Source organism: Hymenobacter sp. 102 (genome assembly GCF_049949205.1).
Classification (GTDB): Bacteria; Bacteroidota; Bacteroidia; order Cytophagales; family Hymenobacteraceae; genus Hymenobacter.
In genome coordinates, this window is record NZ_CP188172.1 from 1,319,708 (window position 1) to 1,434,717 (window position 115,010).

96 protein-coding genes (2 of these 96 running past the window's edge) are annotated in these 115,010 nt (G+C 61.8%); 54 read left to right on the plus strand and 42 right to left on the minus strand.

All coding sequences use genetic code 11. From position 1 onward, the window contains the following. A protein-coding gene (locus ACN19L_RS05815; RefSeq protein ID WP_426492584.1) for an amidase crosses the window boundary here: on the minus strand, positions 1-736 show its beginning. 896 nt of this gene lie to the left of the window's left edge; 736 of the gene's 1,632 nt are visible here — the first part of the coding sequence; it begins with the start codon at positions 734-736; its stop codon lies beyond the left edge, outside the window. Between the two features lie 231 nt (positions 737-967). Here ACN19L_RS05815 and ACN19L_RS05820 point away from each other — a divergent pair, with 231 nt between their 5' ends. After that, entirely contained in the window at positions 968-1,381 is a 414-nt protein-coding gene (locus ACN19L_RS05820) for a hypothetical protein (RefSeq protein WP_426492585.1), read from the plus strand. A gap of 82 nt (positions 1,382-1,463) precedes the next feature. Further along, positions 1,464-2,471 (plus strand): gluconolaconase, encoded by a 1,008-nt coding sequence (locus tag ACN19L_RS05825; protein WP_426492586.1) that lies wholly within the window; start codon positions 1,464-1,466, stop codon positions 2,469-2,471. A 144-nt stretch (positions 2,472-2,615) separates the two neighbouring features. On the opposite strand, the gene ACN19L_RS05830 is transcribed toward ACN19L_RS05825, so the two are convergent. Continuing rightward, positions 2,616-4,763: a DUF748 domain-containing protein gene (locus ACN19L_RS05830; RefSeq protein ID WP_426492587.1), complete on the minus strand. Its 2,148-nt coding sequence runs from the start codon at positions 4,761-4,763 to the stop codon at positions 2,616-2,618. 188 nt (positions 4,764-4,951) lie between these two features. Between ACN19L_RS05830 and ACN19L_RS05835 the strand changes: the two genes are divergently transcribed. The 3 genes from ACN19L_RS05835 (at position 4,952) to ACN19L_RS05845 (ending at position 6,714) form a co-directional block, all read left to right on the plus strand. Beyond that, positions 4,952-5,530, plus strand: coding sequence for a 2'-5' RNA ligase family protein (locus ACN19L_RS05835; RefSeq protein ID WP_426492588.1), 579 nt, complete (start codon positions 4,952-4,954; stop codon positions 5,528-5,530). A 99-nt stretch (positions 5,531-5,629) separates the two neighbouring features. Further along, on the plus strand, positions 5,630-6,097 hold the full coding sequence (locus ACN19L_RS05840; RefSeq protein ID WP_426492589.1) for a hypothetical protein: 468 nt from the start codon (positions 5,630-5,632) through the stop codon (positions 6,095-6,097). 146 nt (positions 6,098-6,243) lie between these two features. After that, complete coding sequence (locus ACN19L_RS05845) at positions 6,244-6,714, plus strand: hypothetical protein (protein ID WP_426492590.1); 471 nt, start codon at positions 6,244-6,246, stop codon at positions 6,712-6,714. 89 nt (positions 6,715-6,803) lie between these two features. Here ACN19L_RS05845 and ACN19L_RS05850 read toward each other — a convergent pair whose 3' ends face one another. Beyond that, complete coding sequence (locus ACN19L_RS05850; RefSeq protein WP_426492591.1) at positions 6,804-7,565, minus strand: SDR family oxidoreductase; 762 nt, start codon at positions 7,563-7,565, stop codon at positions 6,804-6,806. A gap of 149 nt (positions 7,566-7,714) precedes the next feature. On the opposite strand from ACN19L_RS05850, the gene ACN19L_RS05855 reads away from it, so the two are divergent. Next, the gene (locus ACN19L_RS05855; RefSeq protein WP_426492592.1) at positions 7,715-8,092 is read left to right on the plus strand and encodes a hypothetical protein; all 378 of its coding nucleotides are present in this window, start codon (positions 7,715-7,717) and stop codon (positions 8,090-8,092) included. Between the two features lie 23 nt (positions 8,093-8,115). Here ACN19L_RS05855 and ACN19L_RS05860 read toward each other — a convergent pair whose 3' ends face one another. Continuing rightward, positions 8,116-8,520 (minus strand): helix-turn-helix domain-containing protein, encoded by a 405-nt coding sequence (locus tag ACN19L_RS05860; protein WP_426492593.1) that lies wholly within the window; start codon positions 8,518-8,520, stop codon positions 8,116-8,118. A 136-nt stretch (positions 8,521-8,656) separates the two neighbouring features. Here ACN19L_RS05860 and ACN19L_RS05865 point away from each other — a divergent pair, with 136 nt between their 5' ends. From ACN19L_RS05865 to ACN19L_RS05880, 4 genes are all read left to right on the plus strand, one after another. After that, on the plus strand, positions 8,657-9,559 hold the full coding sequence (locus tag ACN19L_RS05865) for a helix-turn-helix domain-containing protein (protein WP_426492594.1): 903 nt from the start codon (positions 8,657-8,659) through the stop codon (positions 9,557-9,559). An 82-nt stretch (positions 9,560-9,641) separates the two neighbouring features. Further along, a complete protein-coding gene (locus ACN19L_RS05870) occupies positions 9,642-10,481 on the plus strand; it encodes an oxidoreductase (protein WP_426492595.1) in 840 nt (279 codons plus the stop codon). A gap of 196 nt (positions 10,482-10,677) precedes the next feature. Beyond that, positions 10,678-11,529, plus strand: coding sequence for an SDR family oxidoreductase (locus tag ACN19L_RS05875; protein WP_426492596.1), 852 nt, complete (start codon positions 10,678-10,680; stop codon positions 11,527-11,529). Between the two features lie 199 nt (positions 11,530-11,728). Next, positions 11,729-12,760: an N-acetylmuramoyl-L-alanine amidase family protein gene (locus tag ACN19L_RS05880; RefSeq protein ID WP_426492597.1), complete on the plus strand. Its 1,032-nt coding sequence runs from the start codon at positions 11,729-11,731 to the stop codon at positions 12,758-12,760. A gap of 193 nt (positions 12,761-12,953) precedes the next feature. On the opposite strand, the gene ACN19L_RS05885 is transcribed toward ACN19L_RS05880, so the two are convergent. Both ACN19L_RS05885 and ACN19L_RS05890 read right to left on the minus strand, forming a co-directional pair. After that, positions 12,954-14,264, minus strand: a complete 1,311-nt coding sequence (locus ACN19L_RS05885; RefSeq protein ID WP_426492598.1) for a cryptochrome/photolyase family protein — start codon at positions 14,262-14,264, stop codon at positions 12,954-12,956. Between the two features lie 283 nt (positions 14,265-14,547). Continuing rightward, positions 14,548-14,877, minus strand: a complete 330-nt coding sequence (locus tag ACN19L_RS05890; RefSeq protein WP_426492599.1) for a hypothetical protein — start codon at positions 14,875-14,877, stop codon at positions 14,548-14,550. A 121-nt stretch (positions 14,878-14,998) separates the two neighbouring features. On the opposite strand from ACN19L_RS05890, the gene ACN19L_RS05895 reads away from it, so the two are divergent. Next, entirely contained in the window at positions 14,999-16,309 is a 1,311-nt protein-coding gene (locus ACN19L_RS05895) for a cystathionine gamma-synthase family protein (protein WP_426492600.1), read from the plus strand. Between the two features lie 298 nt (positions 16,310-16,607). Continuing rightward, positions 16,608-17,501, plus strand: a complete 894-nt coding sequence (locus tag ACN19L_RS05900) for a DUF3667 domain-containing protein (protein ID WP_426492601.1) — start codon at positions 16,608-16,610, stop codon at positions 17,499-17,501. 116 nt (positions 17,502-17,617) lie between these two features. Here ACN19L_RS05900 and ACN19L_RS05905 read toward each other — a convergent pair whose 3' ends face one another. The 7 genes from ACN19L_RS05905 to ACN19L_RS05935 all read right to left on the minus strand — a co-directional run bounded on the left by ACN19L_RS05905 (position 17,618) and on the right by ACN19L_RS05935 (position 28,712). After that, positions 17,618-18,463, minus strand: coding sequence for a hypothetical protein (locus tag ACN19L_RS05905; protein ID WP_426492602.1), 846 nt, complete (start codon positions 18,461-18,463; stop codon positions 17,618-17,620). 122 nt (positions 18,464-18,585) lie between these two features. Next, positions 18,586-19,557, minus strand: coding sequence for a deoxyhypusine synthase family protein (locus tag ACN19L_RS05910; RefSeq protein WP_426492603.1), 972 nt, complete (start codon positions 19,555-19,557; stop codon positions 18,586-18,588). A 108-nt stretch (positions 19,558-19,665) separates the two neighbouring features. After that, positions 19,666-20,202: an ATP-dependent protease subunit HslV gene (hslV, locus tag ACN19L_RS05915; protein WP_426492604.1), complete on the minus strand. Its 537-nt coding sequence runs from the start codon at positions 20,200-20,202 to the stop codon at positions 19,666-19,668. Positions 20,203-20,463: 261 nt separating this feature from the next. Then, positions 20,464-22,797 carry a DPP IV N-terminal domain-containing protein gene (locus ACN19L_RS05920; protein ID WP_426492605.1) on the minus strand — a complete coding sequence of 778 codons (2,334 nt, stop codon included), beginning with the start codon at positions 22,795-22,797 and terminating at the stop codon, positions 20,464-20,466. A 200-nt stretch (positions 22,798-22,997) separates the two neighbouring features. Beyond that, positions 22,998-25,550, minus strand: a complete 2,553-nt coding sequence (locus ACN19L_RS05925; RefSeq protein ID WP_426492606.1) for a TonB-dependent receptor — start codon at positions 25,548-25,550, stop codon at positions 22,998-23,000. 182 nt (positions 25,551-25,732) lie between these two features. After that, positions 25,733-27,460, minus strand: a complete 1,728-nt coding sequence (locus tag ACN19L_RS05930; protein WP_426492607.1) for a pyruvate dehydrogenase complex dihydrolipoamide acetyltransferase — start codon at positions 27,458-27,460, stop codon at positions 25,733-25,735. A 628-nt stretch (positions 27,461-28,088) separates the two neighbouring features. Continuing rightward, positions 28,089-28,712: a histidine phosphatase family protein gene (locus ACN19L_RS05935; RefSeq protein ID WP_426492608.1), complete on the minus strand. Its 624-nt coding sequence runs from the start codon at positions 28,710-28,712 to the stop codon at positions 28,089-28,091. A gap of 205 nt (positions 28,713-28,917) precedes the next feature. Between ACN19L_RS05935 and ACN19L_RS05940 the strand changes: the two genes are divergently transcribed. The 7 genes from ACN19L_RS05940 (at position 28,918) to ACN19L_RS05970 (ending at position 37,262) form a co-directional block, all read left to right on the plus strand. After that, positions 28,918-29,349 (plus strand): hotdog fold thioesterase, encoded by a 432-nt coding sequence (locus ACN19L_RS05940; protein ID WP_426492609.1) that lies wholly within the window; start codon positions 28,918-28,920, stop codon positions 29,347-29,349. Further along, a complete protein-coding gene (locus tag ACN19L_RS05945) occupies positions 29,346-30,566 on the plus strand; it encodes a chorismate-binding protein (RefSeq protein WP_426492610.1) in 1,221 nt (406 codons plus the stop codon). The genes ACN19L_RS05940 and ACN19L_RS05945 overlap by 4 nt, the downstream gene beginning before the upstream one ends. Positions 30,567-30,628: 62 nt before the next feature. After that, positions 30,629-32,557, plus strand: a complete 1,929-nt coding sequence (menD, locus tag ACN19L_RS05950) for a 2-succinyl-5-enolpyruvyl-6-hydroxy-3-cyclohexene-1-carboxylic-acid synthase (RefSeq protein WP_426492611.1) — start codon at positions 30,629-30,631, stop codon at positions 32,555-32,557. Between the two features lie 16 nt (positions 32,558-32,573). Then, positions 32,574-33,398 carry a 1,4-dihydroxy-2-naphthoyl-CoA synthase gene (gene menB / locus ACN19L_RS05955; RefSeq protein ID WP_426492612.1) on the plus strand — a complete coding sequence of 275 codons (825 nt, stop codon included), beginning with the start codon at positions 32,574-32,576 and terminating at the stop codon, positions 33,396-33,398. A 192-nt stretch (positions 33,399-33,590) separates the two neighbouring features. Then, entirely contained in the window at positions 33,591-34,103 is a 513-nt protein-coding gene (locus ACN19L_RS05960; protein ID WP_426492613.1) for a hypothetical protein, read from the plus strand. A gap of 98 nt (positions 34,104-34,201) precedes the next feature. Beyond that, the gene (locus ACN19L_RS05965) at positions 34,202-34,567 is read left to right on the plus strand and encodes a DUF6370 family protein (protein WP_426492614.1); all 366 of its coding nucleotides are present in this window, start codon (positions 34,202-34,204) and stop codon (positions 34,565-34,567) included. A 130-nt stretch (positions 34,568-34,697) separates the two neighbouring features. Beyond that, positions 34,698-37,262 (plus strand): beta-galactosidase trimerization domain-containing protein, encoded by a 2,565-nt coding sequence (locus tag ACN19L_RS05970; RefSeq protein ID WP_426492615.1) that lies wholly within the window; start codon positions 34,698-34,700, stop codon positions 37,260-37,262. A gap of 26 nt (positions 37,263-37,288) precedes the next feature. Here ACN19L_RS05970 and ACN19L_RS05975 read toward each other — a convergent pair whose 3' ends face one another. After that, complete coding sequence (locus ACN19L_RS05975) at positions 37,289-37,507, minus strand: hypothetical protein (protein WP_426492616.1); 219 nt, start codon at positions 37,505-37,507, stop codon at positions 37,289-37,291. Between the two features lie 154 nt (positions 37,508-37,661). Between ACN19L_RS05975 and ACN19L_RS05980 the strand changes: the two genes are divergently transcribed. After that, positions 37,662-38,777, plus strand: a complete 1,116-nt coding sequence (locus tag ACN19L_RS05980; protein ID WP_426492617.1) for an AMP-binding protein — start codon at positions 37,662-37,664, stop codon at positions 38,775-38,777. A gap of 28 nt (positions 38,778-38,805) precedes the next feature. On the opposite strand, the gene ACN19L_RS05985 is transcribed toward ACN19L_RS05980, so the two are convergent. Beyond that, positions 38,806-39,480, minus strand: a complete 675-nt coding sequence (locus tag ACN19L_RS05985) for a hypothetical protein (protein ID WP_426492618.1) — start codon at positions 39,478-39,480, stop codon at positions 38,806-38,808. Between the two features lie 178 nt (positions 39,481-39,658). Here ACN19L_RS05985 and ACN19L_RS05990 point away from each other — a divergent pair, with 178 nt between their 5' ends. Next, positions 39,659-40,120: an ABA4-like family protein gene (locus ACN19L_RS05990; RefSeq protein WP_426492619.1), complete on the plus strand. Its 462-nt coding sequence runs from the start codon at positions 39,659-39,661 to the stop codon at positions 40,118-40,120. Positions 40,121-40,132: 12 nt separating this feature from the next. Next, positions 40,133-40,969, plus strand: coding sequence for a hypothetical protein (locus tag ACN19L_RS05995; protein ID WP_426492620.1), 837 nt, complete (start codon positions 40,133-40,135; stop codon positions 40,967-40,969). A gap of 51 nt (positions 40,970-41,020) precedes the next feature. Here the strand turns inward: ACN19L_RS05995 and ACN19L_RS06000 are convergent, their stop codons facing one another. Further along, positions 41,021-42,565 (minus strand): hypothetical protein, encoded by a 1,545-nt coding sequence (locus ACN19L_RS06000; protein ID WP_426492621.1) that lies wholly within the window; start codon positions 42,563-42,565, stop codon positions 41,021-41,023. Positions 42,566-42,736: 171 nt separating this feature from the next. Here ACN19L_RS06000 and ACN19L_RS06005 point away from each other — a divergent pair, with 171 nt between their 5' ends. From ACN19L_RS06005 to ilvA, 7 genes are all read left to right on the plus strand, one after another. Then, complete coding sequence (locus ACN19L_RS06005) at positions 42,737-42,910, plus strand: hypothetical protein (RefSeq protein WP_426492622.1); 174 nt, start codon at positions 42,737-42,739, stop codon at positions 42,908-42,910. Between the two features lie 44 nt (positions 42,911-42,954). Then, a complete protein-coding gene (locus tag ACN19L_RS06010) occupies positions 42,955-43,857 on the plus strand; it encodes a branched-chain amino acid transaminase (protein WP_426492623.1) in 903 nt (300 codons plus the stop codon). 287 nt (positions 43,858-44,144) lie between these two features. After that, complete coding sequence (gene ilvD / locus ACN19L_RS06015) at positions 44,145-45,875, plus strand: dihydroxy-acid dehydratase (protein ID WP_426492624.1); 1,731 nt, start codon at positions 44,145-44,147, stop codon at positions 45,873-45,875. Continuing rightward, a complete protein-coding gene (gene ilvB, locus ACN19L_RS06020; RefSeq protein ID WP_426492625.1) occupies positions 45,832-47,577 on the plus strand; it encodes a biosynthetic-type acetolactate synthase large subunit in 1,746 nt (581 codons plus the stop codon). Before ilvD ends, ilvB begins: the two co-directional genes overlap by 44 nt. A gap of 236 nt (positions 47,578-47,813) precedes the next feature. Beyond that, entirely contained in the window at positions 47,814-48,407 is a 594-nt protein-coding gene (gene ilvN, locus ACN19L_RS06025; RefSeq protein ID WP_426492626.1) for an acetolactate synthase small subunit, read from the plus strand. A gap of 126 nt (positions 48,408-48,533) precedes the next feature. Next, positions 48,534-49,628 carry a ketol-acid reductoisomerase gene (gene ilvC, locus ACN19L_RS06030; RefSeq protein ID WP_426492627.1) on the plus strand — a complete coding sequence of 365 codons (1,095 nt, stop codon included), beginning with the start codon at positions 48,534-48,536 and terminating at the stop codon, positions 49,626-49,628. Between the two features lie 122 nt (positions 49,629-49,750). Then, complete coding sequence (gene ilvA / locus ACN19L_RS06035) at positions 49,751-51,016, plus strand: threonine ammonia-lyase IlvA (protein ID WP_426492628.1); 1,266 nt, start codon at positions 49,751-49,753, stop codon at positions 51,014-51,016. A gap of 12 nt (positions 51,017-51,028) precedes the next feature. Here the strand turns inward: ilvA and ACN19L_RS06040 are convergent, their stop codons facing one another. Then, positions 51,029-51,568 (minus strand): hypothetical protein, encoded by a 540-nt coding sequence (locus tag ACN19L_RS06040; RefSeq protein WP_426492629.1) that lies wholly within the window; start codon positions 51,566-51,568, stop codon positions 51,029-51,031. 313 nt (positions 51,569-51,881) lie between these two features. On the opposite strand from ACN19L_RS06040, the gene ACN19L_RS06045 reads away from it, so the two are divergent. The 7 genes from ACN19L_RS06045 to ACN19L_RS06075 all read left to right on the plus strand — a co-directional run bounded on the left by ACN19L_RS06045 (position 51,882) and on the right by ACN19L_RS06075 (position 59,877). Continuing rightward, positions 51,882-53,048: a 2-isopropylmalate synthase gene (locus ACN19L_RS06045; protein ID WP_426492630.1), complete on the plus strand. Its 1,167-nt coding sequence runs from the start codon at positions 51,882-51,884 to the stop codon at positions 53,046-53,048. Positions 53,049-53,226: 178 nt separating this feature from the next. Further along, positions 53,227-54,639: a 3-isopropylmalate dehydratase large subunit gene (gene leuC, locus ACN19L_RS06050; RefSeq protein WP_426492631.1), complete on the plus strand. Its 1,413-nt coding sequence runs from the start codon at positions 53,227-53,229 to the stop codon at positions 54,637-54,639. A 162-nt stretch (positions 54,640-54,801) separates the two neighbouring features. Next, entirely contained in the window at positions 54,802-55,401 is a 600-nt protein-coding gene (leuD, locus tag ACN19L_RS06055) for a 3-isopropylmalate dehydratase small subunit (protein WP_426492632.1), read from the plus strand. Further along, the gene (leuB, locus tag ACN19L_RS06060; RefSeq protein ID WP_426492633.1) at positions 55,389-56,513 is read left to right on the plus strand and encodes a 3-isopropylmalate dehydrogenase; all 1,125 of its coding nucleotides are present in this window, start codon (positions 55,389-55,391) and stop codon (positions 56,511-56,513) included. The genes leuD and leuB overlap by 13 nt, the downstream gene beginning before the upstream one ends. Positions 56,514-56,928: 415 nt before the next feature. Next, positions 56,929-57,879 carry an alpha/beta fold hydrolase gene (locus tag ACN19L_RS06065; protein ID WP_426492634.1) on the plus strand — a complete coding sequence of 317 codons (951 nt, stop codon included), beginning with the start codon at positions 56,929-56,931 and terminating at the stop codon, positions 57,877-57,879. Positions 57,880-57,885: 6 nt separating this feature from the next. Continuing rightward, entirely contained in the window at positions 57,886-58,962 is a 1,077-nt protein-coding gene (locus ACN19L_RS06070; protein ID WP_426492635.1) for a sensor histidine kinase, read from the plus strand. Between the two features lie 135 nt (positions 58,963-59,097). Then, on the plus strand, positions 59,098-59,877 hold the full coding sequence (locus ACN19L_RS06075) for a LytR/AlgR family response regulator transcription factor (protein ID WP_426492636.1): 780 nt from the start codon (positions 59,098-59,100) through the stop codon (positions 59,875-59,877). Between the two features lie 281 nt (positions 59,878-60,158). Here the strand turns inward: ACN19L_RS06075 and aspA are convergent, their stop codons facing one another. Further along, entirely contained in the window at positions 60,159-61,565 is a 1,407-nt protein-coding gene (aspA, locus tag ACN19L_RS06080; protein ID WP_426492637.1) for an aspartate ammonia-lyase, read from the minus strand. A 206-nt stretch (positions 61,566-61,771) separates the two neighbouring features. On the opposite strand from aspA, the gene ACN19L_RS06085 reads away from it, so the two are divergent. The 9 genes from ACN19L_RS06085 (at position 61,772) to ACN19L_RS06125 (ending at position 70,537) form a co-directional block, all read left to right on the plus strand. Further along, on the plus strand, positions 61,772-62,125 hold the full coding sequence (locus tag ACN19L_RS06085) for an S-adenosylmethionine decarboxylase family protein (protein WP_426492638.1): 354 nt from the start codon (positions 61,772-61,774) through the stop codon (positions 62,123-62,125). Continuing rightward, a complete protein-coding gene (locus ACN19L_RS06090) occupies positions 62,122-63,444 on the plus strand; it encodes a DUF4178 domain-containing protein (protein ID WP_426492639.1) in 1,323 nt (440 codons plus the stop codon). The genes ACN19L_RS06085 and ACN19L_RS06090 overlap by 4 nt, the downstream gene beginning before the upstream one ends. A gap of 10 nt (positions 63,445-63,454) precedes the next feature. Next, on the plus strand, positions 63,455-63,646 hold the full coding sequence (locus ACN19L_RS06095) for a hypothetical protein (protein ID WP_426492640.1): 192 nt from the start codon (positions 63,455-63,457) through the stop codon (positions 63,644-63,646). 203 nt (positions 63,647-63,849) lie between these two features. Next, positions 63,850-64,065 (plus strand): DUF350 domain-containing protein, encoded by a 216-nt coding sequence (locus tag ACN19L_RS06100; protein ID WP_426492641.1) that lies wholly within the window; start codon positions 63,850-63,852, stop codon positions 64,063-64,065. Beyond that, the gene (locus ACN19L_RS06105) at positions 64,058-65,632 is read left to right on the plus strand and encodes a polyamine aminopropyltransferase (RefSeq protein ID WP_426492642.1); all 1,575 of its coding nucleotides are present in this window, start codon (positions 64,058-64,060) and stop codon (positions 65,630-65,632) included. The genes ACN19L_RS06100 and ACN19L_RS06105 overlap by 8 nt, the downstream gene beginning before the upstream one ends. 109 nt (positions 65,633-65,741) lie before the next feature. Beyond that, the gene (locus tag ACN19L_RS06110; protein WP_426492643.1) at positions 65,742-66,134 is read left to right on the plus strand and encodes a four helix bundle protein; all 393 of its coding nucleotides are present in this window, start codon (positions 65,742-65,744) and stop codon (positions 66,132-66,134) included. A gap of 71 nt (positions 66,135-66,205) precedes the next feature. Continuing rightward, positions 66,206-67,855 carry an NAD(P)-binding protein gene (locus ACN19L_RS06115; RefSeq protein ID WP_426492644.1) on the plus strand — a complete coding sequence of 550 codons (1,650 nt, stop codon included), beginning with the start codon at positions 66,206-66,208 and terminating at the stop codon, positions 67,853-67,855. Between the two features lie 324 nt (positions 67,856-68,179). Next, positions 68,180-69,448, plus strand: coding sequence for a carboxypeptidase-like regulatory domain-containing protein (locus ACN19L_RS06120; protein WP_426492645.1), 1,269 nt, complete (start codon positions 68,180-68,182; stop codon positions 69,446-69,448). A 30-nt stretch (positions 69,449-69,478) separates the two neighbouring features. After that, positions 69,479-70,537, plus strand: a complete 1,059-nt coding sequence (locus tag ACN19L_RS06125; protein ID WP_426492646.1) for a hypothetical protein — start codon at positions 69,479-69,481, stop codon at positions 70,535-70,537. Positions 70,538-70,615: 78 nt separating this feature from the next. Here the strand turns inward: ACN19L_RS06125 and ACN19L_RS06130 are convergent, their stop codons facing one another. The 7 genes from ACN19L_RS06130 to ACN19L_RS06160 all read right to left on the minus strand — a co-directional run bounded on the left by ACN19L_RS06130 (position 70,616) and on the right by ACN19L_RS06160 (position 79,325). Then, positions 70,616-70,900 carry a hypothetical protein gene (locus ACN19L_RS06130; RefSeq protein ID WP_426492647.1) on the minus strand — a complete coding sequence of 95 codons (285 nt, stop codon included), beginning with the start codon at positions 70,898-70,900 and terminating at the stop codon, positions 70,616-70,618. A 112-nt stretch (positions 70,901-71,012) separates the two neighbouring features. Then, a complete protein-coding gene (locus ACN19L_RS06135) occupies positions 71,013-71,927 on the minus strand; it encodes a DUF6929 family protein (RefSeq protein WP_426492648.1) in 915 nt (304 codons plus the stop codon). A 66-nt stretch (positions 71,928-71,993) separates the two neighbouring features. After that, positions 71,994-74,042, minus strand: coding sequence for an RICIN domain-containing protein (locus ACN19L_RS06140; protein WP_426492649.1), 2,049 nt, complete (start codon positions 74,040-74,042; stop codon positions 71,994-71,996). Between the two features lie 188 nt (positions 74,043-74,230). Next, positions 74,231-74,431 (minus strand): hypothetical protein, encoded by a 201-nt coding sequence (locus ACN19L_RS06145; protein ID WP_426492650.1) that lies wholly within the window; start codon positions 74,429-74,431, stop codon positions 74,231-74,233. A gap of 530 nt (positions 74,432-74,961) precedes the next feature. Beyond that, positions 74,962-75,630, minus strand: coding sequence for a response regulator (locus ACN19L_RS06150; RefSeq protein WP_426492651.1), 669 nt, complete (start codon positions 75,628-75,630; stop codon positions 74,962-74,964). Between the two features lie 147 nt (positions 75,631-75,777). Then, a complete protein-coding gene (locus tag ACN19L_RS06155) occupies positions 75,778-77,613 on the minus strand; it encodes a tetratricopeptide repeat-containing sensor histidine kinase (protein WP_426492652.1) in 1,836 nt (611 codons plus the stop codon). A gap of 125 nt (positions 77,614-77,738) precedes the next feature. After that, entirely contained in the window at positions 77,739-79,325 is a 1,587-nt protein-coding gene (locus ACN19L_RS06160) for an amino acid permease (RefSeq protein WP_426492653.1), read from the minus strand. Between the two features lie 467 nt (positions 79,326-79,792). On the opposite strand from ACN19L_RS06160, the gene ACN19L_RS06165 reads away from it, so the two are divergent. From ACN19L_RS06165 to kduI, 6 genes are all read left to right on the plus strand, one after another. Continuing rightward, a complete protein-coding gene (locus tag ACN19L_RS06165; RefSeq protein WP_426492654.1) occupies positions 79,793-81,175 on the plus strand; it encodes an MBL fold metallo-hydrolase in 1,383 nt (460 codons plus the stop codon). 106 nt (positions 81,176-81,281) lie between these two features. Then, positions 81,282-81,638 (plus strand): DUF6970 domain-containing protein, encoded by a 357-nt coding sequence (locus ACN19L_RS06170; RefSeq protein WP_426492655.1) that lies wholly within the window; start codon positions 81,282-81,284, stop codon positions 81,636-81,638. A 58-nt stretch (positions 81,639-81,696) separates the two neighbouring features. After that, positions 81,697-82,929 (plus strand): exonuclease subunit SbcD, encoded by a 1,233-nt coding sequence (sbcD, locus tag ACN19L_RS06175; protein ID WP_426492656.1) that lies wholly within the window; start codon positions 81,697-81,699, stop codon positions 82,927-82,929. Positions 82,930-83,046: 117 nt separating this feature from the next. Then, entirely contained in the window at positions 83,047-83,649 is a 603-nt protein-coding gene (locus ACN19L_RS06180) for a glutathione peroxidase (RefSeq protein ID WP_426492657.1), read from the plus strand. A gap of 326 nt (positions 83,650-83,975) precedes the next feature. Further along, positions 83,976-84,740, plus strand: coding sequence for an SDR family oxidoreductase (locus tag ACN19L_RS06185; protein WP_426492658.1), 765 nt, complete (start codon positions 83,976-83,978; stop codon positions 84,738-84,740). A 123-nt stretch (positions 84,741-84,863) separates the two neighbouring features. Continuing rightward, positions 84,864-85,682, plus strand: a complete 819-nt coding sequence (gene kduI, locus ACN19L_RS06190; protein ID WP_426492659.1) for a 5-dehydro-4-deoxy-D-glucuronate isomerase — start codon at positions 84,864-84,866, stop codon at positions 85,680-85,682. A gap of 90 nt (positions 85,683-85,772) precedes the next feature. Here the strand turns inward: kduI and ACN19L_RS06195 are convergent, their stop codons facing one another. Beyond that, the gene (locus ACN19L_RS06195; RefSeq protein WP_426492660.1) at positions 85,773-87,050 is read right to left on the minus strand and encodes a glycoside hydrolase family 2 TIM barrel-domain containing protein; all 1,278 of its coding nucleotides are present in this window, start codon (positions 87,048-87,050) and stop codon (positions 85,773-85,775) included. Between the two features lie 342 nt (positions 87,051-87,392). Here ACN19L_RS06195 and ACN19L_RS06200 point away from each other — a divergent pair, with 342 nt between their 5' ends. Continuing rightward, positions 87,393-88,208 (plus strand): alpha/beta fold hydrolase, encoded by an 816-nt coding sequence (locus tag ACN19L_RS06200; protein ID WP_426492661.1) that lies wholly within the window; start codon positions 87,393-87,395, stop codon positions 88,206-88,208. A gap of 100 nt (positions 88,209-88,308) precedes the next feature. Then, positions 88,309-88,542 (plus strand): hypothetical protein, encoded by a 234-nt coding sequence (locus ACN19L_RS06205; protein WP_426492662.1) that lies wholly within the window; start codon positions 88,309-88,311, stop codon positions 88,540-88,542. 300 nt (positions 88,543-88,842) lie between these two features. Here ACN19L_RS06205 and ACN19L_RS06210 read toward each other — a convergent pair whose 3' ends face one another. From ACN19L_RS06210 to ACN19L_RS06255, 10 genes are all read right to left on the minus strand, one after another. Beyond that, complete coding sequence (locus tag ACN19L_RS06210; RefSeq protein ID WP_426492663.1) at positions 88,843-89,859, minus strand: hypothetical protein; 1,017 nt, start codon at positions 89,857-89,859, stop codon at positions 88,843-88,845. A 263-nt stretch (positions 89,860-90,122) separates the two neighbouring features. After that, on the minus strand, positions 90,123-90,542 hold the full coding sequence (locus ACN19L_RS06215) for a VOC family protein (RefSeq protein WP_426492664.1): 420 nt from the start codon (positions 90,540-90,542) through the stop codon (positions 90,123-90,125). An 85-nt stretch (positions 90,543-90,627) separates the two neighbouring features. Beyond that, positions 90,628-90,990 carry a hypothetical protein gene (locus tag ACN19L_RS06220; RefSeq protein WP_426492665.1) on the minus strand — a complete coding sequence of 121 codons (363 nt, stop codon included), beginning with the start codon at positions 90,988-90,990 and terminating at the stop codon, positions 90,628-90,630. Positions 90,991-91,137: 147 nt separating this feature from the next. Beyond that, positions 91,138-93,438 carry a GH92 family glycosyl hydrolase gene (locus tag ACN19L_RS06225; protein WP_426492666.1) on the minus strand — a complete coding sequence of 767 codons (2,301 nt, stop codon included), beginning with the start codon at positions 93,436-93,438 and terminating at the stop codon, positions 91,138-91,140. Between the two features lie 77 nt (positions 93,439-93,515). After that, positions 93,516-93,986: an HAD domain-containing protein gene (locus ACN19L_RS06230; protein ID WP_426492667.1), complete on the minus strand. Its 471-nt coding sequence runs from the start codon at positions 93,984-93,986 to the stop codon at positions 93,516-93,518. A 56-nt stretch (positions 93,987-94,042) separates the two neighbouring features. Then, positions 94,043-94,537: a nuclear transport factor 2 family protein gene (locus ACN19L_RS06235; protein ID WP_426492668.1), complete on the minus strand. Its 495-nt coding sequence runs from the start codon at positions 94,535-94,537 to the stop codon at positions 94,043-94,045. A gap of 165 nt (positions 94,538-94,702) precedes the next feature. Next, positions 94,703-96,754 carry an alpha-L-arabinofuranosidase C-terminal domain-containing protein gene (locus tag ACN19L_RS06240; protein WP_426492669.1) on the minus strand — a complete coding sequence of 684 codons (2,052 nt, stop codon included), beginning with the start codon at positions 96,752-96,754 and terminating at the stop codon, positions 94,703-94,705. Positions 96,755-96,819: 65 nt separating this feature from the next. Then, positions 96,820-98,520: a sodium:solute symporter family transporter gene (locus ACN19L_RS06245; RefSeq protein ID WP_426492670.1), complete on the minus strand. Its 1,701-nt coding sequence runs from the start codon at positions 98,518-98,520 to the stop codon at positions 96,820-96,822. A gap of 61 nt (positions 98,521-98,581) precedes the next feature. Continuing rightward, positions 98,582-99,904: a BNR repeat-containing protein gene (locus ACN19L_RS06250; RefSeq protein ID WP_426492671.1), complete on the minus strand. Its 1,323-nt coding sequence runs from the start codon at positions 99,902-99,904 to the stop codon at positions 98,582-98,584. A gap of 201 nt (positions 99,905-100,105) precedes the next feature. After that, the gene (locus ACN19L_RS06255) at positions 100,106-103,288 is read right to left on the minus strand and encodes a glycoside hydrolase family 2 TIM barrel-domain containing protein (protein ID WP_426492672.1); all 3,183 of its coding nucleotides are present in this window, start codon (positions 103,286-103,288) and stop codon (positions 100,106-100,108) included. Between the two features lie 499 nt (positions 103,289-103,787). Between ACN19L_RS06255 and ACN19L_RS06260 the strand changes: the two genes are divergently transcribed. Further along, positions 103,788-104,822, plus strand: coding sequence for a glycoside hydrolase family 43 protein (locus ACN19L_RS06260; protein WP_426492673.1), 1,035 nt, complete (start codon positions 103,788-103,790; stop codon positions 104,820-104,822). A 104-nt stretch (positions 104,823-104,926) separates the two neighbouring features. Here the strand turns inward: ACN19L_RS06260 and galB are convergent, their stop codons facing one another. The 6 genes from galB to ACN19L_RS06290 form a co-directional block, all read right to left on the minus strand. Next, positions 104,927-107,512 (minus strand): beta-galactosidase GalB, encoded by a 2,586-nt coding sequence (galB, locus tag ACN19L_RS06265; protein WP_426492674.1) that lies wholly within the window; start codon positions 107,510-107,512, stop codon positions 104,927-104,929. Between the two features lie 69 nt (positions 107,513-107,581). Further along, the gene (locus ACN19L_RS06270; protein WP_426492675.1) at positions 107,582-108,745 is read right to left on the minus strand and encodes a glycoside hydrolase family 88/105 protein; all 1,164 of its coding nucleotides are present in this window, start codon (positions 108,743-108,745) and stop codon (positions 107,582-107,584) included. A 194-nt stretch (positions 108,746-108,939) separates the two neighbouring features. Beyond that, a complete protein-coding gene (locus ACN19L_RS06275) occupies positions 108,940-110,874 on the minus strand; it encodes a glycoside hydrolase family 97 catalytic domain-containing protein (RefSeq protein ID WP_426492676.1) in 1,935 nt (644 codons plus the stop codon). A 34-nt stretch (positions 110,875-110,908) separates the two neighbouring features. After that, the gene (locus ACN19L_RS06280; protein WP_426492677.1) at positions 110,909-111,916 is read right to left on the minus strand and encodes a glycoside hydrolase family 43 protein; all 1,008 of its coding nucleotides are present in this window, start codon (positions 111,914-111,916) and stop codon (positions 110,909-110,911) included. A 35-nt stretch (positions 111,917-111,951) separates the two neighbouring features. Next, positions 111,952-113,841, minus strand: coding sequence for an NPCBM/NEW2 domain-containing protein (locus ACN19L_RS06285; protein ID WP_426492678.1), 1,890 nt, complete (start codon positions 113,839-113,841; stop codon positions 111,952-111,954). Between the two features lie 86 nt (positions 113,842-113,927). Further along, positions 113,928-115,010: the end of a family 43 glycosylhydrolase gene (locus ACN19L_RS06290; protein WP_426492679.1), read on the minus strand. It continues 1,149 nt past the right edge of the window; only the last 1,083 of its 2,232 coding nucleotides appear in the window; the start codon falls outside the window, past its right edge; its stop codon occupies positions 113,928-113,930.

The following is a 115,010-nucleotide window of genomic DNA, read 5'->3' on the forward strand; positions in this document are numbered from 1 at the left end:
TCAGGCCCACCAGTCCGCAACACGAGGCCGGCGACACAATGGAGCCGTCGGTTTCGGTGCCGATGGCCAAAGCGCAGAGGTTGGCCGCTGCCGCCGCGCCCGAGCCGGAGCTGGAGCCGCTGGGCGTGCGGTCGAGGATGTAGGGGTTTTTGGTCTGGCCACCCCGGCTGCTCCAGCCGCTGGTGCTGCGCGTGGAGCGGAAGTTGGCCCACTCGCTCAGGTTAGTTTTACCCAGAATAACGGCCCCGGCGGCCCGCAGCTTCTGCACGATAAAGGCATCCTGCTGGGCCTTGTGGCCAGCCAAAGCCAACGAGCCGGCGGTAGTCTGCTGCTGATCAGCGGTGTCGATGTTGTCTTTAATGAGCACCGGAATACCATGCAGGGAGCCGCGCAGCTTGCCATTTTTGCGCTCCTCGTCCAGCTGGTCGGCCAGCTGGAGGGCATCGGGGTTGGTTTCAAGTATGGCGTGGAGCTTGGGACCAGCCGTATCCACCTGCTTAATGCGCTGCAGGTATAGTTCCGTGATGCGACGGGAGGTTAACTGGCCGCTCGTCATTTTTTCCTGCAAGTCGGCCACGGTGGCTTCGTGCAGCTCAAAGCTGGCCTCGGCGGCGGCTTCATCCGTGGCGGCGGGGGTGGCTCCGTTGTCGGGGGCGGTAGAGCAGGCAGCCAGAGAAATAGTGGAGAGGGCAAGCCCCGCAAGGGAGCCGTTGCGCAGGAATATTCGGCGGTTCATCACTGGGGTAGGGTTTGGCTTTTCAAGGTACTGGAGAAGTAAGGCAATAAAAAACGCCTTTGACTGTTACCTCCGTCAGGCAAACTTATGTTGCTACGTATATTTAGCAGATTGTAGCAGATTTAGCAGACACCAAAGCCGCCGTTCATTCGTAAGATTCCTCTGAATTACCGGTATTCTGGCCTCTATAGCTTCGCTTCAGTTATTTACCCTGCCTATAGTCGTTTATTCATGCAACTTGAACTTATCCTGGAACAACCGGGCATCAGTATCAGCTACGACCCTGATTTGCAGTGGCAGTACGTGAACTGGCAGGGTGAACATGACTCGGCTTCATCGAGGCAGGGGTGCCTGCTGATGCTGGAGGCAATGCAACTGCGGCCCGTAGCCAAAATTCTGAACGACAACTCCAACATCACTTACACCTCCATTCATCTCACGGAATGGGGGCTCAACTGGCTGCAGGTAATGCACAGCGCGGGCCTGCGGTATTTGGCGTGGGTGTACGCCCCGGTATTTCCGGAGCGGCAGGCCACGGAAGCCATTGTGCAGTACCTGTCCAACCCTACCGTCGCCTCGTTTGATGATGTGGCCACGGCCTACAACTGGTTGCGACGGCAGTACGTGCCACCGGAAGGTGCGTGAGCCGGACGATGCTGAATTATACACAAACCCCGACAGGTGAGGCGTACGTATCCGGGTAGCTACTCCACACTACCATCCGTTTATGCATCTCCCAACCATGCCGGCCCGCACTGGCTTTTTTGTGACTGTCGTTTCCGCAGCCCTACTCCTGTCAGCCTGCGCCGATGATGACTCGACCGATACCGCGCCGGCCCTACCCGATTCCGTGGCCTTTACCCAGGCCGGCCTCTATCCCGAGGGCGTACAGTACGACGCTACGGGCGGCCGCTTTTTGGTTGGTTCCCAAACGCGGGGAGCGGTGGGGCAGGTGAAGGATGACGGCAGCTACACGCCGTTTGCCGACGACCCGACGCTGGTTTCCACTATTGGGATGCGCGTGGATGAGGCGCGGCAACGGCTACTGGTGGCCGTATCGGACCCCGGCTACAATGCGGCCCGAACTTCTGCGGCTACCCAGCGCAAGCTGGCAGGACTGGCCGTTTTTAACCTCTCCTCCGGAGCCCGAACCAGCTACACCGATCTGGGAGCGTTGCGGCCGGGGCAAAACCATTTCGCCAATGATATTGCCGTAGATGGGCAGGGCAACAGCTACGTCACGGACAGCTTCTCGCCCCTCATCTACAAAGTGAATACGCAGGGCGTAGCCACGGTACTACTGGAAAATGCTCAGCTGGCCGCTCCGGCCGGAGCCTTCGGCCTCAACGGCATCGTATTTCACCCAGATGGGTATTTGCTGATAGCCAAATCCAACGAGGGGGTTATTTTCAAGATTCCGCTGAATAATCCGGAGTCTTTCACTAAGCTAACTCTCCCCCAGGCCCTGACCGGGGCCGACGGGATGCTGCTCCAGGACAACAAGACGTTGCAGGTGGTAACCAACTCCCAGGCCAAGGTGTACCGCCTCACCTCCGCCGATAACTGGACGTCGGCCACGGTTTCGGGCACCTTCAGCACCCCGCCGCAGTATCCCACCACGCTGGCCCGCCGCGAGGGCGCCGACAGCTACGTCCTCTATTCCAACCTCAACGCCTTGCAGGCCAGCCAGAATCCGCCCGTTTCGGTGTTTACCATAGCCCGGGTAAAATTCTAACCACTCCCCCTGTTTCCTCCAAACACTATACGGCCTTTCCTGGTAAAGCCACGGAAAGGCCGTACAGTGTTTGGATAGGTGGTACCACCCGCAGCCAGCTACTAGGTTTACGTCTTATTAGCCGCTGCTTTGAGAATAGCTGGCTTAGTCCGTTTCGCTGAGCTTTTTGGCGAGGCCTTTGGGTACGCCACTGCTGTGCAGCATACCGCTTACCAGCCCCTGCCGCCACAACGTAAACACCGAAAACCGCCGCTCCCGCGCCGACAGGATTCGTCCGGGCTTGAGCATTTGGCCCGGCCGGCGGGGGTTGTTGTCGCGGATGAAAACCCCGTTGATGACGGACGTTTGCAGGCGGTGCAGCACGCCGGGGCGGTTCTGGCGGTTGAGGCGCTGCAGTTTGAGGTTGGTGTAGCAGCCCCATAAGGTACCGCGCGCCGCCTGTCGGTCCAGGGCCATCCGGAAATCAATGCGCTGCACCTGCCCGCTGTTAAACCGCAGCCCGATGGTGGGCACCGTCATGGGGTTCAGCATGGTTAGCGAAGTGGCAAAGAAGGTACCCCGTAGGGTGTGGCGGCCCGTCGGGTCGAGCAGGTTGGCGCGGACTGTGAGGCGGGCCCGTCCCTGATTCTGCAGCCAGCCGCTGGCCTCGCCGATGAGCGGGCGCGCGGCACCCATGCGGGCGGGGTTGTTGGTAAGGTTGCGTAGCGTAGCCGCAAAGCGGGTAATCTGCAGGGTACCGGGCGTGGCGCTGCGGGGGGCTCGGTACAGCATCGTAATACGGGCCTGGCTGATGCGCAGCCGCTCCACCGCAAACCGAAACGGCACCTTGCCCAACGCCTCGGGAGTAACCACGGAAATGCGCGGGTTGGCAGGAAAGCGGCCATCGGAGCGGGTGGTGAGTTGGGCACCCCGCAGGCCCAGCTCCCCGGCTCGCAGCTCGGCCCGGTTGGCGGCCGCCGCGAAATCGAATCCGCGCAGCCACATAGCCGGAAAGCGGGCGCTTACGTGGGCCGATTGGTGGCCCTTGCGGCGCGCCAGGCTCACTACCGACATGGTAGGCAGCAGCAGTACCCGCGTCAACTGCAGAGCGCCTGCCCGCGTATCGGCCCGCAGCCGTTGCCACGACAGGTGGTAGTAAGGTGCACTCAGCGTAGCCGTGGCCCGGCCGGTGCGCAGGTGCCAGGCCTGGGCGTAGTAGATATCAGTGGGCGGCCCCAGCCGGGGCAACACCCGGAAGTCGGAGCCGGTCAGCTCTACCCCGGCCACGGCCGGGGCCAGCTCCGTGCCGGCCACCTGCACCGAGCCCCGGCGTATTACCAGCGTCTGCAGTTGGCAGCTGCGTAAGTAGGCTTTCAGTGTTTCGTGCAGGCTGGGCGGCTTTTGGGCGGGCAACGTAAGGGCCAGGTGGGGGCTGAGCACCAGCAAAGAATCGGCTTGAAACTGCCGACGGGCCAGGCGCGGGCCATCCAGCCCGGTCAGGCGCAGGTGGGGCACCGTCAGGCTGACGCGCAGAGCCGGGCTACGCTGGTTGCTGATGGGCTGCCGGGGATGCACAAGCAGGGAATCCAGCCGCAGCTGCCGGGTTGCGGAGGACAACTGCAAACGTCGTAGCCGCAGCGTATGGCCAGGCAGCCGCACCGTGAGCCCCTGCACCTGCCCCGCCACCCCGGCCGCATAGCCTATCCGGCCCGAGTCGGCGGCTCCGGCGGCACTCAGGCGCACATCGTGCAGCACCAGGGTGCCGGGACCGGCCGCCATTACCGGCCGGTGGGTCGGACCGTAGTGCCCAAGCAGGTGCCGGATGGTCAGCTTGCCTACCCGCACACCCGCCACGGGCAGCCGGGCGTGGAGTGGCTGCCGGGAGGTAGTCTGGGGCAGTTCCCGCAGCTGTAGGGCCAGGGAGTCCAGCGTCAGGCTATCCACCGGCACTTCGGCGCGCCGCAGTAGGGCCTGCCAGCTTATGCTCCGTACCTGGCCGCGCCCCAATGCCAGCTCCAGCCGGGGCAGGCCGCCGGAATCGGGGCCGGCTACCAGGGTGCGCAGGCGTACGGCCCGGACCTCGAGTCCCAGCGGCCACAGACGCGTGTGCAGCTCCCCGATGCGCAGCTGGTAGCGCCCCTGGCTAACTGCATGTACCCGCTGCTCGGCCTGGCGCTGCAGCCAGGGGTCGAGCCAGAACGTGAGCAACGCCCAGACGCCTGCCCCCAGCAGCAGCAATACCGCGCCTACCCACCGCCCCCACAAGGGCCGGCGGCGGACAGGTAATGCGGGGGTTGCAGCGGGGGAAGGCACTGCCGACAGTACGCAAGAGTCGCCGCACAGGGTTGTGTTGGTGTGGTCCGAAGGCAGAATCCGGCCGGATATTCTACCTTCGCCACCGTCAGGGGCCGCTGTTCCACCGTGTCCTCCCCCAGAGTGCCACCAACACGGCCCTGCAAACGCGCGTTAACCAATCCGGAATGCTTCCCGTTAATCGTTCGATGCTGGCAATAACTTCTCTTCTGAATACGCAGAACGCCGACCGGATCAACCGGCTCATTAAGAGTCTGGAAACGGAGTTCGGCCTGGATGACGTGCAGGCCACGCCCGACCCGCACATCACCTATCAGTTGGCCGGGGTGCGGAAGCTTTCGGCCCTGAAGCAAGTGCTGCGCGACGTGGCCCGGCACACCCAGCCTTTTGTGGCCCACACCACTGGCCTGGGTGTTTTCCCGGGCCCCAACCCAGTTATCTATATTCCGGTGCTGCGTTCCGATGCCCTCAACCACCTGCACAAGCGCATTCTGCGGGCCACCGCGCCGCTGTGCCTGCGCACCGACAAGTTCAGCGGGCCCGATTGCTGGCTACCCCATATTTCGCTGGCCCTGCACGATACCACACCCGAGTTGCTGGGCCCCGTGATGCAGTACCTCAACCAGCAAACCTTCAACCTGAAGCTGTCCATCAACAACCTGGCAATTCTGCGGCAGGAAGAGGAGCGCTTTATTCCGGAGAAGATTTTTTCGTTTGACGGCCACAAACATGAGCCCGTACCAACGCTGTTTGAAACGGCCGGCTAGCACTGCCTTCCTGCAAATTTACCTGGTCCGGCGCGGCCATTTCACCGCCAGCCCCGACCTTTACCCTGCGTTTCTCATTCTCTGATTCTTTTTCTACCCATGTACCTGTACCAACCCGTACTGCTGCTACACTCCTGGACGCGCTGGCTCGTCCTCCTCTTTGGTCTGATTGCCATTTTCCGGGCGTTTGTCGGCTGGCAGGGCCGCAAGCCCTACGTGGGGGCCGATAATGGCATGGGGGCCGCCTTTGTGGGCTCTATGCACCTGCAGCTGCTGCTGGGCATCATTCTCTACTTTATCAGCCCTGTCGGCATCAAGGCCTTCGAAACGGCTGGCAGCGCTGTCATGAAAGACCCCACCAGCCGCTTCTTCGCCGTGGAGCATTTGGTAGGGATGCTGCTGGCCGTAATTGCCGCGCAGGTGGGCCGCACGCTGTCCAAGAAAGCCGCCGACCCAGTGCTTAAGCACAAGAAGGCATTTACTTGGTTTTTGATTGCACTTATCCTGGTTCTGATCATGATTCCCTGGGGCATCTGGAACCCGGCTCGTCCTGTTTTTCATCTGTAAACAGCTTAAACAAGCTGCTTTCAGAATGTGCGCCCAGCAAACGGGTGCCACCTTATGGTGGCACCCGTTTTTGTTTTTCCGCGACGCGGTTTGCGCCAAACTCCTATATTGCCGCCGCGCATTATAACCCACCCAACCAACTACACATGAAACAACTTTTCCCCTTCGCCCTCTTGTTCCTGGCCGGCTGCGAGCAGGCCACTCTGCCCGCCCAGCTGCCCACCCCTAGTGCCGCCACCGCCGATAAGGCCCTGGCTGCCACGTCTACCGACTCCTATATGCGCGGCTTCGCTCAGTATGAGCAGTGCCTGTGGGGCTATGGGGCCTGTGCCGTAGCAGCCTCGCCCGATATGGAAACCGGCCGTAGCGGCCCGGCCCTGCGCACGCCCCGCGTCCGGCTCACGCTGCGCGGTCAGCGCCTCGACGTGCAGTTTCTCACTCCCTTCGACCCGGAAGTTCGCACAGTAACTATTCGCCCAACGGAGGAGTTCTTCGTGGCTCAGCCCGAAACGGATGCTCTTGGGGCCAATGCCCTTAAAATTAAGCGGGGCACCTATCCCGTAGATGCCCGCATGGGCGAGTTTGGCGGCCTGCACTTCAACGTGCAGGTGTACTAAACCAACCCGCTACGCACGAAAGCCACACCAGCCGGTTGTTTCCCTAGTGGTGGAAACAACCGGCTGGTGTGGCTTTCGTGCGTAGTAGCTTAAATGCTTTGCCCGCCTGATACCTCAATGCGCTGAGCATTGATCCAGCCAGCTTCTTCGGTGCAGAGGAAAGCCACTACCGGTCCGATGTCGGTGGGCAGCCCCACCCGGCCCAAAGCCGTAAGCGAGGCAATGTGGGCGTTTACCTCCTTGTTGTCGCGCGTGCGCCCCCCGCCAAAATCGGTTTCAATGGCCCCGGGAGCCACCACATTTACCCGAATCCGGCGGCCCGCCAATTCCTTGGCCTGGTAGCGGGTAAGGGTTTCTACGGCCGCCTTCATGCTGGCGTACGTGGCGGAATTGGGGATGACAATGCGCGTCAGGCCCGACGAAATATTGATGATTCCCCCGCCATCGTTCAGCAGCGGTAGTGCCTGCTGCGTCAGGAAAAACGGCCCTTTGAAGTGGATGTTCAGCATGTCATCAAACTGCTGTTCCACCACCTGCTCATAAGGCTGGTAGAGGCCCGTGCCGGCATTGTTGATGAGAAAGTCAAACCGCTCGGTGCCGAAGGTGTCGCGTAAGGTGGCCTGCACCTGCTCGAAGAAGCCGGCAAAGCTGCCTACGTTCGAAGTATCCAGTTGCAGGGCCGCCGCTTTGCGGCCCTGAGCCTGCAGCTCCGCCACTACTGCTTCGGCTTCGGCCTGCTTGGTGTGGTAGGTGATGATGACGTCCAGGCCTTTCTGGGCCAGGTGCTGGGCCATGTTTTTGCCGAGGCCCCGGCTGCCGCCCGTTACGAGGGCTATTTTGGTGGTGCTCATCTTAATTCGGTGAGGATGAATGATGCAGGCAAAGTTCCGCCCCGCAAGCCGCCCGATTCTGGTGAGTAGTTCAGATTAACTGGTGACAGTTTCCGATTTTCTCTTATTATGTCTGCCACCCAAATTCTAACGGCTTTTCAACTTTTACTATGACCCAATTCCCTGATGCAGTAGATAAATCCAAGATTGGAACTTACCCCGCTCGTGTATGGTCAGGAGGAGGACATTTTTATGATGAAGTACTAGAATATAGAGTGTGGGTATACACTGATGAAGACGGAGAATATTTTTGTCCTTTCGAAAATTATAAAAGCGCTTTACGCTTCTCCAAAAAGACAGTGGGAGCTAAAAATCCTAACGTGCTCATTTTGCAGAGAGAATATGTGGATGAACCACAAGATGGATTGTTCATAAAAGTCACGTCGGAAAGGGTTGCAGAATGGAGGCCTGAATGGCTTCAGGATAGTAAAAGAGAAGAAGGCAGCATAGACCGATTTATTGCCGAACAGCATGAAAGAAATGGCTGAGTCAGCGTCTTTGCAAATGAGCCTCAACCCACTTCAGCCCGCTGCTGGGCCCACAACTCCTCCCGGTACTGCCGGGGCGTGCTGCCCACGAAACGCTTAAAAAACTTGGTAAAGTTGGAGGGGTCATAGGTGAGGCGAGCCGCCACTTCCGCCACCGACTGGCGCGGGTTGCTCAGCAGCTCCTTGGACACGGACACCAGCTTGCGCTCATAGATGGCGCAGGGAGCCTCGCCGGTGGTCAGCTTGAGCGTGTTGCTGAGGTGCGTGGGGTGAATGCACAGCTGCCCGGCAAAATCCCGAATTTCCAGCGCCTCGGTGGCCCGCCCGGCTACCAGATCATCCACGTGGGCGTGTACGAGGCGGGTGAAGTCGGCGGTTATCTCGTGCTGTCGGGCCAGGATTTTCTTCGGAATGGGTATAGTCGGCATCGTATCAGAGGGGAAGCGAAGGAGTGCTAACGGGTTGACGCACGAGTAGGCCATATATTGGACAAGCGCTGCTATGCTGCCGTCGTCCTGAAAACATCTATTCAGCTGAATGGTTTGATTTACGTAATTGCGCGTCATGACCAAGCCCACCACCCTCGAAGATTTCTACCGGCAGAAGATCCATTGGCTGCCCGACAACCTGCAACAGGATATCGGACATTTCAACGTGTTCCGGCTCGACGACTTTGTGGGGCCGAATGCCTGCCACTTGCCCTACAGCCGCAAGGATTTCTACAAAATCACACTGGTACGGGGCCGCAGTAATTACCACTTCGCCGATAAGACGGTGGAAATACGGGGCAACGCTCTGCTGTTTGCTAACCCGCTGGTGCCCTACGACTGGGAGCCGCTGGATGATGACCAATCGGGGTATTTCTGCATATTCACGGAGGCATTTCTGCAGCGTACGCAAGGCGCGGGGGCACTGGAGCTACCCATGTTTAAGCCGGGCGGACAACCGCTTTATTCCCTCACCGATGCGCAGCTGGCCAGTGCGACGCAGCTCTTCGAGAAGATGGCCACTGAACTGGATTCAGACTACGCCTTCAAATACGACCTACTGCGCAACTACGTGTTTGAGCTGGTGCACAGCGCCCTGAAGCTGCAGCCCGCCACCACGCTCTACCAGGAAAGCAACGCCGCCACCCGCATTGCCTCCCTGTTCACGGAGCTATTGGAGCGTCAGTTTCCCATTGAAACGCCGGGCCAGCAGGTACGCCTGCGCAATGCCCACGCCTTTGCCGGGCAGTTGGCCGTGCACGTCAATCACCTCAACCGGGCCCTGAAGGAGGTAACCGGCAAAACCACCACCCAGCTTATTGCCGACCGGCTGGTGCAGGAAGCTCACGCGCTGCTCAAGCATACGGCCTGGAACGTGGCGGAAATCAGCTACTGCCTGGGCTTTGAGGAGCCGGCCCACTTTACCAACTTCTTCCGCAAACGGGCCGGCACCACCCCTACCGCCGTGCGCGCTGTTTGATTTTTGCAAGCATCCGTTTGAAACGGGCAAGCTGCTGGCCTCTGCCCTGCTCTAGTTTTGCAGTGTACTAACACACACGACTATGAGCACATCTCAAACCTGGTTGGTCACCGGGGCGTCGCAAGGGCTGGGGCTGACGCTGGTCCGGCAGCTGCTGGCCGCCGGGCACCGCGTGGCTGCTACCTCCCGTCGGCTCAGCAGCCTTACCCAACTCCTCGGCAACGCCTCCGCCTCGTTCCTTCCGCTCGAAACCGACCTCACTACCGAGTCCAGCGTGGCGCAGGCCGTTTCGCAGGCCATCAGCACTTTTGGCCGCCTGGATGTGGTGGTCAACAATGCCGGCTACGGCATTGGCGGCAGCGTGGAGGAGCTTTCTGATGCCGAAACCCGCCAAGCCTTCGACGTGAATGTGTTTGGAATGCTGAATGTGATACGGCAGGCACTGCCGCACATGCGCACTGCCGGGTCCGGACACATTATCAATATTTCGTCCATTGCGGGTATTTCCGGCAACGTAGGCTGGGCCATTTACGCGGCTACTAAGTATGCCGTGGAGGGTGTGTCGGAGGTGTTGGCGCAGGATCTGGCGCCGCTGGGTATTAAGGTGACGGTAGTAGCCCCGGGCGCGTTTCGCACCAACTTCCTCACGCCCGAGTCGCTGGTACTGACCCGGCAGCCGATTGAGGCGTACCAAGCGGTGCGGGCTTCGCACGAAAAGTACCTCGCCATGAATGGCACCCAGGCCGGCGACCCGGAAAAAGCCGCGGGGGCTATTGTGCAGCTGGCTGCGGCAGCCCACCCGCCCGTGCATTTGCTACTTGGACAAGATGCCTACAAGCGGGCTACGCTTAAGCTCGAAACCTTCCGCCAGGAACTGGCAGCCTGGCACCCCCTTACCGTTTCAACGGGCTTCGCGGAATAGCGGCAGCCAGGACCGGCGGGGAGCAGGGTTACCTTATTACGATTTGGTTTCTTTTCACTTACAGCTGCAATAAAACGGGGGCCTGCGCGTCTGCCCATGTAGCTACTCCACTTTCTAACCGCTTTTCCTATGCTGTATCAATTCGCAAGCCTCGCCCTGAGCGATTCGCTGACCTATCACGAAACTGAACAACTCCATGACTACCCACAACATCTGGTTTGTGACCGGCGCCTCAAAGGGCCTGGGCCTGACCTTGGTACGCCACCTGCTGGCCCACGGCTACACGGTAGCAGCCACCTCCCGCAACCTGCAGGAGCTCCAACAAGCCGTGCCGCCTAGCAACGGCCGTTTCCTGCCCCTGCACATGGACCTCGGCAATGAGGACAGTGTGCGGCAGGCCATTGAAACCACCGTCAGCACGCTGGGCGGGCTGCACGTAGTGGTGAATAATGCCGGCTTTGGCCAGGTGGGCGCGCTGGAAGAACTGACCGACGCGGAAGCGCGCCGCAATTTTGACGTGAACGTATTTGGGTTGCTGCACGTGCTGCGGCACGCCACCCCCCACCTGCGGCGACAGAGTGCCGGCCGGGTGTTCAACATCTCCTCGGTGGGCGGGTTCACGGGCAACTTTCCGGGTTGGGGCATCTACTGCGCCACCAAATTTGCGGTGGCGGGCCTCACCGAGTCGTACGCGGCGGAAGTGCAGGAATTTGGGGTGCAAGCCAGCGTGGTGTACCCTGGCTACTTCCGCACCGATTTCCTGACCAGCGGCTCCCTGGGCACTCCGCAGCAGCCGCTAGCGGCCTACCAGGCTGTGCGCGACTCGCAGGAGGCCCACGAGCGGCAGATAAACGGCAACCAGCCCGGCGACCCGGAAAAAGCTGCCGCCGCCTTGCTGCAACTCAGCGAAACCGAACACCAACCTCTACACGTGTTTCTGGGCGCTGACGCCTACGGTATGGCCGAACAAAAAATAGCCCTGGTGCAGCACCAGATGCAGCAATGGCAGGAATTAGCCACCAATACTGGTTTGGGTGTGGTACACTAACATCGTATTTATAACATATAAAAAAGGCCCGTGGCATAGCTGCGGGCCTTTTTTGTTCGTAATCCGAAGATTTACTGCCTTTTTTGCATTCTGATTCATGCTAGAGCCGAGGTGCCAGGCTGCTGCAACCGGTGCTGGCCGGGCAGTCTCCCCGCTCATTTTTCCCTGCCTGCCGTTGCGAACTGCTTCTTTGTTTTTTGTGCTGCTCCTGTTGCTGAGCGGAGCCGCTTTCGGCCAAACCACCCCCCGTAAAGCCACCGCCCGCCGCGGCGACGGGGTGCAGACGCTGCTGCAACGCTACGGCCTCAACACCCGCCCGCAGCAACAGCAGTTCCGCCGCCTGAACCAGGGCCGGCTTACGAAAGCAGGTGGGCTGGTAACGGGCCGCCGCTATGTGCTGCCGGCCGCCGCGCCCAAAGCCAGGGCCTCGAAGTCGGCGGCGGGTAGCGGCTTGCAGGCCCGTAACCCTACGTCGCGGGGCATCAGCACTCAGCCGCTGCTGCCGGCCAAGCTCTTTGGGCCCGGCTATGGCTCGGTGCCGGTGCGCGACCGGGCACTGCGCGGGGCGGTGTACTACCTCTCGCCCGGGCACGGCGGCCCCGACCCCGGCGCCATCGGCCAGTACGGCGCCTACAAGCTGGCCGAGGACGAGTACGCCTACGACGTCACCATCCGGCTGGCCCGGGTGCTGATGGAGCACGGGGCCACGGTGTACATGATGGTGCAGGACCCCAACGACGGCATCCGCGACGAAGCCGTGCTGAAAACCGACCACGACGAAATCGGCTACCCCAACCAGGTGATTCCGCTGAGCCAAGTGTACCGGCTGCGCAAGCGCATTGCCGAGGTCAACCGCCTCTACACCCGCCATAAAGGGGCCTACCAGCGGCTTATTGCATTGCACGTAGACAGCCGCAGCGCCGGCCAGAACATCGACGTGTTCTTCTACCACCATCCCGGCAATGCCTCGGGGCTGCGGCTGGCCAAAAATATCCATAAGGTGTTCACCAACCGCTACAAGCGCGCTCAGCCCAACCGGCCGTATTCCGGCAACGTGTCGGAGCGGGGCACGCTGTACGAGGTGCGCAACAGCCGCGCCCCGGCCGTGTTCATGGAGCTGGGCAACATCCGCAACAGCAAAGACCAGCGCCGCTTCCTGGTGCCCGACAACCGCCAGGCCCTCGCCAACTGGATTTACGAGGGTCTGCTGGCTGACTATACCAAGCGGTGATTTTTAGTTGTGAGTTACTGGTTGTTAGTTGTCAGGAAAAGAACGTCATGCTGAGCGAAGGCGCAGCCGTAGTCGAAGCATCTCTACCGCTGGGCAATCAATGCTATTGCAATGAAGCGGTAGAGATGCTTCGGCAAGCTCAGCATGACGGCCTTTTTCTATCAACTGACAGCCAGCAACCAGCAACTAAAATCTACTTCCTTCCCTTCCGGATGGCTTCGATGGCCCGGTCCCGGCCTTCTTTCAGGTCCACCAGCGGCTGGGGATACTTGTCGGTGCCGTATTCGGGCACCCACTTTTTGATGTAGGCCAGGTCGGGGTCGTACTGCTTTTGCTGGGTTTCGGGGTTGTACACGCGGAACCAGGGCGCGGCCACGGCACCGGTGCCGGCCATCCACTGCCAGTTGCCCACGTTGTTGCTCATGTCGTAGTCGAGCAGCTTCTCGGAGAAGTAATGCTCCCCCAGCGTCCAGTCGATGAACAGGTGCTTCACCAGGTAGCCAGCCGCCACAATGCGGGCCCGGTTGTGGATGTAGCCGGTTTCGTTGAGCTGGCGCATACCCGCATCCACGAAGGGCTGGCCGGTGCGGCCCTCACACCAGGCTTTGTACTCCTTGGGCGCGTCGCGGTAGGGTAAGTGGCGCATTTTGGGGTCGTAAGCCTCGGTGGCGGTGTTGGGGAAGTGCCAGAGCAGCATCATAAAGAAGTCCCGCCAGATCATTTCGTTCAGCAGCTTTTCGTTGAGCTTGTCGGCCTGCTGCATGAGGCTGCGGATGCTGACGGTACCAAACCGTAAATGCACCGACATGCGGGTGGTGCCCCGCTCCAGAGCGGGCGTGTCGCGGGTTTTGTCGTAGTCCTTCACTACCTCGGCCGGGGGCAGCTTGGCGGGCACCGTGTACTGCTCGTGGCGCTTGAAACCCATCTTTTGCAGCGTGGGCCGGGTTTTATCGGCGGCCAGGGGTTGGGCCAGGTTTTCCTTTTTCAGCAGCCGGGCCGAAGGGTGGGGCTTGAAGTCCTCGGGCTTCATCTGGGCCTGCCAGGCTTTGGAGTACGCCCCGAATACCTTGTGCGGCTTGCCGTTCTTGGTCAGCACCTCGTCCTTGGCGAAAATCACCTGATCCTTGAAGCTGCGCAGCTCGGCGCCGTGCTTTTGCAGCAGCTCGGCCACGGCGGCGTCGCGCTCGGTGGCGTAGGGCTCGTAGTCCTCGTTGGTGTACACGGCGGCTACGTCGTAGTCCTTCAGCAGCTGCCGGAATACATCCGGCACCTTGCCGTAGCGGGCCACCAGGCCGCCGCCGGCCGCGTGGGCCTCATCGGCCAGGCGCTCTACCTGGTCGAAGATGAAGGTGAGGCGAGCATCCTCGGGCTCCAGCTTATCGAGAATAGTTTTGTCGTAGATGAACAGCGGCAGTACGGGTTCGTCGGCCTGCAGAGCCGCCGTCAGCCCTGCGTTGTCCTCGAAACGCAGGTCGCGGCGGTGCCAGAAAAGACTGATTTTCATAGATACGCTAGCAGTAAAGCGGCCGAATGGCGGGCCGCTGGCTACTGCTAACGGTGGAGGCTACGGTAGAGTTAGCGCATAGTAGAAAATTTAGAAAAACGTCGTTTCCGTCATCCTGAGCTTGTCAAAGCAGCTCTACCGCTTCGTTGCGGCAGTAATTCAACGAAGCGGTAGAGCTGCTTCGGCAAGCTCAGCATGACGGTCTTTTTCAAATTTCCAGACCCGTACTTAATCTGCGCCGCCGTGGCAATTGGCAACTGGCAACTGGCAACTGGCAACTGACTTACGGGTTCATCAATAAATACAGCAGGTTGTGGTAGAGGATGCCCTGCTCGCCGTCGTGGATGCCGTCGAGGCCGGCGTCTTCCAGGAGGGCTTCCACTTCTTCATAGTCCTGCAGAAAGTCGATTTCCACCTCTTCTTCGTCGGGGTGCTGGGTGTGCACAAGGTAGCGGCGCCGGGGCTCCAGGGTGATGTAGAGCTTACGGAACCGTGTTTGGGCGATTAGCAGGGCATCGTAGGCGGCAATTTCGTCCTCATCGAGGTGCACGTACACGGTGGTTTTCTCACTCTCGGGGGTGTGGTGCAGGAAGCTGGCAAGGTCGATGGGCATGGCACGCAGGTGGAGGGTGGAACAATACGAAGGTACGGCACGGAGGTGGCCGGCAGCGGGTTCGGCAGAAAAGTTACCTTCGCAGCACCCATTTTTCCACCCACCCCACTCCCACCCTGTTATGCTGAATCAGCAAGACCACGCCTGTATTGGCGGGCAGCCGCTGCGCCCCGAAAGCCTCATGATGAGCTACGGCTACACGCCAGCCTGGAGCGAAGGCGCCATCAAGCCCCCCATTTTCCAGACGTCCACCTTCGTGTTCAAGAACGCCGAGGAGGGCAAGGCATTCTTCGAGCTGGCCTACGGCCTGCGCCAGCAGGGCCCTGAGGAGGAAATGGGCCTGATATACTCCCGCCTCAACAACCCCAGCCTCGAAATCCTGGAAAACCGCCTCTGCCTCTGGGACGGGGCCGAGGAAGCCGCCTCCTTCGCCTCGGGCATGGCCGCCATCAGCACCACCCTGCTGGCCCTGCTGCAGCCCGGCGACGTGGTGCTGCACTCCGAGCCCGTGTACGGCGGCTCCGATTTCTTCCTAAAAAACGTGCTGCGCAAGTTCGGGATTGAGGCCGTGGGCTTCCGCCCCACCGCCACACCCCAGGAAATGGAAGCCCTGGCCGCTAGCCTCGCGCCCGGCCGCCTGGCTATGGTGTTCGTGGAAACGCCCGCCAACCCCACCAACCACCTCGTGGACCTGGAAGCCTGCGCCGCCCTGGCCCGCCGCCACAACCGCCCCGAGAAACCCGTGCGCCTGGTGGTGGACAATACCTTCCTAGGCCCGGTGTTCCAGCACCCACTCCGCCACGGCGCCGACGTGGTGCTGTACTCGGCCACCAAGTTTCTGGGCGGCCACTCCGACCTGATTGCCGGCGCGGCCCTCAGCAACCGCGCCCTGATGAAGGAAATTAAGGCCATGCGCACCTTCATGGGCACCATGTGCGACCCCAACACCGGCTGGATGCTGATGCGTAGCCTCGAAACCCTGAAGCTGCGCATGGAGCGCGCCGCCACCTCGGCCCAGCGCATTGCCGACTGGCTGCGGCAGCATCCGCTGGTGGCCCGCACCTACTACCTCACCCACCTGGAGCACTGCCCCGTGCAGCAGGACATCTACCAGCGCCACTGCCTGTCGCCGGGCTCCATGATTTCATTCGACATCCGGGGCGGCGAGGCCGAGGCTTTCCGCTTCCTCAACGCGCTGCGCCTCATTAAGCTGGCCGTGAGCCTGGGCGGCACCGAAAGCCTGGCCGAGCACCCCGCCACCATGACGCACTCCGACATCACCCCCGCCGAGCAGCACGAAATGGGCATCTCCCCCCAGATGATCCGCCTCAGCATCGGCGTAGAAGACCCGCAGGACCTGATGCTGGACCTGAGCCAGGCGTTTGAAGCCGTGGGCGTAGGGCAGCCGGTGCGGGAGGTAGCGGAGGTGTAAGGGGGACGATTTGTTGTCTGATTATCTATTTTGTCAGATGGTTCGCACGAAGCGGTAAAGATGCTTCGGCAAGCTCAGCATGACGTTCCGCGAGTCTTAAACGACTTTTCTAGACATAGCCTAATTCATAAAAGCCCGCCGCTGAACGTCAGTGGCGGGCTTTTTGGCACTTCCGGTATGCGTAGCCGGCACAGGCGCTGCTTACCCTGTCGGCAGCCATTGCGCCACAAGAATCAATTTGCCGGAGCTTGATATTTTTTGCTAGTTTCAACTGCCTGTCACTGTTTTACCTCTTGCTATGATTGCAACCCTTACTCCTTCTACTTCCGCCACGGCAGAAGCGGCTCACCACGCGGCCGAGTGCCTGAACTGCGGCCACCCCGTACCCGACCGGTTCTGCGGGCGCTGCGGGCAGGACGCGCACCACACTCACCGCCTCAACATGGCCCACATGCTCCACGATATTCCGCACTCGGTGTGGCACGTGGACAAAGGCATCCTCTACTCCTTGCGTACCATCATTACCCGGCCCGGCACTACTATTCGGGCCTACCTGGCCGGGCAGCGCGTCGACCACTTCCGGCCCCTGTCACTGCTGCTGGTCGTGACGGGCACGTTTGCCTTTATTTCCTCGCTGCTGCACATCGAGATGTTTCCGCCCCGCGACCCGTCGGTAGATGAGGCCGTCTACCAGTCGCAGAAGGCCATAGCCGAGTTTATGGCGAAGTACATGAGCTGGGTGTACGTAGCGCTGGTGCCGGTTATTGCCGGGTTTGCCCGCCTGTTTCTGCGCCGCGGCGGCTACAACTACGCCGAGTGCCTGGTAATTGCCGCCTTTATCACGGCCGTCTGCAACGCCCTGACCTTATTTTCGCTGCCGCTGGCTTATTTCTACTCCGGCACGCCCCAGATTCAGCAGTTCAGCCTTGGCGTAAGCGTGGTGTCGTTTGGCTACGCTACCTGGGCCTACAGCAGTTTGCTGGCGCATACCGGCCTGAGCCTGCCCAAACGGTTGATTCGCGGCTTTTTTCCTTTCTTTCTGGGCATCATGATTCCCAGCATATTAGGCGGCATTCTTATGGTGGCTTTGCAGTGGGACACACTCAAGGCGAACATAAAGCAGCAGCAACGTACGCAGCAACAACAGGTAACGGCGGCCCCGCGGCCGACGGTACCGCCCGGCCAACACTAATCAGCCACAATCTGAATAGCACGCAAAAGAGCCCGCCGCTGAATGTCAGCGGCGGGCTCTTTTACGGGAGCTAAGCAGCGTTCCGCTTGTCACATAATAGTCAGCCAACTAGCCAGTTATTGGTAATCCAAGTAATAAATCAGTTTATTCTGCTCTGTTGAATCACGAACAGGTTGGGTTTTTCGGGCCTTCTGGATATCCGATGAAGTAACGCGCCGTTTGTGGGAATGATGAAGAGAGTCCCTCCACCGCACGCTGGGTAGCAGGGTAAAAGAGGTGGTTTTCTCATATACTTCACTACCTGCCGGGACATCCCTATCTGGATTTTCCACACTTACATCTCTTGTTGCAGTTCTTTCCTCCCAGGCCAATAAAAAGGTACTGCGGGAGGTGACACGCACTACCATCGTCACAGAATCTGGTTGCCCGGAAAAAGGCTGGATAAGCATCCTAGGTTCAAAAGCAGGTTTGTATTGCCGCACTCGTTCTTTCCAGAGCGGCAGATTTTGATGAGGGTAGAACTTTTCGCGCTTGCCAACTCGGCCCGTCGCCGGGAGGTCGATTAGCTTATCCGCTACCAGCGTATCAGCAGAGCCCTGAAGTAAAATGGGAGCTTTAAATGGATCCTCGGCTCTTTCTGGACTCAGATAGTGCCCTACCACCGCGCGGCCAACGGCCTCCGGAGCAATTTCAACTCCCCACCAAACAGTGTCTATTTGTACGGAAGAGCGTGGGATCTTTAGCGTCATAACAAGCTCTGCATTGGTCAGGTTGCGCAAGTACACTTCTGAAATACTCTGAGCGACAACCACCTGTTGATACAATGCCCTCTTACGAGGGTCATTCATTGATAGAAATAGTAAGAATAGGATTATCAGTATCACTCCGCCCAGCAGAACAAACGCTATAGTCTTGACGATGAGCAGCAATAGATGATAGAAAGGATGCTCTTCACGTTTCATAGACTTTTCTCTTTGATGCTACGAATCGTGAGAAGTAACCTACCCGCGTAAAACGATAAAGCGCCTGCCACTCTAAGAGTAGCAGGCGCTTTACATAAGTGCTGTTTAAGTACTACGGCAAACTACTGGCCCAGCACCATGGCAAACACCAGCGGCGCTACGATGGTAGCGTCCGACTCGATGATGAACTTGGGCGTGTCCTGGCCTAGCTTGCCCCAGGTGATTTTCTCGTTGGGCACGGCACCGGAGTACGAACCGTACGAGGTGGTGGAGTCCGAAATCTGGCAGAAGTAGCCCCACAGCGGCACCGAGGTGCGCTGCAAGTCCTGGTGCAGCATGGGTACCACGCAGATGGGGAAGTCGCCGGCAATGCCGCCGCCAATCTGGAAGAAGCCCACTTTGCTTTCCTCGGTGGCCTGGGCGGTGTACCAGTCGGCCAAGTAAATCATGTACTCGATGCCGGTGCGCACGGTGTGCACGTTCTTGATGTCGCCCGAAATCACGTGGCCGGCGAAGATGTTCCCCAGCGTGCTGTCTTCCCAACCGGGGCAGATGATGGGCAGGTTTTTCTCGGCGGCGGCCAGCATCCAGCTGTCCTTGGGGTCAATCTGGTAGTACTGCTCCAGCTCACCCGATTTCAGGATCTGGTAAAAGAACTCGTGGGGGAAGTACTGCTCGCCGGCCTTATCGGCCTTTTCCCAGAACTTCAGCACCGAGTGCTCGAGGCGGCGCATGGCTTCTTCCTCGGGAATGCAGGTGTCGGTTACGCGATTCATGTGGCGCTCCAGCAGGGCCTGCTCGTCGGCGGGGGTCAGGTCGCGGTAGTTGGGCACCCGCTCGTAGAAGTCGTGGGCCACCAGGTTGAAGATGTCCTCCTCCAGGTTAGCACCCGTACAGCTGATGATCTGCACCTTGTCCTGGCGAATTAGCTCGGCCAGCTGGATGCCCATTTCGGCGGTGCTCATGGCGCCAGCCAGGGTAATCATCATCTTACCGCCCTCGGCCAGGTGCTTGTTGTAGCCCTCGGCGGCGTCAATCAGCGCGGCGGCGTTGAAGTGGCGGTAGTGGTGCTTGAGGAAGTTGGTGATTTGCATGGGATGGTTTTTGGTTATTCGTTGTTAGTTTTTGGCTTCTGGATAATGCAGTTACTGGTTTTTACGGAAACAGACAAAAAACCAACAATCACAAACCAAAAACCAGTACTACGCCGGCTCCTCAATCAGGAGGTTGTGGTTGGTGTAGATGCAGATGTCGGCGGCAATATGCAGGGCTTCTTCCACCATCTGGCGGGCCGTGAGGTGGGGCGCGTGCTTCTTGAGGGCCAGGGCCGCGGCCTGGGCGTACATGGCCCCCGAGCCGATGGCGGCCACGTCGGAGTCGGGCTCCAGCACGTCGCCGGTGCCGGCAATGATGAGCAGCTCGTCCTTATCGGCTACTACCATCATGGCTTCCAGCTTGCGCAGGTACTGGTCTTTGCGCCACTCCTTGGCCAGCTCAATGGCCGCGCGGCGCAGCTGCCCGCCGTAGCCGCCCAGCTTCTCCTCGAATTTATCGAGCAGCATAAAGGCATCGGCGGTGGAGCCGGCAAAGCCAGTTACCACTTTGCCCTCGTGGAGCTTGCGCACCTTGCGCACGTTGCTTTTGGCTACGTGCTTGTCCATGGTGGCCTGCCCATCGGCCCCGAGGGCAATCTGGCCGTTGTGGCGCACGCCCAACACGGTAGTGGAACGGATTCTCATGGCGAAATCAGAAACTAGACGGGTGGTTTTTCAACAGGAAGGCGCAAAGCTACGGGAATCCGGCCGCAACGCCCAGCCCAAGACGATACGACACTGATGCAGAGCAAAGCTAAAAAGCTAGTTTCCCTCCTTAGAAAGGAGGGGCTAGGGGTGGTTGACCTTGTGCCCGGACGATTATTAGAGCTAATTCTAGCAACCGTTCAACGCATCAACCACCCCTAACCCCTGCTTTCCAAGGAGGGGAACTAGCTTCTAGCTTCCTTACTGCACCGCGTTGCGGGGGTCGGGCACGGGCTTCATTTCGTAGTTCTGCGGGGGCTCGGCCCCAGCCAGGTGCTGCACGAAGTAGTCCCAGCGGCGGCGCATCATGTAGGGCGAAGCAGCTCCGAAGCCGTGGCGGGCCTGGGGGAACACCACCAAATCGTAGCTTTTGTTGGCTTTGGTGAGGGCATCCACTACCAGCCAGGTGTTATAGGGCGGCACGTTGTCGTCCATCAGGCCGTGGGCCAGCATGAGCTTGCCCTGCAGGTTTTTGGCGTAGGGGGCGTTGGCCTGGTTGTCGTAGTTGGTGGTGCCGTCGGCGTTGGTTTTGAGCAGACCGATGTAGCGCTCTGCCCAGTCGTCCTCGTAGTTGCGGTTCTCGTGGTTGCCGGATTCCGAAATGCCCACTTTGAAGAACTCCGGGTAGCGGAACATGGCGGCGGCCGTGGCGTAGCCCCCACCCGAGTGGCCCCAGATACCAACCCGGCTCACATCCATGTACGGGTGCTGCTGGGCCAGCTGCTTGATGCCGGAAATCTGGTCCGACAGCGTGTTTTCGGCCATGTTGCCGTAGCAGGCATCGTGGTAGCTCTTGGAGCGCAGCGGGTTGCAGCTACCTTCAATTACTACCACCACAAAGCCCAGCTCAGCCAAGGCCTGGTTGTCGTTGCGGGCGGCGCTGAAGGCCCAGCTACCCACGCCCCCACCCTGCGGACCGGGGTAGATATAGTCGATAACCGGGTACTTCTTGCTGGCGTCCAGGTTGGTGGGCGTGAACATTAAGCCGTACAGGTCGGTCTGGCCGTCGGCAGCTTTTACGGTGATGGGCGTGGGGGCTTTCCAACCGGTAGCGGTGAGACGGGAAATGTCGGTTTTTTCGAGGGTGCTCAGCAGTTTGCCGTCGGCGGCGCGCAGCACCGTTTGGCCCGGCTTGTCGGGCTGGGAGTAAGTGTCGATGAAATACTGGCCCGAGGGCGAGAGGGTCACTTGGTGGTTGCCGGGCTCGGGCGTGAGCAGCTTCAGGTTTTTACCATCCAGCCCGATGCGGTACAGGTGGGTGAAGTAGGGGTTGCCCGGCTCCCGCCCATCGGCCAGGAAATACAGCTCCCGCTTCTGCTCATCCACGCGCAGCAGCTTGGTCACTACCCAGTTACCCTTGGTAATCTGCCGCTTCACCTTACCGGTGCCAGCGTCGTAGAGGTAGAGGTGGCCCCAGTTGTCGCGCTCCGAGTACCAGATGATTTCCTTGCTCTTGGGCAGGTAGCGCCAGTTGATGGCGCCCTGGCCCGACTCATACTGCGTGGCCACGGTTTCGGTGAACACCTCGCGCACGGTGCCGGTGGTGGCATCGGCAATGCGGAATTTCTCCTCCTTATGGTCGCGGGAAGTCGAAACGAAGGCCAGCTCCCGGGTGTCGGGGCTCCAGTCCACGTCGTCCAGGGTGCCGCTGCTGGAAATATCGTCGGAGAGGCTGCCGCGGTGCGGGTCGGGAGCCATCTGGAAGCGCACCACCTTCGCCGGGTTCACCTCCACTACCACCCGCTCAATCAGGGCAATGTCCTTGTCGCCGGGCAGGGGGTATTTCCAGCTTTCCAGCTTCGGATGGCCGATATTGGTGCTCACCAGGTACATGCTGCCCACGTTGCGCTGGTCCTGGCGGAAGGTGGCAATCTTGCGCGAATCGGGCGACCAGCGCAGCACCGGGGCGTCGCTGTGGGTCCAGCCGGCGTTGTCGGTAGCGTAGCCGTAATCCTTGGTGCCGTCGGTGGTGAGTTGGGTGAGCTGGTTGGTCTGCGTGTCGCGCACCCACAGGTTGTCGTCCTTGATGAACGCCGCCAGCTTCCCATCGGGCGAAGTCACCTCGTTGCCTGGGTTGGCGTTGGGCTTCGCCGGGGCTGTATCAGGCGTCAGCTGCCCGTTCAATACATCATATTTCCAGGCCTTGCCGGCGGCAGTGAAGGCAATGTTCTTCTCATCGGGCGAGTACGTGAGGCTGCGGATAGGCAGGCGGTCAGCATCATAGGCTTTGCCGCTGGCCGAGGACAGCGCGGCCGCCAGCTTGGCTTGGTCGAAAGCAGTAGTGCGGGTTTTACGGGCGGGGTCCACCAGTACATACTCACTGCCTTTGGGCGTGAGCACCCGGTACCAGAACCGGTCGTTGCTGAGCCAGTTGGGCTGGCCGGCGCTGCCGTCAATCAGGGCGGAGGTATTGTAGCCGAGAAAGCGCTCGGCCCGGGCGTAATCCTGGGCCGTAAGAACGGGCCGCTGCTGGGCCGTGGCAACGGGCAAAGCCAGTACTGCCGCGGCCGAAAGGGCCAGTAGATACTTGTGCATAGTATTTACAGAAGGGTGAAACAGCCGCCGGTTGCCGGCGGGAGCGGAAGGTAGCACACATTCGGCGCAACCGCCTATTGGTCGGGTTTATGCGCGCAAGGCTGCATCCAGGTCAGCGCCTACAACTGTTCAGCCCGTCATGCCGGCTAAAGCCGAAGCATAACGGGCTGAAATAATCTGCAAAATTGTTCCGCAACCTATCAAAACCGCGCCTGCAGCTTGGCAAAGTAGAAGCGGCCGTTCGAGCCCATCTGCACGGGGTCCCAGGCCCCCCCGGTTTCGGTGTTGATGGGATTGAAGAAGGTGGGGTAGCGGTTGAACAGGTTGGTGCTCCCCACCGAGAACTGCAGGTGGTCGGTCAGGGCGTAGCTCAGCGTCAGGTCGGTGGTCACGCGGGCCGCGTAGTTCATGTCGTTGCCGTCGAAATCCACCAGCCGCACCTTATCAAAGCGCACAAACCGCAGCAGCGTGCTGAAGCGGCCCACCTGGTAATCGAAGGTGAGGTTGATTTTGGAGGGCGGAGCCGAAGCCTTCACGAAAGCCTGCTCCCGGGGCCCGAAGAAATCATCTTCCCGCCCCGCCAGCCGCCCGGTTGTCTGCACCCGGTCGATTTTGAGGTGGTTGATGTTGGCCGCCACCGACGAGTTCAGCCGCCCCTCCCCCAGCCGGGCCGTGTGGTTCAGCACCACATCCAGCCCCAGCGAGCGGGTATCCACGGCGTTGGCAAAGAACTGGGCCTGGTCCACATTCAGGGCCGTCAGGTCGGGGCCAATCACCGGGTCATCGGCCGAGAACTGGCTGGTGAGCACCACCCGGTCCTTCACCTTGATGTAATAGCCGTCCACGGTCAGGCTCAGCGAGGAGCCGATACGGCTGGTGAGGCCCAGGTTGGCGCTGTTGGAGGTTTCCTGCTTGAGGGCGGGCACGCCCAGCTTCTGGGTTACGGCGCTGTTGTTGCGGGCCAGCAGCACCTCCACCGGACTGCCGCCGATGAAGTTGGTGAAGGTGGAGTTAAAGTTGATCTGGGCCAGCGAGGGCGCCCGGAAGCCGGTGCTGTAGGTGCCGCGCAGCGTGAGGAACTCGGTCAGGTTGTAGCGGGTGGAGGCCTTGTAGTTGAGCGTGCTGCCGAAGTCGGTGTAGTGCTCGTAGCGCAGCGCGGCAGCCAGCAGCCACTGCGGGGTCACGCTCAATTCCGCATCCACGTAGGCGCCCACGTTGTCCCGGTCGGCCTTGATGGCGTCGCTCGGCTGGTAGCCCGGGAAGCCCTGCGAGCCGCCCGATTTGCTGGGGTCGTAGTTGCGGTAGGAGGCTTCCTCGCCGGCAAACAGCGAGTACCACTCCCGCCGGAACTCAGCCCCGGCAGCCAGGTTCAGGCCATTGAGCACGGTTTTGTAGTTGCGCGTGAGGCCCAGGCCCACCACATCCTGCTGCAGTTGGAAGCCCCCGGCATTGAACGACGTGGGCGAAGCCGCTCCCAACGAGGCATTCAACGAATTCTTCACCCCGTACTCGAAACGGTTGGAGCCGAAGTTATTGCTCAAGTCCAGGTCCCACTCGCCTAATTTGGTGCGCAGGCCCACCACCGCCGAGGCATCCCAGATGTCGCTGGTGATAATAGGGTCGAAGCCGTTGGGGTAGATGGCGGGCACGTTCCGGTCGTCGTCGGCGAAGCGCGTCCAGGCGTAGGCGTCGCCGGTGCGCTTGTTGGCCCCACCAAACACGTAGATGTGGCTGCGCTCCGAAAGGGCGAATTTGGAGTTGAGGTAGGCCGAGAGGTTCTGCACCTTCGGGTCGCCGTACTCGCGGCGGGCCAGGCCGTCGGGGGCGGGCACGTTGGCGCGCTGGGTGTGCTGGCGCTGGTTGAAGTCGAGGGTGGCATTCACGAAGCTGCCCCGCTCGCCCAGGCCCAGGCCGTAGTTTACGTTGGCGTTGAGGTTGCCCCCGTCGAATTGCTGGTCGTCGCGGCGGTACTGGGCGTCGTAGGCCCCGTAGTTGGCGCTGGCGGTCAGCTCGTTCACCGAGCTTTTGAGCACGATGTTAATCACGCCGGCAATGGCATCGGAGCCGTACTGGGCCGCCGCGCCGTCGCGCAGAATCTCAATTCGCTCGATGCTGGCGGCCGGTATCACGTTCAGGTCGGTGCCAGTGTTGCCGCGCCCGCGGGAGCCAAACAGGTTCACCAGCGCCGACTGGTGCTGGCGCTTGCCGTTCACCAGCACCAGCGTCTGGTCGGGGCCGAGGCCCCGCAACGAGGCCGGGTCCACGTGGTCGGCCCCGTCGGAGCCGGTCTGGCGGTTGGAGTTGAATGAGGGCGCCACAAATTGCAGCAGCTGGTTCACGTCGAGCTGGCCGGTTTTGGTAGTCACCTCCCGCAGGTCGATAATGTCCACCGGCGAGGGGGAGTCGGTGACGGAGCGGTTCTGGCTGCGCGAGCCCACCACCTGCACGTCGCCGAGGCTGGTGGAGGAATCCGACAACCGCACGCTCACTTCGCCGCCGGTAGCAGCCACTTCCTGCGAGCCGTAGCCGATGGAGCTGATCTGCAGGCGGGGGCTGGCCGTGCGGGTTTTCAGGGTAAAGCGGCCCGCGTTGTCGGTGGCGGTGCCGTTGTTGGTGCCTTTCTCCACTACCGTGGCCCCGATGACGGGTTTGCCGGCGCTGTCCAGCACCTGCCCGGAGAGCGTCTGGCCTTGCCCGAAGGCGGTGGTTACACTTGCGACGCCGAGCGTCAGAGCCAATAGAGGCTGCTTCATATAGTCTGCTGATTGGTGAAAGAAACACAAACCGCAGAGTCGCCGGCGCAAGCTCCGCTGCTGGTAAGTATAGGCGTTTTCTCCTGAAATACCCCTTTTCGGGCCGCAACTCGCGCAATGGGCAACAAAAAAGCCAGCCCCCGGCGAGGGGCTGGCTTTCGGAGGTAAGCGAAGCGTCAGGCTCAGATGAGCATGCGCATGGGGTCTTCCAGCAGGGCTTTCAGCGTCTGGAGGAAGGCGGCACCGGTAGCGCCGTCCACCACGCGGTGGTCGCAGCTCAGGGTTACCTTCATCACGTTGCCAATGGCCAGCTGACCGTCTTTTACCACGGCCGTCTGCTTGATGCCGCCCACGGCCAGGATGCAGGCATCCGGGGGGTTGATGATGGCGGTGAATTCCTCAATACCGAACATGCCCAGGTTGGAGATGGTGAAGGTGCTACCCTCCCACTCGGCGGGCTGCAGCTTCTTGCTCTTGGCTTTGCCGGCCAGCTCTTTCACCTCGGTGGCGATGCTGCTGAGGCCTTTGCCGTCGGCGTTGCGCACTACGGGCACCAGTAGGCCTTCGTCCACGGCTACGGCCACGCCAATGTTCACCACCTTGTTCTGGCGGATTTTGTCGCCGAGCCAGGAGGAGTTAACGGCGGGGTGCTGCTTCAGGGCAACAGCGGCAGCTTTAATCACCATATCGTTGAAGCTGAGCTTCACCGGCGACAGGGCGTTGAGTTGGGTGCGCACTTCCATGGCCCGGTCCATCAGGATTTCCATGGTCAGGTAGAAGTGCGGGGCCGTGAACAGGCTTTCCGAGAGGCGACGGGCAATTACCTTGCGCATCTGCGACACGGGCGTGTCGGTGTAGGTGCCATCGGCGGGCTGAGCAGCCGGAGCGGCCGGGGCAGCAGCGGTCGGAGCCGGTGCGGCGGCCGGTGCCGGAGCCGCGGCGGGCTGAGCCACCGAAGCGGGGGCAGCAGCCGGAGCAGCAGCAGCCGGGGCGGCTTCCAGGTCGCGGGATACAATGCGGCCGTTCTCGCCCGAGCCTTTAATGGTGCTCAGGTCAATGCCTTTGTCCTTGGCAATGCTCTTGGCCAGGGGCGAGGCGAAAATACGACCACCGTTCTGAGCCGGAGCAGCCGCTTCGGCCGGCGCGGGGGCCGAGGTAGTAGCAGCGGCCGGAGCAGCTTCCGCGGCGGCCGGAGCCGGAGCCGCGCTGCCACCCGACTGACCGCCGAGCAGGGCCTGTACATCGGCACCTTCTTCGCCGATGATGGCCAGCACGCCATCCACCGGAATAGCTTCGCCTTCTTTCGGACCGATGTAGAGCAGGGTGCCATCCTCGTAGTTGTCCAGCTCCATGGTCGCCTTGTCGGTTTCCACTTCGGCCAGGATGTCGCCGGATTTCACTTTGTCGCCTACTTTCTTGAGCCAGGCGGCAATGGTGCCTTCCGTCATCGTGTCGCTCATTTTGGGCATCCGGATGATGGTGGCTTTTTTGCCGTTTCCGGCGGGAGCAGCCGGTGCAGCGGGGGCCGGAGCCGGCGCGGGAACCGCCTTGGGAGCTTCGGGAGCCGGAGCAGGTGCAGGTGCAGGTGCCGGGGCAGCTTCGGCTTTGGGAGCTTCGGCCGGAGCAGCCGGAGCCGCGCCACCGCCGCTGAGCAGGGCCGAAATATCCTCACCTTCTTTGCCCACAATGGCCAGCAGGCCATCTACGGGTACTGCGTCGCCTTCTTTCGGGCCGATATGGAGAAGCGTGCCGTCCTCGTAGTTCTCGAGCTCCATTGTGGCTTTGTCGGTTTCAACTTCCGCCAGAATGTCCCCGGATTTTACTTTGTCGCCTACTTTTTTGAGCCACGAAGCAATGACCCCTTCGGTCATCGTGTCGCTCATCTTGGGCATTTTTATGAGTTCGGCCATCGGTATCGTCGTTGGATTGAGTGGGTCAAAATTAGCCCGAAAATTCGGGGCTGCAAACGAAACCCTTTCTTCGCAAATCAGTGTAAAAACAGCGAATTTTCGCCGGTTTGCATTCCAGGAATTTCATTTCCCCGTTATTCGGGTTGAAGAGTTGATGTGCCTTACCTCACGGTTACCGGTACCGCCCACACTTCGCTTTGGCAGCGGCTACGAGGAGCGGAAGGATTAGCTACCAGTTTTATCTGCCGGACCAGCGGGAAGACTAGTTTCCCTATCTGCTGCTGCTGAGGTGTCGTCAGGTGCTGACAATCTGCGGCGTACAACCGGCCATTCTGTTTCCATTTCAGACGGGCACATGCTACAGTCATATCCCGGATAGTCAGCGTAGAGTCGACGATGAACCGTACGAACACTTTCCCTTCCAGCCCTGGGTGGGTAGTGGACAGCGGAAGCTGGGCAGGATTTGCCGGCCGAAAGCAATTGGGCGGAAAGTAGCATCTAAAGGGCACTTCTGGTTCTGCGGCAGCTATTGGTTGCGCCTGTCTTCGTGGTGCGGCACGCGTTTGGCCGTAGCCGGCAGCTGACTGCAGTGCCAGAAAACCGCTCAGTGCCACCCGCCACAGCGTGCTCATACCGCCTCCTGCAAGTGCCGCACATCCAGGAAGCTGCGCACCGTGAACAGGGAGCCGGTATAATCGAGCTGGTAGAGGCAGAGGTTGTGGTGCTCGAAGCTGTCCATCTGGCTGAGCGGGTAGCCCAGCAGCTGACACAGCAGCACCCGCATGGCCCGGCCGTGCATGCACACCAGCACGGTTTCCTCCTCGGGCCGGGCGGTCAGCAACTCAATTACGGGGCGCTGGCGGGCGGCTACTTCCTCGGGACTTTCGCCACCCTGCAGCCGGGCGGTGGTGCGGCCAGCCCGCCAATCCTGCAGCACCGTGTGGTATTCCTCGTCTTCCTCGGGGGTAATGCGCGTGCCTTCGCGGGTACCCCAGCTGATTTCGTTGAGGCCGGCGTGCTGCTCGTGGGGCAGGCCCAGCTCCAGAAATCCCCGCACCGATTGGTGGGTGCGCTGCAGCAGGGAGGTGTACACTTTGTCAAAGGGCACGTGGCGGTAGGCCGCAAAAAAGCGGGCCGCCTGCCGGTGGCCGGCCTCATTCAGCGAAGAATCGACGCCGCTGCCCTGCACAATGCCACGCACGTTGAAATCCGTCTGCCCGTGGCGAATGAGGTAGATTTTTTTGACGCTCATTTCCCGCTGCTTTTGCTGGTTATGCCGTTAAAGTACGGGCTTTTCCGGTACTCGGATGCACCAATTGTAGAGCTACCAAGCCGCAACCTGCCCCAAGCCCCGTACCTTTTCGCCCCGAAACGGTTATCTACCGTACCGCCTTTTGACCCTTTATCAGGCTGCCGCCCCACCCTGCCGGCCGGCGCCGCTGTTCTTACCGCCCGCTATGACGCTGGAGCAACTTAACCACTGGGTAAGCACCCGCCCCACCCTGGCCGACGCCCTCGGCATCGAACTCACCGCCCTCACCGACGACTACCTGGAAGGCCGCATGCCCGTGGATGGCCGCACCCATCAGCCCATGGGCCTGCTGCACGGCGGGGCCTCCGTGGCCCTGGCCGAAACCCTGGGCAGCGTGGGTGCCGCTACCAAAATCGACCCCACCAAACAAGCCTGCGTAGGCCTTGAAATCAACGCCAACCACCTGAAAGGTGTGCGCGACGGCCACGTAATTGGCCGGGCCACGGCGCTGCACGTGGGCCGCAGCACGCAGGTGTGGGAAATCCGGATTACCCACGAGGAAACCGGAGCCTTGGTGTGCATCAGCCGCCTTACCATGGCGGTTATTGATCTGCCGCAAGCCAAACCACAGGCATGAGTTCGTTGCAGCGCATTTCCTGGCAGCCCCAGCTCCCCGTGCCCGACCGGCTGCGGCGGCTGGTGGCGCTGGCCCTTACCAGCGGCCGGCCGGTGGCGCTGTGGCGGCTGCCCAATACCCAGCACGCCCGGTTGTGTCTGTGCCTGAAAGTGGACTCCGCCTACGCCGGTCTGCCCCCGGCGCTGGAGCCGACTGCCCCCGCCGGCTTTGCGTTTTTTCCCTTTCGGGACTCCGACCACAACCCGCCACTGTTCCTGCCCGCCGACTTGTTTTTTGACCTGGCCCGGCCCGAGGAAATTCAGGTAAGTGCCACCGCCGCGTCCCGGCTGCCGGAGCTGCGCCAGCGGTTCGCCGCCCTCGCCGACGCTGACGAGCTGCCCTGGCACGTGAGCCGGCAACCGGCACCCACCACCGCCTCCCGCGAGGAGTACGAGGCGTTGGTAGCGGCCGGCGTGGCCGCTATTGAAGCAGGCACGGTGCGCAAAGTGGTATCCAGCCGGGCCGTGCGGCAGCCGCTCCCGGCGGGGTTTGATGCCTTGGCCGCGTTTGAGGATCTGCAAACCCGCTACCCCAATGCGTTTGTGTCGTTGGTGAGTGCGCCGGGCGTGGGCACTTGGCTGGGCGCAACGCCCGAGGTGCTGGCTGAGGTGGATGAGCACCATGTGTTCCGGACGATGGCGCTGGCCGGCACCCAGCCCTTGCTCCCTGGCATGAAGCCCGCCACCGCCCGCTGGGCCGGCAAAGACCTGGAGGAGCACGCCATGGTAGCCCGCTACATTGTAAACTGCTTCAAGCAGCTGCGCCTGTGGGAGTACGACGAGCAGGGTCCGCGCACCGTCACGGCCGGGCAGCTGCTGCACCTGCGCACCGATTTTGCCGTGCAGCTGCATGAAGTTCCCTTCCCCACTCTGGGCACCGATATGCTGCGGCTGCTGCACCCCACGCCGGCCGTGGCCGGCGTACCTAAGCAGCCGGCCCTGGATTTTTTGCGCCAGCACGAGGGCTACGACCGGGCCTACTACGCCGGCTTCCTCGGCCCCGTGAATCTGCCCGACGCCGGCGTGGCCCGCCTGTACGTAAACCTGCGCTGCCTGCAGCTGCGGCCCCAGGAAGCCATTCTCTACGCGGGCACCGGCCTGACCATCGACTCAGAGCCAGCCCGGGAGTGGCAGGAAACCGAATTGAAGCTGCGCACCATCGGGGCTATTTTACAGTAAACTTCCGCTTATGACTCTGGATTACGGTTCACCGCCCGGGGTTCTCGCATACCGCCTTTTATATGTCGTTGCTGCAAGCCGTTCATAATATCCCCGAAATCTGTGCCCGGCTGGGCGTTACTGATGTGGTGTTGTCGCCGGGCAGCCGGTGCGCGCCGCTGACCATTGCCTTCGCCCGCCACCCGGATATTCAGGTGCGCACCGTGCCCGATGAGCGGGCCGCCGCCTTTATCGGGCTGGGACTGGCCCAGGCGCAACGGCGGGCCGTGGCGCTGGTGTGCACCTCCGGCACGGCCGGCCTCAACTACGCGCCGGCCGTAGCGGAAGCGTATTTCCAGCAGATTCCGCTGGTGGTGTTCACCGCTGACCGCCCCCCGGAGTGGATTGACCAACTCGACGGCCAAACGATTCGGCAGGCGGATTTGTACGGGGCCCACGCCAAATGCTCATTCACTTTCCCCGCCGACACGACTCACCCCGATGCGCAGTGGCACGCCGCCCGCATTGTATCAGAAGCCATTGGCTTAGCCGAACAGTTTCCGGCTGGTCCGGTGCAAATCAACGTACCGCTGCGGGAGCCATTTTACCCCAAACAAGGCGAGGAACTGCTGTTCGGGCCGGTGCGCGTAACGCGGGAGCTGCCGGGCCGCCCGCTGCTACCCGCTGCCCAGCTGCAGGAGTTGCGCGACGCCATTCGGAGCGCCAGCCGCGTGTTGGTAGTAGCCGGCCAGCACCGCTACGACGCCGATTTGCTGCTGGCCGTGCGGCAGTTTGCGGCTGCTTATCAAATACCAGTGGTGGGTGATTTGATTGCCAATCTGCACCTGCCCGCCGCCGCCGGCTACGACCAGCGCAATGCTCCGCTGGGCCGGCAGGACGTGTTTATGGCCGTGCCGGAAGCTGGTTTGAAAGAGGCGCTGAAACCGGAGCTGCTTATCACCTTCGGCCAGTCACTCATTTCCAAGGCCCTCAAACTGTACTTGCGCAACGTCAAGCCGGCCCAACACTGGCACATTCAGTCCGCCGGGGCCGTAGCCGACACGTTCCAGTCGCTGACCAAGATTGTGCGCATGGAACCGGCTGATTTCTTTGCCGAGTTAAGCTCAGATTCTCACGTTTCTTCTCAGCAAGAGCACGTTGCTGGTTCAATTCCAGCTGAACCCACAAATTCCGCAGAGCCGCAGGGATTCGACTCCAATCGGGGCCACGCCCCCGCGCAGGATGCCACCCGCGTAGCACCCCGCCCACAGCCGCTGGGCGAGCCGGTTCGCCTGACGTGGGCCTCCGCTGATGCGGATGCTCCGGCTAAAGTCGCGTACCTGCGCCCCTGGCAGGCCGCCGAAAACTGGGCCACCGGCTTTCTGCGGGAGTTTATGCAGCAGCTAAATCAGCCTTTTAACGAGTTTACGGCCATTTACCGAGCCTTGCAGCAGCTACCCGACCACACAGCCCTGCACCTGGCCAACAGCATGGCCGTGCGCTACGCCAACATTCTGGGCGTACCGGCGGGCCGCATAGTGGAAGTGTTTGCTAACCGGGGCACCAGCGGCATTGATGGCTGCACCAGCACGGCCGTGGGCGCTGCCCTGGCCCAACCCAATCGGCCCGTAGTGCTGCTCACCGGCGACGTGGCGTTTTTCTACGACCGGAATGCCTTCTGGCACAACTATCCCACGCCCAACCTGAAGGTAATTCTGCTTAATAACCACGCGGGCGGCATTTTCCGGCTCATCGACGGGCCCCGCCAGCAGCCGGAGCTGGAGGAGTTTTTTGAAACCCGCCAGCCCCTCACAGCCGAGAATACCGCCCGCGACTTTAAGCTGCGCTACCTGCCGGTTTCCACATTTACTGAACTAGAGTCGGCGCTACCGGTTTTCTTTGCAGCTGAATCCGGCGCGGCGCTGCTCGAAATAACCACCGACAGCCCGACCAACGCCGAATTCTTTGAACAGTACCGCGCGGCGGTACGCGCATCATTTTCCACTCCATAAGGTAACTGCCCCTCTCATGGCCGAACAACTTACCTGGACCCCGATCAAGGAGTTCCGCGAAATTCTCTTCACCCAGCACGGCGGCATCGCCAAAATCAGCATCAACCGCCCGCAGGTACACAACGCCTTCACGCCCCTCACGGTACAGGAGATGATTGAGGCGATGGACATCTGCCGCAACCGCACCGATATCGGCGTGATTATCCTGACCGGCGAGGGCGGCAAAGCCTTCTGCTCGGGTGGCGACCAGAGCGTGCGGGGCCACGGCGGCTACGTGGGCGAGGACACCGTGCCCCGCCTGAACGTGCTGGACCTGCAGAAGATGATTCGCTCCATTCCGAAGCCCGTTATTGCCATGGTGGCCGGCTGGGCCATTGGGGGCGGCCACGTGTTGCACGTAGTCTGCGACCTGAGCATTGCCGCCGAAAACGCCCGCTTCGGCCAGACTGGTCCTAAAGTTGGTTCGTTTGACGGCGGCTTCGGCGCTTCCTACCTGGCCCGCGTGGTAGGTCAGAAGAAGGCCCGCGAAATCTGGTTCCTCTGTGACCAGTACAACGCCCAGGAAGCCCTTGATATGGGCCTGGTAAATAAAGTGGTGCCGCTGGACAAGCTGGAGGAAACCACCGTGGCCTGGTGCCACAAAATTCTGGAGAAAAGCCCCCTGGCACTGCGCATGCTCAAATCCAGCTTCAACGCCGAGCTGGACGGGCAGGCCGGTATTCAGGAGCTGGCCGGCAACGCCACGCTGCTGTACTACCTCTCGGAGGAAGCCAAAGAAGGCAAAAACGCCTTCATTGAGAAGCGCAAGCCCGACTTCGACAAGTACCCCAAGTTCCCGTAACCCCGGCAGTGCACAGTATCAGCGGCCCGCCCCATTCGTGGAGCGGGCCGTTTTTATTGCGGCCGCACAGGCCTGTTCGTAGCCTCCTGCTATATTGCCACCGTTCCTACTCACGCACTGAAACCCGGAAAAACCAGGCAGCGGAGCAGCCAATGAGGCAGGTTTCTAATTCCACCGATTTACCCTGAGAATATGGCCGGATACCAGGTTCAATCAACTGACACGCGCACCTTCTCGCTGCTAAGTGACGGGGCTGTACTGGGCCAGCTGAAGTATGCCGAGTGGTTTTCCTTCAAAGCAACTCTGACCCTGCCCGATGGCACCAGCCTGCGCGCCGAGCCCCGGGGATTTTGGGGTACCACCATTGAGGTGAAGGAACACGATGCCGTGGGCCTGAGCTTTAAAATGCACTGGAACGGCAGCATCGTGCTCAAGTCCCGGCTCGGGCAAGAAAGTCGGGTATTCGTGCTGAAAAACCGCTCGGTACTGAAAAACGACTACGTACTGCTGGATAAGGCAGGCCAGGAACTGCTGCACCTGCAGCCTGACTTCAAGTGGCGAACCGGCAACTACGAGTACGCCATCAGCAGCTCTGCGGAGTTTGAGCAACTGGCGGCCAAACCCATTTTGCTGCTTTGCGCAACCCACTGCACCAACTATTACCTGGCCATGATGACCTCCTCAGTACTACTGACGGCCGTATAACTACCTTCATGCGGCCAGCGCAGCTACAGGATAGTCAGCAGCCTATGGCTGCATTGCCCAAATCTTTGGTTTGTCGTTTCTCTTTTCTGCTTTTCGCCATGAAGTCGTTATTGCTACTGTTGCTACTGACCGGTTCGGCTGCTGTATCGCGCGCTCAATCGGTTGCCGCCCCTGCCCAGGGCGCTGCTGTTTCTACCACACCGATCCAAACGGTAGAAGCCTCCTGCGGGCAGTGTCGCCTGGGCCTGCCAGGCAAGGGCTGCGACCTGGCCGTGCGCATCGATGGCAAAGCCTACTTCGTGGAGGGCACCACTATTGATTCCCACGGCGACGCCCACGCCAAGGACGGCTTCTGCCAGGCCATCCGCAAAGCGGAAGTGCAGGGTCAGGTGGTCAATAACCAGTTCGTGGCTACATATTTCAAGCTGTTGCCTGAGCCGGCGGCAGCAAAGTCTGCTCCGTAGCCCTATAAGCACCCTGCTTCGTACAGCATCAGCACGCAACTGCTGGTGCTTTTTTGTGCTGTGTGCATTACCTCATTGTTCGAACTCAGGGGCGCCCCCCGGTTTTTTCTGACTCTTCTCCCATTGTTATATGCGCGTTTTTCTGGCCCGGATATTCTTCCTGCTTGGCATCCTGTTCCTACCTGTATTGCTTGTAGCGGCTCCCACCGCCAAGGAGGTACCCGATTACCGGGTGCGGGTGCGTATTCTCAGCGTGCAAGGGAAAGCGCCGGCCGCGGCCCAGTCATTCAGCCTGTTACTGACGGGCAATACCCAGGCCGTCACCTTTCAGGGCACGGCCTGGAGTGGGTGGGCCGCCTCTACCCGCGCTGGCATCGAGCAGGTATTGACCTCGTACAACAACGCCAACAACGCCTTCTGGCAGGTAGCCACCAATGCCCGCATTACGCCCACCGGTGCCGCCTCATTCCCCACGCTCAAGGCGCAGGTGCAGTGTGTTATCGTTGGCGGCGAAACCAGCATGACGGAAGCCGAGCTGTTCGGCTCCAATATGGGCCTCATTCTGTGGAAGGGCACTGACCAAAAGATTCACATGGATACCTACGCCGGCCACGGCCGCCGGGTGTATGATCAGGCGCTGAAAGCGGCCTTTCTGCCAGAGCAGGAAAGGCCAAAAAAAATTCTATTCGGGGAGCGGTACATTGGGGCCGATGATGACTACCTGAGTTGGCGCGAAGGTGTGCGGCGCTTGTGCGGTCTGGGCTTTAATGCGCTGCACCCGGTACCCGCCCATCTGACAGCCACAGTGAAGGCAGCCGGTATTCATAAGGTTTGGGGAGCGGTGTACAGCCCGCCGGGGTATGCTTTCAACTTCAATCCGCAGCCCCAAGTGGAGTTTATGAAGTTTGCGCAGGACCAAATTGCGCCCTTACTGGCAGCGGGTTGGCAAAAGGACGATATTGGATTTTGGGTAACCAGTGATGAGCCCGGTTGGTACTACCCGGCCCGTTACCAGGAATTCAACAAAGACCCCAATGCCTTAGCCGCTTTCCACGCGTACCTGCAAGAGCGAGGGCTGAAGCCCGCCAGCTTGGGCAAAGCATCTTGGGACCAAGTGCAGCTCATTGGCCGTCAGGAGTACCACGACTTGCCCTCCCGGCGGCTGTTTTATTGGTCGAACCGGTTTGTACCGTGGGCTTCCGCGCGGTTTTTCGGCGAAGTGGCCCGCGCTTACGAGGCCGCAATTCGCCCGCAGGTACCGGTGCTGGTGAATTTCAACAATTTCATGGGTCTGGCGTACCAGCCGGGGCCCATTGGCAACAACGACCAGGGCAGCAGCCCCAATGCCGCTATGGGCCAGCATGACTGGCTGGAATTCGGGCGGGAACGAGGCTCTACCGCCATTGCCACCGAAGACTGGTTCGGGGATGATATGGCCCCGCAATGGTCGTTCTACGCCTCCCGGCTGCGGGCGGCGGCCGAGTTGGGTCAGGTAGGCATGGCCTCATTGGTGATTCCGCGCGTATCGGGGCAGCGGCCGGGGGGCATGTCTCAGAAGTTGTTGGCCTTGGTGGGGCACGGCGCTAAAACTATCCAGTTTTTCACGTTTGGCCCCGAGTATAATTTCCCCGGCAATTGCTATTCCGAGAATCTATCCGTGTTTAAGCCGTTGGCACAGGGCATGCGGCTGGTGGCGAAGGCCGAAGACCTGCTCTACCCCGGCCAGGCAAAGATTTCGCCGGTTGCTATTCTCACGCCCCAAAGCTCCCCGCTTTGGGACTTGGAGGAGTTTGTGCATCCACCCCGTATCATCGACGCCACCAACCCGTATCTGGATGCCGGCCGGATGGGCTACATGGTGGATATGCACGGGGTTTTTCTGGCGTTACAGCACAGTGCCGTACCGGTTCGGTTTGTGGATGAGCAGAAGCTGGCGGAGCCCGATTTCCAGCAAACCAAGGTACTGTACGTAACCGCGCCCGATTTACCGCAGGAATCAACGGAAGCTGTGCTGCGCTGGGTACATGCGGGCGGCACCCTGGTGACTACCGCTGGCAGTATGGCGTTTGATCGATACCATCAACCTGCCAGCATGCTGCTGCAAGCGGCCGGCGTGGCTCCAGTCACGGCATTGCGCCTGCCGGCCCTGCAGTATGCCGATGCCAAACCAGTAGGACAGATAGCGGCAGCGGGCGGGGCCCTTACCGTATTCGGCGAGCGGGAAAAGCTCTCCGTACAGCCCGATGCCCGGGTACTTGAGCAGTTTGAGGATGGAACGCCGGCCGTCACGGAACGCCGCCTGGGCAATGGCCGCATTATCCGGTTTGCCTGTTACCCGGGGCTATCCTACCGCCACTCGGCTACCACCTACACCGGCGGGTTGCCCAGCGGCTTCGCGGCGGGCTGGCGCCGTCTGCTGGTGCAGCCTGTACTGGATGCCCGGGCCAATTTGCCGGTACAGCTGGATAAGCCGCTGGTGGAAGCCCCGGCACTGTACAGCGCCGCCGGCGTAGCCGTAACGCTGCTCAACTGGAGCGGTACGCCGCAGGAAATTCAGGTAACCGTTACCGCCGACAAACCCGTGCGCCGGGCTACCTCGGGGCAGCGGGGGAGCCTGCGCTTCCAGCAAACCGGAACACGCGTGACCGTGCGCCTCCCAGTGGCCGATGTAGACGTGCTGCAACTGTATTACTGATGCCACTTCAGGCGGGGAGTGCTCCGCTAAAATATCGACCCGTAGGCTTCACAGCCAGCGCACCAGCCGAAAAAATTGCGCAACCGCTCGTTCTTCGCCCGCTTTTTCAGCCGTTTCCGGGCTTGGCGGGCGGCCTCGGCAACGGGGCTGGCGGCCGGGGCCGCTCCCTCGTCACGGAGCGTGCTGTAGCGGCGAAACACGAAGATCTTGGCCTGTGCGAACGGACTTGGTGCGGGCAAGGACATGGCGTTCGGAGATTAGTGACGTATTTAAGATACACCCGTAATCACCTCATAGTCAAGCCCCCGACCCGTTTATCTTCTCGCGCGTGGGAGGTTTAGTTGCGCGGGTGGTTTTATCAGCGGTTATCTTGCCCCTCTTTCCTCTCCATCCTGCGCTATGGCTTCCGAAACTGACCTCCTCCCCGACTCGTTGCTCCTCAATGGCCGCGAATTTCGCTACCAGGATATCCAGCAGTACCCCGCCCGCGCCCCCCAGGATCTGAACGGCTACGAGGCCCGGGTGCTGGACTTTGTGCGGCAATGGCTGAACGGGGCCCAGGAGTTCGGATTGCCCACCTCCGGCTCCACCGGCCAGCCCCAGCTGATTCAGCTGAAGCGGCGGCAGCTGGAAGCCTCGGCCCGGCGCACCGGCGACTACTTCGACCTGGGTCCTGGCGACCGGATGCTGGTGTGCCTGAACTGCGAGTTTGTGGGTGGCCTGATGATGCTGGTGCGCGGCCTGGAGCGGCGCATGCACCTCACCATTGTGGAACCTCAGGCCGACCCGCTGGCCCTGGTACCCGCCGCGGCCGAATTCGACTTTACCTCCTTTGTGCCCCTGCAGCTGCGGGCCGTGCTGGCAGCCGGCCACGCTTCCCGCCTCAACCGCCTGAAGGCTATTCTGGTGGGCGGAGCTGCCGTGGAGCGCAGCCTGGAAAAGGACATCCAGCAGCTGCGGGTACCCGTGTACGTGACGTATGGTATGACGGAAACGGCCTCCCACATTGCCCTGCGCCGCCTCAACGGCCCCAATGTGCAGCTCCCGTACAAGGTGCTGCCCGGCATTACGGTGGGGCAGGACGCGCGTGGCTGCCTCACCGTGCGCGCCGACGTAACGGAAAACCAACTCATCACCACCAACGACCGGATTTCACTGGCCGCCGACGGCCGCAGCTTTGAGTGGCTCGGCCGCGCCGACTTTGTTATCAACACCGGCGGCGTAAAGGTACAGGCCGAGAAGGTGGAACTGGTGCTGGAAGTGGCCCTCACCGAGCTGAACCTGAGCCGCCGCGCCTTTGTAGCCGCCCGCCCCGACAAACGCCTGGGGGAGCAGGTAACGGCTTTTCTGGAGGGCGCTAAATTAACCGCAACGCAGCAGGAACACCTGCTGCACCTGCTGCGCCAGCGCCTGGATAAATACGAGGTACCCCGGGAGCTGGTGGCCGTGCCGGAGTTCCGCACCACGGCGTCGGGCAAACTCGACCGTCTCAGCACCCTGCGTACGGTGCGGTAGCACGAACCGCATTTTTTCAAGCTGTTTGCTACTTCTCCCGCTTGAGCCCCCGCTGAGTAAACAGGGGTTCGTGGCCGCGTACAACTTTGATGAAGTCGCCAAGGAAGAGCTTGACGCGGCCGAAAAAGATGTAGCCGCTGATTTGGTCTTCGGGTAACCTACCAGAGGCGAATACTTGCCGGTAACCGGTTCCGGCCCCCAACCCTACCCAGCGGAATATGCGGTAGTGCGCGGCCATAGAGGGTTCTATCAGATACAACACCTGACGATTGGTGCGCTGCACCTTGCCATCGGGAAAGGTGTATTTGGTGTAGTAGTTGCCCACGCCCAACTGCAGGGGTAGGCTCAATTCCCACCGCGGATTGCCGATAAATACGTATTCTCCGTAGCCTGCTGCGTAGCGGAAGCGCACTTCGTCGCGGGTGCCGGGGGGCGTGCCCACCGGCTGGGGCACGCGGGTAGGTACGCCCCCCGACAGGCGGTAAAATCCCAGACCGGCGCGCCAGCGCCCGCGCCACTCAATGCCGCCTTTCAGCCCGTTGATGCCAACTATTTCGCCATTGAGGATTGAAAACCGCTGGTCGAACTGGAATACGGCCCGGCGGTGCGATTGGCGCACGAAGGTGGTATCATCGGCTACGGCCGGGGCTGGGCCGGCTATGGCCAGGGCTGGGACCAGGGTCAGCCCCAGTCCAACTAACACAGTACGCAAACAAGCAGCTTCCACGGCCCAAAGGTACGGGCAGGCGTGGCAGTAGTTGTCGTTTCACCCCCGCAGACCCGTTGCTTCGGCTTGCTGAAACCGCACTTCACCAGGTTTTGCGCCGGCAGATTGCGAAGGTTCGTGCATGTTTACGGCACCAAACCAATCTGCGCGGCGCATGGCTCTGACTCCTGACTTCCTGTTTTCCCTGGCTAATCCGGTGGCTCTGCTGGGCTGGGCCTTGCTGGTGCTGGCTCCGCGCTGGCGCGTCACGCAGTGGGTGGTGCTCAGCGGCGCGCTGCCTCTGGTGCTGGCCGGCTGCTACGCGCTGCTCATTGGCAGCCACTACCTGGGGGCGCACGCCCGGGAAGGCGGCTTCAGCACACTGGCCGATGTGGCCGTGCTGTTCCGCAACCCCTGGGCGCTGCTGGCGGGCTGGGTGCATTACCTGTGCTTTGATCTGTGCCTAGGCATTTGGGAAAGCCGGGATGCGCGGCGGCGCGGCGTGCCGCACCTGCTACTGGTGCCCTGCCTGCTACTCACGTTCCTGTTCGGGCCGGTGGGGCTGCTGCTCTATACCCTGGCACGCCGCTTTTATGGCCGCGAGAAACAAATTTCTGCTCCAATTCTTCCCTCCTAACGCTTCCTTGTCATGTCGGCTACCCTACCTCTGCCCACGGCCGCGCTGGCGGCGTTGATGCCCGTTTCTACCTGGCTGCGCGTGCTGCACCGCGCCAATCCCGTACTGGCCTGGGCGGGTTGGCTGCACGTGGGGCTACTGCTGCTGGCACTGGTCATGCTATTTCTGGATCCGCGCCTTATCACCGGCCTGCCCGCGTGGGTGAAGCCGGCCAAATTCGCCCTGTCCGGCCTGCTTTACCTCTGGACGCTGGGCTGGCTGCTGGCCGATTTACCCGCGCCGGCCAGCGGAGCCGTCCGCCTCGTCAGCATGGCAGCGGCCCTGAGTATGGTAGTGGAAATGGCCTGCATCTTCGTGCAGGCGGCCCGGGGCACTACTTCGCACTACAATACCGCTTCTGCCTTCGATGGACTGGTTTTCGGGCTGATGGGTACGTTTATTCTGGTAAATACCCTGGCTACCATCTGGGCGGTGTATCTGGTGTGGCACTACCAGCCCCACGGCCCGGCGGGCTACGTGTGGGGCGTGCGACTGGGGCTCTTGGTGTTTCTAATCGGTTCGGTACTGGGCGGCGTCATGATTCGCCTGGGGCAGCACACGGTGGGAGCCCCCGACGGCGGCCCCGGCCTGCCCGGCCTCGGCTGGAGCACCCGGGCCGGCGACCTGCGCCTCGCCCATTTCATGGGTATGCACGCGTTGCAGGCCCTGCCGCTGCTGGGCTGGGCTCTCAGCCACTGGCAGCCCCGCCAGGCCAGTCTACTCACCTGGCTGGGCACTGCCCTGTACGTGGGAGCGGTAGCTGCCCTGTTTATACAGGCCATGCGCGGTGTGCCGGTGGTGAAGTGGTGAGGTAGCATGCCAACGCAAGGAGGCACAACAAGGCAATAACCTGGCGGGGCCTCATTTCAGCCGGCTAAACTTGCGGCGGATGATTTCCTGCACGGGCACGTTCTCAATCTTGCTTTCCAGCCAGGAAATAATGTCGAGGTAAATGAACGGGCGACGCTGGTAAGGGTCTTCGGCAATCTGAATTAACTGGTTTTTCAGCTTGATGAAGGCCTCTTTCAATTGCGAAGGGGCTACGTTCCCCAGGTTGCGCAAAAACCGAAAAATTGCCTCCTGCATCTGCTGCTGGTCGTTCATCTTGCCCAGAAAACGGTACACCGAGCGGATCTGATATTCCAGCACCTCGTCGCGGCCGGCTTCGTAGTGAGCAATCAGACTCAGGATGCGGGCAAAGCACTGAATATCCTCGCGCAAGTTGGCTTCCTTAAAGTAGATTACCTTTTCGAGGTACTCAATAGCTTTGGTAGGCTGCCCGCTGCCGAAGTACAGGCTGGCAATTTTGTAGTAGAACACCAAGCGCCGGTGCGAATCCAGCTGCATGCGGTACCGCTCCAGGTTCTCGAGCAGTTCCGGCACTATCTGCAGGCCGGCCGTAAACTCGCCGCGCATGAAGTAGCCGTTGAGCCGGTTGGTATAGATGTACAAGAACAGCAGCGCGTCAATGTTAGGGTTGCTGCGCCGGTCGGGGTCGGCAGCGTAGGTTTCTAATTGAGCCAACACCTCCTCAAACCGACTGTAGTACAACATATTGTACGTGGTGATGAGCACATTGTGCACGCCCTTGATGTAGAGCATCGGCTGCTGCTCACACATCAGCTGGTTATGCTCGTACAGGTCAACCCACTTCTGCGCGTACCGGTAGCACTGCCGGAAATTCTGCGTGATGGTATAGTACCATACGTGCGCCTGGTAGAAGTATAACTGCTCGAAGAAGCTAGCCTCCCGGGGTTCCAGTGTAGGTAGCCCTTCCCGGAAGTAAGCAGTGATATTCTCGTAGTCCTGCTGGTTGCGGGTGTGCCCGATTTTGAGGTAGCGCCCGTACATGCGCAGCGCCAGGTTCGACAGCTCATGCTCGCGCCCAATGTGCTGTACCGTGTCGGTGGCTTCGTCGGAAAGCTGCCGGGCCCGCCCCTGAATACTCCGGGTAATGTATTGACCCTCAATCAGCTTCTCAAAATCCAGCGCCAGCAACACAATGTGGCGCAGCTCGGCCTGCTGGGCCGTGGCTTTTACTTTTTCCAGCATGCGCAGGCTGTGCTGGTACAGGCCCCGGTTGTAGAGCACCCGGGCAAAATCCAGTTGCTCGTGCAGTTGAATATCCAGGTTGTGGCCCGCGTGGTACATGCGCAGACTGGAGAGCAGCTGCTTATAGAGGTTGGCCTTGAGGTTGGCCATTTGCACTTTTTTGATGGCCGGCACCTGCTGCAGCACCCGTTCCTCATCGTACCGCTCCTGCCCGTCCAGGGCATCAAATAACTGCAGAAACTTCAGGCCTTCGGCGGAGCCCTGGCGGTTGGCAAACAACCGGAAGTGACGCTTTTCGGTGCGGGTCAGCGACTTTATGAGCTGAAAAACCGGGTCAGTACTTTCGTTGGGCATTGTACAAAGTCAAAAATTAACCTTTTGATTTTATGATACTTATACAACAAAAGTGATTTTCTAGAAATAGTAGGGCTATTGGAAAGAAGTTTTCAGCCGCTGAACCTCTGCGGGTACTTAGCAGCCGAATATCAGCCCAAAGATGCTATGTCAGCTCACTTCTCCACCTCTTTGTCCGCACTATTTTCTGCATTTGCCGGAGCTGGCTGGCGGGCCACCATTCTTACGGCCACGCCCAACGGCCAAACCATGGCCGGCTCCTACGCCCTGCTCCGAATAGAATCAAACCAAGGCTCGTCGGTAGTGCGGCCTGCGTCGCCCGCATTTCCCTTCCTGCTCCGCTAAGCGGCACGCGGGCGGTTCCTCCGTTTGTCAGTTGTACCACGCTCATGTATTACTCTCCTGATACCGTCGCCTTTCTGGATGGCGAGTTCGTACCAGCCGCGCAAGCTACCTGCGGCGTGTATGCCCAATCGTTGCACTACGGTTATGCCGTGTTTGAGGGCATTCGGGCCTACGCTACGCCGGCCGGCACCCGCATTTTCAAGGCCGGGGAGCATTATGAGCGCCTGCATTATTCCTGCAAGGCTATTGGCTTACCGCTGCCGCACTCGGTGGAAGAACTGACGCGCATCAGCTACGAGGTGCTGGAGCGCAACGGCCTGACCGACGCCTACATCCGCCCGCTGGTATTTGCCGGCACGCCCAACATGAGTCTCAAGGCGGCTACCACCAGCAACGTGCTGGTGGCCGTGTGGGAATGGGGCAAGTACCTCGGCGACCAAAGCCTGCGCCTCACCGTGTCGCCCTACGAGCGGCCCAACCCCAAGGCCGTGCCTATTGAGGCCAAGGTGGCGGGACACTATGTCAATTCCATCATTGCCAGCACCGAGGCCAAAGGCCGAGGCTACGATGAGGCCCTGCTGCTGGACATGCACGGCAACGTGGCCGAAGGTCCCGGGGCCAACTTCTTCTTCGAGCGCAACGGCGAACTGGTTACCCCTCCGGCCGGCAGCATCCTGCGCGGCATCACCCGCAACACCATCATCGACCTGGCCCGCGAAGCCGGTATCACCGTCACGGAGCGGTTTTTCGGCCCCGAGGAGCTGCGCACCGCCGAAGCCGCCTTCATGACGGGCACCGCCGCCGAGGTTATCGGCGTGGCCTCGGTGGATGACGTGGTGTTTGAGCGCCCCTTCCAGCAAACCATCGGCGGCATGCTGGCCCAGCATTACCAAGCGCTGGTAACAGGGCAGTCGGTTAGAACGGAGAGCCTAGAAGTTAGAGCCTAGAACTGAGAGTTTAGAACTGACAGTTTTTGAAAGACGGGCAACTGACCGTCCTATTTCGCCCCAACCTCAGCAACGACGAGACGCGAAGTGTCGCGTCTCTACAACCACTAACCCCAGCGGCCTTCCCTACCAATCGGCAGGCTCCCCCTCTCCCCCTGGAGAGGGGGCCGGGGGGTGAGGCGAACTACCTGAACGAAGCGGTAGAGATGCTTCGGCTGCGCTCAGCATGACGTGCTGGCCACACGCAGCACATTTTCCACATCAGCACATTCCGCACATTCCCCCGCATGGCCCTGCTCAACAAATACAGCCGCATCTACACCCAGGACGACAGCTTGCCGGCCTCGCAGGCTATGCTGATTGGCTCCGGCATTGCGGAGGCCGATTTGCGCAAGCCGTTCGTGGGCATTTGCTCCACGGGCTTCGAGGGCAACACCTGCAACATGCACCTCAACCAGCTGGCCGACGCGGTGAAGCAGGGCGTGCAGGAGCAGGACCTGGTGGGACTGCGCTTCAATACCATCGGCATTTCGGACGGCATCACTAACGGCACGCCGGGCATGCGCTACTCGCTGGTGTCCCGGGAAATCATTGCCGATTCCATTGAAGCCATGGCCGGGGCCCACAACTACGACGCCCTAGCCTGCGTGGTGGGCTGCGACAAAAACATGCCCGGGGCCCTCATTGCCATGGCCCGCCTCAACCGCCCCAGCCTGATGGTGTACGGCGGCACCATTCGGGGCGGCACGTTCAAGGGGCAGCAGCTCAACATTGTGTCGTGCTTCGAGGCCTACGGACAGAAACTACAGGGCCAGATTTCGGACGAGGACTACCGCGGCATCATCCGCAACGCCTGCCCGGGGCCGGGGGCCTGCGGGGGCATGTACACGGCCAACACCCTGGCCGCCGCCATCGAAACGCTGGGCCTGAGCGTGCCCTACTCCTCGTCGGCCCCGGCCGAAAGCGCCGAGAAGCAGCAGGAATGCCGCAGCACCGGCGCGTACCTGCGCCGCCTGCTGGAGCTGGACCTCAAACCCCGCGACATTCTGGTGCGCGAGGCCTTCGAAAATGCCATGGTGGTAACCACTGTGCTAGGCGGCTCCACCAACGCCGTGCTCCACCTCATTGCCATTGCCCACGCCGCTGGGGTGCGGCTCACGCTGGAGGACTTCCAGGCCGTGAGTGACCGGACGCCGGTGCTGGCCGACCTCAAGCCCAGCGGCAAGTACCTGATGGAGGACCTTTCGGCCCGGGGCGGGGTGCCGGCCGTGCTCAAAACCCTGCTCAACGCCGGCCTGCTGCACGGGGATTTGCTGACCGTAACGGGCCGCACCCTGGCCGAAAACCTGGCCGACGTGGCTCCGCTGGGCCCCGAACAGGACATTCTGCGCACCGCCAGCAACCCCATCAAGCCCGACGGCCACATTCAGATTCTGTACGGCAACCTGGCCCCCCGGGGCGCGGTGGCCAAGATTACCGGCAAGGAAGGCACCCGCTTTGCCGGCCCGGCCATCGTGTTCGACTCGGAAGAGGAGCTGAACGAGGGCATTGTGCAGGGCCTGATTCAGCCGGGCCACGTCGTCGTGATTCGGTACGTGGGGCCCAAAGGCGGGCCGGGCATGCCCGAGATGCTCAAGCCCACGTCGGCCATCATCGGGGCCGGGCTGGGTGATAAGGTGGCCCTGCTAACCGACGGTCGATTTTCGGGTGGCACCCACGGCTTCGTTATCGGCCACGTGAGCCCCGAGGCTTACGACGGCGGCCCGCTGGCCCTGGTGGAAAACGACGACTGGATTACGCTGGACGCCGCCGCCAACACCATGGACGTGGCCCTGAGCGACGAGCAGCTGGCCCGGCGCCGCCAGCAGTGGCAGCAGCCCGCGCCCCCGGTCAGCCAGGGCGTGCTGCTGAAATACATCCGCACCGTGAGCGACGCCAGCCACGGCTGCATCACCGACTTAGCCGACCACCGCCATGTTCCCGAACCCGCAGCTTCAGTCCGCGCCAGCCTCGCCTGAGGCCCTGGCCGCCCCGCAGGTATCCGGGGCCGTGGCCCTGTTGCAGGGCCTGGTGGCCGAGGGCGTGGACACGATTTTCGGCTACCCCGGCGGGGCCATCATCCCCATTTATGATGCCCTGTATGATTTTCAGGAGCAGCTAAACCACGTGCTGGTGCGCCACGAGCAGGGCGGTATTCACGCCGCCCAGGGCTACGCCCGGGCCTCGGGACGGGTGGGCGTGGTGTTTGCCACCAGCGGCCCCGGCGCCACCAATCTGGTCACCGGTCTGGCCGATGCTCAGATTGACTCCACGCCGCTGGTGTGCATCACGGGGCAGGTGTTTGCGCATTTGCTGGGCACTGATGCCTTTCAGGAAACCGATATTCTGAACATCACCACGCCCGTTACCAAGTGGAATCACCAGATAACGGACGCCCGGGATATTCCGGCGGCGCTGGCTAAGGCCTTCTACATTGCCCGCAGCGGCCGGCCCGGCCCGGTTCTGCTCGACATCACCAAAAACGCCCAGCTGCAGCTGTTTGAGCACGCCGGTTACGCGCGCTGCACTCATATCCGCAGCTACCGGCCCCGGCCCGTGGTACGCCCCGAGTACGTGCAGCGCGCCGCCGAGCTCATCAACCAGGCCCAGCGCCCGTTGGTGCTCTGGGGCCAGGGCGTGCTGCTGGGCCAGGCCGAAGCCGAGTTCCGGGCGTTCATCGAGAAAAGCGGCATTCCGGCGGCCTGGACGATTCTGGGTGCCGGAGCCCTGCCCACCGGCCACCCGCTGAACGTGGGCATGCTGGGCATGCACGGCAACTACGGCCCCAACGTCCTCACCAACGAGTGCGACGTGCTCGTGGCCATCGGCATGCGCTTCGACGACCGGGTAACGGGCCGCCTCGACAAATACGCCCGCCAGGCCCAGGTGATTCACCTTGACATCGACCCCACCGAAATCGACAAGAACGTGACGGCCACCGTGCCGGTGTGGGGCGACTGCAAGGAAACCCTGCCCCTGCTCACGCAGCTGGTAGCCGCCCGCCAACACCCCGCGTGGTGCCAACGCTTCCGCGACCATGACGCCGAGGAGGTGGCCGCCGTGATTCAGGATGAGCTGTTCCCGACCCAGGACGAGCTGACCATGGGCGAGGTGATTCACCAGCTCAATGAACTGACCCAGGGCGAGGCCATCATTGTGACGGACGTGGGCCAGCACCAGATGGTGGCCTGCCGCTACGCCCGCCTCAACCACCCGCGCCTGAGCATCACCAGCGGCGGCCTGGGTACCATGGGCTTTGCGCTGCCGGCTGCCATTGGAGCCCGCTACGGCGCGCCGCACCGCACAGTGGTAGCCGTTATCGGCGACGGGGGCATTCAGATGACGATTCAGGAGCTGGGCACCATCATGCAAACGGGCATCGAGGTGAAGATTCTGCTGCTCAACAACCAGTTTCTGGGCATGGTGCGGCAGTGGCAGGAGCTGTTCCACGAGCGGCGCTACTCCGCCGTGGAAATTGCTAGCCCCGACTACGTGACGGTGGCCAACGGCTACGGCATTGCCGCCCGCCGCGTGGAGCACCGCCCCGACCTGCAACCCGCCCTCCGCCAGCTGCTCACTCACCCCGGCTCCTTCCTGCTGGAAGTGCGCGTGACCCGCGAAAACAACATCTTCCCCATGGTACCCCAGGGCTGCGGCGTGGGCGAAATCCGCTTAAAGTAACTGTCAGGGCGAGCCAGAGGCAACTGTCATTGCGAGGACGAAGGACGAAGCAATCCGTCCTTATCAAAGCGCAAAGCCCTGGAGAACTGACAAGCCCTGACCGAAGCTACCAATAAAAGGCTTTGGAACAGGTCAGGGCTTTTGCCTCTGATAAGGACGGATTGCTTCGCTCCGCTCGCAATGACGGGGTATTGGCTGCTACGCCGCTCGTCTCACCTCTCATGTATCACCGTCTTATGTCTCACAAGCAAGAATACAACATCACGGCGTACACCGAGAACCAGGTGGGACTGCTTAACCGGCTGGCCATCATCTTCTCCCGGCGCAAAATCAACATCGAGAGCCTGAACACCTCGCCCTCGGAGATTGAGGGGATTCACCGCTTCAACATCGTGGTGCATGAGTCGGAGGAGGTGGTGCGCAAAATTGCCCGCCAGATGGAGAAGCAGGTGGAGGTGCTGAAAGTGTACTTCAACCCCAATGAGGAAGTCATCTGGCAGGAAATGGCCCTCTACAAGGTGCCCACCGATGTCATTGCCGAGCGGGCACTGGTGGAGCGGCTGCTGCGGGAGCACGGGGCCCGGGCCGTGGTAATCCGCAAGGATTACACCGTGTTTGAAACCACCGGCCACCGCGAGGAAACCGACAAGCTGCTGACGGTGCTGCATCCCTACGGCCTCATCGAGTTTGTGCGCTCAGCCCGCATTGCCATCATCAAAGACAGCCAGGGCTTCCACCACAAGCTGCGCGAGTTCGAGCACCAGCAGCCCGGCGAGGATGTGAGCGAAAACGAGTTCCTCGACCGCCGCGACAAGGTGTTTTCGATGTGACCAAGCTTAGTTTATGGTTGCTGGTTTTTGGTTTTTGGCTTCGTTCGCTGCCTTATCCTCAACCATTCACAGCCATAAGCCACCAACCATAAATCAAAAACCAGCAACCATAAACCAAAAACCATCATGGCAACCATCAACTTTGGCGGCGTAGAAGAGCACGTAGTAACCCGCGAGGAATTTCCGCTGGAAAAAGCCCGCGCCATTCTGCAGAACGAAACCATTGCCGTGCTGGGCTACGGCGTGCAAGGCCCCGGCCAGGCCCTGAACCTGCGCGACAACGGCTTCCGCGTGATTGTGGGACAGCGGCCCGATTCGGCTTCGTGGCGCAAGGCGGAGGCTGATGGCTGGGTGGCCGGCGAAACGCTGTTTAGTCTGGAAGAAGCCGCCGCGCGGGGCACCATCCTGGCTAATTTGCTCTCCGATGCCGGCCAGATTGCCGTGTGGCCCACGCTCAAGCCCCACCTCACGGCTGGTAAAACCCTGTACTTCTCCCACGGCTTCGGCATCACCTTCAACGACCAGACGGGCATCATCCCGCCCGCCGACGTGGACGTGGTACTGGTAGCGCCCAAGGGCAGCGGTACTAGTCTGCGCCGTTTATTTGTGGCCGGGGGCGGGTTGAACTCGTCGTTTGCCGTGTACCAGGATGCTACCGGCCAGGCTTACGAGAAGGCCGTGGCCCTGGGCATCGGGGTGGGCTCGGGCTACCTGTTTGAAACCGATTTCCGCAAGGAAGTATACTCCGACCTCACCGGCGAACGGGGGGTGCTGATGGGCGCGTTGGCCGGCATCATCGAGGCCCAGTACCAGGTGCTGCGTCAGCGCGGCCACTCGCCCTCTGAGGCCTTCAACGAAACCGTGGAGGAACTCACCCAGAGCCTGGTGCCGCTGGTGGGCGAAAACGGCATGGACTGGATGTTCAGCAACTGCTCCGTCACGGCCCAGCGCGGCGCCCTCGACTGGAAAGGCCGCTTCCGCGAAGCCACCCTGCCCGTGCTCAACGAGCTGTACGACAGCGTGGCCTCGGGCCAGGAAGCCGCCCGCACCATCCAGCGCGGCTCCACGCCCGGCTACCGCCAGGAGCTGGAAGCCGAGCTGAAAGAAGTGCGCGACTCGGAGCTGTGGCAAACCGGCGCCACCGTGCGCGAGCTACGCTCCCGCGCCGCCGAAAAAGTAAAACAGGAAGAAGCCTACGCCCTCACGGCCGACGGTAATTAACGAAAATCTGCCTTGAACTGTCATTCCGAGCAGCGCGAGGAATCTGGTGTACTCCTTCGAGCGAGCAACTCAGATTCCTCGCGCTGCTCGGAATGGCAGTTTTTGGCGCTACCATCTTACTTATGGAACAAGCCACCCTCACCCCTGCCCTGCCGCTGCCCTTGGTGGAGCAGGCGGCCCGCACGCTGCAGGGCGTCATCAGTCCCACGCTGCTGCAGCACAATTTGGGGCTTTCGGCGGCCTACGGGGCTACTATTTATTTGAAGCGGGAGGATTTGCAGGTGGTGCGCTCCTACAAGATTCGGGGGGCCTACAACAAGATGGCGGGGCTGCCAGCCGATGAGGCCACCCGGCCGGTGGTGTGCGCCTCGGCCGGCAACCACGCCCAAGGCGTGGCCTACGCCTGCCAGCTGCTGGGCCGGCGCGGCTACATCTTCATGCCCGCCGCCACCCCCGCCCAGAAGGTGGACAAAGTGCGCCTGTTCGGGCGCGACCAAGTGGAGATTGTGCTGACCGGGGCCACGTTCGATGATTCGTCGCGGGCGGCGCAGGAGTTTTGCCAGCAGCGCCAGGGCGTGTACGTGCACCCGTTTGATGATGCCGCCGTGGTGGCCGGGCAGGCTACCGTGGGCCTGGAAATCCTCCGCGACGCCCCCGCTCCCATCGACTTCGTGTTCATGCCCATCGGAGGCGGGGGGCTGGCAGCGGGCGTGAGCAGCGTGTTCCGCCAGCTCAGCCCCGCCACCCGGCTGGTGGGCGTGCAGCCCCTGGGCGCGCCCTCCATGCACCGCGCCATCCAGACGGGGCAGCGGCAGCCGCTGGAGCACATCGAGAGCTTCGTGGACGGGGCGGCGGTGAAGTGCCCGGGCGAGCTGACATTTACCATCTGCCGGGAGCTGCTGGATGAGGTGGCGCTGGTACCCGAGGGCCAGGTGTGCGAGGATTTGCTGAAGATGTACAACGAGGAAGGCATCGTGCTGGAGCCGGCCGGTACGCTCAGCCTCTCGGTGCTGCACCAGTACGCCGCCCAAATCCGGGGCAAAACGGTGGTGTGCATCCTCAGCGGCTCCAACAACGACATCACCCGCATGGAGGATATCAAGGAGCGGGCGTTGCGCCATCAGGGCCGCAAGCACTATTTCCTGGTCACCTTCAACCAGAAGCCCGGGGCCCTGCGCCGCTTCGTGAACCACGTGCTGCGCGAGGACGACGACATCATCCAGTTTCAGTACATCAAGAAGAACAACAAGGAAAAAGGCCCCGTTTTCGTCGGCCTGGAAGTGCAGCGCCCCCACGACATTGCCGAAATCCAGCAGCGCATGGTGGCTGAAGGGTTTTCGTACGAGTATTTAAACGGGAAGCAGGATTTCCTGAGTTTGCTGGTATGAGGAAGCTCACTATTAAATGCTCTGTGGAAAAGCATCGAGCAGCAGCATAACAATAGTTACGAGTAAAGCCATTATCCAATATCTGCGCATCGATAAACTGATGTTAAGCTTACTCAAAACCCATCTAACCATTAGATATAGCGCAAAGCAAATAATAACAGCAATAGCAAACACGAAAACCATAAACGCATTTCCTAAAAATCTCCAGTCATCCTGATACCACCTCACCCATAGTGTAGGTTTTAAATTCTTACCAACCAGATACTCGTTCCATAAACTTTCTGAGTGAAACAGTAGGTTGACATGGCTATGCTCATTAATTACAAAGAATCCATTATAACTCCTCCCAATGATATGACCACGAAAGAAATACCATTTATTAATTCCTTTAATCTCTGAATACGGATTACTGAATTTCAATACAGTTCCAGAGCCAGGATCAAGCATAGTATTACCACCAGGCGTTTTAGCATCCCAATCCCCTATTCCTTGTGCATAAGTCCGGCTCATGGAAATGAATATTATCAACATTACCAGCAATAATTTATTCATTATCGAAACACCGTTATAGCGCGAATCTATCTTTCAAATATACAATGGGTTCATATGGATGCGTGTGTTACCAACCCAATTGCTGACACTGAATGCTCTACACAATACCGCCTGTTCAACGCCGAGACGCGAAGTGTCGCGTCTCTACGGTAGTTGGCCTTTGTAAGCCGCTTAGCAACTACACACTATCAATCAGATACTTACAACCACACCAGCGACTTTTTGAAATAGTAGGCGTGCCGAAAAACGGTTTCGGGAGGCCGGGGCTGGGGGTGTACTTGGGGCTTTCCTTCTGCCACGAAGTCATTGCCCCATGTCAACCGAGAAAGTCCACATCTTCGATACTACCCTGCGCGACGGGGAGCAAGTGCCCGGCTGCAAACTGAACCGGGACGAGAAACTGCTCATTGCCCGGCAGCTGGAGCTACTCGGCGTGGATGTAATTGAGGCCGGCTTCCCGGTTTCCAGTCCCGGCGACTTTGCGGCCGTGGCGGCCATTGCGGCCCAGACGCGCGAGGCCACCGTCTGCGGCCTCTCCCGGGCCGTGGAAAACGACATTCGCACGGCGGCCGAGGCCCTGAAAGCGGCCCGCTACCCGCGCATTCACACCGGCATTGGCACTTCGGAGTCGCACATCCGCTACAAGCTGCTGAGCACGCCCGAGCAGGTGCTGGAGCGGGCGGTGGCGGCCGTGAAGCTGGCCAAGTCGTTTGTGGAGGACGTGGAGTTTTACGCCGAGGACGCCGGCCGCACCGACAACGCGTTTCTGGCCCGCGTGTGCGAGGCCGCCATCCGGGCCGGGGCCACCGTGCTCAACATCCCCGATACCACCGGCTACTGCCTCCCGGCCGAGTACGGGGCCAAAATCAAGTACCTGGCCGATAACGTGCGCGGCATTGAGCGGGTGCGCCTCTCCACCCACTGTCACAACGATTTGGGCATGGCCACGGCCAACTCCATTGCGGGCGTGCTGGGCGGGGCCCGGCAGGTGGAGTGCACCATCAACGGCGTGGGCGAGCGGGCCGGCAACACGGCCCTCGAAGAAGCCGTGATGGTGCTCCGCCAGCACCCCTACCTCAACTTCAGCACCGGCATCAACACCAAGCTGCTGGCCGAAACCTCGGCTATGGTGTCGCACCTGATGAGCATGCCGGTGCAGCCCAACAAGGCCATTGTGGGGGCCAACGCCTTTGCCCACTCCAGCGGCATTCACCAGGACGGCGTAATCAAGCACCGCGAAACCTACGAAATCATCGACCCGCGCGAGGTGGGCATGCCCGATTCCAGCATTGTGCTCACCGCCCGCTCGGGCCGCGCCGCGTTGGCCTACCGCCTCCAGAAAATCGGCTACGACTTCGACCGCGTGGCCCTCAACAAAGCCTACACCCATTTCCTCGTCCTGGCCGACCGTCAAAAGGAGGTCGTGGACGAGGATTTGCGCGTGATGGTGGAGCAGCAACAACTGGTAACGGCGGGGTGATTCGCTAGTGCAGCAGACCGTCATGCTGAGCGCAGCCGAAGCATCTCTACTGCTTCGTTGAAATGCTATTAGTTAGTCAGAGGTAGAGATGCTTCGGCTGCGCTCAGCATGACGTTCTTTTACTTCTCACCCTCCTACCCTCCCACCATCCTATCCTAACCACCCCCACCCTTCTCTCATGCCTCACACCTTATTTGATAAAATCTGGGATGCGCACGTGGTGCGCGCGGTGGCCGGCGGGCTGTCGGTGCTCTACATCGACAAGCACCTGATTCACGAGGTGACCAGCCCCCAAGCCTTCGACGAGCTGACGGCCCGGGGCCTGACGCTGCGCCGCCCCGAGCAGATGCTGGCCACCGCCGACCACAACGTGCCCACCCGCCACCAGGACCAGCCGATTCAGGACCCGCTCAGCCGCTCCCAGGTGGACAAACTCACCGAAAACTGCGCCCGGCATGGCGTGGAACTGTACGGGCTGGGCCATCCCTACCAGGGCATTGTGCACGTAATTGGGCCGGAGCTGGGCGTGACGCAACCAGGCCTGACCATCGTGTGCGGCGACTCCCACACCTCTACCCACGGCGCGTTCGGGGCCATTGCGTTTGGTATTGGGACCAGCCAAGTGGCCCAGGTTATGGCCTCGCAGTGTTTGCTGCTGGATAAGCCCAAGCGCATGCGTATTACCGTGGACGGGGAGTTGCAGCCGGGCGTATCGGCCAAGGATGTGATTCTGCACGTAATTGCCCAGTTGGGCACGGGTGGGGCCACGGGCTACTTTGTGGAGTACGCCGGCAGCGCCATCCGCAGCCTGAGCATGGAAGGCCGCATGACGGTGTGTAACATGAGCATCGAAATGGGGGCCCGTGGCGGCCTCATTGCCCCCGATGCCACCACCTTCGCGTACCTGCACGGCCGCCCCTTCGCGCCCCAGGGCGAGGCCTGGAACCAGGCCGTGGCCTACTGGCAAACTTTGTTTTCAGACGAGGACGCGCAGTTCGACGCCGAGCACCGCTTCGAGGCTTCTGCCATCCGGCCCATGATAACCTTTGGCACCAACCCCGGCATGGGCATGCCGCTGGCGGCCAGCATTCCGGCCCCGGCCGCCGCGGCCGAAGCGCCGAGTTTCGAGAAGTCGTTGCGGTATATGGGTTTTGAGGCCGGCGAGTCGCTGCTGGGCAAGGAAATCAGCCACGTGTTTATCGGCAGTTGCACCAACTCCCGCATCGAGGATTTGCGCACGGTGGCCGCCTACGTGCGGGGCAAGCGCAAAGCCCCCCACGTGGAGGCCATCATCGTGCCCGGCTCCAAGCAGGTAGAGCAGCAGGCCATTGCCGAGGGCCTCGACCAGGTGCTGGCCGCTGCCGGCTTCGAGCTGCGTGAACCGGGCTGCAGCGCCTGCCTGGCCATGAACGAGGATAAGATTCCGGCCGGCGCCTATTGCGTGTCTACCTCCAACCGCAACTTCGAAGGCCGCCAGGGCCCCGGCGCCCGCACCCTGCTGGCTTCCCCCCTGGTAGCCGCCATTACGGCCGTGGAAGGCCGGCTGGTAGATGTAGCGGAGTATGTGCTTGAGTACGCGAACCAAGGCTAGTGCTAAAACTAGCTCCCCTCCTTGGAAAGGAGGGGTTGGGGGTGGTTGACCCACGCTTGAACGACAACTACTTCTACTTCTTAGCTCTAAAAAATCAACCACCCCCAGCCCCTCCTTTCCAAGGAGGGGAGCTAGTTCTAAAACAACTCACCCCACCCCCACATGGAAAAATTCACCACCCTGCGTACCGGTGTGGTTCCGTTGCCCATCGAAAACGTGGACACCGACCAGATTATCCCGGCGCGCTTTCTGAAAGCCACTACCCGCGAAGGGTTCGGGCGGAACCTGTTTGCCGACTGGCGCTACGCCGCCGACGGGCAGCCCAAGCCGGATTTCGTGCTGAATGATACCCGCTACCAGGGCCACCAGATACTGCTGGCGGGCCAGAACTTCGGGTGCGGCTCCAGCCGGGAGCACGCCGCCTGGGCCCTGTATGACGCCGGTTTTCGGGTGGTTATCAGCAGCTACTTCGCCGATATTTTCCGGGGCAACGCCCTCAACACCGGGCTGCTGCCCCTGCAGGTAACGGCCGCGGAGCTACAGGAGCTGTTTGCCCTGGTAGAACAAGACGCGCAGGTGGAGCTGACGGTGGACCTGCCCAGCCAGACGCTGCAGGTGCCGGGCCGACCCAAGCCAATTCGCTTCGAGCTGGACGCTTACAAGAAGGAATGCCTCATTAACGGCTACGACGACATTGATTTCCTGCTCAGCCAGGAAGAAGCCATAACTGCCTTCGAGCAACACCGGACATGGATATTCTAAGCAAACAGATTGTGGTACTGCCCGGCGACGGAATCGGGCCGGAGGTATGCGCTGAGGCGGTGCGCGTACTGCGGGCCGTGGCCGACCGGTTCGGGCACGAGTTCCAGTTCGACTACCAGCTGATGGGAGCCTGCGCCATTGACGCCACCGGCTCGCCCCTGCCGGAGCTTACGCTGGACGCCTGCCACCAGGCCGACGCCGTGCTGCTGGGTGCCATCGGCGACCCGAAATACGACAACGACCCCACTGCCCTGGTGCGCCCCGAGCAGGGCCTGCTGCGCCTGCGCAAGGAGTTGGGCCTCTACGCCAACATCCGCCCCGTGACGGCTTACGACCAGCTGCTGGAGCACTCCCCGCTGAAAGCCGAGCGGATTCAGGGCACCGATATCCTCATTTTCCGGGAACTGACGGGCGGGGTGTACTTCGGCGAAAAGGGCCGCTTTGATGAGGGTAACGCGGCCTACGACAACTGCACCTACTCGCGGGCCGAAATTGAGCGAATTGCCCACCGGGCTTTCCGGGCCGCCGAAACCCGCCGCCACAAGCTCACGCTGGTGGACAAGGCCAACGTGCTGGAAACCTCCCGCCTCTGGCGCGAAACCGTGCAGCAGCTGGCCCCGCAGTACCCCAGCGTGGCCCTCGACTACCTGTTCGTGGACAACGCCGCCATGCAGATTATCCTCAACCCCAAGCAGTTTGACGTGATTCTGACCGAAAATATGTTCGGCGACATCATCTCCGACGAAGCCTCCGTTATTGCCGGCTCGCTGGGGCTGCTGCCCTCGGCCTCGGTGGGCGACGCGGCAGCGTTATTCGAGCCCATTCACGGTTCCTACCCGCAGGCCAAGGGCAAAGGAATTGCCAACCCCATTGCCACCATCCTGTCGGCGGCCATGCTGCTGGACCACTTCGGGCTCACGGAGGAAGCCGACACCGTGCGCGACGCCGTGCAGCACGCCCTCGACCAGCAGGTAGTCACGCCCGAGCTGAACCCGGCCACGCGCTACACCACCGAGCAGGTGGGCAGCTTCATTGCCTACGCCGTGCTGGACATTGCCGACTGCGAGATGCACCGCAACAACATCAAGCTGGGCATGAGCACGATTATCTGACCCACAAGAAAACCGGTGGCGGCCGGTTTTCGGCGGTCTGGACTGGCGTACCTGAGTCTGACGTGCTGCAACACCGCTGGCAGCCCGGGCTCAGTTTCTGCCGGATGCCAGTCCGGATTGCCAGAACTGCCCCGCTCGCCGGGGCCGCCGGCCACATAGCCTGCACCGGCGAGGGGTGCTTCAGGGCCCGGGATGCGAACCGACATGGTTGGCACCCGGGCCTTTTTGCGTGAGCGACTTGCGCCTCGGCCCACCGGGCCGCTCAGCTCACCCGGGTTTCCAGCGGTTTCGCCACCGTTTTCGGCGGCTTGGACCCGGTTTTAGTGGCGGCCGGACGCATAAAGGAGGATGTTTACGACAGGTAATGCGCTACTCGCCTCCATTTTCCTCTCCCATCTTCCTATCCTTCACCGCTATGCTCCGCTTCCTTACCTCCGCCGCCGTCCCCACCCGCCTCTTCCTGCTGGCCCTGCTGCTGTTAGCCGGCACCGCCCGCGCCCAGAAACAACCGGTGGTAGCCGCCGGCCCCCGCACCCTGCTTACTTCCGATTCGGTGAAGCTATTTGTGCAGGTTGCCGGCAAGGGCACGCCCTGCGTGTTTGTGCATGGCGGGCCGGGGGCGGGTAGCTACTCGTTTGAGAAGCTGGGCGGCAACCGCCTCGAAGACAAGCTACAGATGGTGTACCTGGACCAGCGCGGCAGTGGCCGCTCGGGTAGCAGCCGCACCAAAAACTACTCAATGGCCCGCATGGTGCAGGATTTGGAAGAAGTGCGCCAGCAGCTGGGCGTGGCGAAATGGGTGGTAATGGCCCACTCCTTCGGTGGTACCATTGCCACGGCTTACGCCCAGAAGTACCCCCAGCGGGTGCAGGCGCTGGTGCTTACCAACGCCGTGCTGAACCCGGTAGCCGGGCTGGATAGCATGGTGGCGTACGGTAGCCGCCTGCTGCCCGCCGCCGCCCGCCCCGCCCCCGGCCTGCCCGCCATGCAGCGGTTTGGGATGGTGATGGGTGCGCTGCAGCAGCAGAAACTAGCTGGTCAGTTGCAGTTCTCCCACGACTCCCTGGCCGCCCGCGCCGTGCACACCAGCCGCGCCGTATCCGCCAACTCCGACTTTGCCCAGCAGGTGTTCAGCGGCCGCCTGGCTGATTATGGTCAGGACTACGCCCCCGCAACCGCCCAACTCCCCATGCCTGCGCTGATAATCCTGGGCCAGGACGACCGGACGACGGGTGCCACGGCTGCTACCTTCCGGTTTCCGCGCCAGCAGGTAGTTACGCTGCCCGGCAAGCACAACTCCTTCCAGGAGCAGCCCGCCAAGTTCCGCCAGGCAGTCGTTAGCTTCGTGCAGCAGCTTCCCCGCTAATTCTCCATGTCAGCTACTTCCCAGCGCCCGGCCCCGGTTTACCTCAACGACAAGTGGTTTTTGTTGCTGGGTATTCCGGTGCTGGGTGCGCTGGTGCTGTTGCCGCGCGGGGCCCTGCAGATTCGCTCCCTGCCCGAGCTGCTGGTAGCCTGGGCGTGCTCCACCCTGATTACCACCATTTTCTGGCTGCTGGGCCGCTCGTTGTGGCGCTATCTTTTCCGGCGGTTTCCGCGGGTGGAGCAAACCCGGCAGCGGCTGTGGTGGCTGGCCATCAGCAACACCAGCATTGCGGCACTTACCACGCTGGGCATCGGGCAGGTGGCCGCCCGGCTGCAGCACGGGCACCTTACCTGGGCGGCGTTCTGGTTTGAGTTCGGCCTGAACATGGTGCCTACGGTGGTCATTCAGCTGGTGTATGAAAGCTGGAATTTCTTCCGGCAGTGGGCCGACAACCTGCGCCGCACCGAGCAGCTCCAAAGTGCCAGCACCCGCAGCCAGCTGGAAGCTTTGCAAAGCCAGCTCGACCCGCACTTCCTGTTCAACTCGCTCAACACCCTTTCGGCCCTCATCGAGCCCGACAACGAGCCCGCCCAGGATTTCGTGGAGCAGCTCTCGGATGTGTACCGCTACGTGCTGCTGGCCCGCGACCAGCCCACCGTGCCGCTGAGCGAGGAGCTGGCCTTCGTGGAAACCTACCTGGCCCTGCACAAAGCCCGCTTCCGCGACAACCTGCGGGTGCGCTGGCAGGTGCCGGCCGCGGCCCACGCGGCCAGGGTAGCGCCCCTGAGCGTGCAGATGCTGGTGGAAAACGCCCTGAAGCACAACGTGGCCTCCCGGGAACACCCGCTGGAGCTGGAACTCTCGGCCGACCCGGCTACCGGCTACTTCACCGTGCGCAACACCCTGCGCCCGCGCACTGCCGGCCTCGCCCCCGGCACCGGCACCGGCCTGCGCAACGTGCGCCACCGCTACGAGCTGTTGCAGGCTCCGCAGCCGGTTGCAGTAACGCAGGAAGCCGGCTGGTTTCAGGTGCAGCTGCCGCTGCTGGTTCCCGACGAAAAACAGCTCCACGCCAGCCCGTAGCGCAAAGCCTTTGCTTTGCGTATCGTTGCCCGTCCGGGGCTGCACCGAGAATACGCTTACTACCTAACTTACCGCCGAACGTCTGACGTTTGGCCGTGCGCGAAGCAAAGGCTTCGCGCTACACTCCCTATACCGATGAAAGTCCTCCTGCTCGAAGACGAATATCCGGCCGCCGAGCGGCTGCAACGGCTGCTGCGCCAGGCCGCGCCCGAGGCCCAGGTGCTGGCCGTGCTGGATAGCGTGGCCGGGGCCCTGCAGTGGCTGGACACGCACCCCGCCCCCGACCTGATTCTGTCGGATATTCAGCTGGCCGATGGGCTGAGCCTGGAGGTGTTTGAGCAGACGGTAGTGCGCAGCCCGGTTATCTTCACCACGGCCTACGACGCCTACGCCATCCGGGCCTTCAAGGCCAACAGCGTGGACTACCTGCTGAAACCCGTGAAGCTGGCCGAACTGACGGCCGCCCTCACGAAGTTGCAGGAGTGGCGTACCCCGGCCACCGCCCCACCCGCCCCCAACGATACTGCCCAGCGCCTGGAGCGCCTGCTCGATGCCCTGCCCCGGCCGGAGCGGCAGTTCAAAACCCGGTTTCTGGTGCGCAGCGGCGAGCAGCTGCTGCCGCTGGCCGCCACCCAGGCTGCCTGGTTTCAGAGCCGCCACGAAACCACCACCCTCTGCACCCTCGACGGCCGCCGCTTCGTGGTAGAATACACCTTAGAGCAGCTCGAAAGCCTCCTCGACCCCGCCCAGTTCTTCCGCCTCAACCGCCAGCTGCTGGCCCAGCTGCCCGCCGTGCAGCGCCTGCATCCCCACTTCAACGGCAAGCTGCTGGTAGATTTGCAGCCCGCCCCGAGCGAGGAAGTGCTGGTCAGCCGCGAGAAGGCCGGGGCGGTGAAAAATTGGCTGGAGGGGTAGTTGGGTGGTTGGGTGGTTGGGTGGTTGTGTAGAGAACTGTCATCCTGAGCTTGCGAAGGACCTTCTTACGCCTAAACGTCATGCAGAGGCGCACTACGCCCCCGGCCTGACGAGCTGCTACCTGCTTTGAAAAAAACGAAGGACCTCATCACCCCTAAACCAGTCGTTCAGGCGTGATAAGGTCCTTCGCAAGCTCAGGATGACAGGCGTATTCAACCACCCAACCACCCAGCCCCCCAACCACCTAACCACCCAACCACCCAATTACCCCTCCAGCCACCCTACTGCACAAAGCTGGGGCGGATGAGGTTTTCGAAGGTGAAGATTTCATCCCACTTGGCCTGGGTGAGCAGCTGCCGCTCGGTTACGGCAATGTCGTGCACCGATTTGCCGGTTTTGAGGGCTTCGCGGGCAATATCGGCGGAGGTTTCGTAGCCCAGCACCGGGTTCAACTGCGTTACAATGCCGATGCTGTTGCGCACCAGGTTTTCGGCGTGCTCCTTGTTGGCGGTGATGCCCAGCACACACTTTTCGCGCAGGGTGCGGCAGGCGTTGGTCATGTAGCTGATGCTGGTGAACAGGGCGAAGCTGATAACGGGCTCCATCACGTTCAGCTGCAGCTGCCCGCCCTCGGCGGCCATGGTTACCGTCAGGTCGGCCCCGATGACGTAGAAGGCCGTCTGGTTCACCACTTCCGGCACCACGGGGTTTACCTTGCCGGGCATGATGCTGGAGCCGGGCTGCAGCGGGGGCAGGTTGATTTCGTTGATACCGCAACGCGGACCCGAGGATAGCAGGCGCAAATCGTTGCAGATTTTGCTCAGCTTCACGGCCGTGCGCTTCAGCACGCCCGAGAGCTGCACGTAGGCCCCGGTGTCGTAGGTAGCCTCAATCAGGTCGCCAGCCAGGCTCAGGTCGAGGCCGGTGATGTCGCGCAGGTACTGAGTTACCAGGTCGGCGTAGCCCTGGGGGGCGTTTACGCCGGTGCCGATGGCCGTAGCGCCCATGTTGATTTCGCTGATGAGGCGGCGGCTGTCCTCAATGCGCAGCAGCTCCTCGCGCAGGTTGGTGGCAAAGGCCTTGAACTCGTCGCCCATGCTCATGGGCACGGCGTCCTGCAGCTGGGTGCGGCCCATTTTCAGCACGTTGCGGAACTCCTCGCCCTTAGCGGCAAAGGCGTCGGCCAGCTCGCCCAGCACCTGGCTGTAGCCCACTAGCTTGTTGCTGAGGGCAATACGGAAGGCCGTGGGGTAAGCGTCGTTGGTGCTCTGGGAGCAGTTGACGTGGTTGTTGGGGTGGCAGAACTGGTACTCGCCTTTCTGGTGGCCCATCAGCTCCAGGGCCACGTTGGCAATTACCTCGTTGGCGTTCATGTTCACCGAGGTGCCGGCCCCGCCCTGAATCATATCGGTCAGGAACTGGCCGTCGAATTCGCCGGCGGCTACCCGGTCGCAGGCCCGGGCAATGGCGTCGGCAATTTCCGGCTTCAGCACGCCCAGGTCGCGGTTAGCCAGGGCAGCGGCTTTTTTCACGTAGGCCAGGGCCTGCACAAACAGCGGCTCCACCCGCAGCGGAATGCCCGTGATGTGGAAGTTCTCAAGAGCCCGCAGCGTCTGGATGCCGTAGTACACATCAGCGGGAATTTCACGCTCGCCCAGGAAATCGTGCTCAAGCCGGGAAGTAGTCATCAGAAAGGAAAGGTCAGAGGTGGGATAGTGTTCAACAGAGGGGAAAAACGGGGCGAAGGTACGGGCTGCCCGCAAACCACCGGCGGCCCGCCCCGGCCAGGTCTCTGTACTGCCCCACCACCGCGGAGGTTTTGATACGTGGCCGGGGCTGCGTAGTATTGTTAGCCGGCCGCCGCCGACCTTCGGCCGCCGGCATATCCTACCTGATGAATTCCTACGCTCCCGGGCTCCATATCCTCGCTACGTTTCAGGCCCCGGCCCCGGCTTTGCTGGACATGCCCGCCTGCCAGGCTTTTTTTGAGCAGCAGATTGCCGCCCTGGGCCTCACGGCGGTGGGCGCCGCCTACCACGCCTTCCCGGAGGGCGGCTTCACGGCCGTGGTGGCCCTCACCGAGTCGCACCTGAGCATTCATACCTGGCCCGAGCACGGCCTGGCGACCTTCGACGTGTTCCTGAGCAACTTTCGCCGCGACAATGCCGACCGGGCCCGGGCGCTGTACGCCACCACCCTGGCATTCTTCGGGGCCACCGAAACCAGCAAAACCGAAGTCCGCCGATGAGCCAGCCCCAGGGAGTGGCCCCGGCGGCCGTGAAATGCCCCAACTGCAGCCACGAGGTGCGGTACTATGGTGCCATACACAGCGCGTTTTTCGGTTGCGGGCAGTGTTGGACGTTTTTTGAATACCCGGAAACCGGCGCGCCCAAGAAGCTGCGAAAGTTCAAGGAGACACCTAATCATTCGCCCGTTCTAGCCATCGGTAGCACAGGACAACTAGAGGGCAGAACTTACCGCGTAACGGGCTACATGTGGCGCTGCGAAGTGAAGGCTCCATGGTACCGCTGGGAAGAATTTCAGCTGCACGACGAGGCAACTGGCGCGTACCGACAGCTGGCTGTCTTTCATGGCCATTGGCTGCTAATAGCTCCCACAGAGGAGCATTACCGCCCAAATCAAAATGGCGTGGTGGAAGTTGCTGATACCGATTATCTACTCTATAACCAGTACAGACCCCGCATTCTGTACGCCCGAGGGGAATTTGATTGGAATGTATTGACGGATGAAAGCCTGACGATTTCTGAATACATCAGCCCACCCCTAATGCTGGTGCGGGAGCGGGACAGAACCAACCACTGGTTTACGGCCCGGCACCTGGAGCCGCAGGAAGTGGCCGAAGCCTTTGGGCTGAAACCCGAGCAACTGCCGGAGCGCAGCGGCGTGGGAGCCGCCCAGCCCGCGCCCGGCCAGGCCACTTGGCCCCAGCTGCGCACTTTTTCGCTGCTGATGGCCCTGCTGGTAGTGGGCACGCACCTGTTTCTGATGCTGCAGGGCAACCTCACCCTGTTCAGCAAGGATTTTTTAAGCCAGCCCGCCAGCACCGCTCCCGACTCCGTGCAGCACCTGCTGCCGCCGGCCGCGCTGGAACGGCCGCCGGTGGTGTCGCCCTCGTTTGAGGTGCCGCAGCGGGGCGGCGTTTCGGTGAACCTGTGGGCCGATGTGAACAACAACTGGCTGGAGCTGCCCTTCACCCTGGTGAATGAGCAAACCGGCCAGCAGTTTGCCGGCACCGGCAACATGGAGTACTACTTTGGCGTGGAGGATGGGGAAAGCTGGAGCGAAGGCAACCGTGACCAGGATTTACTGCTGAACACGGTGCCGGCGGGCCGCTACCACCTCAACTTCTACCCCACCGCCGACCCGCTCAGCCCCTACCCGCTCACGTTTCGGGTGCGGGTGGAGGGCCGGGCCACGGCCGGCTCCAACGCCCTGCTGGCCCTGGCGGCCCTGCTGCTGTACCCCGGCTGGGTGTGGCTGCGCCGCCGCTTCCACGAACAGGCCCGCTGGGAAAACAGTGACTTCAACCCCTACGCCTCATCCTGACCATCTGCCTATGGAGTGGCTTCGCGCTCTGCTGCCAATTAAACGCTACGCCCTGTTTGCGGCCGTGGTATACGTCCTGTTCGTGTGGGCCGGCCTCTCGGGTATTCGCCTGCTCGGCGACGACAACGAGGCCGAGCCCGGCGGCAGCGGCTCCGGCCGCACCCACGGCTCCAGCGGGCGCGCCTCCTATTTTCATAAGTGAGTTGCTGGTTAGTTGTCAGTTGCTAAAAGGCACAATGAGCGTCACGCAGAGGCGCAGCCGAAGCATCTCGCGTGCTGACGATTGAATTTCTCTTACAACATCAGCACGCGGGATTTCTCGACTTCGCCCGGAATGACGCTTAACTACCGAATCACTGACGACTAACAACGAGCAACCAACAACCCGCCACTAACCATCAACCCATGGAATACCTCAACTTCAAGCTGATTGCGGCTTCGGTTATTTACTCGGTGCTGGGCATCACCATTCTGGTTATCAGCTTCGTGGTGATGGAGAAGCTCACGCCCCGCACGCTCTGGAAGGAGATTATCGAGGAGCACAACACGGCCCTGGCTATTATGGCGGCGGCTTTTATGCTGGCCGTGGCCCTGATTATCAGTTCCGCCATTCATGGATAAAGTACCCGTGCGCCGGGCGCGGCGCGGGGCCCCCGGGCCCGCTGCTACCGCCCCGGCCGATTACCGCCCGGCCCTGCTGCTGGGTTCGGTGTTTGTTATTGCCACCTGCGGGTTGGTGTACGAGCTGATTGCGGGCACGCTGGCCTCCTACCTGCTTGGCGACTCGGTGATGCAGTTTTCCACCATCATCGGGGTGTACCTGTTTTCGATGGGCATCGGCTCGTGGCTGTCGCGCTACCTGGGGGGCTCGTTGCTGCGCTGGTTTATCCGGCTCGAAATTCTGGTGGGACTGGTGGGCGGCTTTTCCGCCCCGCTGCTGTTCGTGCTGTTCGAGTACGTGGTGTCGTTCCGGCTGATTCTGTACGCGCTGGTGGGCCTCACGGGGGTGCTGGTGGGCCTGGAAATTCCGCTGCTGATGCGGATTCTGGAAAACCGCTTCGAGTTCAAGGACCTGGTTTCCCGCGTGTTCACCTTCGACTACATTGGGGCGCTGCTGGCCTCGCTGGTGTTCCCGCTGGTGCTCATGCCGCAGCTGGGGCTTATCCGGACTTCGCTGCTGTGCGGGGCCCTGAACGTGGCCGTGGCGGGCGTGGCTTTATACCGCTTCCCCGATACCCGGCCCTTCCGGCGCAGCCTCACCGGGGCGCTGGTGGCCTCGTTGCTGGCGCTGGCCGTGGGCTTCGGCTACGCCGAGCGCATCCAGACCTACACCGAAGGCCTGGCGTTTCAGGACCAGGTGATTTACTCCAAGAGCACCACCTACCAGCGCATCATCCTCACCAAAAATCAGCGGGAGCTGCGGCTGTTTCTCAACGGCAACCTGCAGTTCAGCTCCCTCGACGAGTACCGCTACCACGAGGCGCTGGTGCACCCGGCTATGCAGGCGCTGCCCCGGGCCCGGCAGGTGCTGGTGCTGGGCGGCGGCGACGGGCTGGCCGTGCGCGAGCTGCTGAAATACCCCCAGCTGCGACACATCCGGCTGGTCGACCTCGACGCGGGCATGACGCGCCTGTTCCAGCACAACCAGCTGCTGCGCGAGCTGAACCAAGGCTCGTTGCTGCACCCCAAAGTGGAAGTCATCAACGGCGACGCCTACCAGTGGGTGCGCCATGATACTACCCGCTACCAGTGCATTGTGGTAGATTTTCCCGACCCCGGCAACTACTCCATCGGCAAGCTGTACTCGGCGGCGTTTTACCGGGAGCTGGAAAAGCGGCTGGCCCCGGGCGGCTGGGTGGTGGTGCAGAGCACCTCGCCCTACGTGGCGCGCCGCTCGTTCTGGTGTGTGGCCCACACCCTGCAGGCCGCCGGCTTCACTACCCTGCCCTACCACTGCTACGTGCCCTCGTTCGGGGAGTGGGGCTTCGTGCTGGCCGGCCGCAACGCGCACTGGCGGCCCGATGCAGGCCCCCTGCCCGCGGGCCTGCGCTACGTCACGCCCGCCACCATCCGCGACATGCGCTTCTTCCCGCCCGATATGAGCGAAATCCCCACCGACATCAACCAGCTCAACAACCAGGCCCTGGTCCGCTATTTCGAGGATGACTGGGGGCCGTATGTGCATTAGGTGGTTGGGTGGTTGGGTGGTTGGGTGGTTGGGTGGTTGGGTGGTTGGGTGGTTGGGTGGTTGGGTGGTTAGAAATGATATATTGATGAGTAATTTATTTTGTTGGTGTATGGCTTATGAACCGTTGGAGGAGCGCCGGCTGTATGTGCGGGCGGAGCTGGTGGCGGATGGAATTTGGGAATTGGTAGCTGGCTGGCCGGAGTTTGCGCGGGACACGGTGGGCAAACAGCTCGTGCGCGCGGCCGACTCTATTGGGGCCAATATTGCGGAAGGGGGCGGCCGTTTTCATCCGGGCGAAGTGCGGCAGTTTCTGTACTACGCCCGGGGCTCACTGCGCGAAACCAAGTTCTTCCTCCGCCGCGCCGCTAAACGGATGCTCATCAACGAGCCTCAATTCCAAGCTATAGACAGTGAGCTGGAGCAACTAGCCAAGGAAATCAACGCCACCATCAACTACCAAAAAACCCGCTCCACCCAATCACCTAACCACCCAATCACCTAACCACCCAATCACCTAACCACCCAATCACCTAACCACCCAACCACCAACCACCAATCACCTAACCACCCATCATGCCCTCTCGTCGTCACTTTCTGCAACAGGCCGCGCTGGGCGGGGCGGGGCTGCTGCTGGCTCCGCTGGCGGGGCTGGAGTCGTGCGCGCCGGGCACCAGCCGCAGCCACATCCGCGGGAGTCTGCACGGGGCCAACCACGCCACGGGGCACCTGCTGCGCAACGCGGCGGCGTTGCCCGCGCCCACTGCCACCCGCACGGTAGAGGTGCTGATTGTGGGCGGCGGCGTGAGCGGGCTGGCGGCGCGGCGGGAGCTGGAGCGACTGGGCATGCCGCCCCAGGATATTCTGCTGGTGGAGCTGGATGAGCAGGTGGGCGGCAACTCCCGGGCGGGCCACAACCCGGTTTCGGCCTATCCCTGGGGGGCCCACTACCTGCCCGTACCCGATGCCCGCAACCACGCGCTGCTGGCGTTTCTGCGCGAAGCCGATGTTATCACCAGCACCGACGCGGCCTCGGGCCTGCCCATCTACAACGAGTATTACCTCTGCCACGACCCCGAGGAACGCCTGCTGCTGCAGGGCCACTGGCAGAGCGGGCTGGTGCCGGAGCTGGGCGTGCCCGCCCCCGAAAAAGCCCAGATTGCCCGCTTTTTTCAGCTGATTGAGGAAATGCGCCAGGCCGTGGGCACCGATGGCCGCGACGCCTTCCGCATTCCGGTGCAGGAGGCATCCCACGATGCCCGGTACCGGCAGCTCGACGCCCTGTCGTTTGCCGACTACCTGGCCCGGGAAGGCTTCACCAGCCCCCACCTGCTCTGGTACCTCGACTACTGCTGCCGCGACGACTACGGCGCCACCCCGGCGCAGGTGTCGGCGTGGGCGGGGCTGCACTACTTTGCGGCCCGCAAAGGCCGGGCCCACAACGCCACCGGCGCCGACGTGCTCACCTGGCCCCAGGGCAACGGATTTCTGGTGGAGCAGCTGCGCCGGCAGGCCACCTCACCCATTCAGCCCGATACGGTGGCCTACGCCCTGCACGCCACCCCCACCGGCCTGGCCGCCGACTGCTACCACGTGCCCACCCGCCAGACCACCCGCGTGCAGGCCCGGCAGGTGATTCTGGCCACGCCCCTATTTAGTACGGAGCGGCTGCTGGCCGGCCTGCCCGCCAGTGCCCAGCGCGCCCTGCCCTGTCACCGCGCGCCCTGGGTGGTGGTGAACCTCACGGTGGAGTATCTGCCCCAGGCTCCCGGCCAGCCGCTGAGCTGGGACAACGTGCTGTACGGCCGCGCCTCGGTGGGTTACGTGCACGCCAATCACCAGAGCCTGAGCCTGAACGCCGACAGCCCCCGCGTCATCACCTGGTACCTGCCCCTGCCCGCCGCCGACCCGGTGGCCGCCCGCCGCCAAGCCTACCAGACCAGCTACGACGAGTGGGTGCGCCAGGCCCTGCAGGAGTTGGAAACCGCCCACCCAGGCATCACCGCCCTGGTGCAGCGGGCCGATGTGTGGGTGTGGGGCCACGGCATGGTGGCCCCCACGCCCGGTTTCGTGAGCGGCCCCGCCCGCCGGCAGGCCGCCCAACCCTGGCAAAACCTGCTATTCCTGGCCCACACCGATCTCAGCGGCATTTCCATTTTCGAGGAAGGCTTCTACCAGGGCCTGCGCGCCGCCCACGAAGTAGCCGCCGCCCGCCAACAGGCCTAGCGCTGCGTCAAGCAAGTTGGGTAACAACATTTTTCACCAAGCTCCCCTCTCCCTAAGTAGAAGGAACCGGGGGTGAGGTCACTTGACCGCGTATGTTGTTGCGAGTAATTTCTCTGGTACAGCACTTGGCTGTGTGGACGGTAATAGGATTAAGTCCTTTGGGACTCATTAGGCCGTCATGCTCTATCTGGCGTTCCTTTTATGTGCTGTCCACAGACCCTAGCTGACCACACCCATTTTTACGAATCTTTCGTTATAATTACGAATTATTCGTAATAATAGGAAATCAGCATGATGCAGGCGCAACTTATCAGCGGCCGTGGGATGAGCCTCCGGTCGAGTCTGCAGGCTGGCTGGTGCCAGGTGCTGCTGCTGGTGCTGGTAGCGCTGGCCCCAACCGCGCCGCTGCGCGCCCAGGCCCGCCTGAGTGGCGTAGTGCTTGATTCGGTGACGCGGCAGCCGCTGCCGTTTGGCACCGTGTTTCTGGCCAACACCACCCTGGGCGTTACCACCGATGATGCCGGGCGCTTTGCCTTTGCGCGGGTACCGGCCGGCACCTACGAGGTGGTGGCCTCTTACCTGGGCTACCAGCTGCGCCGCCAAACGGTAACGGTGGGTAACCAGCCCCAGCAGCTCACGTTTCGGCTGCCCGCCTCGGCCAACGCCCTGCGCGAGGTGGTGGTGCGCCCCCACCCCAACAACCCCAACGACTACCAGAAATTTGCCAGCACCTTCCTGGGCAGCACCACGTTTTCGCAGCAGTGCCGCATCCGCAACCCCAACGCCGTGCGCGTGGACTACGACCAGGAGCGCAACGAGCTGACGGCCACCTGCAGCGACTTTCTGACGGTGGAAAACCGGGCCCTGGGCTACCGCATTAAGTATTACGGGCTTGATTTCCGGTTGAATTTCCGGGAGCAGTGGATGTCGTTTTACGGCTCGCCGGTGTTTGAGCCGCTGAAGCCCCGCTCCCGCAAGGAGCAGCGCCGCTGGGAGGCCAACCGGCAGCAGGCCTACACGGGTTCCCTACCCCATTTTCTCCGCAGCGTGCAGGTCGACGACGTAGCCGCCCAGGGCTTTCGGGTGCTGCGGCTGCGGCGGGTACCCAACCCCGCCCGCCCCCGCGCCGACAGCCTAATAGCGCTGATGCGGGCCCGGGCCACCACGCTTCGCCCCCTCAATACCCAGCAGTTTGATGATTCCCTGAGCCGGTTGCTACGGGTGCCGCCGCAGCTCACGTACCTGTTTACCCAACCCCTGCCCACCTCCCAGTACCGGGCCGTGCTGCCCACCGGGGTGGTAGTGCTGCAGTTCCCGGATTTGCTGCAGGTCACCTTCGAGCAAGAACCCGCCGACCCCGCCTACGTGGCGTACACGGCCCGCACGGCCTCGCTTGGGGAGCCGCTGCCGGCCGGGCTCGACAAGCAGGTATCGGTGCTGCACCTGCAGGAGCCGCGGGTGGAGCTGCAGCCCAACGGAGCCCCGCTCAACCCGCTGGCCCTGCTCACGGAAGGGTATTGGGGCTTCGAGAAAATGGGGGAGTTTCTGCCCCTCGATTACACGCCGCCGGTTTCAGTGGCAACCCGGCCGTAGGGTTGTACTTTGGGGTTCAATTATCCTTTTATGCCCCGTACGATACCTGCCGCCGCTACTGTTCTCCGCCAGCCCTGGATTCGCTCGGTTGGGTTTGATGGGGTCTGGATTCTGGCCCCGCCGTTTGTGGCGCTGCTGGCGGTGGCCCTGCTGCCGCCCGAGTTCCGCAGCACCGCCCGCATGCCGGTGGGTGCCTGGGTGGCGCTGGTCGTGCTCATCGACGTGGCCCACGTGTACAGCACCTTGTTCCGCACTTACCTCGACGCCGCCCGTCGCCGCCGGCTGCGCACGGTGCTGTGGGCGGTGCCGCTGGGCTGCTACCTGCTGGGCGTGGCCCTGCACTGGGCCGGGGGGCTCTGGTTCTGGCGGGTGCTGGCCTACGCGGCCGTATTCCACTTCATTCGACAGCAATACGGTTTCCTGCGCCTCTACAGCCGGCACGAAGCCGCCAGCTCGTTCAGCCGAACCGTTGATACGGTTCTGATATACAGTGCCACCCTGTACCCGCTGCTGTGGTGGCACCTGTCGGCTCCGCGCAATTTTACGTGGTTTGTGGAGGGTGATTTTGTGCAGTACAGCTGGTCCCTGGGCCGGCAACTGCTCACGGGCGCGTACTGCCTGCTGCTGCTGGCTTACCTAGCGAAGGAAACCCGGCAGTGGCAGCAAACCGGCCACCTGAACTGGCCCCGCAACCTGCTGCTGCTGGGCACGGCGGCGTCCTGGTACGTGGGCATCGTGCTGCTCAACGGCGACCTGGCCTTTACCCTGCTGAACGTGGTAGCCCACGGCGTTCCGTACCTGGCGCTGGTATGGGCCAGCAGCCGCCCCGCTCCGGTGGCCCCCCGCCCCTGGTGGCACGGCCGCTACGGGCTGGGGCTGTTTCTGGGGCTGGTGGTGGGGCTGGCGTTTCTGGAAGAAGGCCTGTGGGACGGGCTGGTGTGGCGGGAGCACGCCGCGGTGTTCGGGTGGTTTCAGCAGCTGCCGGCCGTAGCCTCCCCCGCCCTGCTGATGTGGCTGGTGCCGCTGCTGGCCTTGCCCCAGGCCACCCACTACGTGCTCGATGGCTTTATCTGGCGGCGCAACGCCTGATACCGCGGGGCCGGAAAGCAAAAATGCGCGCCCGCCAGGCCGGCAGACGCGCATTGCGGGTTTGATAAATGGCCCGGGTTACGCGGCGCGGGTGGCCGCCGTGGCCGTGGCCAGCTGCGCGTCCAGAATTTCCACCACAAACCCCTGCTCCGGCGAGTAAGACTTGCGGTAGAAGATGGTTACCTGCCGGCCGCGCACCGAGGTAACGGTGGTGGCGCAGACGTCGCCGTAGGCTTTTTCCTTTTCCAGAAACGGGCGCAGCAGCTCCACGGTGGGCAAAAACTCGGCGGGCAGAATCCCGTGCTGCTCCTGCAGCTTCACGGCACTGATCGGGTATAAAAAGCGGGTGTTGAACAGAATCATAAACAGCTGGTTGACAAGCGAAAAACCTCCGTACCGGAAGCCCCTGAAAAACAGCCCAACCACCCGGAAAATTCCCTGCTCAGCTACCTTCTGAGCCCGTTTTCCGGCTGTCTTACCAGTTCAGCTCCACCACCACAGCCGTGGAGCCGCCGGCATCATCGTCGGTTACCAGCAGCAGCTCCAGCTGCCGGGCCTGCAGCTGCCGGTACACGGCCACGCCCTCCACTTTGCCGCGGTAGGCCCGGCCATCAGGCCACTGCAACAGAGCTAGAGATACCGGTAGCACGGCCTGCTTACCGGGCGGCAGCAGCGTCAGCTCCCCCACAAACGAGCCCAGCACGGCCCCATCCAGCACGGCATCCTGGGTATCCTCCACCGAAGCCGTTACCAGCAGCCGCCCATTCTGCCAGCTGGCTCCCGAAAATCCGGCGGGCTTCTTCTCTACCATCGGCAGCTCAAACAACTGCTGGCTGATAGCCGGCAGCTGGGTTGTGTGCCGCTGCAGATACGCCCAGGTGGCCGCCAGCGGCAGCCGAAACAGCAGATTACCGGTGCTCATGCCCACGGTGCGCTGAAACAGCAGCAGTTCATCGGGCGTGGCGGCGGCGGCTTCCAGGTTAAGGAGTATGCCTGCGGGCAGTCGCTCGCGCAGGGCCGCGTACAGTCCACTGAGGCTGAGCGGGTACACGGTTTCGGCGTGGCCGGCCCGCAATGGCACCCAAAACCCCTGCTCCCGGGCGGCCGTGGCTCCCGAACCTAATACCAGCAACCCGGTTTCACCACCCGATACGGTTAGTGAGGTCATACACTCCAAGTCCCGCTTGATATCTTTCGGAATACGGCCACTGCTGAAATGAGCCGTTTCGAAGAGTGTAGTACGTGCCCCGGCCGCCAGCGTGCCAGCGTTGAACTGGTACAGAAACGGGGCATCGTCGCCGATTACGTAGGCCGTTTCGCCCACAATTTCTATTCCGGAGGCAGAAGGCAAGTCCGGTAGCACGGCTTCCCGGCGGATCAAGGCCTGCATACGAAGGGAGGCTTAATTGAATGACATGATAAGCCATACGGCAGTGGCGCGCAGTTCCGTTTCGCGCTACTTCACAATGGTAAACTCTACCCGACGGTTGAGCTTCCGGGTTTCTTCCTGGTCGTTGCTGGCGCGGGGCTTGCTGCCGCCGTAACCCACGGTGCTGATGCGGGATTCGGCCACGCCCCGCGTTACCAGGTAGCGCTTCACCTCCGCAACCCGTTCCTCCGAGAGCTTTACATTCAGGTCGGCGCGGCCCTGGTTATCGGTGTGGCCTTCCAGCCGGATGTTCACTGTGGGGTTGTCCTGCAGAGTGCGGGCCAGGCGGTTAAGCTCGGTATACGAGGCGGGCAGCAGCGTAAATTTGCCCTGTGCGAAAATGAGCGTGGGCAGTTCCAGGCTGGAGCCCACGGCCGCTGGCACCAACGCCAGCTCCAAACTGCGGGAACCGGTGATGCTGATTGTATCGGTGGCGGTGAGGTAGCCGGGGCGGGTGGCCTGCAGACGGTAGCGGCCGGGCGGCAACGAAAGCTGGTAGCTTCCCCCCGCCACATCGGTGCGGGCCGTGGCGTTGAACACAATAGTGGCATCCAGGCGCACCGCTTTTACTTCCGTAGCCAGCGGCTTACCGGTCTTGGCGTCAATCGTCCGGCCGGAGAGTAAGGTGCGGGCCACTACCACGGGCGACGTTGGCGCCACCGCTACTGGTTGCGTAGTATCCGCCACGGGCAGTACGCCGGTAGCCGTGCGGAACAAATCGGCCGGACCGTTGGCCGTACTGGAGGAAGCGTAGTAAGCTTGCTTGCCATCAGCGGTTAGGCTGAGGTAGGCATCGAAACCGGGGCCGTTCAGGGGGGCTCCCAGGTTGCGCGGCTCCGTCCAGCGGGTCCAGGAATCATCCAGCCGGGTGGTCACAAATATATCGGCACTGCCGTAGCCGGCATGACCATAGGAGCTGAAATACAGTGTTTTGCCATCTGGCGCCAGCCAGGGCGCAAACTCAAATCCGGGCGAGTTCACCACGCCCCCCAGGTTAAATGGCTCCGTCCACATGCCATCAGCCGTGGGGCGGCTCACGTACAGGTCGTTGGCCCCCTGCGAGTCGCCCCGTTCCAGGCTCAGCAACAGCAGTTGCGCGTCAGGGGTCATGTAGAACGAAGTAGCCGGCCCGGCGGAGTAGTAATTGGCAATTTCCAGGGCCTGGGGCTTGAAGTTTTTACCGGTAGCCTCACATTCTACCAGGCTCACGCCCTCATCCCGAAACGTGCCGTCACGCTGGTATTCACCGCGCAGCACCAGCGTCTTGCCGTCGCTCACCAGGGCCATTACCCCGTTGTTCTGGGTAGTATTCAGCGCTTCCGGGTGGGTAGCCGGGGCCCAGGTGCGGCCGTTGTTGCCGGAAGTGCTCATCCAGATATCACCGGACTCAGTGATGCCTTCCTTGTTGCCCTGAAAGCGGGTGCGCGTGAAGTATAGCGTATTGCCGTCCGGCGAAACCACGGGCTGCAGTTCGTTGCCGGTAGCGGTATTCAGGCTAAGCAGCGGCTCCGGCCGTCCAAAGCCGGGTTGGCTGGGGTCCACGTTCAGGTGCAGCTTAAACAGCTTCCATTGCTGCGTAGAGCGGTTTTGCACCCGCTGCCCTACCACGGGAGTACTGTTGAACTTATCGGCTGCCGCCAAGGAGGCACATTTGTCGTTGCCCCGGCTAATCAACAGGAAGCTGCCCAGCGGCCCGGAGGGGACCAGCTTCCACTGCTGATAGAAGCTGCCCGTCCAGGAGCGCTGCACAATGGCAGCGTTGTCGTCGGGCTTTTCCAGCGTCAGGCACTTGCCGCTGTGCCGGGCCTCAATACGGTAAAAATCACTGCCTTTGGCGGCCGGCACAAAGCGCCACTGCTGACTATTAGCGTGCGTAAACTCCCACTGCACGGTGGCAGCTCCGGCTTCGGGGGAGGCATTCGCTACATCCAAGGAGCGGCCACTGCTGCGGGCAATGATACCGTACCAGGCATTCTCATCGGGCACGAAGGCAGTTTGCGCATACCCGGGCACCGACATCAGGATACAACAAACTGCTACCCACAGCGCCGAAGCGCGAACCTGCAAATCAATCATGCACACAAAACGGATGGACCGGGGCGCAAGTTAGCCGAAATGCCGGGCCCGACCGGGCTCATACGCAACAGGCGCCGCGCTTCTTAACGAAAGCGCAGCGCCTGCCGGTATAAAAAGTGCACTACTCCGGTTATTCTGCGCCGTAGCGGCCGCCAGCCGACTCTGCGCGGAAATACTTAAGCGTGCCCTTAGTTGTTGTTGATGTACTTGAAGCGGACAAACCGGTCATTTTCGTAAATGGCGGTAAAGTGGCCACCACTCGATTTCGACTCGGTTTTACGCTCTGCGGCTTTTGGTGCGGTTGTGGTGGTAGCAGTGGGCACGGCCGGGTATGCACCCGGTGCCATGCCAGGCACGTGGCAGATGAAGGAGAGAATTTTGGAGGGCATGGTTTGCTTTGCGTTAGGAGTTAGATGTTTAGACACGGGCGGCAACTAATGAGGTGAGAAATTTGAAAAGACGCGTATTGGTACCATCTGCACAAATCAACTGATCTAATATAAATATATTTTCATTTGATTGAACGATGCTAAGGTATATTTTTTCACCCATACAAGTAAATCAGTAGCAGCCCTGATTTTTACATCCGTACTAGCACGGATATTCTATAACTCTCCTGTTCTGCTTGGTACACCCCAGCTCCCGGCGCAAAATCCCCATCAACCGTATTTAAACCGCTCAATTATCACTATTACAACTACTTACCCATACCTCACCTTCTCCGCAGAGGGGTGGACCACTGCCTGTGCCTCCGCCGATACCTGCGTGGCCGCTTGCCCCCGGCGTGGTGAAATAACTGATTTATTGAATTTTACTGACAGGAAAATGGCTCATCCTCACTGCTCCCAAGCAGTAGAGGCCTGTCTTCCGGAAGACAGGCCTCTACTGTTGTGTAACCAATGGGTTTGTTTCGGCTCGGCTATTCAATCAGCTTATGGCGCAGGGCATATTGAATAAGCCCCACTACTGATTTTGAATTGGTTTTGGTGAACAAGTTGCGGCGGTGCGTTTCAACGGTTCTCTCGCTGATAAACAATTCCTCCGCAATGGCCTGGTTGGAATACTCGCGGGCAATGAGCTGCAGAATCTCCTGTTCCCGGGCCGTCAGCTCGGCCGGTTTGTTGGCTTGCAGCACGGCCGGTATCTGCAGGTTCTGCAGCAGGGTGTGGGCCACATCCTGGCTGAAGTAGTTTTGGCCGGCCGCCACCTGCCGAATGGCCGCACTCAGTTCGGCCCGGCTGGCTGTTTTTAAAATATATCCTGAGCCTCCGGCCTCCAGCACATCGGCCACCGTAGCATGGTCATGAAACATGCTTAAAATCAGCACCTTGATAGCCGGCCAGGTCATTCTGATAGTCCGGGCCAGCTCCACGCCAGTCATTTCCGGCATATTCAGGTCGAGCACGGCTACCCGCACTTCGGGGTGGCTGGCCAGCAGCCGTAGCGCGTCGGCTCCGCTGTGGGCTTGGCCCACCACCTGCAAGTCAGTTTCCGGGCGCAGCATCGTCTTGATTCCCTCCACAATCACCGGATGGTCATCGACCAGCAGTACCGGAATAATTTCGTGTTCAGCCAAATGGTGTGCCATAGGGGAAGAAGAAGCGGCAAAAACGGCCGAAAAAAACGTACCGTATCTGCCGGTAAACGCCACGGCTGAGTCGGGCGTATTGAGATATATAAAACCGAATATAGCATTATCGTAACCAGATGGAAACGCGAAGCCAACAGAACAAAGCTACGCGGAAACCTGGGCGGTACCTGCACGCAGAGGAATTATGAGGGCGAAAACGGTGCCCTGGTTTTTGGCTGACCGGATGGAAAGGGTACCGTGCAGGTAAGCAACCCGGCTTTCTATATTGCGCAGCCCAATACCGGTTCCCTCCTTCTGCTCTGCCGGGTCGAAACCGACCCCGTTGTCCTGAATTATCAGGTTCAGCTCGGTGGGCTGACTGGCCAGCTGCACCCGTAGCTCGGTAGCATGCGCGTGCTTGGTTACGTTGTGAATCAGCTCCTGCAGGATGCGGAACACAATGTTTTCCAGAGTAGAATCCAATTGATGATCCTGCAGATTGCACACTTCCAGCTCCACCCGTAGCGGCCGGGGTTCCAGCGCCAGCCGGTCGAGAAGGGTACGCACAGCCTGCACCAGCCCGTGCCGGGTGAAGGTGGTGGGCACTAGGTTGTGCGAGATGCTGCGCACTTCCCGAACGGCTTCATCCAGCATACACAAGGAGTTGCCCAAAAGCTCCTGCTGCTGATTATCGGTGAGCTGAAGCCGATGCTGAAGTGCCCCCAGGGTAATTTTAGAAGCACTCAGCAGTTGGCCCACACTGTCGTGCAAGTCGGCCCCCACCCGGCGCCGCTCGTTCTGCTCGGCATCCAGAATAGCTTTGGAATGCTGCCTCTCCATCTCCCGCCGCTCCTGAGCAAACTCCACTTCGCGTCGCAAATGCCGCTGGCTGATGAGCAGGTAGCCGACGGCTGCCGTTGCTACTGCTCCCACCAGTGCCAGGGAAAGCACCGTCTGGCGGCGTTGTGCAGCGGCCTGCGCGCCTTCCTCCGCCAGTTCCTGCCGGTGCAGTTCCTCACTGAAGCTCAGCGCCTGCACCGCCGCCACCCGCGACTGACTGAACAGGCTGTCGCGGGTGGCGGCGGCGGAGCGCAGGAAGCGGTACGCCTCGGCGTGGTTGCCGCCGTCGGCGTACAGGGCGGCCAAGTAGTCGCTGGCATCAAACACGCCTTTGGCGTAGCGCCCGGCCAGGCCGGCGGCCAGGGCCTGCCGGGCGTAACTACGGGCGGCGGCTGGCTGGTGGCGGCGCATCAGCCGGGCCAGCCCCAGGTAGGAGCGGCTCAGGGCGTAGGACACCGGCATACCGCCTGCCCGGGAAATGGCGAGCCGGTAGTAATATTGCGCCGTGTTGGAGCGCCCTCGGTAGGCGGCAATGTCGCCCAGAATCGACAGGTCCCCGATTTCGCTGTGCTGGTCGCCCTGCTGCAAATCCAGCATGTAGCCGCGCCACGTGTAGGCCCACGCCGAATCAGGTTGGTGCAGCTCCAAGTACGCCCGGCCCACATTACCCATAATTGGGGTCAGGAGCTTTACATCGTGCGGGCGGCGGGCCCGGGCAACTGCCCGCCGGAAATACCGCAGGGCCAGCAGGGCATTGCCCTGCTCCAGGTGCGCGTACCCAATGGCATTATCGGCGTGAATCAGGCCGCCGTTGTAGCCAATGGCTTCGGCCAGTCGCCGGGCTTTCACCTGCGTTTGAATGGCGGTGGCGTAGTTGCCGGTGCGCATAAAGGCCCAGCCCAGCATCAGCAGCAGCCGGCACTCGCCCGGGCGGAAGTGCAGCTGCCGGGCCAGCCGCAGTCCCTGCTGCCCGCACGCAACGCCCCGCAGCGGATCGTCATCGGTCCGTTCCCAGGCCAGCTGCACCAGCAGGTTTACCCGGCTGGTATCGGGGCGGGAGCGGGCCAGTAGCTGCTTCAGGCTGTCGAGGCGGGTTGCGGGAGTCGCCCACGCCAGCTGCCCCAGGCAACAGTAGCAACAAGCGAGTAGAAATCGACGCATAGGCACCTGCAATATCCTCCCCCTAAGCTAGAAGGTTTCCTTACGCCACACAACCACCCGCCGCCAAACAAAAAACCCCACCGGCATACCGATGGGGCTTCTTGCAACTGTGTAAGCGAAAGTCCTTACGCGTTTTTGTGGTCGGGCTCAATAAAGGCCTGCTCCTCCAGCTCAGTGGGCACCACAACGATACCCTGCTGCAGCTTGGAGTTGATGCGGCCGTAAATGAAGTACACCACAAAGCCAATCAGCATCCAGCCCAGGGCCAGTTTCAGCGTCGTACCGTCAAGGGCGGCAATCATAGCCAGGCAGATGATGGCCCCCAGGAAGGGCACCAGCGGGAACGAAGCCGTCGACAGCGGTGAGCGGAACGGACGTGGCTGCTCGGGGTTGGTGCGGCGCATAATCCAGACGCCTATAGACACCAGCACGAAGGCCAGTAAGGTACCGAACGAGGTCAGGTCGCCGGCCAAAGCACCGGGTACGAAGGCGGCAAACGCGCCCACGAACACCATCAGCATCAGGTTTGACTTGTAGGGCGTGTGGAACTTGGGGTGCAGCTCCGAGAAAGCCTTGGGCATCAGGCCATCTTTGGCCATGGAGAAGAACACGCGGCTCTGGCCCATCAGCATCACCAGAATTACGGAGGTGAAGCCGAACAGGATAGCCCCGGTAACGGCCGTGCTCAGCCACTCAAAACCGGGCATGTGCTCCTTGATAGCGTAGGCTACCGAAGCCTCGCCGCCCTTGGCGGGGTCGGCGAACTCGCGCCAGTTGGCAACGCCCGTCAGCACGTGCCCGAACAGGATATAGAGCACGGTGCACACGGCCAGGGAGCCAAGAATACCGATGGGCATGTCGCGCTTGGGGTTTTTGGCTTCCTGAGCGGCCGTTGATACGGCGTCAAAGCCGATGAAGGCGAAGAACACGATGGCCGCGCCCCCGAGAATACCGCCCATCCCGTGCTTGTTCCACTGGGTGTACTCGCGCACAATTTTACCGGCCGCATCCTTCACGGGCTCCGCGTTTTCCGGAATCAGGTAGGGCGTATGATTAGCGGGGTTGATGAACTTCCAACCCACGGCAATGAAAACCAGCACCACCGCCACCTTCAGCACCACCAGGAAAGAGTTCAGCGTAGCCGACTCCTGGGTACCTTTAATGAGCAGCAGGCTCAGTATCACAATGATAAATAGGGCCGGCAGGTTGATGGTGCCCGTGTGCAGCACCCCATCAATCGTAGCGCTTTCGAAGGGTGAGTGGCTCAGCTCGTAGGAGATGGGCGCCATGTGCAGCGCCTCCAGCAGCTTGTTCAGGTACTCGCTCCAGGCAATGGACACGGTGGCCGCGCCCAGGGCGTACTCCATAATCAAGGCCCAGCCGATAACCCAGGCCACAAACTCGCCCATGGTGGTGTAGGCGTAGGTGTAAGCCGAGCCGGCAATCGGAATCATGGCGGCAAACTCGGCGTAGCACAGGCCGGCAAAAGCGCAGCCGATAGCGGCCACGATGAAGGCCAGCGTCACGCCCGGCCCGGAGGCTTGCGCAGCCGCCGCAGCCGTGCGCACAAACAGGCCGGCCCCAATAATGGCGCCCACGCCCAGTGCGACGAGGCTAGCCGCTCCCAGCGTACGCTTCAGCGCGCCTTCGCCCGAGGCGTTGGCTTCACCGAGCAGTACGGCCAGCGGTTTTTTGGCGAAAATATTTGCCATACAGGTTGTTGAGAGAAAGAGGAAAAGGTGAGATGTGAATTGGAAATTTGGCAATAAAAGCCGCCTGCAAGCAGCTACGTGGCCCGAATATAGGCGTTTTGGCTGATTGCCGCAGGCTGCGCATCTTCCTGGAGTTGGTTTTCACGGATGTTACGTTCCGCGGTCCGGCTTTTCAGAGGAGTAACTGCTCAACCGCACAGACCCTGCCCCCGGTAAAAAGATGCTTGCCTGCCCCATCACCGGAGACTCCTGAACACCTGTTTTTACCTTGCTTGGCCCTGGCCCCGCGCCTTGCAACCTGACCTGCAGGCCGGTAGCAACGGATTCAGCAGAGGCGCATCGGGCCGGATATTTTCTTTTCGGCCGCCGCCGGGCTTGCCGCAACGGCATCTTGCCTATATTTGAAACTATGCGCCCGCCCCCCCGTTGCTTGGGGGCCGGAAGGCATTCACCACATTCAACACCCCATGAGTCCTCTGCCCAGTAGTACCGGCTCGGTACAAATTCAGCAGTTTTACGACAAAGGCCTGGCCCACGCGAGCTACGCCATCCGCAGCGGCCGCCAGGTGGCCATCATCGACCCGGCCCGCGACCCGCAGCAGTACTACGACTTCGCCGACGAGCACGACGCGCAGATTGTCGCCGTTATTGAAACCCACCCCCACGCCGATTTTGTGAGCAGCCACCTGGAAATTGCCCAGGAAACCGGTGCCACCATCTACGTGAGCAAGCTGGTAAAAGCCAGCTACCCCCACCAGACCTTCGACGACGGGCAGCGCATCAGCCTCGGCACCGTGGAGCTGCACGCCCTCAACACGCCCGGCCACTCCCCCGATTCCATCAGTATCCTGCTCATGGATGAGCTGGGGCAGACCCGAGCCGTATTCACCGGCGACACCCTGTTTGTGGGTGATGTGGGCCGCCCCGATCTGCGGGAAGCCGACATCGTGGGCGGCCACAGCCGCGAGGCCCTGGCTGCCCAGCTTTACCAGAGCACCCGCCAGAAGCTGATGACCCTGCCGGGCACCACCAAGGTGTATCCCGCCCACGGCCCCGGCTCCCTCTGCGGTAAAACCACCTCCCCCGACCTCGACAGCACCATTGGCAAGGAGGTAAAAACCAACTACGCCCTGCAACCCATGTCGGAAGACGAGTTTGTGCGGGTGCTGCTGGAAGACCAGCCCTTCATGCCCAAGTACTTCGGGCACGATGTGGTGCTCAACAAGCAGGGCGCATTGCCTTTTGAGGACAGCGTGCGGGCCGTGCCCCGCCTGCAGCCTGACGCGGTGCTGGCTCCCGGCGTAGTGGTAATTGATACGCGGCCGGCCGCCGATTTTCGCCGGGGCCACTTGCCCGGGGCCATCAACCTGATGGACGGCGGCAAGTTTGAAACCTGGCTGGGCTCGGTTGTGGGCCCCGCCGAGCCGTTCTACCTGATTGCCGATTCGCAGATTGCCCTGGATACCGTTATCCGGAAAACGGCCAAAATTGGCTACGAGACGAACATCAAAGGGGCCCTGCTTACACCCCGCGACCTAGCCGCCACCTCCCCCGACGTGGACGTGGAGCACGTACGCCACCAGCCCCAGGACTTTACCATTGTGGACATCCGCAACCACGCCGAGGCCCGGCAGCCCGTTTTCGAGAATACCCTGGTGATTCCGCTGCCGGAGCTGCGCGAGCGGGTGCAGGAAATTCCCACTGATAAGCCCGTGCTGATTCATTGCGCGGGCGGCTACCGCTCGGCCGCCGGGGCCAGCATTGTGCAGGCGGCCGTGCCCGCCGAGGTGCCGGTGTACGATTTAGGCGAGGCCATTTCCACGTTCCAGCCCCAGTCGGCCCACGCGTAAGCGGCCGGCCCGAAGCAGTGCAACCTTTTCGGGTTGCTTCTACTCCTTTCAAGACCAGAGCCCGTGGCGGGTTCTGGTCTTTTTAATTTTCACTTACCCTTATACCATGAAACGAGCTATTTACTCTCTGCTGCTAGTTATGGCTGGCCTTACCGCCTGCGACGACCTGGACGTTGCCAAAGATACCCCCGCCTGTGTGCGGACCAAAGTAGAAGAACTGGCCGAATCTGCTCCCTGCAAAACCAATGACCGCACCATCGGTGCCAGCGTGAAGGAATACCGGTTTCAAAACCAGACGGTGTACGTATTAGACTACGGCAATTGCATTGCCGACGGCAGCGCTACGGTAATCAGTGAAAACTGCCAGAAACTGGGCTTTCTGGGTGGCTTTGGGGGCAATACTACCGTTAATGGCGAGCCGTTTGCCAACGCTGAGTATAAACGCACCATCTGGCAGCAGTAGCCTCCCCTAAGCTCGCCGAATTTCCGGTTTGCCCCGGCCCGGTCGTATCTTCGTGGTGATGCGCGTACTACACACCGCCGACTGGCACCTGGGCCAGCGGTTTATTCAGGGCCACGAGCGAACCGACGAACACCGCCACTTTCTGGACTGGCTGGTGCAAACTGTGCGCGAGCAGCGGGTAGAAGTGCTGGTAATAGCCGGCGACGTGTTCGATACCGGCTCGCCCTCCAACCAGGCCCTGGAGCTGTACTACAGCTTCCTGCTGAACCTGCGCCAGACCGGCTGCCGCGACGTGGTGATTGTGGGCGGCAACCACGACTCGCCCGCTACCCTGAATGCCCCGGCCCGGCTGCTGCGCCACCTGCGGGTGCACGTGGTGGGCTGCGTGCCCGAGTGCTTCGAGGAACAGGTGCTGGTATTGGACAACGCCGACGGCCGGCCGGGGCTGGTGGTGTGCGCCGTGCCTTTCCTGCGCGACCGGGACGTGCGTCTCTCCGTGCCCGGCGAAACGGCCGAGGAGCGCGAGGCCCGTATCAAGCAGGGTATTGCCGACCACTACGCCCGCGTGGCCGAGGTGGAGCAGGTGTGGCAGCTAAAGGACCTGGGCCTGCCCGTGCTGGCTACCGGCCACCTCTACGCCGCCGGGGCCGCCCCCTCCGACTCGGAGCGCACCATTCACGTGGGCAACCTGGGCCAGGTTACCGCCGACCACTTTCCGGCCGTGTTCGATTACGTGGCCCTGGGCCACCTGCACCGGCCCCAGCGCGTGGGCGGCCGGGAGCATATCCGGTACAGCGGCTCGCCCATTGCCTTGTCGTTTTCCGAAATCGACCACCCCAAAGAGGTGCTGCTGCTGGACTTTGCCGAGGGCAAGCTGCGCGGCATCAGCAGCCTACCGGTGCCGGGCGTGCGGCGGCTGGTGCGCTTTCATGGCACCCTGGACGAGGTAACGCAGGCTCTGGCTGCCTACGATAATACCGGCTACCCCCTGCCGGCCTGGGCCGATGTGCAGGTACACTCCGAGCTGACCCAGCTGGAAGTAGCGGAGGCCTTGCTGAAGGTAATTGCAGAACTGGACCGCCACCAGCTGGAAGTGCTGGCCCGCCGCCATTTCCGCCTCGTGGCGCTCCGGGCATTGGGAGCTTCCGAGGAAGATGCCGAATCCCCGCTCACCCGTAGCCTCCACGATTTTACGGCGCGGGAAGTGTTTGAGCAGCGCCTGGAAACCGAGCCCGAGGACACTCGCACTGAGTTGCTGCGTACCTTCGATGAACTGTTGGAAAGCCTGTAGCTTGTCGAAAGGGCGCACGGTGGCCTGAGCCACTCCTTCACAATAGGCTAAAACAACTTCGCCCCGGCGTTGGTACTTGCCCGTATCAACTACCCGTTTGCTTAACTCCCGTTACTCATGTCCACGTTTCGTCAGAAGCTGCTGAAGTTTCTCTACCCGCTCATCATGCGCCTGACCAAAGGCGGCAGCCGCGGCAAAGTACTGAGCAGCCCCGCCCCACAGTCGGCTCCGGCTTCCTTCTATGAGTTGGCCGGGCAGCTGAACAGCGGGCAGCCGCTGGCCTTCGCGGGGTTGCAGGGCAAAAAGGTGCTGCTGGTGAATACGGCCTCCAACTGCGGCTACACCAACCAGTATGAGGAGCTGCAGCAACTGGCCGAGCAGTTTCCGCAGGAACTGGTGGTGCTGGGCTTCCCGGCCAACGATTTCCGGGAGCAGGAACAGGCCGACGACCACACCATCAGCCAGTTCTGCCAGGTAAACTTCGGCGTGTCATTTCCGCTGATGAAGAAGAGCGTGGTGGTGAAGCAGCCCCAGCAAAACCCCGTGTACCAGTGGCTGACTGATGCCCGCCGCAACGGCTGGAATAACCAAGCCCCCGATTGGAATTTCTCGAAGTACCTGGTAGGCGAAGATGGCCGCCTGCTCAACTATTTCGGCCCGGCCGTGTCGCCCCTCAGCGAAACAGTGGTATCCAGCATCCGGGCTAAACCGAAGCAGTAGTCCAAGTCAACTCATAGCAACCCGCGCCGCGGCGTCTCAGCATTGGTTGAGGCGTTGCGGCGCGGGCGTTTTTACGCCAGCCGCTTCTGTTGGTAGTCGAACTGCGTGTGTCTCGCACCTTCCTGAATGGGCTTCCCCTCTTAAGCATGGCCGGTTTGGGGTGGCAACGTTCCCGACAACCGGACTACCCAAAATCAACGGGCAAAAACACGAATTACCTACTCAATCGATTGTGTTGATGCCGGGAATGTGCCAACTTGCCCAACCAATCCCGCGCCGCTCCGGCTTCGAGGGATGCTTCGCCCACCTTCTTCCCCTGCGCACCCGTGACTTCACTGTTTGACCTGACCGGAAAAATTGCCCTGGTAACGGGCTGCAACAAAGGCATTGGCCAGGGCATGGCGCTGGGCCTGGCCGAAGCCGGTGCCGACATCATCGGCGTATCGGCCTCCCTGGCCCTGCACGGCTCCGACACCGAACAACAGGTGCAGGCTTTGGGCCGCAAGTTCACCGCTTACCAGTGCGACTTCAGCCAGCGCGCCGCCACTGATGCCTTCGTGGCCCAGGTAATGGCCGATTTCCCGCAGATTGATATTCTGGTGAACAACGCCGGCACCATCAAGCGGGCCCCCGCTGCCGAGCACGCCGATGAGTTGTGGGACGAGGTGCTGCGCATCAACCTGGATGCCCCCTTCCGCGTGGCTCGCGCCATTGGCGGGCGCATGGTGCAGCAGGGCAGCGGTAAAATCATCTTTACGGCTTCGCTGCTCACGTTTCAGGGTGGTATCAACGTGCCGGGCTACGCGGCCAGCAAGGGTGCCATTGGCTCCGTAGTGAAGGCCCTGGCCAACGAGTGGGCCGGCCGCGGCGTGAACGTAAATGCCATTGCCCCCGGCTACATTGCTACCGACAACACCGAGGCTCTGCGCCAGGACCCCGACCGAAGCCAGAGTATTCTGGGCCGCATTCCGGCCGGGCGCTGGGGCACCCCCGCCGACTTTAAAGGTCCCACCGTGTTCCTGGCCTCCGAAGCCGGCACCTACGTGCACGGCACCATCCTCACCGTAGACGGCGGCTGGATGGGACGCTAAGCAGCGAAATGGTGAGATGGTGAAATAGTGAGTGTCGTTCCGCTGGCGCGAAATGCGCGGTGCTACGCCTCCTTACCATCGAACTCACCACTTCACCATCTCACCATTTCACTATCTGACTACATGGAACAACGCTTTGCCGTGAGTCCGCGCGAAACCGCCGGCATGCAGACCACCGAGCTGCGGGAGCATTTTTTGATTGAGCAGCTATTCGTGGCCGGCGACATCACGCTGGTGTACACGCACTACGACCGGATGATTGTGGGCGGCGTGGTGCCCGCCGGTACCGCCGTGGCCCTGCCCAATCCCGAGGAGCTGAAGGCCAACTTTTTCCTGGAGCGCCGCGAGCTGGGCATTCTGAACATCGGCAGCGCGGGCCAGGTAACCGTGGATGGCTACACCCACGAGCTGGGCCACCAGGACTGCCTGTACGTGGGCCGGGGCTCGAAGGACGTGCGGTTTAGCGGGGAGGGCGCGAAGTACTATTTGCTGTCGGCGCCGGCGCACAAGGAATACCCCACCACCCGCCGCACCCAGGCCGAGGCTACGCCGGTGGAAATGGGCGCGCTGGAAACTGCCAACCAACGCACCATCTACAAGTACATCTATAACGAGGGCATTGCCAGCTGCCAGCTGGTGATGGGCCTTACCCAGCTCAAGCCCGGCTCGGTGTGGAACACCATGCCCTCGCACACGCACACCCGGCGTATGGAGGCCTACCTCTACTTCAACCTGCCCCACAACCAGCGCGTGCTGCACCTGATGGGCCAGCCCGACGAGACCCGCCCTCTGTGGGTGAGCAACGAGCAGGCCATCCTGTCACCGCCGTGGTCCATTCACACGGGTTGCGGCACGGCCGCCTACGCCTTCATCTGGGGCATGGCGGGCGAAAACCTGGAATACACCGATATGGACCCGGTAGGCATCTTCGACCTGCGGTAAAAGCGCCTTCCAGGCGAGAAGCTAAAGCTAAAAAGCCAGTTCCCCTCCCTTTCTAAGGAGGGGAACTGGCTTTTTAGCCTCTAAACAAGTCTACTTGCCGCGCACGTAGAACGGAATATTGGCCACGGCCACGTTGTCGTGCCCATCGTAGGTGTACACAAACAGCCGGTAGGCTCCTTCTTTGCTGGGAGCGGTGAGGGTGGTACTGGCTCCGGCTTTGGCCGGCAGGCGGCCCGGAATGGCGGCGGGCCGGCTTTCCCGGTCGCCGCCGCTTTTCAGGTCAGTACTTTCGGGCAGCAGCTCGTAGCGGTAAGCTAACGGGTCCTTATCGGGGTCCGTTACGACGGTGGCCACGGGGTAGCGCTGGCCGGGCAGCAGGTACACATTGTCGGTGGCTTGTTTGCCATCCAGGGTGAAGCCGGCCAGATGCGGGGCGCGGTTGGCGGGCCACTTGCCGCTCCACAGGTACTGCATCACGTCCACCACTTCCGACTCCTTGCCATCTTCGGTGAAGATACCGTACCAAGTGGGCGTGCGCTCCTGCTTCTGGCCCCACAAAAACACGTACGTGCCCAGGCACTGGGTGGTGTCTTTCTGCACCGAGGCCTCGTAGCGGCTCTGGTACACGGCAGCTTTCTGGCTGCTGGTTTCCTCCACGGAGGCCTTCCAGGGCGTTACGGGGCTTTCCCAGTGGCCGGTGGGCCCCCACTCGGCCACCACGTAGGGCCCGGCCCAGCCGGCGGTGCGCACCTGCTGCGGAATGGCCGCCAGCCCCGCGTAGGTGTTGATGCTGAGGATATCCACCGAGGGGCAGCGCTGCTTGATATAGGCCACCTCCGGCGGGTTGCAGCCGGCCAGCACGGTGCTGGTGGGGTGATTGGGGTCTACCTCATGAATCATGCGGGCAATCTGCTCCACGGCATCCCAAACCTTGGGGTTTTTGTATTCCAGGTTCAGTTCGTTGCCAATACCCCAGAACAGTACGGCCGGGTCGTCCTTGTACTTCAGCACCTCGGCGCGGATTTTCCGGAGCTGGGCGGCCACCGCCTGCGGGTCGTCGTAGTTGAAGCCGTGCCGCTCCCGGGCCACATCTAGGCCCAGCATGACGGTGAGGCCGTTCTGGCGGGCTTCTGCCAGCGTTTTACCGGCCCCATCGGTGCTCCAGGTACGGATAGAATTGCCACCGTAGGCTTTGATGCGTTCAGGAAACTGGCCGCCGCCCGCCCCTTTGATAAAGTAGGGCTGGCCGGCGCGTAGCAGTTGGTAACGGCCATCCGCGTGCTTCACTTCAACTTTAACGGGCCCTGATTGGGCCCGCGCAGTACTGGTAAGCCACACGCAGGCGAAAAGCAACAGGTAAGTTTTCATACGAAAAGCGGTTTAGTGAGGTGCTGGGACAACGTGAGGTGACCGGTTTCGGAAGAGGATCCGGCCTGCCCTTCGGGCGGCGTTGCTCACGCAAGCTACTGAACCAAATGCTGGCGTAGCAACTTCAAATCGGGTGCCGCCCCAACGCGCGCATCGCATCTTACCTGGTTGCCAAAGAAGCTCACTGTGGTGCGTAGCAGAATAGCCTGCCGTATCATTCCGGGATAAGCCAATACCATTTAAAGAAACCCCGGTGTACAAATTGCCTTGTACTGCCCCAATAACGCAGTATTATAAATAGGCCGCAGAATTGCAGGGGGTTCTGGCTGCACTGCTTGTCCCATGGTATCTACTATAAATTTACTTCGCCGTCATCAAGTATCCCGTTACGGAGCCAGCGGTAGTCCGCTGGTATTCGCCCACGGCTTCGGCACCGATCAGCACGCCTGGCGGTACGTGGCCCCGGCTTTCGCAGCCTGCCACCAGGTAGTGCTGTTCGATTTGATAGGTGCCGGCAGCTCCGATAAAGCAGCCTACGATTTTGCCCGCCACCAAACCCTCGACGGGTACGCCGACGATTTAGTGAATCTATTGCGGGCTCTGCAGTTGCCGCCGGTAGTGTACGTAGGCCACTCCGTGAGCGGCATGATTGGGGTGCTGGCCGCTATTCAGGCCCCGGAGCTGTTTGAGCGGCTGGTGCTGCTGGCGGCCTCGCCCTGCTACCTTAACGACGGCGACTATCTTGGTGGGTTTGATGCGGTAGAGTTGCAGGAGCAACTCAGCTTTCTGGACCATGACTACCGGGCCTGGACTGATACCATGGTACCTAACTTTGTGGGTGGCGACATGCGTTCTGACTTAGTGAATGAAGTATTAGCCAGCTTTGCTCGCGTCGAGCCGATTATTGCCCGGCAGTTTGCCCGCGCTACTTTTCTATCCGACTACCGCGCGGCTTTGCCACTGTTGCGGGTGCCGGCCCTGGTGGTACAATGCGCCCAAGACTTAGTTGCTCCTCCCGCCGTGGGCCACTACCTGCACGCACATTTGCCTCATAGCACGCTCACCATTCTCAATACCACTGGTCACTACCCGCACCTGAACGCCCCCGTAGCCACTATTGCCTCCCTGGAGCAGTATCTGCGCCGCAGTGCAGCGTAAGGCCGATGCAGCCAGCACTTCACCCGCCATTGTAATCAACAAGCCATAACTTCTTGCCCCCTTGCGCGTTAGATTCAATCCACCATTACCCTTATCAACCATGAGCATCTTTGGTTCTGACCACCCGAGCAGTACAGTAGGGGGCCTGCTGTCGGGCCTGTTTGGCGGCCGCAAATCCGCAGTATCTTCCGGTAGCTCCGGTACGCCTCCCCGTACCGGCGGCTTCCGCAATAAGCTGTTGGGCGGGGCACTGCTGGCTGCCGGCGCAGCGTATCTCTACAACCGCAACAAGAAGAAAAGCCTCAGCACTCCCCACTTCACCGGCAACGAGTAGTATATCCGTTGCATACGCTCAAGCCCCGTATCATTGGCAGGTACGGGGCTTTTTGTTGTTTTACCGGCGTGTTGCTCCGCAACATGGGCGGTCAGCGAGAAACGGACGGAGCGGCTGGCAAGGGGGCCTAAACCGCATTGAATGCCCTGGTACGCCAGAACCCCATCAAGCGAAAACCTCCGCAAAAAATACCCCCAGCCACGGAAGCGTTGCTTTCGCGGCCGGGGGTAGTCGAAACAACACAGCTCGATTGCAGAGCGGCTGTAAGGCTCGCAGATTTCCTGTTGTACCAGGGTGCAGTTAGTAAGTGGTTGGGGCAGGTACGGCCACGTCGCGGGGGGTAGCCTGCCGGCCACCGAAGGCGGCGGCAGCAGCGCCCAGCACCAACCCAAAGAAAGCGAAAATGGCAGCTTTCGACAGGCCGGCGGCAGCTTTATCACCGGCTTCCCGGGCTTTCACCTCAGCTTGCTGCTTGGCTTCCTGGAATTTTACCTGGGCCTGCTTGGCCGTGGTAATCCAGTTGTCCACAATCTGCTCCGACTCGGCGCGGCTCTTGCCGGTGCGGCGCATTACCACGTTTACGGCGGCTTCCCGGTCGGCGGCGTTGCCGATGTTTTCGGCCTTGCTGGTCAGGCGGTCAATTACATCGTCCAGGTTATCGTCGGCCTCCTGGGGATTGGCGGCGCTTTGCCTGGCTTCGGCACGGGCGTCGCGGCCGGTAGCGCGGGCATCCTGCTCCAGGTTTTCGGGCTGCAACTCCTTCTTGCCGGTCTGGCGCAGCAGCAGGCGGGCTTCCCGCTTCAGGTCCGATACATCGATGCCACGCTCTTTCAGCTCGCCCTTCACGGCCTCGCCGGCCTCGGGCGCTACGGCGGCCACGCCCCGGCCCGCTACCGACAAAGCCCGGCCCGCTACGCCCGTTGCCCCGCTGATGATGCGACCTGCGGCAGTACTCAGCATATAAAACGTGAGGAGCGTAACCAGGGCCCAGGTTACCAGGCCGTGCAACAGTCCATCGGTACGGCGGGGCATACCGGCGAGGCGGCCGGCTACTAACCCACCCAGGTAGAGGGCGGCCAAGGTACTCAGGCCCCACCAGATGGCGGCACCCGTGCCGAAGCCGCTCATGGGGTTTTGTTCTTCTAAGGGGTCAACGGAGCTCAGGCCAATGCCCAGGCCCAGCAGGCCCAGCGTTAGTTGCGTAACCAGTGCCAAAAGGGCTCCGGCTATTACTGCTCCCCAGGAAATGCGCTTTAGCACAGGGGTGGCAGATACCGCCAGCGGTGCGTTGGTAGTGGTTGCGGAAAAGGTGTTCATGTGAGGGTTGGTTGGGTAAAGAACTACCTGGCTCAGCGGCCAAGCTCAACAGTAAACTCAAATACCTCATATCCCCTATAAAGGATACAGGCACTGCCAAAACCTGTACACTCCTATCCTGCCACCGCCAACACGTACCGCTGCCGGCAATACGCAAACATGGGGCACGTTTTCCTTGCCCATTTACCAGCAAAAAGCGCCGCCCGGACTACTCCGGGCGGCGCACTTCGATTACACAACTTTAGATGATCAAGCAGCGGCTGTTACGCCGGTTCCCACAGCTCCACCTTGTTGCCATCGGCGTCCAGAATGTGCACAAACTTGCCGTAGTCGTAGCTGGCAATATCATCCAGCACCGTTACGCCGTTGGCTTTTAGCTGCGCCACCAGCCCTTCAATATTCTGTACCCGGTAGTTAATCATGAAGCCTTTGGTGGAAGGCGCAAAATAGTCGCTGCCGGTTTGGAACGGGCTCCACTGCAGTGAATTGACCTCCTCCGGCTTGTCCACGCTCCGGGATTCAAACGTGGAACCCCAGTCGTTGACTTCCAGCCCGAGGTTGTTGGCGTACCACTCCCGCGTTTCCTGCGGATTGTCGGAGAAGAAGAAAATGCCGCCGATTCCCATCACTTTGGGCGTAATGGTGGCTGGTTCGTTTGGGGTTTCGTTTTGTGGGTCGGCCATTTTTCTCGCTGTTTTCTGTTGCTAGAGATACACTTTGTGGAAATCTGAAGAGGAATTCAGACTCTACTATTCGTCACTATTGGAGCTACTTGAGTTCTAATTCATTCACTTCGATATCAACTTTTTTCCAGTTTTCAGAATCAATATTCTTATTATCAACTTCTTTAATCCAGCTTATTCCTGGCAGTATCCTTATTTTATCCACATGACGCTGTCTATAACTACCGGGGCCAGGGTTCATCATTTGATATTCTATCACCCTATTACTTGAATGTAGATTCTGATATTCAATAGTTTGAGTTTTCCAATCACCTCTCCAGATAAAAAGCAGCTTGAAGACAATCATTGTAATAATTAGTACCACAGTAAATATTACTGCTGTAGTAATGCTCCAGCGAAAGAACACTTTACCTATATAAACGGCTGCAGCGGCAAGTGCAACAACCAAAATACACAAGCTTACCAACAAGCTATTGATATCTAATGGAGTGATTACATCGGCTATTAATAAAGTAGACGATACTAAAAACGTTATTAGCAAAAACCTATTTATCCCCATCGATTCACTACCTAGAATTTTTACGACTATACTTTATCACGGCCGCGCCGTCATTGTAAACACCAACTCCCCGCCCTTCACCACATCGGCATACTGCAGAAACGGGCGGATGAGTTTCTGACCGTTGAGGCGGGCTTCCTTCACGTAGACGTTTTTGTCGCTCTGGTTTTTGACGGTGATGCGGAAGGTGTTGCCGTTTTCCAGGTTCAGCGTGGCACCGTGTACGGCGGGGCTGCCGAGGGCGTACTCCGGCGAGCCGGGGGCCACGGGGTAGAAACCCAGCGCCGAGAAGATATACCAGGCCGACATCTGCCCGCAGTCGTCGTTGCCGCCGAGGCCGTCGGGGGTGGGGCGGTACATCTTGGGCAGAATCATCCGGACGCGGGCCTGGGTTTTGTAGGGCTGGCTGGTCCAGTTGTAGAGGTAGGCCACGTGGTGGGCGGGCTCGTTGCCGTGCACGTAGTTGCCGATGATACCGTCGCGGGTGATGTCCTCGGTTTCGGCGAAGAACTTATCCGGCAGGTGCATCGTGAACAGCGAATCCAGGTGGGGCAGAAACTTCTTCTCGCCGCCCATTTTGGCAATGAGGGCAGCGGGGTCCTGGGGCACGTAGAGGCTGTAGTTCCAGGCGTTGCCCTCGATGAAGCCCTGGTCGTGGGTGCTCAGCACGTCGAAGCGGGGGCGGAAGGAGCCGTCGGCGAGACGGGGGCGCATGAAGTTGATGCGCTGGTCGTACACGTTCTGCCAGTTCTGGGCCCGCTTGCTGAACTCGGCTTCAATGTCCGACTTGCCCAGCTTTTTGGCCAGTTGGGCAATGCACCAGTCGTCGTAGGCGTATTCCAGGGTTTTGGATACCGAGGAGCCGCTTTTGTCTTCGGGTACGTAGCCCAGCTGCTCGTAGTAGCTGATACCGTCGAAGCGCGACTGGTGGGCCGTGGCCACGCAGGCATCAAGGGCGCGCTGGGCCTGGCTGGCGGGCACCACGCCTTTCAGCACGGCATCCACCACCACGGGCACCGAGTGGTAGCCAATCATGCACCAGTTTTCGTTGGCGTAGTGGCTCCAGATGGGCAGCATGTGCAGGGTACTCTGGTCGTAGTGGGCCAGCATGCTCTGCACCATATCGGCGTTGCGCCGGGGCTGCAACAGGTTGTAGAGCGGGTGCAGGGCGCGGTAGGTGTCCCAGAGCGAGAAGGTGGTATAGTTGGTGAAGCCTTCGGCCCGATGAATGTTCTGGTCGAGGCCCCGGTACTGCCCGTCCACGTCCATGTAGGTGGTGGGGCTGAGGGCGGCGTGGTACATGGCCGTGTAAAAGTTCTCCTTGTCGGCCCGCTTCGGCGACTCCACTACTACTTTGCCTAGCTCCTGCTGCCACAGCGCCTGCCCGGCCCGCTTCACGGCCTCAAAGTCCCAGCCCGGAATTTCGGCCCGCAGGTTGCGCAGCGCCCCCTCGGTGCTCACCCCCGACAAGGCCATTTTCACCTTCACCTTCTCCCCCGCCGTGGTCTTGAAATCGAAGAACAGGCGCAGCTGCTCGCCGGCCAGCTCAGGGAAGTTCTGGCTTTGGTCGAAGCGGCCCCAGAAGCCCCGGTACACCTGCTTCTTGGACAGGTTGCGGCTGCCGTAGCTCACGAAGGGCTTCGAGAACGACATGGCGAAGTACTGGGTGCGGGTGCGGGCCCAGCCGTTGGTTTGGCGGTAGCCGGTTACCAGCGTGTCGTTTTCCACCCGCACAAAGGTCCAGACGTTCTTATCGGGGTAGTTGTAGATGCCGGCCGTGAGGTCCAGGATAATGTGCGCCTGCTCCGACTGCGGAAACGTGTACTGGTGCATGCCCACCCGGTTGGAGGCCGTCAGTTCGGCCAGGATGTCGTGGTCATCGAGCTTCACGCGGTAGTAGGCGGGCTCGGCTACCTCATTCTGGTGCGAGAACCGGGAGCGGTAGCCCCGCTCGGGCTGGTCGGCGGTGCCGGGGTTGAGTTGGAGCGGGCCGGTGGTAGGCATCACCAGAAAGTCGCCTAAATCGGAGTGGCCGGTGCCGCTGAAGTGGGTGTGCGAGAAGCCCACGATGGTTTTATCGGCGTACTGGTAGCCGGCACAGTACTCGTACACGCGGGGGTTGTACTTGCCGTTCAGCTCGTAGCCGATGGTATCGGTATCGGGCGAGAGTTGCACCATGCCGAAGGGCACCGTAGCCCCCGGGTAGGTGTGCCCCATCCGGGCCGTGCCCACCAGCGGCTTGGCATACTGCACCAGGTTTTCGGTGGTTTTGGCTTTCTGGGCGAAGGTGGGAACGGCTGCCAGGAGCAGCGCGGCAAAGAAGGCAAGGCGGAACATCAGCTTCAGGAGGTGGCGTTGAAGCTGGTAAGGTAGGAAGGTGTTACAATACTACTGCGTTAGATCCCTAGCTCCTTCTACTTAGTTTGACCTAGCAGAATACTTAACGCCTTACTTGTTGCTTCGTCATTCAACCCAATCATTGGCCTAGTCATCACCCATCTATTTTTAATATAACTGGGTAAACCATTTATTGAGAGGTCGTCATCGATAATCACGTAATCCTCAGCTGCATCGAATTGATCTACCCACTCCTTAATTTCCTCGCTTCTATTACCCAATAAGTCAATAGATTCTTTTTTGTTTATTTTCACAATATTACTTACTATTATTCCTCTTGTCTTAAACAATATATACCATTGTTCTAAAGAAAAATTTATTCTATGCGTGGTTGTTAGTACAATGGACGAATTTGTTGCAGAAATAATAGCCGCTAAATTTCTTGATGCGTTTTCATCAAATTTCAAGAATCCATCGGCTAATACTTCTGCTTTTCGCCAGATTGGTGTCGTCACCAATACTCCATCAATATCGAGTAGAATTTTCATATATCTGTCAATTTATATAATCAGACATCCTGTTAAAAGTACAGCAGCCACAGGTATCAATGCCCATAACTCACCACCCGCGTCACCTGCCAGCGCCCGTTGCGTAGGCGCCACACCATCATGTTCTTGAAGGTGCCGCAGTCGTCGCGGCCGTTTTCTACGTGACAGAAGCGGTGCTGGTAGGTTTCCACGGCCCCGTAGTCGCTGATGGGGTATACCTCCAGGGTGCCGGGCACGAGTTGGCGGTTAAGGCCGGTGGTTTTGTTCTGGTCGAACAGGTTCCGGAAGCCCTGCATGGTTTGCTGGAAGTCGGCCAACCCGCCTTTGTCGTGGTAAAACTCCAGGTCTTCGGCGAAGAAGGTTTGCAGCGTGGCTACATCGTGTTGGTTGAAGGCCACAAACATCAGGCTGTCCTGCCGGGCAATGGTGCGGTACAGTTCCGGCGACGCGGGCGGCTGGGCTACGGCGGTGGCCTGTGTTGTGGCGGGGCGCACCGGTGCGCAGGCCCCCGTGAAGAGCAGAAGCAGCGCGGCCAGCGGCAGGTACTTCATAATGAGTATATCTAGATATGCAGTACCGAAAAATGCCAGTCGGTCCTCCTAGATACTCAATTCTTTGCTATTGAGTACCCAAGAGGACCAGCTGTTTCACCGTATCCATGACGAAGAAGGCCGTGAGCCACCTTTTCATCAGATGTCTGCCTGTACGAGGTACTCCTATTTCCGGGCCGGAATGCGCAGTATCGTTAGCGAATACGGGGGCAGCGTATAGCTCACTTGCTGGCCCGCAACGGTTACCGGCTGGGTTACGGGGGCCAGTTTCTGGGGCTGCTGGAGGCTGTTTTCGGTTTGCAGGTCAGTGGCGGCCAGTATCTGGGCCTGGGCGGTTTTGGCGGCGCGTTTGAGGCCGCTAAGGGTCAGCTGCACCGGGCGCGGGGTGGCGGCGTAGTTCACCAGCTTCACCACCACATCGGCCTTGTCGGCCACGGCGCTGACGTAGAGGTTATCCTGGCCGTTTTTGGCCCCGGCGGACAGCTGCACGGGCAGAATCTGGGTACCTTTATTCAGGGAGAACAGCTTCTGTACGTAGTAGCTGGGCGTGCCGTAGGCCTGCAGGTTGTCAAACCAGATCAGGTCGGGGACCCACTGCCAGGCGTCCACGTGGGCGAACAGCGGGGCGTAGGAGGCCATTTGCACGATATCGGCGTTGCGCTCCAGGCCGGTCATGAAGGCCGCTTCGGAAATGGCCGCGTCCCAGGTGTTGCGGTTCTTGCTGTTGCCGATGCCTTCCGGATGAGCAGCGTACTCGCCGGCGAAGATTTTGGGGCCGGTGCGGGGGTAGTTGTCGTAGCGGCCGGCGTTCTGCCGAAACCACTCGGGCTTGGCGTAGTAATGCTCATCAATGAGGCCGACCAGGCCGGTGGGCAGCTCGCGCAGAAACCTGGTAGCCAGGTCGAAGTTGGCCCCGTCGGGGCTGGGGCCGGCGCTGCTCACCAGCTGCACCTGCGGGTACTTGGCCTTCACGGCCCGGGCGAAGGGCTCGTAGCGCTCCAGGTACTGCGGGCCCCACTGCTCGTTGCCTACGCCAATGTATTTCAGGTTGAACGGGGCCGGGTGGCCCATGGCTACCCGTTTAGCTCCCCAGGGCGAGGAGGCCGGGCCGTTGGCAAATTCCAGCAAATCCAGCGCATCCTGAATGAACACCTCCAGCGAGGGGTCGTCCTGGGCGTGGTCGTGGGGAGCGGGGGCGCTGGGGCCGGGCGCGGCGGCGTGACTCATGGGGGCCAGCTCGGCGGAGTTGTACTGGCAGGCCATGCCCACGTTCAGAATCGGCAACGGCTCGGCCCCAATGTCCTCCGACAACTGGAAATACTCGAAGAAGCCTAGCCCAAACGACTGGTAGTAATCGGGCGTAAAGCGGTGGGCGAATTCCGTGTTCCAGCGGTTGATGATGGGCTGGCGGCTGGCCACGTCGCCGATGGTTTCCTTCCACTGGTAGCGGTTGGAAAGCGTGCGGCCCTCCACGATGCAGCCACCGGGAAACCGCAGAAACCCGGGTTGCAGGTCCTTGAGCAGCTGCACCAAGTCGGGGCGCAGGCCGTTGGGGCGGTTCTGCCAGGTGGCTTTCGGGTAGAGCGACACGGCGTCGAGGTCCACGGTGCCGGCCCCATCCAGCACCAGCCGCAGGCGGGCTTTGGCGAAGGTGGCCGTGGGTCGGAGCGTGAGCGTGAGAGGCTGCCAGCCCGCGCCGGTGGGCAGGGCCAGGCGGGACTCGGCCAGGGTAGCGCCCTTGTCGCCTTCCAGCACCACGCGCAACTGCTGCACCGGGCCGGCCACGCGGCGGGCCAGCAGCGTGAGCGTGTAGTCCTCGCCCTGCTTCACGCCCATGCCGCGGAAGCCTTCGTTGATGATACCGGCATCGGGCGAGGCGGCTTTGGCCGTGAGGCGCAGGTAGTGCGGGCTGGCCGGGCTGGCAGCGCCTTCGGTGCGCACCTGGTAGGTTTCCAGCGCCGCGCCGCCTTTCAGGGCGTGCCAGCCCAATAGGGGCTCAGGCAGCTCAAACGACTTATTCTTTACCAGCTCGGGGTACAGCCCGCCGTCGGCGGCGAAGTTGATATCCTCGAAAAACAACCCAAACAGCGTTTTGGGTACGGCCGCGCCGGGCTTGTCGGCCTGCACGGTAATGCGGGTGGGAGCCGCCGACTGAGCCCGAACGGCTAATGGGCCCGCCGCCAGCAGCAGGCCCAGCAGGGAAATGGTTGCGCGCATACGAAGGATGAATGGGCAGTGCAGCCGCGGAGCCACCCCAACTTCAGGGCGGCCCCGCGGATGCTTTACCAGAACTTAATGTACAAAGCCGAAATCAGCAGCAGCGTTACCACAATGAGCGTAAGCGTCTGGCTGCTGACGCGGAACAGGCGGGCATCAATGTGCAGGGCGCGGGCATTCACTACCGGGCCGGCCAGGCTTATGGCTATCATCAGCACAAAGGTGAAGGCAAACGAGAGGCCCATGCAGATGAGGAAGGGAATTTCGTAACCGCCTTTGCCATTGGGGAAGGCCGTGTAAAACAGCGTTTCGTGGCCGAATACGCTGGGGGCGTAGTTGTTGAAGAACACCGACAGCAGGAAACCCGCCAGAATACCGGCAATGGCGGCCGGCGCAGTGGTGCGCTTCCAGAACATGCCCAGCACAAACACCGCCACAATACCGGGCGAGATGAAGCCCGTGTACTTCTGGATGTAGGTGAAGCCGCCTGCGCTGCCGATGCCCAGCAAATCTTCCCAGGTGAGGGCCACGCCCAGCAACATGGCCACAAATACCGTCACGCGACCAATCCACACCAGCTTGGCCTCGGGGGCGTCTTTGTTGAGGTAGCGCTTGTAGATGTCGAGGGTGAAGATGGTGGAGATGGAGTTGACTTTACCGGCCAGCGAGGCCACAATGGCCGCCGTGAGGGCCGCCAGACTCAGGCCCTTCAGGCCGTTGGGCAGGAAGGTGAGGATGGCCGAGTAGGCGTTGTCGGGGTTGAAGGCACCGCCGGAGCTCATTTCGGTTTGCAGGCCGCCGTTTTTGTAGAGCACGTAGGCCGCAATGCCGGGCAGCATCACAATAACGGGCATAATGAGCTTGAGCAGACCAGCGAACAGAATACCAGTGCGGGCCGTTTTGAGGTCGGCCCCGAGGGCGCGCTGGGTGATGTACTGGTTGCAGCCCCAGTAGTTCAGGTTCACAATCCATTGGCCGGCGGCGTACATGGCCAGGCCCGGCAGCATCAGGTACTTGTCCACGTCGACCTGCGCCGCGTTGGGCCCGGGCTTGTCGAACATCAAATGGAAGTGGTCGTTGGCGTCGGTCATCATGGCGTTGAAGCCGGCCAGGATGTTGTTGCCCAACCCGAAGTGCTGGCTTACCATGGTGAGGGCAATGTAGGTAGTCAGCAACCCGCCCAGCAGCAGCACCAGCACCTGAATCACGTCGGTGTAGCCCACCACCTTCATGCCGCCCAGCGTAATGAGCAGGGCAAACACGGCCAGGGCCACAATGATGGCGTGGAAGTTGCCGCCGCCGGTGAGGTTGTTGATGGCCAGCGCGCCCAGATACAGAATGGCCGTGAGGTTTACCAACACATACAGAAACAGCCAGAAAATACTCATTACCAGGCTGAGCGTAGCGTTGTAGCGCTGCTCCAGAAACTGCGGCATCGTGTAGATGTGCTGCTTCAGGTACACCGGCATAAAGAACACGGCCACGATGATGAGCACAATGGCCGCCACCCATTCATAGGCGGCCACGGCCACACCCACCGTAAACCCGTTGCCCGACATGCCGATGAACTGCTCGGCCGAAATATTGGAGGCAATCATCGAGGCCCCAATGGCCCACCACGTGAGCGAGCCTTCGGCCAGAAAGTAGTCTTTGGTATCGAGCTGGGTTTTCTGCTTGCTGCGGTACACGTAGTACCCGTAGGCACCCACGCCCACCAGGTACACAAAAAACACCGCTAAATCGAGGGCGGTAAGATGTTGGGGCATATGCTAAAAAAGAAGGAGAGAATGAACAGGTGAAAGGCGCCTGGCGAGCTGGCGCGGCAGTTTACGGCTGGGTGGTGGCGTCCTTGGTCGGCTGCCACTCCAGGATGTACACGGGCTGGGCCGGCAGATTTTCCAGCCGCTCCCCGTCGCCTTGGCCGGTGCGCTGCACGAAGAGGCTCAGCACCCCGTCGCGCCGCCACCGTTCGGTGTCGTAGCTCGGCTCCCAGTTGCCCACGCTGGTGGTGGTCAGGTCCGTCACGCGCCACTGCGGCTGGCGCAGGTCGGCGCAGGCGGCCACCGAGGCCCGGTCCTGGCGCTCGGCGTCGCGGAAGACGAGGTAGGCGGCGGGGCGGCCTTTCTGGCTGGTTACCAGCAGCTGGGGGCGGGCAATGGGAATCTTCTTGGTACCGGCCCCGCTCAGGCTGAACGGCGTGGTGCGCTGGGAAATCTGCGTGGTTTTCCAGCTTCGGCCGTCGAGGTAAATCAGCTGATACTGCGGCACCTGCGTGCCCTGGGGCCGCCAGTAGGTGGCTATGTAGGGCTGCCCGGCCGCGTCGGCGGTGATGCTGGTCTGGTTGATCAGCTCACTGTTCTGCGGAATGCGGGCCGCGTACTCGGCCGAGGCGGCGGTGATAGGCAGCTGGTAGGCCTCGCCGGTGCTGCGCTGCCAACTGCGGCCACCATCCTGGGAGCGGGCGTAGGCCATATCGTGGTTGGAGGCCACGTCGGGCGACTCCCGCCACACCCACGACACGTGAATGGTGCCGCGGGCGTCGATACAGGCCTGCCAGTAGGCGTTGCGCTGGCCTTCCCCATCAATCAGCACATCGTGCAGACGGGTCCAGCGGCGGGTTTTCAGCTCGTAGCGGTTCAGCACCAGGTTGCCGTTGCCCGAGCCCCCGTCGCGGTACAGAAACAGCAGGTCGCCGCTGGGGAAGCGGTGGAACTCGGGGTAAGTCACCTTCTGCTCGCGGGTGCCGAGCATGGGCTCCAGCGGGCCCATTTCCAGGGAGCCGGCCGCCTTGCCGCGGCAGTAGCGCAGCGGGTTATTGTGATGGTCGAAGGAAAGATGCACGAAGCCCGCGCCGTCCACCATCAGGCTGATGACGTTGTGGGCATCCTTCACATTGCCCTGGTAGGGCGTGCGTTGCGTTTGCCAGGCTCCGGCGGGCAGGCGGCGCTTGGCCAGCACCACGTAGCCCAACGAATCATAGTAGGCCGTGTACTGCTCCCGCTTATGCGTCACCACCGAGTTCTTGCGGAAAACGGCCCCGTTCACGTTGTTCTTCGCCCAGCCCAGGCCAACCGGCGTTTGGGCCGAAGCCGCTACCGTCAGCAGACAGATCGTGAGCAGAGCAAGCAGCAGACGGGTGGGGTGATGCATGGGGTGGGAAGTTGCCTCACCCCCCGGCCCCCTCTCCAGGGGGAGAGGGGGAGCCAGAGGTCAGCAACGATGCGGACGTGGAACGGGCTATTTAGCTATTTGATGTTGATGCCCAGTGCGCAACTGAGGCGGAAATCCAGCTGCCGCAGTGGACGCCTGGCTCCCCCTCTCCGCCTGGAGAGGGGGCCGGGGGGTGAGGCCTTACCGGCGGCCGACGCTCGGGCTGGGTTTCGGGGCGTCGAGCAGGCGCAGGGTGTAGCTGTAGCGGTACTGCTTGGCGGTGAGGCGGTAGGCCTCGTGGGGCAGGGCGCCCCAGCTGTTGTCGCCGCCCACACCGCGCTGGGCCAGGTCGATGTGCAGGGTGGTATGGTCGCGCAGCTTGATGTCGGTGGGGTGCTGCTGCTTTTTGCTCAGGCCGGGGTCCAGGTCCTCGGTGCGCACGGGCAGGGCGCTAAAACTCAGGGGTTGGCCGGCCGCTTCCACCCGCAGGCCACGGCCGGCCGCATCCGTCAGGGTAAGCCAGCGCATATCGGTATGGTAGCCGTATTCCTGAGGACGGATGTAGTTGCTGGTCAGCGTGCGGGCTACCGAATCCTGGTACACACCCAAGAAAGTAGTGGTGTTGCGGTCGGCGTAGTTTTCCCAGGGGCCGCGGCCGTAGTACTGCACCCGGCCAAACTGATGGGGCACCTCCAGGCGCATCCCGAAGCGGGGCAGCTCGGGCAGTTCCCGACCCGCCAGGTCAATGGCCGCCGTCACCTGAATGGCACCATCGGGGCCAATGAGGTAGTCCACGGTGTAGGGCACGTTGATGTCGGTTAGCTGGTACTCCACCTTAATGGGCAGGCCAGCGGCCGACTGCTCCCCTATCGTCACGCGCTGCACCTTGCGGGCGGCGTGGGCCGAGCGCCAGGCACTCAGATTCTGGGGCATGCCACTGCCGAAGTCGTTATCGGTGGGGGCGCGCCAGAAATACGGCTCCGGGTAGCCCCCGATAACCCACTGACTTTTCAGGCGGTAATCCGTCAGGCGGCCCTGCTTGGTGTTGAACTCGCCGCGCACGTCGCCGGCCGTGAAGGTCAGCTTGTCGCCGTCGCGCTTCACGTCCAGGGTACCGGCAGCCGAAGCCGGCGCGGCGGCGAAGTACGTGGCGGCGGGCGTGAGACGGAACTGCTCCCGGGCTACCTCGTGGCCAGCGGGCAGCAAAGGCTGGGCGGTTTTGGTGGTGGCAAACACGTTGAGCACGTACTCGGCGCCGGGCTCGGCTTTCAGGGTGGGCAGCGGCAGGGGCACTTCCTTTTGCTGGCCGGCCGCCAGCTTTTTCACCTCAAAGCTGCCCGTCTTCGTCGCCACGCCGTTGCGCAGCAGCTCCCAGCGGAAGTTGTAGCCGTCGAGGTTGCGGAAGGTGAAGCCGTTGCGCACCGTCAGGCGGCCCGAGGCGGGCTGGGCAGCGCTGAAGCGGATATCCTGGTACACCTTTTTCACCTCGTAGAGGCCGGGGTGCGGGGTGCGGTCGGCGGCCACGAGGCCGTTGGCGCAGAAGTTCTCGTCGTTCTGGCGGTAGTAGCCGCCCAAGTCGCCGCCGTAGGCGTAGAACGGGCGGCCGTCGGTGGTCCGGGTCAGCAGGCCCTGGTCGACCCAGTCCCAGATAAAGCCGCCCTGCATGTGGGGCTTGCTGCGAATCAGGTCCCAGTATTCCTGGAAGTTGCCCGAGCTGTTGCCCATGGCGTGCGAGTACTCGCACATGATGTAGGGCCGGGTTTTATCGGTGGCCGCAGCGTAGCGGCGCATCGACTCCATACCGGGGTACATGGGGCATACAATGTCGGTATTCTCGTTTTCGCCGGCCTGCTCAAACTGCACCGGGCGCGAGGGGTCGCGCTGCTTCAGCCACTTGTAGGCGTCGTGAAACACGGGCCCGTTGCCGCACTCGTTGCCCAGGCTCCAGATGATGACCGAAGGGTGGTTTTTGTCGCGCTCCATCAGCCGCTCGATGCGGTCCAGGTGAGCGGCGGCCCACTCGGGGCGGTAGGCCGGGTGCTGGGTTTTATCGAAGCCGCCCTGCAGCTCGGCCCCGTAGCCGTGGGTTTCGATGTTGGCCTCGTCCACCAAGTAGAAGCCCAGCTCGTCGCAGAGCTGGTAGAACCGCTCGTCGTTGGGGTAGTGCGAGGTGCGGATGGCGTTGATGTTGAACTGGCGCATCAGCTCTAAGTCGCGGCGCATGCCGGCCTCCGTTACCACCCGGCCGGTGGTGGGCTCCAGCTCGTGGCGGTTCACGCCGTGCACCTCAATGGGCCGGCCGTTCACCAGCAGCTGGGCGTTCTTGATTTCGACCTTGCGGAAACCCACCCGCGTGCCCGTCTGGGCCAGTGTGTTACCGCTGGCGTCCTGTAAGGTGAAGCGGCACTGGTAGAGCGTAGGCGTCTCGCCCGACCACGGCCGCACGTTCCGGATGCTACCGCCGCTGAACTTCACCGTCTGCTGCCCGGCCCCTGAGGCGGCGGGCACCGGCTGCTGCTGGCGCAGCACCGTTTTACCGGCCGGGTCCAGCACTTCCACCAGCAGCTTAGCCGGCGCGGCCGAGCCCTGGAACTGGCGCACCGTCACATCGGCCGCGAACTGGCCGTGCTGGTAGCTGGGGTCGAGGTCGGCGTGGGTGAAAACGTCCCAGATGGTTTGCTGGGGCAATGAGGTCAGGTACACGTCCCGGTCGATGCCGGAGAGGCGCCAGAAGTCCTGGTCTTCTAGGTAGCTGCCGTCGTGCCAGCGCAGCACCTGCACGGCCAGCTGGTTGTCGCCGGGCTTCAGGTATTGGGTAATATCGAACTCGGCCGGCGACTTGGCCACCTTGCTCATGCCCACGCGCTGCCCGTTCACATACACCACCGCGTAGCCCGAAATGGAACCGAAGTGCAGCAGCACCTCGCGCCCGGCCCAGCCGGCCGGCACCGTAAACGAGCGGCGGTAGGTGCCCACCGGGTTGTCGCGCCCGTCGATGAAGGGTGCGTTGCGCGGGAACGGGTAGGTGATGTTGGTGTAGATGGGGGTGCCGAAGCCCTGTACCTCCCAGCTTGAAGGCACCGGAATGGTCTTCCAGCCGGCATCGTTGAAGCTGGCCGGGGCGAAGTCGGTGGGCCGCTCGGCGGGGCGCGGGGCGTAGTGAAATTTCCAGGTGCCGTTCAGGCTCTGGAAGTAGCTGGAGCGGGTGTAGTCGTTGGCAGCCACATCAGCCGCCTTGTCAAAGAGCATGAAGGAGGCGCGGGGCTTTTCCTTGTGCTCTTCAATGAGCTGCGGGTTTTCCCACTCGTTGGGGGCGGCGGTCTGGGCGGAAGCCAGGCCACTGCCCAGGACGAGAAGGGCGGTCAGGAAGCGGGAATGGAGCATAGTAAGCGGGTGGAGAGGCGGAAGCGGAGCGCCAGGCCCAAGGTGCGGACCAAGCGTCAAAAACCCTTCAGCAATACTAGCAGACCGAGCGGCCCCGGCGCGGGGGTAATTCCGCAGAAAGCGGGGGGCAGATTCGTCAGGTCCGTCAGGGCCAGTGGGTTTCCCGGCATACCCGCAACCCTGGAAAGCCGGTGGTTTTGGGTACTGGGCTAGCCAGTTGGGGTGTCGGGAGGCTTTTGGCGGTTGGGCCTCAGGAGGCTGAAACACCCATAAACTGTCATCCTGAGCAGCGTGCAGGACCTTACCTCGTCAGCACAAATCGGTGCAACGGGATAAGGTCCTGCGCGCTGCTCAGGATGACAGATGAAGTTCACGAAGCTGTTCCCTCAGAAAGGCACCGCCGATTCTGCCCCGCGCAGTTGACCAACTCCCCCACCCTGGTCTGGCGGCGGGCCGGCGTACTTTGGGCTACTTCCCTTCCACCTCCTGCTTCTTTCCTATGCAACTCCCACTCTCCCGGCTGGGCATCCTCCTCGGCGGCCTATTGGCCGGCACCACCGCGCTGGCCCAGGCGCCCTCCACCGGCAACCCCGACCAGCCGGTAAACGTGACCCAGCCCACGCCGCTGCCCGTGTTCGGCAACCCCATCATCCGGGACAAGTACACCGCCGACCCGGCCGCGCTGGTGGTGGGCAACACGGTGTACCTCTACACCGGCCACGACGACCCGCCGCCCGGCAAGGAGTGGTACTACATGAAGCAGTGGCTGTGCTACTCCTCCACCGATATGCTGCACTGGACGGAGCACCCTTCGCCCCTGAGCGTGCAGGCCTTCAGTTGGGCCAAGGCCGATGCCTGGGCCTCGCAGGTGGTGGAGCGGGGTGGCAAATACTACTGGTACGCGGCCGTGGAGCACGGCAGCAGCAACGGCAAGGCCATCGGGGTGGCCGTGGCCGACAGCCCCACCGGCCCCTTCTGGGACGCCCGCGGCTCGGCCCTCATCACCAACGACATGACTCGGGACACCAACATCACCTGGGACGACATCGACCCCACGGTGTTCATCGACAGCCAGGGCCAGGCCTACCTGTACTGGGGCAACACCGTGTGCTACTGGGCCAAGCTGAAGCCCAACATGACGGAGCTGGACGGGCCCATCCACGCCATTACCACGCTGCCGCAGTTCACGGAGGCGCCCTGGCTGCACTACCGCAAGGGCTGGTACTACCTGAGCTACGCCACCGGCTTCCCCGAGAAGATTGCCTATGCCATGAGCCGCAGCCTGGAAGGCCCCTGGGAATACAAAGGCATCCTCAACGAAGTGGCCGGCAACTCCAACACCAACCACCAGTCCATTATCGAGTTCCGGGACGAGTGGTATTTCATCTACCACAACGGCAGCATCAACACGCACGGCAGCAGCTTCCACCGCTCCGTGTGCATCGACCGGCTACACTACAACAAGGACGGCACCCTGCAGCGCGTGCAAATGACCTCGGAAGGCCTGACTGTTCCGGCTGGCAAACGTCGTTAACCATACTTGTGCAGCAAAGCGAAGGACCTTATCATGCCAGAACAAGTCGTTCCAGCGTGATAAGGTCCTTCGCTTTGCTTAGGATGACAGGAGAATTTGCCCCGCTACTTCGCCGCAACGGCTGCCGACTGCAGCTGTACGGTAGCTGGCTTCAGCCCTTTGCCGGAAACCTTCAGCGTCAGCGGACCGTCCTTATCGGTGGTTTGGACGGTGGCCACGAGCTGGCCGTGGAAGGCGTGCATGTGGGGCTGATGGAACAGCTCTAGGCTGGTGGCGTCGCCGTTGGCTACGGCCCGGAAGCGGCCGGCTCCCTTCACCTCCATCTGCAGCTCGTTGGTGGCGTCGGGGCAGAGGTTGCCCTGAGCGTCCTCCACGCGGGCCGTCACGTAGGCCAGGTCCTGGCCGTCGGCGGTGAGGGAAATGCGGTCGGCTGCCAGGCGGATATGGTGGGGCTGGCCGGCGGTGCGCACTTCCTCCTCGGCCACCGCTTTGCCGGCGGCGTCGTAGGCCACTACTTTGATGGAGCCGGGCTGGTACTTCACGTCGTTCCACATCAGGCGGTAGCGCGTCTGAGGTTGGGCGGAGGTGGCTTTGGTCTGCCGGCCCTGGCTTACGCCGTTCACGAACAGCTCGGCCGAGGGGTAGTTGGTGTAGGCGTACACGGGCGTGGTCTGACCTTCGCGGCCGGGCCAGGTCCAGTGCGGCAGCAGGTGAAGCGTGGGCGCAGCCGTGTTCCACTTGGCGCGGTACAGGTAGAACCGGTCCTTGGGCAGGCCGGCCAGGTCCAGAATACCAAAGTAGGAACTGTGCGAGGGCCACACCTCATCATAAGGAGTCGGCTCCCCGAGGTAGTCGAAGCCCGTCCACACGAACTCGCCGGCTACGTAGGGCAAATCGTCCTGCTGCACGAACTCCTCGTCCGGCGTCTGCGACCAGACGCAGGCTTCCAGGTCGTACGACGACGACTGGTTGTCGGGGTACTTCTTCTGCTTGGCCTTTTCTACCGGGAATTTGTACACGCCCCGGCTGCTCACCGTGGAGGCCGTTTCGGAGCCCAGCAATACGCCCTGGGGTAGCTTGGCCTGGGCCTCGGGGTAGCGGTGGGGCTTGTAGTTGAAGCCCGCAATGTCGAGCACCGCCGCGAAGTTGTTTTTGATGGCGTCGTCGATGCGGTCCATGCCCATGGTCACGGGGCGGGTGGGGTCCTCGCGGTGCACCACGTCCTGCAGGCGCTTGAGCAGCTTGCCGCCGCCGGGCATGCTCTGATCGGGCACCTCGTTGCCGATGCTCCACATGATAACCGAGGGGTTGTTGCGGTAGTGGCGCACCAGGTTCACCAGGTCCTTTTCGGCCCACTCATCAAACAGACGGTTGTAGCCGTTCTTCACCTTGGGCGTTTTCCACTCGTCGAAGGATTCCAGCATGAGCATGATGCCCATTTCGTCGCAGAGCTGCACCAGCTCCGGGGCGGGCATGTTGTGCGAGGTCCGAATGGCGTCGCAGCCCATGTCCTTCAGCAGGGTAATCTGCCGGCGCAAAGCGGCCACGTTGATGGCCGTGCCCAGCGGGCCTAAATCGTGGTGGTTGCACACGCCCTTGAACTTGCGCGGCTGCCCATTCAGGGAGAAGCCCTTGCCCGCCTCGAACTTAAAGGAGCGGATACCGAAGGGCGTGCGGTACTCATCGGCCAGCCGGTAGGTGGTGTCGGCCTCCGCCTCTTTCACGTAGAGCCGCGAAACGGCCGTGTAGAGCGTGGGCGTTTCCGGGCTCCAGAGCCGGGGTTGTACCACGGTGAAGGCCTGCTCGCAGGTGGGCAGGCCGCTTTCCAGCGGGGTGCTACTGCTGGCTACCACCCGGCCGCTGGCGTCCTGCAACTCGGTGTCGAGGCGCAGGAACAGGGCGTTGCGCAGGGCGCCCCGGCCAATGTGCTCATCCCGGCTGCCTCTTACGCTGATTTTGGCGCCTTCGCGACCAACTACACGGCCGTCGGGCACGGCAATTTCGGTGGTGAGTTTTACCCGGGCGTAATCGGCCGTCACGTCGGGGGTAGTGAGGTAGGTGCCCCACACCGGAATGTGCACCTCGGGCGTCACAATGAGGTGCACGTTGCGGTACAGGCCCGCGCCGGGGTACCAGCGCGACTGTTCCGGCAAGTTCTGCAGGCGCACGGCCAGTATGTTGTCCTTGCCGGGTTGGATGGCTTCGGTGATGTCGACGCTGAAGGAGTTGTAGCCGTAGGCCCAGGTAGCCACTTCCTTGCCGTTCATGAACACGTGGGCGTCACTCATGGCCCCATCGAACACCAGCACGGCGCGCTGCCCGGCCCCGAAGCCCGGCACCTCCAGCTTGCGTCGGTACCAGCCCGTGCCGATGAACGGCAGCCCGCCCGTGCGCCCCGATTTCTGGGTGGCCTGCTTCTCCTGGTTCTGCTCAATCTGCACCGTTTGCAGGTCGTTGTTGCCATCGAAGGGGCCGTAAATGGCCCAGTCGTGGGGTACCTGCACGCGCTGCCACCTGGCGTCGTTGAACTTGGGGTTGGCCGCGTCGGGCTGGTCGCCCTTGGTGAAGCGCCAGTCGGTAGTGAGCAGGTATTCGCGGCGAACTTGGGCCTGGGTAGCCTGAGCGGTAAAGAGAAGCCCGGCGCCCAGCGTCAGGCCCAGCAGGGCGCGGTAAGAAGAGGTAGAAAACACAGTGCGGAGAAAAGAAGAAACAACGGAAAAAGAGTTGCCAACCGAGGGTTGGTTGCGCCGGCCCGCAATTTATTTATCAGCGTAGCGGGCCATTTCGCTGGCTGCCAGCAGGAAAGCCCCCACCCCAAAGTTGGAGGTGGAGTTCTGGTTCACTACCTGTCCAGGAATGGCTTTTTCGCCAATGGGCTGCACGTAGCCGATGGCGCCGTCGGGCTGCAGGGCCGTGGTGGTGAGGTACTGCCAGCCTTTCATAGCGGTGGGCAGGTACTCCTTCTTGCTCAGCACGCCGTGGTTGATGCCCCAGAGGTAGGCAAAGGTGTTGAAGGCAGTGCCGCTGGTTTCGGGGCCGGGGGCGTGGGTAGGGTCCAGCAGGCTGCGCGTCCAGTAGCCCTCGGGCTGCTGAGCGGCTTTAAGGGCGGCGGCCAGACCGCGGAACTTGCTCAGGTACTCGGCGCGGTGCGGGTCGTTCTGGGGTAAGTCCTGCAGCACCCGGGCCAGGCCGGCAAACACCCACCCGTCGCCGCGGGCCCAGAAGTCCTTCTTCCCGTTCACCGATTTGTGCTGGGGGTACACGTACTTGGCGTCGCGGTAGTACAGGCCGGTTTCGGCGTCAAAGATGAGGCCGTTGGTGTAGCTGAAGTACTCGTGCAGCTTCTGCAGATACAGCGGGTTGCCGGTGGCTTTGTGCAGCTTGGTCATCACCGGCATCACCATATAGAGGCCGTCCACCCACCACCAGTAGTCGGTTTTGTCGGTACTCATCTGGTACTCCATCACCTCGCGGGCCCGGGCAATGCGCTGGGGCTCGGGCTTGAGGGCGTAGAGGTCGGCGTAGGTCTGGAAGCAGATTTGCCAGTCGCCGAAGAGCACGAACTCCGGGGCCTCGCCGTAGGGCTTGTACTGCCAGCGGGCCTTGTCGTCGGAGGTGGCGCCCTTCCACTGGTTGTGCACGGCCCAGTCCTCGGAGTACTGGCGGTACTTCTCGTTTTTGGTGGCGGCGTAGGCGGCCATGTTGCCGGTGTGGTAGGCGGCCACATCCCAGAACGCCCGCTCCTGCGGCGGGTGCGCAGCCTGCCAGTGGTCATTCACCTTGGTAATCAGGGCCAGCACGTCGGCTTTCCTGGGCTGGGGCGCGGTGGTGCTGGAAGCCGCCGCAGTTTTCGAGGACGCGCAGCCGGTGGGCAGCGTCAGCAGCAGGGCGGCACCAAGCAGGCAGGCAGGGAAACTGGTCATAGAGTGGGTAGTTGGGGCCTCACCCCCCGGCCCCCTCTCCGGGTGGAGAGGGGGAGCCACGGCGGCGCGGTTCGGGTTTCGTTAAGTTTCTGTTTATCAGCAAGTGGCACCGTCTGTGCACTCTGCCAACTTTCTGCATTTAATAACGTCAGGCTCCCCCTCTCCCCCTGGAGAGGGGGCCGGGGGGTGAGGCACTACGGCTGCACCACGAAGCCGCCCCGCGCCGGCAGGGTCAGGCGCAGCGTGGGGCCGCTGAGGGAGCGAGTGGCAAATTGGCGGTTGGTTTCGCCATCGAGGATGAGCGTACCGGCTTTCAGACCCAGCTTGGCAAGGTCGAGGGTTAGCTCGTGGGGATGGTCGGTGGCGTTGATGCCGGCCACATACCAGCGGCCGTCGGGGGCCTGGCGGGCCAGCACGGCGTACTCGCCGGGGAAGCCGTCGAGCAGCTTCACATCAGCCCAGCCGGCGGGCAGCTGGCGCAGAAAATTCTGCACGTAGGCCGGCTGCCGGGCCATTCCCTCGTCGGTTTCGGCGTAATGTTGAATACCCGACTGAAACAGCACCGACAAAGCCAATTCAAACGCATTGGAGGTGCGGCGCTGCTTGCCGGGAATTTCCGAGAAGCACACCGGCGTGAAGTCCATCGGGCCCACGGCGTTGCGGGTGAAGGGCAAGGTGGCGCAGTGGGTGGCTTCCTGGTCGGTGTTCTGCTGGTCGAAGGTCAGGAACTCGAAGCCGCGCACGGCCTCCATGGTCATCAGGTTGGGGTAGGTGCGCTGCCAGCCGCGCGGGATGGTGGTGCCGTGAAAATTTACCAGCAGCCCGGCCGCGGCGGCATCGGTCAGCAAATCCTGGTAGTAGTTCATAAACGACTGCCCGTCGCCGCCGAAAAAGTCGATTTTGACCCCGGCAATGCCCATCTGCTTGATGCGGGCAAGCTCCCGGCGGCGCGTTTCGGGGTTGAAAAGGATGTTCCTGGGCGTCTGCGGGGCCTCGTTCCAGCTGCCGTTGGAGTTGTACCACACCAGCAAACCCACATTTTTGCTGCGGGCGTACCGGGCCAGCTCCTGCATCTTGTCGTAGCCGATCTGGGTGTCCCACAGCGCATCCACCAGGCAGTAGCGCCAGCCCATGCCCGCGGCGTAGTCGATAAAGCGGCGCTGCACCTCGTAGGTGGTGTTCTTATCCCCCAGCAGCACCCACGACCATGAGGCCTTGCCCCCTTCGGCCAGTTTGGCCGCAGCCGGCGCCGGGGCGCTCAGGTCCGTGGACAAGGTCGATTCGACGATGGGCGCCAGCGAGTTGCCCAGCACGATAACCCGCCAGGGCGTGCGCCAGGGCAGGCGGCCTTCGGGCGTTACGGCCGCCTCAGACGTGGTGCGCTCGGCAGGCTGAGCGAAGGCCACGGCGTACTCGCTGTTGGGCGCTTCGTGGGCCAGGTGGGAGCCGCAGTACGTGCGGCCCATGCCGGCCTCGGTGAGCAGCAGCCAGTGCCCGTTGGCCTGAAACAGCGCCGGAAACGACCACCCCGCCCCCAGCGGCGACGCGGTGCCGGCCGCAATACCGCGCTGGTAATATTCCTCGTACGAGGGCTGCGTTTTGGCCCAACCCGTCTGGGCTTTGGCGTGGGGGTGCAGCCAGCCTCTGGCCCCGGCCGGCAGCCGGAACGTGGTAGCCTCCCGGGTGATGCGCTGCACGTCCTTGGCAGGACCTTCGAGCAGGTACTGAAACGCCACGCCATCATCGGAAACCTGGAACACCACGCTCAGCTGTGGGCCGCTCCGGCCCCGGAAACGCACCACGCGGCGGTTGGCGCGGTAGCGGCATTTGGCGCGCTTATCGGTGCTGAGCTGGTAGTCATCGGTCACGGCCTCTACCTTCTCTACTTTGTGCAGGGTGAGGCCCTGGCTGAGGTCGGCGCCGGCCAGCACCAGGCCCAGGCGCGAGGCGGGTAGCACCTCGGCGCGGCCGTAGCGCACGGCGTAGGTGGGCCGGCCTTGGGCATCCACTTCAATAGTGACCTGCACCGCACCGTTGGGACTGCCCACACGCACGGGTGTGGGCGCGTCCGGGCGGGCCAGCACAGCAGCCGTCAGCAAACTCAGCCCCAGGGTAAACAGCAGACGCATTGGTAACGCGGTAGTAAGTTGGAAACGGACTTGGCTATGGTCGGTACGGTTTACCCAGCACCAATTTGTCGCCCGCGGTGCTCACTTCAAACAGGTGCGGCACGCGGTGGTAGCGGCCGTTGATATCCAGGTGGCTGTGCAAGGACATCAGCAGCCTGCCGTCGAAGGTGCGGAATAGCATGCCGTGGCCATAGTTAGGCGGAGTAATGGGCTCGGCTTCCTGGATCCAGGGTCCATCTAAGGTACCGCTTTGGGAATAGGCTACGCCCTGGGTGTATTGGTCGTACACCCAGCTGGTCCAAATCATGCCCAGCCGGCCAGTACCGGTGCGGAACAGATAGGGCCCGTCGGTAACCTTGTTGGGGCGCACCGGGCCGGTGCGCGGGTTTTCCCGGCTCCAGGGGGCTTCGCTGGCCCGAAACAGCACTTTCCCCTTACCCACGGTACCGCTCAGGTCGGGCTTCAGGGCAATCTTCTCCACGGTGCCGTTCTGGTTCTGCAGCCACTCGTGGCAATACACCATGTAGGATTTCTGGTCCTTATCCACCCACAGCGTCGCGTCGAGGGTAGGCATGGTGGCGGGCAGGTAGGTGGCGTCGCGCATCGGCACAAACGGACCATCGGGCCGGTTGCCGACCAGCACGTGGCAGGCCCGGCGCTCAATCACCTGGCCCTGCATCGTGTCAATTTTGATGGCCGGGTTGGTGAAGGTGGCGAAGTAGTAATACTTGCCCTTGTAAGGGTGAATTTCGGCCGCCCAAATCATTGGCTTCGGCCCCATCCAGGAAGCAGGGTCGGGTTTGGCCACGGTGTACGGGCCGCTCCAGCGCTTTAGGTCGGGGCTTTTCCAGAGCAGGCCGCCGGTACCCGTCATGTAGTACTGGTGGGTTTTCTGATCAGCGAGGATAAACGGGTCACTGAGCCGGATGGAATCCAGCGGCAGGTTCTGGCGAACAACCGGCGGTTTGGCCTGCTGGGCCCGGGCCGCGGCCGGAGCTAGTAGAGCGGCCAACACCAGCCATTTCGCAATGTTCCGCGTCATACTTCCTAGTTGATATACGGTGTGTATCATCTTCCTTACAGCTTTGCTCCGGTGACTGGCGTTTTGCGGGGAGCACCTTTGGGCGCACTCAGGCGGTACAATACCGCGCCGTGCCGCCGCACGTAGGGGGCCAGTTCCCCGCCTTTCACTACCACGCTTTGGCCGCTCCACAACTCCGTAGCCGTGGTGCCGGCGGGCAGACCCAACTCCTTCAGGGCTACCGGTATGCGCACTGAATCGGCGGGCGGGGGCAGCATGGGGTGCTGGGTGAACACGAGGACCTGAAAAGTACCGCCGGTGTTCTGCCCGGCGGCGGCGCGGTCGAGGCCCACGGTGGCGGTGAAGCGGGTGCAGCCGGCCGGCACGTCGTACTCAATAATGGAGTTGGCGTGGGTTCCGATGCCATCAGCATACGTCTGCTCCCCTACCCGCAGCGGCCCGCCCGATACGCTTTTGCCCGGACTGACTTTGCCCCAGCCGGCGGTGGCCTGTTGCCAGGTCAGCCCGCGGAGCGGCAGGGGTTCGGTGCCGCGGTGCAGTTGGGGGTTGAGCCAGTCGGCGTGGTCCCAGGCCGAGCCGTCGCCCCCGTCGCGCACTACCAGGTAGAGCTTTTTCGCCCCGTTCAGCTCCACGTTTACTTCCTGCTGCGGGTGCTGGCGGGTGATAAGCTCACTGCGCCAGGCGGCGGCGCTGGCCGGGGCGGGCTGCTGGTCCTGGGCATTGAACAGGGCCAGGTACTGGTCGCCGGAAGCGGGGTCCTGGGCCGTCCAGACTACCAGGTCGCCGCGGCGCCAGAGCTGGCGGCCGCCGGTGCTGCGCTGGTTTACCTGCAGCACAGCCCGGTTGGTGAGCAGGCTGAGGGTGAACGGGTCGTTGCTGGGCAGGTCGCCGCCGAACATGAGCGGGGAGCGGGCCATGCTCCAGAGCGTCAGCAGGGTGCGTTGCTCGTCGCGGGTGAAGCGGGTCATCCGGTCGTCGCCCCGCTCGGCCCGGATGCCCAGGCGGCCCAGCGGCAGCATGTCGGCGTCGGGCCAGTTGCCGGGGCGACTGTAGGGAGCCCAGCGCTGGCACACTTCGAAGTGCTCTTTAAGCTGGTCCCAGCTGTCCCAGAAGTCGCCCACGGTGCGCCACATGTTGGCATGCTGCTGGGCGTGCGGGGCGTTGGCAATGGGCGTTTCTCCCGGCGACATGCTCAGCACGATGGGGCGGCCGGTGCGGTCAATGGCTTTGCGGATCAGCTCGATTTCGCCCGCGTGGTAGGGCTCCGAGAGGTCATCGACCTTCACGAAATCCAGACCCCAGCCGGCGTACAGCTCAAACAGGGAGTTGTAGTACTCCTGCGCGCCGGGGCGGTCGGCCACCACCGTGTACATGTCGCGCAGCCAGTGGCACTGGCCTTCTTTCGAGTAAATATCGGCGGCCGTGAGCTGGGTGCCTTTGATGGGCAGTTTGCGCAGAACCGCCTGCACCGGCACCCCGCGCATGATGTGGATGCCGAACTTCAGCCCTTTGCTGTGCAGATAATCAGCCAGGGGCTTGAAACCCTGCCCGCCCGCGGCCGAGGGGAACCGGTTGGGCGCGGGCACGAAGCGGCCGTACTGGTCGAGGTTCCAGTCGGGGTTTTGCTCGTTGTAGCCGTGGGCGGTGTCGTTGCCCACGTACCAGCGGATGTCCACCACCACGTACTCCCAGCCGAAGGGCCGCAGGTACCGGGCCATGTAGTCGGCGTTGGCCTTGGTTTCGGCCTCGGTCACGGTGGGGCCGTAGCAGTCCCAGCTGTTCCAGCCCAGCGGCGGCGTGGCCGCCCAGGTACGGAAGGCGGGTTGCAGGGCTGTTGGCTTAGCCCGTTGCTGGGCTTCGGCCGGGGCCCCGAGCAGCAGGCCGCCCGCCAGCGCGGCAACAAGTGAGGTGGAACGGAACGGCATGCGGGGGTGGGAGGCGTGAAAAATCGAACTGAAAAAAAGCCAAGACCACCGGGCAAGCCGGCAGTTGCAGCGGCAGAAACGACCGGCTATTTCATCTTTACCGGCTGGATACCGGCGTGCGTGGGCACCACTTGCTCGATGCTACCGTCGGGGTTGAACTCCAGTTTGTCGATACACACCTCCCGGTTGTAGCCGGCGGCGTCGCCCATGGTAATGCCGTTCGGGAAGGCGAAGCGGTGATACATCAGGTACCACTCGTCGCGGCCGGGAATTTGAATGGTGCTGTTGTGGCCGGTACCGTAGATGCCGCTGGCCGCGTCCTTGCTTACTACCAGGTTGTTGGCCGGCACGGTGATGGGGCCGAGCGGCGTGGTGGCCGTGCCGTAACGCACCCGGTAGTTGGGGCTGCGGGTATCGTCCTCGCTCCACATGAAGTAGTAGGTACTGTTGCGGAACAGCACGTGGGCGCCCTCGCGGAAGGTATTGTCGGGCGTGAGCACGCGGGTGGTACCGGGTTTCAGGCTCATTAGGTCGTCGCTGAGTTCCGCGCCGGCCATGTAGCCGTTGCCCCAGTACAGGTAGTTTTTGCCGCTCTGCGGGTCGTGAAATACGGCCGGGTCGATCTGCTGGCCACCTTTTACGCCCTCGGGCAGTTTATCCAATAAGGGTTGGCCGGAGTCCTTGAACGGACCGGTGGGGCTGTCCGAAAACGCCACCCCGATCTTCTGCGCGGCACAGAAATAGTAGGCGTAGCGGTAGCCGGTGGCCGTTTTCTGCTCCAGCATGCACGGGGCCCAGGCGTTTTTCTTAGCCCAGCTCACGTCCTTGGGCAAGTCCAGAATCACGCCTTCATCCTGCCAGTTCACTAGATCCGAAGAGGAAAACGCCTTGAAGTAAGTACCCGACCAACCCGTAAACCCATCACTAGTTGGGTAGAGGTAGAATTTACCGGTTTTCTCGGCGTAGATGATGGCCGGATCGGCGAAGTAGCCGCCCAGGGCGGGGTTGTGGGTTTCGGTGGCCGACACGGTGATGGTTTCGGCGGGCCGCTCCCCTACCCGCACGGTGTAGCGCACGGGACCTTTCGAGAAATCTTGCGGGCCGCTAGGCGTGAGCTGCGTGCCGGGAATGGGCCGAAACTGCGGGTCGAGGGCTTTGAGGTTGGTGCC

Excerpts from the sequence above, each read along its gene's own strand:
- ACN19L_RS06140 (WP_426492649.1), bottom strand. The coding sequence starts at position 74,042 with ATGATTGATTTGCAGGTTCGCGCTTCGGCGCTGTGGGTAGCAGTTTGT.
- ACN19L_RS05895 (WP_426492600.1), top strand. The coding sequence starts at position 14,999 with ATGCTGAATCAGCAAGACCACGCCTGTATTGGCGGGCAGCCGCTGCGC.
- ACN19L_RS06070 (WP_426492635.1), top strand. The coding sequence starts at position 57,886 with ATGTCAGCTACTTCCCAGCGCCCGGCCCCGGTTTACCTCAACGACAAG.
- ACN19L_RS06065 (WP_426492634.1), top strand. The coding sequence starts at position 56,929 with ATGCTCCGCTTCCTTACCTCCGCCGCCGTCCCCACCCGCCTCTTCCTG.
- ACN19L_RS06225 (WP_426492666.1), bottom strand. The coding sequence starts at position 93,438 with ATGTTCCGCCTTGCCTTCTTTGCCGCGCTGCTCCTGGCAGCCGTTCCC.
- ACN19L_RS05860 (WP_426492593.1), bottom strand. The coding sequence starts at position 8,520 with ATGCCGACTATACCCATTCCGAAGAAAATCCTGGCCCGACAGCACGAG.
- ACN19L_RS06095 (WP_426492640.1), top strand. The coding sequence starts at position 63,455 with ATGGAGTGGCTTCGCGCTCTGCTGCCAATTAAACGCTACGCCCTGTTT.
- kduI (WP_426492659.1), top strand. The coding sequence starts at position 84,864 with ATGGAACAACGCTTTGCCGTGAGTCCGCGCGAAACCGCCGGCATGCAG.
- ACN19L_RS05885 (WP_426492598.1), bottom strand. The coding sequence starts at position 14,264 with ATGAAAATCAGTCTTTTCTGGCACCGCCGCGACCTGCGTTTCGAGGAC.
- ACN19L_RS06155 (WP_426492652.1), bottom strand. The coding sequence starts at position 77,613 with ATGCGTCGATTTCTACTCGCTTGTTGCTACTGTTGCCTGGGGCAGCTG.
- ACN19L_RS06135 (WP_426492648.1), bottom strand. The coding sequence starts at position 71,927 with ATGCAGGCCTTGATCCGCCGGGAAGCCGTGCTACCGGACTTGCCTTCT.
- ACN19L_RS06280 (WP_426492677.1), bottom strand. The coding sequence starts at position 111,916 with ATGACGCGGAACATTGCGAAATGGCTGGTGTTGGCCGCTCTACTAGCT.
- ilvN (WP_426492626.1), top strand. The coding sequence starts at position 47,814 with ATGTCTCACAAGCAAGAATACAACATCACGGCGTACACCGAGAACCAG.
- ACN19L_RS05870 (WP_426492595.1), top strand. The coding sequence starts at position 9,642 with ATGAGCACATCTCAAACCTGGTTGGTCACCGGGGCGTCGCAAGGGCTG.
- leuB (WP_426492633.1), top strand. The coding sequence starts at position 55,389 with ATGGATATTCTAAGCAAACAGATTGTGGTACTGCCCGGCGACGGAATC.
- ACN19L_RS06205 (WP_426492662.1), top strand. The coding sequence starts at position 88,309 with ATGAGCATCTTTGGTTCTGACCACCCGAGCAGTACAGTAGGGGGCCTG.
- ACN19L_RS05960 (WP_426492613.1), top strand. The coding sequence starts at position 33,591 with ATGGCCGGATACCAGGTTCAATCAACTGACACGCGCACCTTCTCGCTG.
- ACN19L_RS06075 (WP_426492636.1), top strand. The coding sequence starts at position 59,098 with ATGAAAGTCCTCCTGCTCGAAGACGAATATCCGGCCGCCGAGCGGCTG.
- leuD (WP_426492632.1), top strand. The coding sequence starts at position 54,802 with ATGGAAAAATTCACCACCCTGCGTACCGGTGTGGTTCCGTTGCCCATC.
- ACN19L_RS05900 (WP_426492601.1), top strand. The coding sequence starts at position 16,608 with ATGATTGCAACCCTTACTCCTTCTACTTCCGCCACGGCAGAAGCGGCT.
- ACN19L_RS06150 (WP_426492651.1), bottom strand. The coding sequence starts at position 75,630 with ATGGCACACCATTTGGCTGAACACGAAATTATTCCGGTACTGCTGGTC.
- ilvD (WP_426492624.1), top strand. The coding sequence starts at position 44,145 with ATGGCCCTGCTCAACAAATACAGCCGCATCTACACCCAGGACGACAGC.
- leuC (WP_426492631.1), top strand. The coding sequence starts at position 53,227 with ATGCCTCACACCTTATTTGATAAAATCTGGGATGCGCACGTGGTGCGC.
- ACN19L_RS06120 (WP_426492645.1), top strand. The coding sequence starts at position 68,180 with ATGAGCCTCCGGTCGAGTCTGCAGGCTGGCTGGTGCCAGGTGCTGCTG.
- ACN19L_RS06240 (WP_426492669.1), bottom strand. The coding sequence starts at position 96,754 with ATGCGCGCAACCATTTCCCTGCTGGGCCTGCTGCTGGCGGCGGGCCCA.
- ACN19L_RS06000 (WP_426492621.1), bottom strand. The coding sequence starts at position 42,565 with ATGCCCAACGAAAGTACTGACCCGGTTTTTCAGCTCATAAAGTCGCTG.
- ACN19L_RS05820 (WP_426492585.1), top strand. The coding sequence starts at position 968 with ATGCAACTTGAACTTATCCTGGAACAACCGGGCATCAGTATCAGCTAC.
- ACN19L_RS06045 (WP_426492630.1), top strand. The coding sequence starts at position 51,882 with ATGTCAACCGAGAAAGTCCACATCTTCGATACTACCCTGCGCGACGGG.
- ACN19L_RS06230 (WP_426492667.1), bottom strand. The coding sequence starts at position 93,986 with ATGAAAATTCTACTCGATATTGATGGAGTATTGGTGACGACACCAATC.
- ACN19L_RS06145 (WP_426492650.1), bottom strand. The coding sequence starts at position 74,431 with ATGCCCTCCAAAATTCTCTCCTTCATCTGCCACGTGCCTGGCATGGCA.
- ACN19L_RS06110 (WP_426492643.1), top strand. The coding sequence starts at position 65,742 with ATGGCTTATGAACCGTTGGAGGAGCGCCGGCTGTATGTGCGGGCGGAG.
- ACN19L_RS06195 (WP_426492660.1), bottom strand. The coding sequence starts at position 87,050 with ATGAAAACTTACCTGTTGCTTTTCGCCTGCGTGTGGCTTACCAGTACT.
- ilvA (WP_426492628.1), top strand. The coding sequence starts at position 49,751 with ATGGAACAAGCCACCCTCACCCCTGCCCTGCCGCTGCCCTTGGTGGAG.
- ACN19L_RS05925 (WP_426492606.1), bottom strand. The coding sequence starts at position 25,550 with ATGAAGCAGCCTCTATTGGCTCTGACGCTCGGCGTCGCAAGTGTAACC.
- ACN19L_RS06100 (WP_426492641.1), top strand. The coding sequence starts at position 63,850 with ATGGAATACCTCAACTTCAAGCTGATTGCGGCTTCGGTTATTTACTCG.
- ACN19L_RS06215 (WP_426492664.1), bottom strand. The coding sequence starts at position 90,542 with ATGGCCGACCCACAAAACGAAACCCCAAACGAACCAGCCACCATTACG.
- ACN19L_RS05995 (WP_426492620.1), top strand. The coding sequence starts at position 40,133 with ATGTCGGCTACCCTACCTCTGCCCACGGCCGCGCTGGCGGCGTTGATG.
- ACN19L_RS06165 (WP_426492654.1), top strand. The coding sequence starts at position 79,793 with ATGAGTCCTCTGCCCAGTAGTACCGGCTCGGTACAAATTCAGCAGTTT.
- ACN19L_RS05940 (WP_426492609.1), top strand. The coding sequence starts at position 28,918 with ATGACGCTGGAGCAACTTAACCACTGGGTAAGCACCCGCCCCACCCTG.
- ACN19L_RS06130 (WP_426492647.1), bottom strand. The coding sequence starts at position 70,900 with ATGATTCTGTTCAACACCCGCTTTTTATACCCGATCAGTGCCGTGAAG.
- ACN19L_RS06010 (WP_426492623.1), top strand. The coding sequence starts at position 42,955 with ATGTATTACTCTCCTGATACCGTCGCCTTTCTGGATGGCGAGTTCGTA.
- aspA (WP_426492637.1), bottom strand. The coding sequence starts at position 61,565 with ATGACTACTTCCCGGCTTGAGCACGATTTCCTGGGCGAGCGTGAAATT.
- ACN19L_RS05930 (WP_426492607.1), bottom strand. The coding sequence starts at position 27,460 with ATGGCCGAACTCATAAAAATGCCCAAGATGAGCGACACGATGACCGAA.
- ACN19L_RS05920 (WP_426492605.1), bottom strand. The coding sequence starts at position 22,797 with ATGCACAAGTATCTACTGGCCCTTTCGGCCGCGGCAGTACTGGCTTTG.
- ACN19L_RS06115 (WP_426492644.1), top strand. The coding sequence starts at position 66,206 with ATGCCCTCTCGTCGTCACTTTCTGCAACAGGCCGCGCTGGGCGGGGCG.
- ACN19L_RS05850 (WP_426492591.1), bottom strand. The coding sequence starts at position 7,565 with ATGAGCACCACCAAAATAGCCCTCGTAACGGGCGGCAGCCGGGGCCTC.
- ACN19L_RS06235 (WP_426492668.1), bottom strand. The coding sequence starts at position 94,537 with ATGAAGTACCTGCCGCTGGCCGCGCTGCTTCTGCTCTTCACGGGGGCC.
- ACN19L_RS05945 (WP_426492610.1), top strand. The coding sequence starts at position 29,346 with ATGAGTTCGTTGCAGCGCATTTCCTGGCAGCCCCAGCTCCCCGTGCCC.
- ACN19L_RS05855 (WP_426492592.1), top strand. The coding sequence starts at position 7,715 with ATGACCCAATTCCCTGATGCAGTAGATAAATCCAAGATTGGAACTTAC.
- ACN19L_RS05890 (WP_426492599.1), bottom strand. The coding sequence starts at position 14,877 with ATGCCCATCGACCTTGCCAGCTTCCTGCACCACACCCCCGAGAGTGAG.
- menB (WP_426492612.1), top strand. The coding sequence starts at position 32,574 with ATGGCCGAACAACTTACCTGGACCCCGATCAAGGAGTTCCGCGAAATT.
- ACN19L_RS05825 (WP_426492586.1), top strand. The coding sequence starts at position 1,464 with ATGCATCTCCCAACCATGCCGGCCCGCACTGGCTTTTTTGTGACTGTC.
- ACN19L_RS06125 (WP_426492646.1), top strand. The coding sequence starts at position 69,479 with ATGCCCCGTACGATACCTGCCGCCGCTACTGTTCTCCGCCAGCCCTGG.
- ACN19L_RS06105 (WP_426492642.1), top strand. The coding sequence starts at position 64,058 with ATGGATAAAGTACCCGTGCGCCGGGCGCGGCGCGGGGCCCCCGGGCCC.
- sbcD (WP_426492656.1), top strand. The coding sequence starts at position 81,697 with ATGCGCGTACTACACACCGCCGACTGGCACCTGGGCCAGCGGTTTATT.
- ACN19L_RS06275 (WP_426492676.1), bottom strand. The coding sequence starts at position 110,874 with ATGCGTCTGCTGTTTACCCTGGGGCTGAGTTTGCTGACGGCTGCTGTG.
- ACN19L_RS05865 (WP_426492594.1), top strand. The coding sequence starts at position 8,657 with ATGACCAAGCCCACCACCCTCGAAGATTTCTACCGGCAGAAGATCCAT.
- ACN19L_RS06285 (WP_426492678.1), bottom strand. The coding sequence starts at position 113,841 with ATGCCGTTCCGTTCCACCTCACTTGTTGCCGCGCTGGCGGGCGGCCTG.
- menD (WP_426492611.1), top strand. The coding sequence starts at position 30,629 with ATGTCGTTGCTGCAAGCCGTTCATAATATCCCCGAAATCTGTGCCCGG.
- ACN19L_RS06270 (WP_426492675.1), bottom strand. The coding sequence starts at position 108,745 with ATGACCAGTTTCCCTGCCTGCCTGCTTGGTGCCGCCCTGCTGCTGACG.
- ACN19L_RS05965 (WP_426492614.1), top strand. The coding sequence starts at position 34,202 with ATGAAGTCGTTATTGCTACTGTTGCTACTGACCGGTTCGGCTGCTGTA.
- ACN19L_RS06250 (WP_426492671.1), bottom strand. The coding sequence starts at position 99,904 with ATGCATCACCCCACCCGTCTGCTGCTTGCTCTGCTCACGATCTGTCTG.
- ACN19L_RS05935 (WP_426492608.1), bottom strand. The coding sequence starts at position 28,712 with ATGAGCGTCAAAAAAATCTACCTCATTCGCCACGGGCAGACGGATTTC.
- hslV (WP_426492604.1), bottom strand. The coding sequence starts at position 20,202 with ATGAGAATCCGTTCCACTACCGTGTTGGGCGTGCGCCACAACGGCCAG.
- ACN19L_RS06180 (WP_426492657.1), top strand. The coding sequence starts at position 83,047 with ATGTCCACGTTTCGTCAGAAGCTGCTGAAGTTTCTCTACCCGCTCATC.
- ACN19L_RS06160 (WP_426492653.1), bottom strand. The coding sequence starts at position 79,325 with ATGGCAAATATTTTCGCCAAAAAACCGCTGGCCGTACTGCTCGGTGAA.
- ACN19L_RS05990 (WP_426492619.1), top strand. The coding sequence starts at position 39,659 with ATGGCTCTGACTCCTGACTTCCTGTTTTCCCTGGCTAATCCGGTGGCT.
- ACN19L_RS06245 (WP_426492670.1), bottom strand. The coding sequence starts at position 98,520 with ATGCCCCAACATCTTACCGCCCTCGATTTAGCGGTGTTTTTTGTGTAC.
- ACN19L_RS06040 (WP_426492629.1), bottom strand. The coding sequence starts at position 51,568 with ATGAATAAATTATTGCTGGTAATGTTGATAATATTCATTTCCATGAGC.
- ACN19L_RS06260 (WP_426492673.1), top strand. The coding sequence starts at position 103,788 with ATGCAACTCCCACTCTCCCGGCTGGGCATCCTCCTCGGCGGCCTATTG.
- ACN19L_RS05970 (WP_426492615.1), top strand. The coding sequence starts at position 34,698 with ATGCGCGTTTTTCTGGCCCGGATATTCTTCCTGCTTGGCATCCTGTTC.
- ACN19L_RS05835 (WP_426492588.1), top strand. The coding sequence starts at position 4,952 with ATGCTGGCAATAACTTCTCTTCTGAATACGCAGAACGCCGACCGGATC.
- ACN19L_RS05975 (WP_426492616.1), bottom strand. The coding sequence starts at position 37,507 with ATGTCCTTGCCCGCACCAAGTCCGTTCGCACAGGCCAAGATCTTCGTG.
- ACN19L_RS05905 (WP_426492602.1), bottom strand. The coding sequence starts at position 18,463 with ATGAAACGTGAAGAGCATCCTTTCTATCATCTATTGCTGCTCATCGTC.
- ilvC (WP_426492627.1), top strand. The coding sequence starts at position 48,534 with ATGGCAACCATCAACTTTGGCGGCGTAGAAGAGCACGTAGTAACCCGC.
- ACN19L_RS06255 (WP_426492672.1), bottom strand. The coding sequence starts at position 103,288 with ATGCTCCATTCCCGCTTCCTGACCGCCCTTCTCGTCCTGGGCAGTGGC.
- ACN19L_RS05840 (WP_426492589.1), top strand. The coding sequence starts at position 5,630 with ATGTACCTGTACCAACCCGTACTGCTGCTACACTCCTGGACGCGCTGG.
- ACN19L_RS05875 (WP_426492596.1), top strand. The coding sequence starts at position 10,678 with ATGACTACCCACAACATCTGGTTTGTGACCGGCGCCTCAAAGGGCCTG.
- ACN19L_RS05845 (WP_426492590.1), top strand. The coding sequence starts at position 6,244 with ATGAAACAACTTTTCCCCTTCGCCCTCTTGTTCCTGGCCGGCTGCGAG.
- ACN19L_RS06170 (WP_426492655.1), top strand. The coding sequence starts at position 81,282 with ATGAAACGAGCTATTTACTCTCTGCTGCTAGTTATGGCTGGCCTTACC.
- ACN19L_RS06210 (WP_426492663.1), bottom strand. The coding sequence starts at position 89,859 with ATGAACACCTTTTCCGCAACCACTACCAACGCACCGCTGGCGGTATCT.
- ACN19L_RS06090 (WP_426492639.1), top strand. The coding sequence starts at position 62,122 with ATGAGCCAGCCCCAGGGAGTGGCCCCGGCGGCCGTGAAATGCCCCAAC.
- ACN19L_RS05980 (WP_426492617.1), top strand. The coding sequence starts at position 37,662 with ATGGCTTCCGAAACTGACCTCCTCCCCGACTCGTTGCTCCTCAATGGC.
- ACN19L_RS06200 (WP_426492661.1), top strand. The coding sequence starts at position 87,393 with ATGGTATCTACTATAAATTTACTTCGCCGTCATCAAGTATCCCGTTAC.
- ilvB (WP_426492625.1), top strand. The coding sequence starts at position 45,832 with ATGTTCCCGAACCCGCAGCTTCAGTCCGCGCCAGCCTCGCCTGAGGCC.
- ACN19L_RS05910 (WP_426492603.1), bottom strand. The coding sequence starts at position 19,557 with ATGCAAATCACCAACTTCCTCAAGCACCACTACCGCCACTTCAACGCC.
- ACN19L_RS06085 (WP_426492638.1), top strand. The coding sequence starts at position 61,772 with ATGAATTCCTACGCTCCCGGGCTCCATATCCTCGCTACGTTTCAGGCC.